The sequence below is a fragment of the Mycobacterium sp. PS03-16 genome, assembly GCF_004570325.1.
In the GTDB taxonomy this organism is placed as follows: Bacteria; Actinomycetota; Actinomycetes; order Mycobacteriales; family Mycobacteriaceae; genus Mycobacterium.
Map to the genome: position 1 here is coordinate 57336 of NZ_SPQO01000006.1, position 115343 is coordinate 172678.

Consider the following 115343-nt stretch of genomic DNA (forward strand, 5'->3'; position numbering starts at 1 on the left):
AGGAGGCGAGTCCAGCAGCCCGGTGGCATAAAGGGCACGCAACCGGTCGGGGTCGGTGACCTCCGACTCGACACTGGGCATCTCGGTCTCGGCAAACACCTTGCACTCGTTGAGATGAGCCATGAGGTCCTTGATCGAGGCGCGGTCGGTGCGCCTCAGATCCGCGACCATCTGTGACGCCACCGCACGGGCCACATACGAGACGACGTCCTCGCCCGCATCACGCGCGCAGTCCTCGAGCCGTCGGTTGAGCCACTCGTCGAACCCTGTCAGTGAACCGGTCACGGAGGAAACGGTATCCGACCCGCCCGCGGTGAAGGACATGAACAGCGGTGACGAGTCGGGACGCTCCTCGGCGACGTAGCCTGGTTTGAGTATTCAACGAATTTGGAGGGCGCGTGACTGATCCGCGGACTCGGGACCGCCGTGTCGATCTCCTCTTCGATGCCCGGCATATCCGCCAGAGTGGTATCGGAACCTACATCCGCACGCAGCTGCCGTATCTGGAGGAGGCGGCGGCTCGCGACCGGTTGACCCTGGCGGTTCTCGCCGACCCGGATGCCGTGCCGGCGCTGCAACCCGGCACCCGTGTCATCCCGGCATCCCCGGCGCAGGCCCCGATGTACTCGGTCGCCGAACAATCGGTGTGGCGCCGCGCCTTCGACGCCACCCGGCCGCGGGCGGTATGGCTGCCGCACTATCCGTACCCGTTGGCCCGGCTTCTGCCGGGCCACCGCGGGACCGCCCTGTATGTCACCGTGCATGACACGATCCACCTTCTGCCCGAGCGCATCAGCGGGCAGAGCCGGGCCCGCCGGCTGTATGCCCGCGCGATGCTGGCTGCCGATGCCAGGTTCTGCCGCCGGATCTTCACCGTGTCGGAGGCGACGGCCACGACGCTGAAGGACATCGAGCCCACCGCACCGGTCTCGGTGACACCGATTCCCGTGGATGAGGTGTGGTTGAGTCCCGCCGATCCGAGCCAGTCGCCCGTCGGGGGTCGCTATCTGCTGTACGTCGGAAACACCAAGATCTACAAGAACCTTCCGCTCGTTCTGGACGTGTTCGCTGGCCTCGCCGGGGAGATACCCCACCAGCTGGTGATCGCCGGCGGCGGCGCATCCCTGCGGACGTTGGACGACCGGGTCCGCAGGCTCGCCGAGAGCGATCCGGATCGCGTGGTGGTGACCGGTCAGCTGCCGTTCGCCGCGCTGCGGTCCTTGGTCGCGTCCGCGGAGTTGCTGATCATGCCCTCCCTGCACGAGGGCGCCGGCCTCCCCCCGCTCGAGGCCATGGCCTCGCGCACACCGGTGCTGTCCTCGAACATCCCCGCGCTGCGTGAGACATGCGGCGACGGCGCCGACTACTTCGACCCGCATCAGCCCGCGGAACTGGCCGACCTGCTTCGGAAGTACTGTTCTGACGACGGGGCGAGAGCGGAGCTGGCCGACCGCGGCCACGCCCATGTGCTGGCGCGCCAACAGCAGATCTGCGCGACCGCCGCGGCCGATATGATCTGCGCCGAACTCGTCGGCAGCCGTACGTGAAGATGTCGAGGCGCGAGCTGCTGGCCTGCACGTCCGCCGCCGCCGCCTCGGCCGCCCTCGCGGGGTGCTCGATGAACCGACGTCGCACCGTGGTCGACGTGCGCGCCCACGGCGCCACGGGCGACGGGATCACCGACGACTCGCAGGCGATCCGGGCCGCCGCCTCCGCACTTCACTCGGGCAGCACGCTTCGGTTCCCCAGCGGCACATACCGCTTCGCGCAGCGCTGGCCCCCCGGCGGCGCCGCCGTCGTCATTGCCGAGATGGACGACGTCGTGGTCGAGTTCGACCCCGGCGCGGAGCTGTACCTGGACAACCTCCACCCGACCACGCGGACCGGTAGCAGTCACGGCCTGCTCATCCGTGGTCCGGCGTCCCGAATCCGCCTGAATGCGCTCAACATCCGGTGGGCGGACGGCGCACAGCGATCCCTCGGTGACGGCATCAGGGTGGAGGGCTGTCCCGACCTCGGCGACGAACAGCCGCGCGGCTGGTCCGGACCGCCGAGGCCGGTCACCGACGTGTCGGTGTCCGACTGCACCGTGCGGTCGAGCCCGCAGACAGGGGTGATCATGATGGGGGTCTCCGGCATCACGGTGAACGGGCTGCGCGTGACCGACAGCGGCGCGGACGGCCTGCACTTCAACGCCTGCCGACGGGCTTCGGTGGACCAGTACAGCGCCGTCAACACCGGCGACGACGGGCTCGCGCTGGTGACGTATCACGACCCCGAACCGACGTTCGCTCCCGCGTCACACACCTTTTCGTTCCCGGAACTCACCGACTGGTCGAATGCGGAGTTCACCGTCGCCAACGTCAACGTGTTCGGGTGCCGGGCCAACGGTGTCCGGCTGGCGGGTGCCAACCGCGTCACCGTCGAGGGTCTCGACGTCGTCGGCGTCCGTGCCGGTTCGGCATTCCTCATCGACTCCGCCGAACCGGGCACCGATGTCGGGTGGAACTACGTCGCCAGTCGCGAGATCCGCCTCGACGACGTCACCGCGACCGACTGCGACATGGGGATCCACCTGCTCGCCCGGCCCGGTGCGTCCGGCGACCGGCGATTCACCGACTTCGGTGTGCACGTCGGCGATGCGAAGATCGACGATTGCCCCACCTGGGCGGTTCGTGCCGAGTCGCTGACCGAGACCTCGGTCAACGGTATGCGGATCGACAACTGTGGCGTCACGGCCAGTTCCACGACGGGCGGCAACGGCGGCGTGGGGGTGGGAAACGCGAACGCGATCGCGTTCGGCACCTTGACGATCCGCCACGCCCAACCGGTCGCCGCGTTCCAGGCGGTGAAAGCCGAGGCGCTCACCGTCGACCACCTCAGCGTGGCGATCACGCGGCCGGACCGCCCCGAAGGCGACCTCGATCACTGTGTGCTTCTCGACGATTCCGACGGCGTCATCAATCAGCTGACGATCGGCTGGCCGGCCGCCGACGACGCGTGGGTACCCGTCGAACTGTCCTCGCCTGCTCCGTGCTCGGACGACATCGGCGAGACGCCGCTCGCCATCCGCGGTCTGACGGTCACGCCGCCGGTGGCTCGTCCTTCGATGGTCGCGTGCGCGCGGTGACCAGTGCGCCGGCAGCGGTCAACAGCAGAAGGAAGATGACGATCCCGTAGACCAGAATCTGTACCCGCCACACCTCGAGGAAGCAATACGCGACCACACCCGCGGACCCGGCGATGACCGGGCTGAAGCTGAATATCCGTGCGAACGCGTATCCGGCGAATCCGTAGGCCACGATGGTGTAGAGCCACCCCCAGGCGCCGTGCTCCGAATAGATGTCGGCGAACACGGAATTGGTGAAGAAGTTGCCGGCGAAGGTCACCGAGTAGCCGTAGACGGAGGCCTGCTTCCAGCTGTCGTCCTTGGCCACCTTGTTGAACTGCAGAAAGGTCGGCTTCACCGCGTCCAGCGACGCGACCGGACCGACCTGCTTCTCCCAGGCCCCGCTGGCCACCGCATCCGAGACTCCGATCTGGACCTGTGCCGGCACCGCGAGGTAGGCGCCCGACTGATACAGGTTCATGGCCACCGGATTCGACACCCCGGCATCCCGGTAGTAGTTGGCGTTGCGGAAATAGTTGAGCGCGGTGAGAACGGCGAATCCGCAGAGCACGATCACCGCGAGGGTCACCCACGTCCGCGCACCCGCTCCGCCCGCCGCCGAACGTGGCGGGCGTCCCCGAACCCAGACCGCGAGGTAGACGACGCAGGACATCAGCAGCGCCAGCCTCGAGGCGATCATGGCGTTGGAGATGAGGAGCAGGACCCCCGCAACCATGTACGGCCACCGGATGACCTTCTTGCGCCACAGGTATACGCCGATGGGCGCCGCGAGAATGGTGGCGTACCGCAGGGTCTGCGGACCCGCGAATCCCGACAGCGCATTGCTGAAATCGTTGGCGGTCTGTTCACTCAGCGAGGCGACGATCGCCGACGGGCCGCCCACCTTCATGAAGGAGTACCCGACTCCGACGGCGCCGGCCGCCAGGATGAGATAGAAGTAGCGCCGCTCGAACCAGGCGGTGTCGGTCGGCCGGTCGTCGGTGGCAGGTCGTGATCGCCCTGCCCCCCACCAGAATCCCACCATCGACACCATCGCGATCGCGCAGTACCACAGCAGCAGCAGTGCGACGCCCTGCCCGCTGACCTCGGCCGGGGTTGCGAAACCGGTCAATGCCTCGGATGAGGCCTGCGGACCACCGAACTGCCGGCGCGCGTAGAGGGCCGACCAGGCCAGAAACGACAGGGTCACCGGTGCCAGGATCAGCACCGCCGGGCTGAACCATGCGGGCGGGCGGGCGGCGGAGGACATCGCTAGCCGAACCGCTGACGCAGTCGTCGCGCACCGAAGGTCGCCGCGTAATCCGGCGCCCCCTTGACCGCGGCGTAGTGGTAGACGAGCGCGGTGATCATCTCCGCGGCCACGAAAGCCAGGAAGATCGCGGCGGTGCTGTGCCACACGAACAGCAGGCCGACGCTGATCACCAGGTAGACGATGGTGCTCAGACCGCGGATCCAGAACACCAGCACGGTCTTGCCGGCCTTGCGCAGCGCGGCGAACGGAACGGTCGAGACCAGCATGAACGCTTTCCACAGACAGGCCAGGAGCATCGCGGCGACTCCGACGTCTTGCCACGCGGGACCGAACACCAGGCTGCCGAGGCCGCCGAACGCGGCGATCAGCACCGCGACCATCCCGACCGCGAACACCGCGACGAACGCCTTCAGTTCACCCCGGTGCCCGTGGGCCAGCAGACGGTAACGCCCGTAGGCGAGAATCGGCTCCAAGGCGCCCGCCACGGTGGAGATGACGCGGAACGTGACGGAGGCGGCCGGTCCCACGAGGACCAGCAGCAGTGAGGTGATCGCCGGTTGGACTGCGCCGACCACCGCGGTCTCCGCGGTGACCCAGCCGGATCTGCGAACGTCCGGCGGAAAACCCATCCTGGGCATGGCCTTTCGCGGTCGGTACCGCGCCACCACAGCGAGCAGGGCGCCGATCGCCAACACCCGCACACTGTGCGGACTGCCCTGGTCGGCCATGACCAGCGCGATGAGGCTGGCCACGATCAACGCTCCGGCGGCCGCGCCCTCGTTCTTCCACTCGCCGGTGACCACCCCGATCGAGCGGGTCATGAGCAGACCGGTCATCACCCCGATCGCGCTCGCCATCAGGACGGCCGAGGAGGCGACCGGCGGGCCGAAGACCAGCAATCCGCAGGCGGCGGCGCTCAACAGCACCACCCACGTCGGGAGGCCGAGCTGTCCCTCGGCGTCCGGAGTGGCCAACCTACCCTCGACGATGAAGGCGTTGAACAGCTGCGCGACGTACACGCCGACGGCGAGCGCCAGAGCGAGGAAACCCTGGGTCTCGATCGGCGCGATACGCGCGTAGATGGCGATGAAAACGGCGGGGAAGACGTTCAACGCCAGACCGGCGACCACCTGCACACCGGTCTGCAGATGCCTGCTGTCAGGCACGGCGGTGGGTCGCCAATGTCTGCGCCACCACGTCGGTCATCTTGGCGCGGAACGCTTCCGGGGAGAACTCCTCGGCCCGTGCGCGAATCGACACCGGATCGAAGCGGCGGTCATCGAAGGAGGCGAACGCCTCGGCGAAGTTGGAGACGATCTCGGCGTCACAACGCCCGGTGACGAACGTCCCCGTGACACCGTCGACGACACTGTCGAGGGCGCCGCCGACGCCGAGCGCGATCACCGGGGTGCCGCACGCCATCGCCTCGACCGGGGTGATGCCGAAATCCTCCTCCCCCGGCATGACCATCGCCCTCGCGCGTCGGTACAATTCGCGGAATTCCTCGTCGGAGACCCGGCCGACGAAGGTGACGTCCCCGCCCTCGGCGAGCTGTCGGCATCTGGCAGCTTCTCTGCCGTCCCCGGCGACGATCATCTTGACGCCGGCCGCCACGGCCGCCCGGATGGCGATGTCCGGGCGTTTGTACGCCACCAGCCTCCCGGCCAGCAGGAAGTAGTCACCGCGCGGCGACATCGGGTCGGGTGTGTAATGGTCGATGTTCACCGGTGGGTGCACAACCTGCGCGTCCCGGTTCCAGTGCTCCCTCACCCGCTGCGCCACAGTGGTGCTGTTGGCCACGATGGAGGTGATCCGGGGTGCGGCGGACAGCTCCGTGGCGATCGCCAGCCGGGACAGGGCGTCCAACGCCACGCGGCCGGGCAGCGACGACGCCTCCTCGCGGCGCATCGCCTCGTCCCACGCCCAGCGCGCCGGTGAGTGCACGTAGACGATCGTCGGGATGGCGCCGGCCGCATGAACCGCCGCAGCCGCGAACGCGTGGTGGCTGATCAGGACGGCCTCTGCCGCACCGAAATCCCGCCGCTTCATCCAGCTCGGCACGAGCGGCAGCAACGGCGCATAGGTCCGGTAGCGCGCCGCGCGGTAGGCCGACGAGAGCGGTCCGGTCCGCACCCGGGCGCTGAACGCGGCGGTGACGCGGGGATCGACGATCGGGATGTCGATCGGCGCGTCCGGCCACTGGCGCGCGAACTCGGCGACGACATGTTCTGATCCGGCGATCTCGGTCAAGCGTTCGTGAACGATCGCGACCGTCACTGCATGCTCCGCTCTGCGTCGTCGACGCCCTGCCGCGAGGAATCCTCGGGTTGCCGTTTCTTCCAGTGCGCACCGCCGCCGGGGCGGTGATAGGTGAAGGCTGCGACCACGGGGGCCTGGCTGTCCCCGATCGCGGAGCGCAGGGTCGCCGCCTGCGCCGCGGTGTCGGCGTCGATGCGGGCCACGAGCACGATCCCGGCGGCGGCGGCGATCAGATCGGGGGCGAGCGTCGGGTCGCCGACGACTCCACCGTGGAGCACCCGGGCCGACGGGGCCTGCTCGGCCGCACCGACTTCCAGTAGTGACGCCACCTCGGCGCTGCCCGAGGATGGCGACGCGCCGATGACCAGCACCACGCCGCCCCGGGACCGCGACGGGCACTGCGCGTAGAGAGTGCGGGCAAGGCGGGCCTGCTCGCCGTCGCGATTGTCGGGCGACACCGCGCCGAGGTCCACCGCCGGCACGAGCACGTCATCGACGCTGTCGATCAGTGTCACCGTCATCGCCGCCCGGCCGGACCGCCGCCGCCGCATCAGCACGATCGCCACCGCGGCCGAGCCACCGAGGAGTCCACCGAGCAGCACCCCCACCAGCCACTGTTGGGACGCATCGTCGTTCGGTGTCGGCGGCTGCACGATCAGCAACGTCGAGGCCTCGCTCGCCTGGAGCTCGACGGCCGCCCTGATCCGCCCGAGTTCTTGCATCCTCACGGAGTCGCCGGCACCGGTCTGCTCCCAGCGTGACAGCGCGGCGAGGATGGTTCGAAGTTGCTCGTCAACTCGCTGGGCGAGCTCTTGGCCATACAGGTCGATGGCCACCTGAACGGTGCGGATGGCATCGTCGCGAGATTTGCTGCTATTGCTGATGGTGACCATCGAGGAGTCACCGGCTTGAGCCACATTCAGAATCGCCGGCTCGTCCATCGCCATTTTCTTGGCTACCGCCTGGGCGAAGCCCTCGCCGGACAGATAGGCGATTTCCCCGCCGACGAAATAGCTCGTATTGCCCTGATTGTCGGGGGTGACCTGACTGGCGCCGGCCGCGATCGCGGTCAGATCGGCTGGGTTCTCCAGACGGACAAAGGCTGTCGCCGTCGTATCGGTCCCCATCGCGGCGAGCGACAGCCCCCCGACGAGCGCACCGACACACACGCCGAGCACCGCGGCGGCGAGGAACTTGAGCCGGACAAGACGCGATTCCAGCGAAGAAATCGTCGCGATCGCGGGTGCCGGAACTCTCGACCCATTGGCAGACAACTGTGCGGCACTCCGTCCTGACCCTCGATGCGACCAATATCGTAATGGCCCTGTTGCACTTCGCCGGGCCCGACACAGGTATCCGTGGCGGATCCTAGCCACGCCGGGGCTCAATGCAGCGGGCGGCGCGTCAACTTTCTGCGGCGCGGGTTTGCCGGTAACCTCCGGCGTCCAAGGGGTGATTCGGGAAGCCCGCTGACTCGAGACTGGAGCATCGGTGTCTGTTGGGTTCATCCGCCGGGTCGCCGGCCTGGTGTCGTCGGTGTTGATGGTGGCGGCTCTGGGCGCGCCGGCCGCAGCCCAGGCCGCACCGCTGAACGCCGACCCGGCCGCCGGTTCCGACGTGACGCTGCCGTGGCGGACGCTGGGCCTGCCCGGCGACGTCACGTTGGTCGGCGCGGACGCGAATCAGGACTTCTCGGTGCCCGTACCGAACGGGTTCGCCGCCGTCCGGCTGCGTGGACTGATCCACGCGCCGGTCGACTTCGGCGCGGGCTTCGTGGAGATCTCCGACAGCTCGGGCACATTCCTGGGCACGGTGAATCTTCCCGCTGTCGCGCCGGAGCAGGCGGTGGTGCCCTTCGACATCGACATCTCGCCGGCGCGGGTGCGCACCGCCGAACTCGGGCTGTCATTCGCCGTGCGGGAGGCACCGCGGCCCGCCACCGAACGCTGCGGCCTCGGCGAGCGGGTCCGACTGAGCGACCTCGCCGTGGTGTACGCCGGCATCGAACCCGCGCCGACCACGGTCGCCACTTTCTTTCCCGCTGTGCTGCAACGGCTCACGATCTACGCACCGATCGACGCCGACGACGCCGAGGAGCAGGCGGTGCTCACCCTGGCATCAGCGGTGGCGCGGATGTACCGGCCGCAGTCGCCGGTGATCACCGTGGTCAAACACCCCCGTGGGGCCACGCCCCCGGAAGCACCGCAGTTCACCCGCGCGGTCGTGGTGGAGAACGGCGACGCCGCGCTCAACGTGGTCAACCCGGACCGACCCGACGTCTATCTCGAGCTGAACGGGCGCGGTGACCAGCTGGCCGCGCAGGCGTCGCTGGTGGCCAATCAGCTGCAGTCGCTGGTTCAGGTGCCCGAGGCCCGCGTCGACAAGGCGGGCTCCGACGATGACGCCGGCGTCGACGAGGTGACGTTCGACGACCTGGACATGAGCGGTGAGAGTTCGGTATTGCGGACTTCGACGATGACCGTGGGCGTCGACCGCGCCGCGCTGGGCGCCGGGCGTGTCGAAGGCCTGCGGGTACACCTGCTCGCGACACATACGCCGGTGCAGCCGATGGACTCGGCATCATTGATGGTCAGCGTCAACGGCCGCGCCGTGCACACCACACCGTTGCGTGAGAACGGCCGCGTCGACGCCGTATTCGATGTGCCCGGCGAAGACCTCGACCAGCGGATCAATCTGGAGTTCGATCTCACGTTCAGCCCACGCCAGCTGTGCTCGCCGACCATCGCACCGCTGACATTCGAGCTCGATCCCCAGTCGACGCTGACGATTCAACGCGGCGGTCCGCCCCTCACCGGGTTCGGCGCGCTGCCGTCGGAATTCAGCCCCGAGTTTCTCGTCGCGCTCGACGGCAGCAACCCCAACCAGTTGCACTACGCCACCCGGGTGATCGCCGATATCGCGCGGCTGACCGATACGCCGCTCGTCCCCCGCGTGGTCGATGTCAAGGCCGCGGCCGACGCCCGGATCGGCGCGCTGATCGTGGCCAACGCGGCCACCGTCGACCAGACGTCGATCCGCCCCCCGGTCGGCGGGGAGAGCGCCGAGGTCCAGATCGACCTGGGCGACGAATTGCGGGCCGACATCACCAGCGGGCTGGGCTCCATCCAGGCGTTCGCCGACGAACCACGCGATCGGGCCGTCGTCCTGGTCACCACCAGCGGAGCCTGGACCCTCGTCGAACCGCTCTTCGGCTACATCGACCAGCTGCCGGACGGATGGTCGAGTCTGGACGGCGACGTCCTGGCTGCCGGTGCGGCGGGGGATGTCACGAACCTGTCGATCGGAGCGGACGACACCGCGGCGCCACCTCCGCAGAACTCCACCGACACATCGGTGTGGGTGGCGCTCGGGGCGGGTGCTGCAGTCCTCGCGGCGCTGGCCGTCGCTGCGGCGTGGTTCTGGCGACGTCGCCGCGGGGCGGCCCGCACCCATCCCTGAGGGCCGGCCACCCGGGTTTTTCGCGCACCGCGAAGCCCCCGAACCTGTCGGTACGCTGGACGCATGAACGGCGTTCTGGTGGTCCTGATCATCGTGGTGGTCGCCGCGCTCGCGCTGGCGGTCTACAGCTCGTCCAAGGCGTCGGGGCGGCGGAACGCCGAATCGCTGGACGACGCAAAGGCCGACGCCCGCAGGGTGATCGAACGCCTCGGCGGTCAGGTGCTGAACCTGACCGGGACCGACGACGCGTCCAAGCAGGCGATGGCCGACGCCTCCGAGCGCTACACCGCGGCGGCGTCGCAGATCGATCAGGCGAACTCCGTCCGGCAGGCGCAGCTGGCGAAGGAGAGCGCGATCGAGGGCCTCTACTACGTCCGCGCCGCCCGCACCGCGATGGGCATGGACCCGGGGCCGGAACTCGAGGCGCTGAGCGGTCAGCGGTCGGCGGGCGCGGTCACCGAAGACCGTCGCGTCGAGTTCGAAGGCCGCGAGATCGAGGCGTCGCCCACCCCGTCGCAGCGCACGCCGAACTATTACCCCGGCGGCAACGTCGCGGGCCGGCCGGTGCCGGCCGGCTGGTACTCGGAGCCGTGGTGGAAACCCGCCCTGGTGGCCGGCGCGTGGGGCGTGGGCTCGATGCTGCTGTTCAGCTCGCTCTTCTCCGGGATGGCAGGCACCGGCTACGAGCAGGGCTTCGCGCAAGGCTACGACCAGGGCTTCGGTGAGGGCCAGGACGGCGGCGGCGACTACGGCGGCGACGCGGGTGGCTGGGACGGCGGCGGCGACGGCGGCGGCTGGGGCGACTTCGGCGGCGGCGACTTCGGCGGGGACTTCGGCGGCTTCTAGAGCCGTCGTCAGAACCGGCTCTCCAGCCGCGCCGACACCCCGGCCTCCTGCAGGTCGAGTCGCTCGAGCATGGTCCGCACCGCCTCGTCCTCGATGCGTCCCGCGTCGCGTTCGGCGATCAACGCACTGCGCTGCGCGCACAGCACCTCCCGGTAGAGCGCCGAGAACACTTCCGCGCGCAGGGTGTGTGAATCCGGATCGGGCATCTCGTCGGCGTCCTGTGCGTGCCGGGCGATGGTCTTGCGGATATTGGCCAGGGTCGCCGCGTCCAGTCCCGGCGGCGGATTGTCGGCGAAGCGGGCCAGGATGTCGTCGGCCGCGGTGTGCACCACCTCTTCTGCCTTGCGGGTCTCCTCCTCGTCGAAGTGCTGATCGGCGCCGAAAGACGGCTGCAGCCAACGGATCAGCACCGGCAGCGTCCAACCCTGCAGCAGCAGGGTGCCCACGCTGACCGCGAACGCGATCGCCTGGATGGTGGCGCGTTCGGGAAACGCCTCTCCGTCGACAGTGGTGAGCGGGATCCCCGAGGCGGCGGCCAGCGTGACCACCCCGCGCATCCCCGTCCATGAGACCACCACGTTCTCCTGCCAGGTCAGCCGGCGCCGGTCGACCAGCGCCGACAGTCGTCCGGGTCCCTCACGTCGTCGGCGGTCTCCGCGACCGCTCACCTTGCGGGACAGCACCCCCCGGCTGAACATCAGGAACACACACGCCGGCCGGATCAGCAGCACCACCAGCAGGACGACACCGGAGGCCAGCGCGACCTCCGTCAGCGACTCATGCGCCTCCTGCAGGTCTTCGAGGATGAACCGCAACTGCAGGCCGATGTAGGCGAACACGAACGCCTCGAGCATCACGTCGACCGAGTTCCACACGTACCGCTCCTGCAGCCGGGTCTGATAGCCCGCGTCCAGCGAGCCGTGTCCGACCACGAAGCCGGCGACCACCACCGCGAGCACTCCGGACGCGTGGAGGTGTTCGGCGGAGATGAACGCGGCGAACGGCACCACCAGACCCTGGATGGTCTCCAGGCCGGGGTTGGCGAGCCGGCGGCGGATCCACAGCGTCACGTACCCCAGCGCCGCACCGACCAGCGGCCCCAGCAGTGCGCTGTAGCTGAACAGCAGCACCGGGTTCTCGATGAACGCGCGGCTGCCGGCTACCTGCGCCACCGCGATCGAGAACAGCGCCAGCGCGGCCGCATCGTTGACCAGGCTCTCCCCGGTCAGGATCGCCATCACCTTCTTGGGCAGCCCGAGCCGGCGGCCCACCGCGACCGCGGTCACCGCGTCGGGCGGCGCCACCACCGCGCCGAGGATCAGCGCGGTGCCGAACGTCAGCGACGGCACCAGCCACGACGCGACCCCGGCCACCGCGAACGTGGTGATGACGACCAGTCCGACCCCGAGGCCCAGGATGGGGCGGATGTTGCGCAGGAACGTCGGGAACGAGAAGTTCAGTGCCGCGGAGTACAGCAGCGGCGGCAGCACCACCGACAGCAGCACCTCGGATTGGAGTTCGATGCCTTCGAAGCCCGGCGCGAACGACACCGCGAACCCGACGACGACCAGCACGAGCGCCGGTTCCAGACCGCGACGGTGTGCAAGGGCGGTGACCATGATGGCGCCGACGACGACCAGGATCAGTTCCACCGGCCGATTGTCGCGTCAACGGCGGGCGGGCGCGCGGCTAGGTGTCAGTGTTGGCAGGTGGGGCACCAGAACAGGTTGCGCCCCTCCAGAACCGCGGTGCTGATCGGCGTGTCGCAGATCCGGCACGGCTCACCGGCGCGGCGGTACACGTAGGTGCGGGGCCGGCCCGTGCGGTACGACGGGGCACCGTGGTCGTCCTCGGGCCGGATCGTGACGATCTTGCCCCGCCGCACACCGACTTTCATCAGGTCGACGATGTCGGTCCACATCGCGTCGAACTCGCCGGCCTCGACGTTGGTCCCCAGCCGGTACGGGTCGATGCGGTGCCGGTAGAGCAGTTCGTTGCGGTAGACGTTGCCGACGCCGGCGATCACCGCCTGATCCATCAGCAGCGCACCGACGGGTCGGCGGGACCGGTTCATCCGCGTCCACGCCGGCGCGGGATCGGCGTCTTTACGCAGCGGATCGGGGCCGAGGCGGGCCAGGATGTCGGACACCTGCGCCTCGTCGACCACCTCGCAGGCGGTGGGACCGCGCAGGTCGGTGCCGTACTCGCTGCCGACGATGCGCATCCGCACCTGGCCGACCGGATCCGGCGGCGGGTCCTGTGCGGTGAGCGCGAACTCGTCGAACCGCCCGTACAGGCCCAGGTGCACGTGCACGATGCGGCCGCCGCGGTAGTGGTGGAACAGGTGTTTACCCCATGCGCTGGCCCCGGTGAAGGTGCGTCCGTCGACCATCGCGGCACCCTCGGCGAACCGGCCCTGCGGGCTGAGCACCCGCACCCGTTGTCCCTTGAAGCGCTTCTGATGCAGCCGGGCGAGCCGGTGCAGCGTGTGGCCCTCCGGCATCGCGGCTACGCCCGCATCATGACGCGGCGCCCGGCACCGGGGGCGCGTCGTGGGTGCGCTCGTACTCGGTGAGGATGTCGATACGGCGTTGGTGCCGTTGCGCTTTCGACCACGGCGTGTTGACGAACGCGTCGACGATGGCCAGTGCATCCGCCTCGGAGTGCATGCGGCCGCCGATGCCGATCAGCTGGGCGTTGTTGTGTTCGCGCGCCAGCGACGCGGTCTCGACGCTCCACGCCAGCGCACAGCGGGCACCCGGCACCTTGTTGGCCGCGATCTGTTCGCCGTTGCCCGACCCGCCGAGCACGATGCCCAGGCTGCCCGGGTCGGCGACGGTCTTCTCGGCGGCGGCGATGCAGAACGCCGGGTAGTCGTCGTCGGCGTCGTAGGTAAAGGCCCCGCAGTCGACCGGCTCGTGGCCGGCGCGCTCGAGGTGGGCGATGATGGCCTGCTTCAGTTCGTAGCCGGCGTGGTCAGAGCCGAGGTAGACGCGCATGGCGGCCATTCTGGCAGACGGTGCCCGACGTCAGATTTCGGCAAGGATCCGGCGGGCAGTCCGCACCGAATGCCGGTCATGTTGTCGCCGCGCGCCGCCGCGCTCACCGGGGTCCTGGCCGTCGGGGCCGCGCTGGCCGCGGGCCATCTGCTGGCCGGTGCGGTGCTGGCGCCGGGCGCGTCGCCGCTCTTGGCCGTGGGTGATGCGGCGATCGACCGGACACCGGCGCCGGTCAAGGACTTCGCGATCGCCACGTTCGGCACCGCGGACAAACCCGCGCTGCTCGCCGGGATGGCGGTGACGCTGCTGCTGGCCGGGGTGGGGCTCGGCGTGCTGTCCCGGCGACGCGTCTGGCCCGGGCTGGTGGCCCTCGCCGGACTCGGTGTGCTGGGCGTGCTGGCGGTGCGGGAACAGTCGCCGGCGCCGCTCGGGCTGCTGGCCCCGGCGGGCGCGCTGCTGGCGGGTCTGGCGACGTTCGTGGTTCTGCACCGGTGGGCGGCCCCGACCGCCGGGACGCCGGGGCGGCCACTGACCAGGAGGCGGTTCCTGATCGGTTCGGCCGGGGTGGCGGCCGGTGCGGCGGTCGCCGGGGTGGCCGGGTCGCTGCTGGAGCGTCGCGTCGACGTGGCGGCCTCCCGCGCGGCCATCGGCCCGCTGAGGCCTGCGATTCCGGCGCCACCCATCCCCGCGAGTGCGGCGTTCCCGGAATCGGGCACACCGGAGTTCCTCACCGCCGCCGCCGACTTCTACCGGATCGACATCAACCTGACCGTGCCGCAGGTGCGCGCCGAAGACCATACGCTGTCGATCACCGGGCTGGTCGAGCGCGAACTGCGGCTGAGCTTCGCCGAGATCCGCGCCATGCCGCTGGTCGAGAAGACGATCACGATGACGTGTGTCTCCAACGAGGTCGGCGGACCGTACGTGTCCACGGCGAACTTCCTCGGCGTCCCGCTGCGCGACCTGCTCGACCGGGCGGGCGTGCGGCCGGAGGCCACCCAGCTGATCGGGCGCTCGGTGGACGGCTTCACCGTCGGCACGCCGCTGGACCTGCTGCGCCGCGCGGGTGACAACGCGCTGCTGGTGATCGGCATGAACCGGGAACCGCTGCTGCCCGAGCACGGGTTCCCGATGCGGACGGTGGTGCCCGGGCTGTACGGGTACGTCTCGGCGACCAAGTGGCTCACCGGACTCGAGCTGGCCACCTACGACGTGCAGCCCTACTGGGTGGCACGCGGCTGGGACGGACAACCGCCCGGCGTGGTGCCGATCAAGGTGTCCTCCCGCATCGACGCGCCGGGGTCATTCCAGCAGGTGCCCGGCGGGGCGGTCACGGTGGCGGGTACGGCGTGGGCGCAGGGCCGGGGCATCAGCCGGGTCGAGGTGCGATTCGACGACGGCCCCTGGGAGACAGCCGACCTCGCCACCGAGGTGAATCCCTACACGTGGCGGATGTTCCGGCTGACGAAGCGGCTGCCGGCGGGCCCGCACCGTGTCACGTGCCGGGCCACCGACGGCGCCGGGTTCACCCAGCCCGAGGAACGGCTGCGACTCATCAATCCCGGTCCGGTGCCGGACGGATCGACGGGGTGGCACTCGATCGTGTTCACCGTCAACTGACGGTGATCGCGTCCAACCGCTCCTTGATGAAGTCCGACGACGTGACCGGATCCAGGTCCGCCACCTTGCCGACCGGCGGCGCCAGCGGGGTGACGACGGCGTCGTGATTGGCCTCGTAGAAGTAGATCAGCGAGACCAGGTCCTCCTCCGGCGCCTCCGGTTGCGGCGGCAGCACCCGGTGCCTGCCTGACGGCCACCGCCGTCCGCTCCAATACTCGAGCAGATCCCCGATGTTCACGGTCAGCGCGTCCGGCCGGTAGGGCGCATCCGCCCAGCCGGCCTCGTCCGAATACACCTGCAGCCCACCGGCTCCTGGCTCACGGTCCAGGATCGTCACGGTGCCGAAGTCGGTGTGGGGACCGATGCGGAACTGCCCCTCCTCCGGTTCCCCGACGACGCTGACCGGCGGGTAGTGGTTGATGTTCATCGTCCACGTCGGCCGGTCGGCGAGCTGGGTGAAAGGGTTGTCCGGCAGGTGCAGGGCGTGGGCGAACAGCGCGAGCAGTTCGTCGGACACCCGGCGCATCTCGGTGGTGTAGGCCGTGACGAGCCGTTGCAGCTCGGGCACCTCGGACGGCCAGACGTTGGGTGCGAACCAGATTCGGTCCACCTCCCGGTCGCCGGTCACCGTCTCGGCGCCCAGGCTGTAGCTCTCCTTGAGGTCGGGCGGCGTCTCGGTGCCCTCGGCGAAGGCGTTGGCCTCGGCGCCGGGACCGATCCAGCCGTGCCCGCCGACCGGCACCGAGTAGCGCCGCTTGACGGAGTCGGGCAGCGCGAAGAACGCGCGCGCGGCGGCTCGCACGTCGGCGGCCAGGGCGGGGTCCACACCGTGGCCGGTGACCAGGACGAAGCCGGCGCGCTGCAGCCCGGCGTCGACCTCGGCCGCCACCGCGTCGGCCTCGACTCCCCCGGCGCGCCACCGGGTCAGGTCGATGGTGGCGATCACGCTCATTCCGCGACTCCTATGTCCTCGTTCCACAGTGCCGGCTCGGCGGCGATGAAGTCGGTCATCATCGATATGCAGCGCTCGTCGTCGAGGACGGTGACGTCCACGCCGTGCTCGGCCAGCCAGTCGTGGCCGCCGCTGAAGGTCCGGCTCTCGCCGATCACCACCGCACCGATGTTGAACTGGCGCACCAGCCCACTGCAGTACCAGCACGGTGACAGCGTGGTCACCATGATCGTCGAGCGGTAGTCCCGCTGGCGGCCGGCGTTGCGGAATGCGTCGGTCTCGGCGTGCACCGAGGGGTCGTCGTTCTGCACACGGCGGTTGTGCCCGCTGCCGAGCAGCGTCCCGTCGGCGCCGAACAGGGCGGCCCCGATGGGGATTCCACCTTCGGCCAGGCCCTGCCGGGCTTCGCCGTAGGCCACCTCGAGCATCTGGGCGGCGGTCACAGGAGGCTGCTGTCGGTACGGATCTTGTTGCGGCACAGCACAAGGTAACACCCGGCGGCGAGTACGAAGCCGATGAAGAAGCCGATGTCGCCGAGTTCGGGCACCGCCCGGACCACATACCCCACGAACAGCTCCTGGTTGCAGAACAGCAGCACCGAGACCACCAGACCGATCAGGAACGACAGCAGCCCCGGCCAGTTGGAGTGGGTGCGGTCGTAGAGCAGCCCGTCGACCCGCTGACCGCGGCGCAGGTACTGGTCGGCGAAGATGACGCCCAGCCACGGGCCGACCCAGTACGCGATGACGAACAGGAAGCTCTTGTAGCTGGTCGCGGCGTCGGCCAGGGCCCACCAGGCGATCAGGAAGCCGGCCACCCCGAAGAACACCGTGGCCAGCGCCCGCGCGATGTGGGCAGGCAGCTTGACGCCGGTGGTGACGAAGGCCATCCCGGCCGAATACACGTTGATCGCGTTGGCCGCGATGGCTCCGACGGTGATGGCCAGCAGGGTGCCCGCGGCCAGCCAGGCGGGCAGCGAGCTGGTGAAGGCATCGGTCGGGTTGCCGGTCGCGGCCGTGACGATCGTGACCGACGCCGCGCCGACGACGGCGAGAATGGTGCAGGCCGAGAACAGTCCGGCGGCGGCGAACAGGCCGGTGCGCACCGGGGAGACCGTCCGCGGCAGGTAGCGGCTGAAGTCCGCGGCGTACGGCGCCCACCCGGCCACGTACCCGAACGTGGTGCCCACCGTCAGCAGGAAGCCGCCCAGCCCGCCGACACCGCCCTCGACCGCCGGGGCTCCGAGATCGGCGTTGGCCATGATGACCACCGAGGTGATCGCGAAGATCACCGCGAGCACCGGGAACGCCCACCGCTCGAAGGCCTGCACCAGGTTGTGCCCGAAAAACGCCAACGCGGTCTGGATGACGACCACCAGCACCAGGGCGAACAGCGGGCCGATGCCGAACAGCGTCGAGAGCGCGAACGCACCGCTGACACTGTTGGTGGCGAACCAGCCGACCCCGGCGGTGATCGCCATCAGCACCGAGGGCAACGCGTTGCCACGGAAGCCGAACGGCAGCCGCCCGACCACCATCTGCGGCACACCGAGTCGCGGGCCGCGCGCGGACAGGAAGTAGTGCGCGAGCGCGCCGAGCCCGGCGCCCACGACGACGCCGGCGGTCGCCTGCCAGAACGTCATGCCGAAGTACGAGACCGCGAGCACCCCGAGGAAGATCGTGGCGAACTCGAGGTTCGGCGACGCCCACGTCCAGAGCAGCTGGCGCGGCGTGCCGTGCCGGTCGGCGTCGGCGATGGCTTCGTTACCGCCGGGCTCCACGGCGACGATCTTGTCGCGGTAGGTGCCGTCGGTGCGCGCGGAGGGTTCGGCGACAGTCACCGTCATACCTTGTGGCCGAACCACATCCGCCGCAACCGGGGTAACAAACCGGAAACACGGGCGGCGTCGTTCGTTACGAGTAGAACGAGTCCAGCAGGCTCTTCTGGTTCTCCTCGACCACCGATCGCTTGACCTTCAGCGACGGCGTGAGTTCGTTGTTCTCGATCGACAGGTCGTGGTCGAGGATCTCCCACTTCTTGATCGTCTCCCAGCGATTCAGCTCGGAGTTCAACCGATCGATGTACTCGCCGACCATCTCCCGCACCCGGTCCGACTTCACCAGCTCCGCGTACGACGTACCGCCCAGCCCGTTCTCGTCAGCCCACCCCGCGATGGCGTCGGGATCCAGCGTCAACAGCGCCACGCAGAAGTTCCGCGACTCGCCGAAGACCAGCATGTGACCGGCGTACGGGCACAGCGCCATGAACCGGCCCTCGATGGCCGGTGGCGCGACGTATTTGCCCCCGGACGTCTTGAACAGATCCTTGATCCGGCCGGTGATCGTGAGGAAGCCGTCGTCGTCGACCTGCCCCTTGTCACCGGTGCGCAGCCAGCCGTCGTCGGTCAGCGTCTCGGCCGTCTTGTCGGGCAGGTTGTGATAGCCGTCCATCACGCACGGCCCCTTGATCTGGACCTCGCCGTCCTCGCTGATCCGCACCTCGGATCCGTCGAACACCTGCCCGACGGTTCCGAGCTTGTAGTGCTCCAGTCGGTTGATGAACGCGCCGGCCGCGGTCTCGGTCAGCCCGTACCCCTCGAGGATGAGCAGCCCGGCGGCGTGGAACCACTCGGCGATGTCGCTGTTCAACGGCGCTGACCCCGAGATCATGAACCGGATGCGGCCCCCGAAGACCGAACGCACCTTGCTGAACACCAGGCGGTCGAACAGTCCGTGCGCGAGCTTCAGGTGTGGCGGCACCGGCTTCCCCGCCCGCCGCAACCTGCTGACCTGACGGCCCACCGCGAACGCGGCGTTGAACAGCTTCTCCTTGGCGCCGTGCTGGGAGGTGACGACCTTGGCGTGGGCCTTCTCGAAAATGCGCGGTGCGGCGCCCATGAACGTCGGTTTGACCGTGCCCATGTTCGCGACGATCTGGTCCACCCGGCCGTCGATGGCGCTGGCGAAGCCGCAGGCGAGCTGGGCGGAGATCAGCACCTTGCCGAAGGCGTGCGCCAGGGGCAGCCACAGCAGCTGCAGGTCGTCCTCGCCGAGGATGTCGAAACCGGCGATCGTCTGGCCCTCGTACACCCAGGCCCGGTGCGGCAACCGCACACCCTTCGGCTTCCCGGTGGTTCCCGAGGTGTAGATCAGCGTGGCCAGCTGATCTGTGGTGATGGTGTCGGCACGGTCACGCACCGACGACGGATTCGACCGCAGGTGGTCGCGGCCGAGTTGGATGACGTCGGCCAGCGTCGTCACCCACTCGCCGTCCCCGGCGCCGTCGAACAGCACCACCTTGTCCAGGTTCGGCAGCTCCTCGCGACGTTCCCGCAGCTTGTCCAGTTGGGCGGTGTCCTCGGCGAACACGACGCGTGACTCGGAGTCGCCGAGGATGTAGGCGGTGTCCGCGGCGTTGGTCGTCGGGTACACCGTCGTGGTCGCGCCGCCGGCGCACATGATCGCCAGGTCGGCCAGGATCCACTCGTAACGGGTGCTCGAGGCGATCGCGACCCGCTGTTCGGGCTCGATGCCCAGGGCCAGCAGACCGGCCGCCAGCGCCTCGACCTCCTCGGCGGCCTGCTGCCACGTCAGCGATTGCCAGGCACCACCGTCGAGGCGCCGGAACGCCTCGCGCTGGGCGGACTTCTCCACCCGGTCGAAGAACATCCTGGCGACGCTGGGCTGTGCCGTGGCGGCCTCGGGGCTGTGGGTGCTGTCGACAGACATCGGCGACTCCGGTGCGTAGGGGGCGACGGCACCCGGCAGTGCCGTCGAGTGACCCCTTAGTACCCCATACCGCGGGTCACGCGCACCCGTTCAGTCGAACGACGGCGACTCCGTGCGGGTCCGCTTCAGTTCCCAGAAGTGCGGATACGACGCGAACGTGACCGAGGCGTCCCACAGCTTGCCGGCCTCTTCGCCGCGCGGGATCTTCGACAGCACCGGCCCGAAGAACGCGACGCCGTTGACGTGGATCGTGGGGGTGCCGACGTCCTCGCCGACCGGGTCCATGCCGCGATGGTGGCTGGCACGCAGCGCCTCGTCGTACTCGGTGGAGGTCGCGGCCTCGGCGAGTTCGGCGGGCAGGCCGACCTCGGCCAGCGATTCGGCGATCACCACCGAGAAGTCCTCGACGCCGTTGTTGTGGATGCGGGTGCCCATGGCGGTGTAGAGCGGGGCGAGCACCTCGGGACCCTTGGCCTGTTCGGCGGCGATCGCGACGCGCACCGGACCCCATGCCTTCTTCATCGCCTCCTGGTATTCCTCGGGCAGGTCGCGGCCCTCGTTGAGCACCGCGAGGCTCATCACGTGGAAGCTCACCTCGACGTCGCGGACCTTCTCGACCTCGAGGATCCAGCGAGAGGTGATCCAGCACCATGGGCACAGCGGGTCGAACCAGAAATCGGCCTTCGACTTCTCGGCCATCGGCGAGGTCCTTTCGTCAGCGGGGGCGCACTACCGTTCAGCACAACTTCGCTTCCCCGTGGAGTGTTCCCGGACGGCGCGGGTTCCATAGCGTCCCGGCCGATGGCATCCACCCGGGGACACGCATAGTGCGCGAACGGTGACCGGACCGTGTTGTTGCTGTGACAGAAGTCAACCAGTGTTGCTCGGGTACCCGGAACCGAGGAGCTCTCCATGACCGCAACAGCACGATCCGGGTGGGCGCTCGCCGCCGTCGCCGCCCTGACCGCAGGCACCATCGCGCTGGCCCCCGCCGCCGCGGCCGATCCGATCGACGACGCCTTCCTCTCGGCGCTCAACCGCGCCGGCGTGCAGTACGGCAATCCCGTCGACGCGGTCGCGCTGGGCAAGCGGCTGTGCCCGATGCTGGTCGAACCCGGCAAGGACTTCGCGAAGGTGGTGGCGACCGTCCGCAACGACGGTGTCCCGCCCGAGGTGGCGGCTTTCTTCGCCGGCATCGCGATCCAGATGTACTGCCCGTCGATGATGTCCTCGATCGGCAACGGCACGTTCCTGCGCTGGCTGCAGACGACGCGGTTGCCCTAGCCCGATAGGTTGGACGGCGTGGCACTTCCGAACCTCACCCGTGACCAGGCCGTCGAGCGCGCCGCGCTGATCACCGTCGACAACTACCGCATCGACCTCGACCTCACCGATGGATCCGGCGCGCCGGGTGAGACGACGTTCCATTCGGTGACCACGGTGACCTTCGAGGCGCTCGCCGGTGCGGACAGCCACATCGACATCGCCGCGGACACCATCCGCTCGGCGACTCTCAACGGCCACGACATCGACGTGTCCGGCTACGACGAGTCGACCGGCATCCCGCTGACCGGGTTGACCGAGCGCAACGTCCTGGTCGTCGACGCGGACTGCCGCTATTCGAACACCGGTGAGGGTCTGCATCGCTTCGTCGACCCGGTCGACGGCGAGGTGTACCTGTACTCGCAGTTCGAGACCGCCGATGCCAAGCGCATGTTCGCCTGCTTCGACCAGCCCGACCTCAAGGCGACGTTCGACGTCACGGTCACCGCGCCGGCGCACTGGGAGGTGGTGTCCAACGGCGCGCTGGAGGGCAGCCGCGACAACGCCGCCTCGTCGGCCCCGACCAAGACCCACGTCTTCGTGACCACCCCGCGGATGAGCACCTATCTGGTGGCGCTGATCGCCGGGCCCTACGCCCGCTGGGACGACCTGTACCGCGACGAGCACGGCGAGATCCCGCTGGGCCTGTTCTGCCGGCGCTCGCTGGCCGAATTCATGGACGACGACCGGCTGTTCACCGAGACCAAGCAGGGTTTCACGTTCTACCACAACAACTTCGGGGTGCCGTATGCGTTCGGCAAGTACGACCAGCTGTTCGTGCCGGAGTTCAACGCCGGCGCGATGGAGAACGCCGGCGCGGTGACGTTCCTGGAGGACTACGTCTTCCGCAGCAAGGTCACCCGCGCGTCCTACGAGCGGCGCGCCGAGACCGTGCTGCACGAGATGGCGCACATGTGGTTCGGCGACCTGGTGACCATGCAGTGGTGGGACGACCTGTGGCTCAACGAGTCGTTCGCGACGTTCGCCTCGGTGCTGTGTCAGGCCGAGGCCACCGAGTACACCGAGGCGTGGACCACCTTCGCCAACGTGGAGAAGTCCTGGGCCTATCGGCAGGACCAGCTGCCGTCGACCCACCCGGTGGCCGCCGACATCCCCGATCTGGCCGCCGTCGAGGTCAACTTCGACGGCATCACCTACGCCAAGGGCGCCAGCGTGCTCAAGCAGCTGGTGGCCTATGTGGGCCTCGAGGAGTTCCTCGCCGGCCTGCGCGACTACTTCCGCGACCACGCGTTCGCCAATGCGACGTTCGGTGACCTGCTCGGGGCGCTGGAGAAGGCGTCGGGCCGCGACCTGTCCGGGTGGGGCAGGCAGTGGCTCAAGACCACCGGGCTGAACACGCTGCGCGCCGACTTCGACGTCGACGCCGACGGCCGCTTCACCCGTTTCGCGATCACCCAGAGCGGGGCCGCACCCGGCGCCGGTGAGACCCGGGTGCACCGCCTCGCGGTCGGTGTGTACGACGACGACCCGGCGACGGGCAAGCTGGTGCGGGTGCACCGCGAGGAACTCGACGTCGAGGGTGACGTCACCGAAGTGCCCGGGCTGCACGGCGTTTCGCGCGGTAAGCTGGTGCTGGTCAACGACGACGACCTGACCTACTGCGCGCTTCGGCTCGATCCGGACTCGCTGCAGACCGTGCTCACCCGCATCGCCGACATCGCCGAACCGCTCCCCCGCACGCTGGCCTGGTCGGCGGCGTGGGAGATGACCCGGGAGGCCGAGCTCATGGCCCGCGACTTCGTCGCGCTGGTGATGAGTGGTATCCAGGCCGAGACCGAGGTCGGTGTCGCGCAGCGGCTGCTGCTGCAGGCGCAGACGGCGCTGAACTCCTACGCCGATCCGGAATGGGCGCAGTCGGCGGGGTGGCCGTCGTTCTGCGACCGGTTGCTCGACCTGGCGCGCGAATCGGCTCCCGGATCCGACCACCAGTTGGCGTTCGTCAACGCGCTGTGCGCGTCGGTGGTGTCGCGCAACCACGTCGCGGTGCTGGCGACGCTCCTCGACAACGAGCCCGCCGAGGTGAATCTCGCCGGACTGGTCCTCGACACCGATCTGCGGTGGCGCATCGTCACCGCGCTGGCCCGGTCCGGTGACATCGACGCCGACGGACCGCAGACGCCGTTCATCGACGCCGAGGCGCAGCGCGATCCCACGGCCGCCGGCCGGCGTCACGCCGCCGCCGCGGCGGCCGCCCGCCCGCAGCCCGCGGTCAAAGAGACCGCGTGGCAGCAGGTGATCGAGGACGACACGCTCGCCAACATCACCACCCGCGCCATCGTCGGCGGGTTCGTCCAGCCCGGTCAGCAGGCGCTGCTCGCCCCGTTCACCGAGAAGTACTTCGCGTCGATCTCCGGCGTGTGGGAGCGCCGCTCCAGTGAGGTCGCCCAGACCGTGGTCATCGGCCTGTACCCGTCGTGGGACATCAGCGAGGACGGGTTGGCGGCCGCGGACCGCTTCCTGGCCGGTGACGTGCCGCCGGCGCTGCGCCGACTGGTGCTCGAGGGCCGCGCCGGCGTCGAACGGTCGCTGCGGGCGCGTCGCTTCGACATCTCCTAGCCCGACGCTGCCATGCTGTCCCGGTGGCGGTCAGTCGAACGCGCAGGGCCCGCGCGGCCCGTCGGCGCAAACGCCGGATGGATCTGGCGGACAACGATCTGACCGCCGGGCAGTGGGCGGCGCTCAAACAGGCGTGGCAGGGCTGCGCCTACTGCGGCGCGACCGACCGACCGCTGCAGAAGGACTGCGTCATGGCGATCTCCCGAGGCGGGCGCTACACCGTCGACAACGTGGTGCCTGCGTGCGCGTCGTGCAACACCAGCAAGTGCAATGACGAGGTCACCGGTTGGCTGCGCCGCAGGCGGCTCGACGAGCGCCGGTTCCTCGAGCGCTACGTCGAGATCCGCCGGATGCTGGCGGCCGTCGAGGCATGACAGAGCGCCCATGGTCGTCGATCCGCGTGGATCACGACCATGGGCGCTGGGTCACGAGACTCAGTGCGGCGAGACGCCCGCGCTCATCACCCGCACGGCGCTGACCAGACCGTCGATCAGATTGCCCTCTTTGAACGCCGCGGCGGCCGCCGAGACGCCGAGCGGTGCGACCTGCTCGATGCCGCGGCCCTTGACGTCGACGCCGTAGACCACCTCGATGGCGTGCTGTTCCGGGGAGACCGCCAGCAGTACGGCGTTGCTGGGGGTGGGCACCTTGGACAGGATCTCGCGCGCCGTGGCGGCGGTGTCGGCGCCCAGGTCCCCGATGTAGACCGCGAACCGTGCCTTGGCCGCCCGCGAGCCGTACTTGAGGGCGTCGTCGAGGACGACGAGGTCCTTGGTGGGGAACGGGTAGTCGACCGACAGCGCGCCGGGTTCGGTGACGCCGGAGAGCCGCCCGCTGGTGGTGATCGCCCAACCGCGGGGCAGGTCCGCCCGCTCGAGAGCGGCCCGGTGTCCGGTGACCGCTACTTCACCACTTGCCACTTGCGCCGCCTCCAATCGTCACGGGGTGTGTTCCGTGTTCACCGACGTTGCCGCCGTGCGCGGCGGACTCACCGCTGAAGCTGCGCCCGGTCGCGGCCGTGTGGTGCCCGGAGGGCTCCTCGGCCGCCCACAGGATCGGTGCGTGCCGCCACGGCTCGCTCATCTTGTAGCTGGCGGGGTGCGGGCCCTTCGTACGGAAGATCCACAGCGCGAGAACCGCGGCCAGCCCCAACGGCACGAGGACGAAGAGGGAATGCAGAACGGGGGTCACGATTGCAAACCGTATCCCACCGCGCTCTCAGGCCGCGCCCTCACCCAGGTATCTCACCCAGGCCGGGTCGAGTTCCTTGACCGACGACAGCAGCCGCCAGTGCTGCCCCTTCGGGGGCAGCGGCACCGAGCGCAGCGTCCACCCCAGATCGGACAGCAGATGGTCGGCCTTGCGGTGGTTGCACGGCGCGCACGCGGCCACGCAGTTCTCCCACGAGTGGGCGCCGCCGCGGCTGCGGGGCACCACGTGGTCGACGGTGTCGGCCTTGGCGCCGCAGTACGCGCAGCGGAACCGGTCGCGGTGCATCAGCGCCGCGCGCGTCATCGGGATCCGGGCCCGGTAGGGCACCCGAACGAACGTCCGCAACCGGATCACCGACGGCACGGTGATGCTGCGGGTGGCGGAGTGGATCACCGGCCCGCCCGGATCGTCGTGGACCACGTCGGCCTTCCCGCACATCAGCATGATCACGGCCCGGCGCATCGGCAGCGCGGTGAGCGGCTCGTAGGTCGAATTGAGCAGCAGCACCCGGCGCCGGCCCCACAGGGAGGCCTCATGGACCGGCGCGGCGGGCTCGAGGGTGTGCAGGACGCGCGGTGACGCCGCGGGACCCGGGGGGCCGGCCGCGGCCGCACGCTTGTGACCCGCCGGGTTCGACGGGCTCTTCTTGCGATGCGCCATACGTCCTCCGAGCGACAGTCCACCACGGATCGGCGACGATCGCACGACAATTCGGGCTGTGTTCGCAGGTCAGTCCCGTGAACATCCGGTGACGACTCCCGGGCTGCCGGGGCCGCGTCCGCGACAGGCCACAATGGAACCGTGACGGTTCCAGCGCACTCGTTCTACGACGAAGTCGGCGGCCACGACACGTTCCACCGCATCGTGGCCCGGTTCTACGAGTTGGTGCGGGAGGACGAGATCCTGCGGCCGCTGTACCCCGAGGACGAGTTGGAGGCCGCCGAGGTGCGGCTGCGGATGTTCCTGGAGCAGTACTGGGGCGGCCCGCGGACATACTCCGACCAGCGCGGACACCCCCGCCTGCGGATGCGGCACGCGCCGTTTCGCATCGGCTATCTCGAGCGCGACGCCTGGCTGCGCTGCATGCACACCGCGGTCGCCGAGATCGACTCGCAGACCCTCGACGACGAGCACCGCCGGGAACTGATCGCCTATCTGGAGATGGCCGCGCAGTCGATGGTCAACTCGCCGTTCTGAGCCCAGACGGCCACAATGGGCGCAATGACAGAGCCGTGGTGGTCCCGCGCCGTCTTCTATCAGGTGTACCCGCGCTCGTTCCGGGACAGCGACGGCGACGGCGTCGGTGACCTCGACGGGGTCACCGCGGGGCTCGACTATCTGGCGACCCTCGGGGTGGACGCGCTGTGGCTCAACCCGGTGACCGTGTCCCCGATGGCCGACCACGGCTACGACGTCGCCGACCCCCGCGACATCGACCCGATGTTCGGCGGGATCGAGGCGTTGGACCGGCTGATCGCGGCCGCCCACGACCGCGGCATCCGCATCACCATGGACCTGGTGCCCAACCACACCAGCTCCCAGCACCCGTGGTTCCGGGCGGCGCTGGCCGCGGGCCCGGGCAGCGCCGAACGGGAGCGCTACCTGTTCCGCGACGGCGAAGGACCCGACGGCAGCCGCCCACCCAACAACTGGGTGTCGGTGTTCGGCGGGCCGGCGTGGACGCGGACCGTCGACCGCGACGGGCGGCCGGGTCAGTGGTACCTGCATCTGTTCGACCCGGAGCAACCAGACCTGAACTGGGCCAACGCCGAGGTGTTCGCCGACCTGGAGAAGACGCTGCGGTTCTGGCTGGACCGCGGGGTCGACGGGTTCCGCATCGACGTCGCGCACGGCATGGCCAAACCGCCGGACCTGCCCGATATGGAGATCGCCGAGAACAAGCTGCTGGCCGACATGGGCACCGACCCCCGGTTCGACCATGCCGACGTCCACGACATCCACCGCCACATCCGCTCGGTGCTCAACGACTACCCGGGCGCCGTCGCGGTCGGCGAGGTGTGGGTGTACGACAACGAGGCCTTCGCCGCCTACCTGCGGCCCGACGAGCTGCACCTGGGCTTCAACTTCCGGCTGGTGCGCGCGGAGTTCGACGCCGAGGAGATCGGCGACTCGATCGAGAACTCGCTGGCCGCGGTCGCCCTGGAGAGCGCGACCCCGACCTGGACGCTGTCCAACCACGACGTCGAGCGGGAGGTGTCACGCTACGGCGACGGCACGCTCGGGCTGGCCCGGGCCCGCGCGATGGCGCTGGTGATGCTCGCGCTGCCGGGGGTGGTGTTCGTCTACAACGGCGAGGAACTCGGGCTGCCCAACGTCGACCTGCCCGACGAGGTGCTGCAGGACCCGGTGTGGGAACGCTCCGAGCGCACCGAACGCGGCCGCGACGGCTGCCGGGTGCCGATGCCGTGGAGCGGCGACGCTCCCCCGTTCGGGTTCTCCACCACCGCTGACACCTGGTTGCCGATGCCGGCGGAGTGGGCGGCGCTGACCGTCGAACGCCAGCTGGCCGACCCCGATTCGACGCTGCACTTCTTTCACGCGGCGCTGCGCTTGCGGCGCGAACGCCCCGAGTTCGCCGGGCAGGCGCTGCCCGACCTGACCGCCCGCGACGGTGTGCTGCGCTTCCGCACCGAAGGGGGGCTGACCTGTGTGCTCAATGCCTCGCCGCGCGCGGTGCCGCTGCCGGCCGGCGAGGTGCTGTTCACCAGTGCCGAGCCGATGGCGGGCGCGCTGCCGCCGAACGCCGCGGCCTGGTTGGTCTGATCAGCGCAGCACGACGGCCGGGTCGCCCCGGCGCCGCACCACCGACCCGAACCGGGCGTCGATGCGCAACCAGTTCGGCAGCGTGCGCACCCGCACGATCTCGTCGGCAGGCAGCGCGTCGCCGTGCTGCGGCAGGAAACCCATTGCGGTGAGCGCGAAGACGCATCGCATCGGCACCCCGACGCTGTCGTCGCCCGCGGTCACCGCGACGACGTCCTGGTCGAGCAGCGACGCCGGCGGCCCGTGCGCGCTGCTGTGCTCGCGGGCCAGCGCGCTACCGCGCTGGGCCAGGTCGAGCATCACGCGCGCGGGCACGTCGTCGAGGTGGGTGAATCCGGCGTCGGGCGGCAGCGCGCCCCGCCAGGCCGAGTCCATCGGGAACCCGGTGTCGACGAAGCCGGTGTCGTCCATCGCCGCCAGACCGCGCGCCAGCGCGTCGGCGCCCGCGCACAGGTCGGCCGGCCGCAGCGTTCCTCCGACGACACGGCTGGCCAGTACGTCGAAACCCGTGGCGACCCAGGCGACCACGGCGCCGTCGGCGCGTTCCCGCAGCCGCACCACCGCCGCGTCGTCGAGGCGCAACGCCCGCTCGGTGAACGTCGCGAGGTCGTCACGCTGCCCGGCGTCGGCCAGCCAGATCCCCCGCTCGGCGGCCGTCATCGCAGGAAGCGCTGCAGGTAGTCGCGCTGCTCGGGGGTCAACCGCACCAGCCGCTGTTCGTCGATGTGCACCGCGGCCAGCTGGGTCTCGGCGATCACCGACGGCTTGGAGTCGGCCGGGGCGCCCACCGAACGCACCTCGTAGCCGATGGTGAAGTCCACGGCGCGCACCCGCTTGGACCACATCGTCACCTGCAGCGGCGAGTCGATCAGCCGCAGCTGTCCCTTGTAGGAGATGTTCACCTCGGCGATCAGCAGCCCGACGGTGGTGATGTCCGCCTCGAAAGGCTCACGCAGGAACGGGATCCGGGCCTCTTCGAGGATGGTCACCATCGTCGCGTGGTTGATGTGCTGGTACATGTCGATGTCGGACCATCGCACGTGCACCGGCGCCACGAATCCTGCGGTCGTCACCCGGAAGACCCCGTTCCACTCGTTCTCGTCATGCTGCGGATCTGGCGCGCCGCCACCGACAGTGTCGCCAGGTCCCGGTCATCGTCCTCGTAGATCTCGGTGAGCGTGCGCCGCGCCCGCGCCACCCGGGAGCCGTTGGTCATCTCCCACTCGGCGATCTTCTCCTCACCGGTCTCACCGGGTTCGCCCACCGCCAGCACGTCGAAGCACAGCGACCGCACCGAGCCGTAGATGTCGTCGCGAATCGCCAGGCGCGCCAGCGAATGCCAGCGATCGCCGCGCGGCAGCTGCGACACCGCGGTGAGCAGGCTGTCGGTGTTGAGGTGGTCCATCAGCGCGAAGTAGGCGTCGGCCACCTCCGCCGGGTCACGGTCGTCGATGTCGGCGATGTCGATGATGTCGAGCAGGCTGAACTGGTACAGCCCCGTCGCCACCGTGTACGCCAGCTCACGCGACGCGCCCTGCGCGGCGAATTCGCCGGCCTCCTTCTCCACGATCGCCTCGTCGTCGCCGCGCAGCCACTCCGACATGCGCGGGGTGAGCGCCGCGACCTTGTCGGCGAACCGGTTGATCTCGGCGCCGACGGCCAGCGGTTGCGGCCGGTAGTTGAGCAGCCAGCGGCTGGCCCGGTCGATGAGCCGGCGCAAATCCAGGGTCATGCGGTCACTCACCGACACCGGGATGTCGGCTGCGCGGATCTGCCGCCACACGTCCCCGACGCGGAAGATCTCGTTGACCGCGACGAAGCTGCGCACCGCGTCGACCGGGCCGACCCCCACGTCCTCGGTGACCCGGTAGGCGTAGGTGATGCCGCTGGTGTCGACGAGGTCGTTGACCAGCATCGTGGTGACGATCTCCCGGCGCAGCTGGTGGCTGCGGGTGTCGGCGGCGAACCGGTCGCGCAGCGTGGACGGGAAGTAGCGCGGCAGCCGGGAGGCGAAGGCGTCCTGGTCGGGCAGGTCGCTGCCGAGCAGATCGGCCTTCATCGCCAACTTCACGTGCGCCATCAGCGTGGCCAGCTCCGGGGAGGTCAGCCCGATGCCGGCTTCGGTGCGGCGGCGGATCTCCTTCTCCGACGGCAACGCCTCGAGCTCACGGTTCATCCCGCGCTGCTTGACGAAGTCGTTGATCATTCGCGCGTGCACGTTGAGCAGGCTGGCCGCGTTGGCGCGGCTGGTGCCCATCAGGTCGTTCTGGTCGCGGTTGTCGGCCAGCACCAGCTCGCCGACTTCGTCGGTCATCGACAGCAGCAGGTCGGTGCGCTCCTCGGCGCTGACCTTGCCGGCGGTGACCAGCTGGTCGATCAGGATCTTGATGTTGACCTCGTGGTCGGAGCAGTCCACGCCCGCGGAGTTGTCCAGCGCGTCGGTGTTGATCCGCCCCCCGGCCAGATCGAATTCGATGCGGCCCAGCGAGGTGACGCCGAGGTTGCCGCCCTCGCCGATCACCTTGGCGCGCACCTGGTTGCCGTTGACCCGGATCGGGTCGTTGGCACGGTCGCCCACGTCGGCGTCGGATTCGGTCTCGGCCTTCACATAGGTGCCGATGCCGCCGTTCCACAACAGGTCGACCGGTGCCCGCAGGATCGCCTTCATCAGCGCGGGCGGCGTCATCTCCTCGACGCTGCTGTCGAGGCCGAGGACGTCGCGCACCTGCGGGCTGATCGGGATCGACTTGTGCTGGCGGCTGTACACCCCGCCGCCCTCGCTGATCAGCGACTCGTCGTAGTCCTCCCACGACGAGCGGGGCAGTTCGAAGAGCCGGCGCCGCTCACGGAAGGACGTCGCGGCGTCGGGATTCGGGTCGAGGAAGAGGTGACGGTGGTCGAAGGCGGCGACCAGCCGGATGTGTTCGGACAGCAGCATGCCGTTGCCGAACACGTCACCGCTCATGTCGCCGATGCCGACGACCGTGAAGTCCTCGGTCTGGGTGTCGACGCCCATCTCGCGGAAGTGGCGTTTCACCGACTCCCAGGCGCCTTTGGCGGTGATGCCCATCGCCTTGTGGTCGTAGCCCACCGATCCGCCCGAGGCGAACGCGTCACCCAGCCAGAAGCCGTAGGACTGCGCGACCTCGTTGGCGATGTCGGAGAATGTGGCGGTGCCCTTGTCGGCGGCGACCACCAGGTAGGCGTCGTCGCCGTCGCGGCGCACCACTTCCGGCGGCGGGGTGACGTCACCGGTGGCTTTGTCGACGTTGTCGGTGACGTCGAGCAGACCGCTGATGAACAGCTTGTAGCAGGCGACGCCCTCGTTGCGCTGCGCGTCGCGGTCGGCGGCGGCGTCGCCGGTCGGCACCGGCGGTTCCTTGACCACGAATCCGCCCTTGGCGCCCACCGGGACGATCACCGCGTTCTTCACCGCCTGCGCCTTGACCAGGCCGAGGATCTCGGTGCGGAAGTCCTCCCGACGGTCCGACCAGCGCAGCCCGCCGCGCGCGACGTACCCGAACCGCAGGTGCACCCCCTCGACACGCGGCGAGTAGACGAAGATCTCGAATTTCGGCCTGGGCAGCGGCAATTCATCGATCAGGCCGGGATCCAGCTTCATCGCCACCACGTTGCGGGCCCGCGCCGACTCCGGGCGGGTCACGAAGTAATTGGTGCGCAGCGTGGCCTGGATCATCGAGGCGAAGGCCCGCAGCACCCGGTCGGTGTCGAGGCTGACCAACGCGTCGATGTCGGCGGCCACCGCCGCGGCCGCGGCCTGCGCGTCGCGGTGCCCGGCGCCGTCGGTGGGGTCGAACAGCGCTTCGAACAGGTCGACCAGCGACCGCGCGGTGTGGGGGTTGCCGTTGACCACCGATTCGATGTGCGACTGGCTGTACGGGAACCCGGCCTGGCGCAGGTATTTGGCGTAGGCGCGCAGCACCACGACCTGCGACCAGGTCAGGCCGGCGCGCAAGACCAGTTCGTTGAACCGGTCGATCTCCATGCGGCCGTGCCAGATCGCGACCACGGCGTCGGCGAAACGGGCTGCGGTGTCTTCGCGTTCGGCCTCGTCGCGCGAGATCTCCGGCATGGTGCGGTGCCGTGAGATCTTGAACTGGTAGATCCACACCGGCAGACCGTCGGGTCGGGTGACGGTGAACGGGCGCTCCTCGAGCACCACCACCCCCATCGACTGCAGCATCGGCAGCAGGTGACTCAGCGAGGCCGACTGCCCGCCCAGGTACCAGGTGAGCTGGCCGCCGCGGTGGTCGCCGCCCTCGGTGAACACCAGCTTGACCGAATCGTCCTCCAGCGCCTCGACGATCGCGATGTCGCCGATGGCCTCGGCGGGAGTGACGGCCTGCTTGTAGTCCTCAGGGAACGCCGCGGCGTAGTGCTCGGCGACGTCCTGGTCGAGTTCACCGCCGGTGAGCGCACCGAGCAGGCGGTCACCCCACGTGCGGGACGCCTCGGTGAGCTGACGCTGAATGCGTTCCTCGTTGCCGCGCGAGATGTCCAGATCGCCGGGACGCGAACCCTCCGGCAGTCGGACCGTGAAATGCACGACCGCCCAGGGGGATTCACTGACCCGGGCGGAATAGTCGATGCCCACCCCGCCCAGCTCGCGGACCAGGATGTCCTGCATCGCCAGCCGCACCGCGGTGGTGTACCGGTCACGCGGCAGGTAGACCAGGCAGGACACGAACTGGGCGAGGCTGTCCGCCCGCAGGAACAGCAGGGCGCGGCGCCGTGACCCGAGGTGGATCACCGCCATCGCCATCTCGAGCAGCTCTTCGGCGCCCAGCGCGAACAGTTCCGGCCGCGGGATGGTCTGGATGATGTCGAGCAGCAGTTGCCCGGGGTGGCTGGGTTCGCGCTGCGCCATCGCCAGCGCCTCGTTGACGCGCCGCGAGATCAGCGGAATGGCCAGCACATTCGCGTTCATCGCGGCCACGGTGAACAGGCCGACGAAGCGGTGTTCGACAGCGTCGTGGGATCCGGAAGTCTGCTCCCGGATCACCACCACGTACGGATTGGCGCCGTAGCGAACGAAACTCGGGATGGTAGCCTGCGCCAGGGTGAGCAGATCGCCGTCGCGGGTCAGCGGGGGCAGTGCGTCGTCCTCGCGCAGCCGCAACACCCCCAGCCGGCTGTCGGGGTCGACCGTCGACTCGGCGTCGGTCACCGGGCAGCGCTGGCAGCCGAGCAGCACGAAGTGGCCGTCGGCCAGCCAGCGCAGCAGCGCGGCGACGTCCTTGCGGTCGGATGCGCTGTAGCGGCCACCGCTGTCGGCCTCCACGTCGTTGGCCAGCTCCTGCACCCGGGCGACCATCGCGCTGCCATCCAGCCCCACCTGTCGGGCGTCGGCCAGAATCCGCGGCATGAGCCGGGTGGCCTCGGCCACCGCGGACCGGTCCGCGGTGTCGGACAGCTCGATGTGGATCCACGTCTCGTCGACGCCGTCCCCGCCGTCCTCGGCGGGCCGCACCTCGAGCAGCTCACCGGAGCCGTCCCGATGCGCCCGCAGCACCGGGCTCATGATCGCGCGGTAGGTCACCCCGAGCCGGTGCAGCAGCACGGTCACCGAGTCGATGATCATCGCCGCCTGCTCGGTCACCACCTGGATGGCCGGACCCACCGCATCGTCGGCCCCGTACGTCGCGACCAGCGTCTCGCCCGCATCGCGGGACTGCGCCAACCGACGGTGAGCCGCCATCAGGTCCTCGGACACCACCTCGCCCGCGGCGGACACGTCCGCCTGGCCGGTGACCGCGGTGTCAGCAGCCGGCGCATCCCCGTGCGGGCCGCGGTAGGTCGCCGCGTACGCGCGACGCAGAGCGTCGATGTCGTTGGGCTCCAACGTCGCCGGTTCACGCCTGCCGTCGGCGGCGCCGGTTCCCGTCATGCGGATCACTCCTGACTCACACCCGCGCACCGGCCGTCGTTGGCGGCACGCAGGTCCGACATTAGTCGCGCGTGAGCCTGCGGTGGGTCACCCGGTGCGGCCGGGCCGCCTCGGCGCCCATCCGCTCGACCTTGTTCTCCTCGTAGGCGCCGAAGTTGCCCTCGAACCAGAACCACTGGGCCTCGTTGTCGTCGTCGCCCTCCCACGCCAGGATGTGCGTGCAGGTGCGGTCGAGGAACCAGCGGTCGTGGGAGATCACCACGGCACAGCCCGGGAACTGCTCGAGCGCGTTCTCCAGCGACGACAGGGTCTCGACATCGAGGTCGTTGGTCGGTTCGTCGAGCAGGATCAGGTTGCCGCCCTCTTTGAGCGTCAGCGCCAGGTTGAGCCGGTTGCGCTCACCGCCGGACAGTACGCCCGCCGGCTTCTGCTGATCCGGGCCCTTGAAGCCGAAGGCCGAGACGTACGCCCGCGACGGGATCTCGTTCTGCCCGACCTCGATGTAGTCCAGCCCGCCGGAGACGACCTCCCAGACGTTCTTCTTCGGGTCGATCCCGGCCCGGTTCTGGTCGACGTAGCTGAGCTTGACCGTCTCGCCGACCTTGACGGTGCCGCTGTCGGGCTGCTCGAGGCCGACGATGGTCTTGAACAGCGTGGTCTTTCCGACACCGTTCGGCCCGATCACGCCGACGATGCCGTTGCGGGGCAGCGTGAACGACAGATCCTTGATCAACGTGCGGCCCTCGAAGCCCTTGTCGAGGTGCTCGACCTCGACGACGACGTTGCCCAGCCGCGGCGGCGTCGGAATCTGGATCTCCTCGAAGTCGAGCTTGCGGCTCTTCTCCGCCTCGGCGACCATCTCCTCGTAGCGGCCCAGCCGCGCCTTGTTCTTGGCCTGCCGTGCCTTGGCGCCGGACCGCACCCACGCCAGTTCCTCCTGCAGACGCTTCTGCAGTTTGGCGTCCTTGCGGCCCTGCACGGCCACGCGCTCGGCCTTCTTCTCCAGATAGGTCGAGTAGTTGCCCTCATACGGATAGGCGCGGCCGCGGTCGAGTTCGAGGATCCACTCGGCGACGTTGTCCAGGAAGTACCGGTCGTGGGTGACCGCGAGGATGGCGCCCTGGTACGACGCGAGGTGCTGTTCGAGCCAGAGCACGCTCTCGGCGTCGAGGTGGTTGGTGGGCTCGTCGAGCAGCAGCAGGTCGGGCTTGCTCAGCAGCAGCTTGCACAGCGCGACGCGGCGGCGCTCACCACCGGACAGGTGGGTGACCGGCTCGTCGGGCGGCGGGCAGCGCAGCGCGTCCATCGCCTGTTCGAGCTGGCTGTCGATGTCCCAGGCGTCGGCGGCGTCGAGCTCCTCCTGCAGCCGGCCCATCTCCTCCATCAGCTCGTCGGAGTAGTCGGTGGCCATCAGCTCGGCCACCTCGTTGTACCGGTTGAGCTTGGCCTTGACCGCGACGCCGTCCTCGACGTTTTCGCGGACGGTCTTCGTCTCGTCGAGCACCGGCTCCTGCATGAGGATGCCGACGCTCGCGCCGGGCGCCAGGAACGCGTCACCGTTGTTGGGAGTGTCGAGGCCGGCCATGATCCGCAAGACGCTCGACTTACCCGCCCCGTTGGGGCCGACGACGCCGATCTTGGCTCCCGGAAGGAAATTCAGGTTGACGTCGTCAAGGATGACCTTGTCGCCGTGCGCCTTGCGGACCTTGCGCATCGTGTAGATGAATTCGGCCATAGCCTTCGATGTTGCCTTTCTCAAAGCGGGTTCAGCAGTGTTGCCGCGGGCCCCATCCTAGGCGTGGCCGGATGGGGTCAAGCGGTCAGTGGCAGTGCCTCGGTCTCATCGGCGCCCTCAGGGGTGCCCGGATCGTCGGCGTCGCCGGTGGCCCCGGTCTCGGCGTCGAGTCCCGGCTGCTCGGCCTGCTGGCGACGATCCAGGCGGGCGTTGCACCGGGCCAGGTCGGGGCCGACCGCGGTGGCACGTACCTCGACCGACGCGCGGCGGTTGCCGTCGCGGTCGTCGTACTCGCTGGTGTGGATGTGGCCGACGACGATGACGGGATCGCCCTTGACGAGCGCGGCGCTCGTGCCGGCGACGACCCGCCCCCAGCAGACCACCGTGACGAACAACGAATTGCCCGCCTCCCATGTTCCATCACCGGTGCGGCGCCGCGAGTTGCTCGCGACCCGGAACCGCACCATCTCCTGTTCGCCGACCCGGCGGTGGACCGGGTCGGTGACGATGGTGCCGACGATCGTGAACGGCGTTTCGAACATGGCATTTCCTCTCGCGCTTCTCGGTTGCGACGCGCCGAGGTGGCGCCGCTGCCACCCATTCACCCCATCGGCACCAACGGGCGAGCCCGCTGGAGACCCGGCGATGGGACCGCCTGGGGATCAATGCGGCGCTGGGGACAACCGGTCAGCGAGCGTCGCGGCGGGCCATCTCGGCCAGCATCGCGTTGTACGCCGCCAGGTCCGCGTCGTCGTCGCGGTCGGCGGCCCGGTCGAGCCGTTTGGCGGTGCGGGCATCGCTGCGGCGCCACTGGATGAACAGCGCGAACAACACGAACACCAGCGGGATCTCCCCCGCCGCCCACGCGATGCCGCCCCCGAGCTTCTGATCGGCCAGCAGGTCGGTGTGCCAGCTCAGCTGCAGCGACCGGTAGAACGACTCGCCCAGCACCGTCTGCATGCCCATGAGCACCACACCGAAGAAGGCGTGCAGCGGCAGCGACGCGAATACGATCGCCAGCTTGGCCAGCGGCTGCAGCGGCCGCGGCGTCGGGTCGATGCCGATCACCACCCAGTAGAAGAGGTAACCGCTGAGCAGGAAGTGGAGGTTCATCGCGACGTGCGCGGGGTGGGTGTTGACCGCCGCGTCGAAGATGCCGCCCAGGTACAGACCGTAGAAGCCGCCGACGAACAGCACGAGCGCCACCAGCGGGTGGGTGAGGAAGCGCGACACCCGCGAGTGCAGCGCGGCCAACAGCCACTCCCGCGGGCCCGGCGGCTGTCCGCGGCCGGCCACCGGCAGCGCGCGCAGCGCCAGCGTCACCGGCGCGCCGAGCACCAGCAGGATCGGCACCAGCATCGACAGCAGCATGTGGGCGATCATGTGGACGCTGAACATCGCGGGCATGTAGCGACCCAGCCCTGAGGACGTGGTGAGCAGCAGCAGCGCGCAGCCCGCCAGCCACGCCAGCGTCCGGCCGAGCGGCCACGCGTCACCGCGTCGCCGCAGCCGCTGCAGGCCGGCCAGGTACACCAGCGCCAGCACGATCGCCGCGGTGCCCAGGATCAGGTCGAACCGCCAGTCGAACAGGATCCGGGCGACCGTCGGCGGTCCGGCGAGGTCATAGCCGATCTCCACCGCGACCGGGGTGGGCTCGAAGGGCAGCGGGGGTGGCGGGGTGCGGCCGAGCCCGACCGCGATGCCGAACGTCACCCCGAACAGCACCGCCTCGGTGAGCGCCAGCCGCACCAGCGCGCCGCGGGCGGCCGGATCGCCCTGCAGGGCCGCGACGCCCTTGCGGCGCTGCAGGTAGCCGGCCACGCCCAGCAGCGTCAGCGCCAGGATCTTGCCGAGCAGCAGCCAGCCGTACTCGGTGCGCACCAGATCGGCCGGTGAGATCCGCACCAGCGCGTTGATCACCCCGCTGAACGCCATCGCCACGAAACACCACAGGGCGATCGCCGAGAACCGGCGGGCGGCCAGATCAGCGTGCTCGCCGCCCCGCAACGCGTGCACCAGCAGCGCCAGCAGGCCGCCGGCCCACAGCGCCCCGGCGATCAGGTGGATGATCAGGCTGTTGGTCGCCAGGTCATGCGAGCCGCCCGAACTCGAGTGCCCGGTCAGCGCGAGCGGCATCAGGGTCAGCAGCGAGCCGGCGAACAGCACCGGCGTCCACGCCCAGCGCAGCACCGGCAGGCTGGTCAGCGTGACGACCGCCGCCACAAACGCCGTCCAGCGCCAGGCGCCCGCGATGTCGACCAGGCCGGCCACCGACCAGATCTCCGCCGGGTTGAGGTGGTCGCGCAGGGGCTGTCCGGACACGTCGGACACCGTCAACGGCACCAACAGCGCCGCGCACACCGTCCACACGCCCGACGCCGCCGCACCCAACCGCACCGCGCGGTAACCCGCGGCGTCGAGAACGCCGCTGGTCTGCGGCGGGACCAGGAAGGCGGCGAACAGGAAGGCGCCGACCGCGGTCACCGCGGCGATCTCCCCCGCGGCCCGCAGGAAGGGCAGCCCGTAGGTGGTGACCGGCCCGGGATCGGGCAGCCCGGTCGCGCTGAGCGCGTCGGCCAGCGACAGCGCGCCGATGCCGGCCGCGGTCAGACCGGCCAGCACGGCGACACCGACGAGCACGGGCCACACCGCGCTGCCGCGCACCTTCGTGGCCATCGTCGTCATGTGCCCAGGGTATGGCGTGTGCGGCAGTGCTCTGGCTCACCCCGTGGGTAGTCCGCGCCGCCCGGCCTCCCTGGCGAAGAACTGATCGCGCGAGTAGCGCTCCACGGTTTCCATGTCGGCGAGGATGGCGCGCAGTTCGGCGACGAACGCCGACCGGCGCTCGGCCAGGTCCGCGGCCGGGGTGAGCAGCCCCTGGTCGGCCACGACCTGCCGGGCCGTGGCGAACAGCAGCGCGGACACCGACTCGTTGCTGCGCACCCGGCCCTGCGCGACGTACTGGTTGCCCAGACCCAGCGCCCGCTGCGTGAGCTCCTTCTCCCCCACCTCGGCGGGCGCGTCGCGCAGTACGTCGGCGACGATCTGATAGGCCTCGAAGAACGGCCGCAGCATCGCGCCGGCGATCAAGGGCTGTTTGACCCGCAGCAGCTCGTCGACCGGCTCACCGCCGGCGGCGACGTCGTCCTGCCAGCCCGCGTGCCAGGACATCTCCTCGGCGACGTGGTCGCGGAACGCCGCCGAGTCGGCGAAGTAGAAGTCGAACTTCAGCAGATCCCGAAGCCGCATCACCTGCGCCCAGAACGCGTCGAGCCGATCGGTGGACGCGCGCCGGGCGTGCGCGAGCGCCAGCTCCACCAGAGAGGTCTCCAGGAACGCGTCGATCAGCGTGTTGCGGTAGAACGCGGCCTCGTGTTCGTCCTCGGCCGCGATCCGCCACACCGGCTCGCGGCCGCCGTCGACGCAGGTGACCGGGTGCCGGTTGGACAGCGCATCCAGCGCGGCGCGCACCCCGTCGGGCGTGCGCAGCCGCAGGGCGCTGTTGGTCATCGGGGTCTGCTTGCGTTCGAGGTAGTCCAGCGACGGCTGCAGCGTGTGATGGATCTGCCCGAGGGTGAGCGCGACACCGCGGGTGGTCAGCAGCAGCGCCGACACCAGCGCCGTCGCGTTGACCGGGGTGGCGCGCAGGATCCGCCACGACACCTCGAACGCCATCTTCTGCAGCGCGAGGCGCTTCGCGGCGTCGTCGGAGGCCATCGGCCCGTGCGGCACGCCGAGGTACTCCCGCATCGACACCGCCTCGGGAAACCGCACGTAGATCTTGCCGAAGTTGCGTTCGCCCTGCGCCTTGATGAAGTTGTACATCCACGACAGGCTCTCGGGGGTCTTCTCGCCGCCGCGGGCGTAGGCCGCATACTCGGCGGTCTCGTGCAGCTGGTCGAAGCTGATCGACACCGGTTGCAGGAGGATGTCCTCGCTGCGGCCGTCGAGGTAGGCGTCGGCGACGTAGGCCAGCAGTCCGAGTTTCGGCGGCAGCATCTTGCCGGTGCGGGACCGGGTGCCCTCGATCGACCAGCTCAGGTTGAACCGCTTCTCGACGATGTAGCCGACGAACTGCCGCAGCACGTACTTGTAGACCGGATCGTCGAGCTTGCGCCGCAGGAAGATCACCCCGGAGTGGCGCATCAGCGGACCCATGAACCCGAACGACAGGTTGATCCCGGCGAATGTGTGCACCGGCGGTAACCGGTTCTCCTGCATGGCCACCGGCACGATCACCCCGTCGAGGTAGGAGCGGTGGGAGAACAGCAGGACGGCCGGATGGTTCTCGAGGTTGCGGCGCATCGACTCGACCTCGGCGCGGTCGTAGTCGATGTTCGGGTCGAAGCCCCGGCTGAAGATGGCCCGGCCCAGCGACGGGATGAGGTCGACCGAGAACCGGCTCCACCCGGTCGAGAGCTCGTCGAGCATCTCCCCGGCCTGCTCCACGGTGGCGCCCGGGATGCGCTCCAGGCCCTCGCGGAAACGGGCGGATGCCAGCAGTTCCGGTTTGATCAGCCGCGGCGATTTGTACTCCGGTCCCAGCAGCCGCAATTCGACGCGCTCGATCGCGAGGATGGCGCGGCGGATGACGAAACGGGCGAACTCCCGGTCATTCTCGGCGACGGTGGTGTCCGACCACTGCTGGCGCAGCTCGGAGATCTTGGCCGGCTCCCCGGCGACCACGCGGGCCCGGGAGCGGTCCCGGCGCAGGATGCGGCGCTGCAGGATCTCCGGCGGCCGGTAGGTGTCGCGCCCCGACAGCACCGCCACCACCTTCGAGCGGGTGGGTAGCCCACCGGGCACCCAGAACACCCGCACCGGCACCACGGTGCGGTCACCGTCGGCGTCGAGTTCCTCGACCAGCTGGGCCAGCACGCTCGGCGACGGATCGTCCTCGACCGGCAGCTGCAGCACGTCGACCTTGGCGCCCGGGTTGTCGCGGCGCTGCGCGTCGAGCCAGTCGTCGAGCAGCGCGACCTCGGCGGGTGAGGAGGCGGCGGCCAGCACCAGCGCATCCCCGGTGGCGGTGAAGCCGGCGTAGGAGTCGTCGGGCAGCTTCACGCGCGCCCCGCCTGCTTCTTGGCCGCCTTCTTCGCCGGCTTCCTCGGGGTGCGCTCCGGCGGCTGGTCGCGCTCGCGTTTGTACAGCGCCGGGACCGGTAACCGGTCGTGCGGCCACGCCTTGAGGGTGTCGAGGTAGATCTGGCGGACCTCGTCGATCCGCTCCGGCAGGTCCTGCAGCGTCCAGTCGTCGGTGGGGATCGGCGGGTACACCGCGACGTCGACGGTGCCGGGGTTGAAGGTGCTGGAGTCGCGGGCGGCGACCACCTCGGCGTTGCGGATGACGATCGGCACGATCGGGATGCCCGCCGACATCGCGATGCGGAACGGCCCCTTCTTGAACGGCCCGACCTCGTAGGTGTCCAGGCGGGTGCCCTCGGGTGCGATGAGGATCGAAAGGCCTTTGCGGGCGAGCTCTTCGATCTTCTGCAGGCTTTCGACGGCGGCCTTGGGATCGTCGCGGTCGATGAACGCGGCGTCCATCACCTTGCCGATGGTGCCGATCAGCGGGTCGCGTTCGAGCTCTTTCTTGCCCACCGAGGTGAAGTCGGTCTCGACGAGCCGCCCGGCGATCAACGGGTCGGCCTGGTTGCGGTGGTTGAAGATGAACACCGCCGGGCGCTGTGCGGTGAGGTTCTCCCGGCCCAGCACGTTGAGGTTGATGCCGGCGGTGGTCAGCAGCACCCGGCTCCACGTCGAGGTGAAGAAGTTCACGCCGGTACGCCGGTTGCGGGTGAGCAGGCCGACCCCGAAAGCGCTGGCCGCCACCGGGAGTATCGAGCCGACCGCGGCCACCGTGCGCAGCTGGGACACCGGGCTCGACCCGCTGCGGCTGGTGAACCGCAGCACCGGCCAGCCGCGTTTGGCCGCGACCGCGGCGAGCTTGCCCGCCGGGTTGGTGGGGCGCGGGTTGCCCACGAGGTACATCAGCGCGACGTCCTCGTCACCGTCGGCGTAGAAGTAGCTCTTCGACAGGTCGACGCCGTTGCGCGCCGCGAAAGCCTGTACCGCGTAGGCCTTTCCGGGCCCCCACAGGATGGGCTTGACGACTTCCCCGGTGATCAGGCCGTCCTCGTCGGTCTCGAATTTGTTGCTCAGCACATTCGAGATGCCGAGGTACTTCGCGACGGGCTCGACCTGCACGGTCAGCGCCGACGAACTGAGCACCACGGTGTGACCGCGGGACATGTGGGCGCGCACCAGCTCTCGCATCTCCGGGTAGATGCGGTTGCGGACGTGCTGGACGAAGAGGCGCTCCGCGAGCTCGTCGATGTCGATCAGCGAGCTCCCGCGCAGCATTCGCGCGCCCTTGCCGATGAGGTCCTCGAACTCGGACCGGCCGAGTTGGTGGTTGAGCCCGGCCTGCACCATGCCGATGAATTCGCCGACGCTCATCTGGCGGCGGCGCAGCCGGTCCTGGGTCATGATCACGCCGGTGAAGCCCGCGACCAGGGTGCCGTCCAGGTCGAAGAAGGCGCCGATCTCCGGGCCCTCCGGCGATCCGAGGATCTCCGCGACCGTGCCCGGCAGCCGGATGGTGCGCGGGTCGGGCGCCTGATCGTCGTCGGCGGTCATCGGGTCACACTCCCCTCGTCGGCGGTGAACGAGGCGGCCCCGGCCCGGCCGGACCCGCCGAGGGCCAGCACCTCGTCGAAACCGGCGAGCAGGCACCGCGCGAACAGGTCGGGCCGGGTGATCGACGCCCGGTCGTAGCGCGCGGTCACGGTGCAGTAGCCGCCGCGCGACACCAGCACCACCATCATCGCCACGCCCGGCAGCGGGCCGATCCCGTACTGTCGCAGGATCTTTGCGCCGGCCATGTAGGTGTCGCCGGCGTACACCGGCACGTTGCTGGCCTGCACGTCGGAGTTGACCACGGACCCGGCCATGGTCTCGAGCACCGAATCCGGCAGCAGGCTCAGCACCGGGGCGATGGACCCGACGAAGTCCAGCGCCCGCTCCTCCCGCTTGCGGGTCATCTGTGAGCGCACCTTGGCGATCCGCGTCTTCGGGTCGACGACGCCGATCGGCGCGGCCAGGTTCACGCCGACGAACCGGTTGCCGCCCGCCGGGTCGGCGTCCGACCGCAGGCTGACCGGCACCGCCATCGGCAAGGTGGCCACCGGCACGCCGAGCGCCTCGTGGTAGAGGCGCAGCGCACCGCAGACCCCGGCCAGATAGGCGTCGTTGATCGACCCGCCCGCCGCCTTCGCGGCCTTGTGCAGATCGCCGAACACCATGTCGATGGCCTCGCTGCGCGTCGACAGGCTCCGGCGGCGCAGCAGCGGCGACGGCTGCGCGACCGACCCGACCACCCGGGCGCTGGAGCGGGCGTAATCCACCACCCCGCCCACCGAGGACAGCGGATCGCGGATCGCGTGGCCCACGGCGTTCGCCGCGCCACCGACGACGCTGCGGACCCCACCGAGCACCGAGAACGGCAACCGGTTGATGCCCTGGCGCATCAGCTCGTTCGGCGACAGGTCCTGCGGGATGGGCAGCGGGGGCACCTCACCGGGCGGCGGGTCGCGGTCCAGGTCGTAGATGCTCGCGAACATCTCGACACCGCCGACACCGTCGGTCACCGCATGGCTCAGATGCAGCATGATCGCCGCACGGCCGCCTTCGAGCCCCTCGATCAGGGTGGCCGTCCACAGGGGCCGCGAGATGTCCATCGGCGACTGCAGATCGACCTCGGCGAGGTCGAGGACCTGGCGCAGCGTGCCTGGTTCGGGGACGCGCACCCGGCGGACGTGGAAATCGAGGTTGAAGTCGGGGTCGATCACCCACCGCGCCGCGGCGGTCGGCAGCGTCGGCATGACGACTTTCTGGCGCAGCCGCAACACCTTCCGCGACGCGTGGTCGAAGCGGGTGCGGAACCGGGTCCAGTCGGGCACGGTGTCGAGCACCTCGAGGGTCATGATGCCCGAGCGGGTGCGCGGGTTGGCCTCACCCCGGTGCAGGATCTGGTCGACGGCACTGAGCTGCTCCGGCAACCCCGCGGCATCCAGTTCCGGCACGTCGCTCGTTGCCACGCCTTTTCCTCCCATCGACGGTGACCGCTGGCACCACGCTAGTCCGCGCCGACGCGGCGGGGGCATCCTTTCGATGCCGTTGGGCGCAGGTGTCGCCGGAGCGGGGCGATACACTCGTCCGCGCGCTGCCTCCGTAGCTCAGCGGATAGAGCAGCCGCCTTCTAAGCGGTTGGTCGCAGGTTCGATCCCTGCCGGGGGCGCTGTGTGACCGAGCACGTCGAGCACCTCGCCGCGAGCTTGCTCGATGTGCGCGGCCATCGCCTCGGCCGCGGCGTCGGGATCACCGCGCCGGATCGCATCGATGACGGCGCCGTGACCGCGGCTCGACGACTCGTGGATCACGGCGAAGTCGCGGGCGTCCAGGCGGGTGAACGCCGCCGCCCGGAGGTCTTCCACGATGCCGCGCAGGGTGGCATTCCCGCTCAGCGTGGCGATCGCCAGGTGGAACGCCGAGTCCGCCCGCCGGAACGCGTGCACGTCGGCACTGGCCGCCAGCGCCTCCTGGCACGCGTCGAGGGCCTCGACGTCGGCGGGCGCGGCACGCTGGGCGGCGAGGCGGGCGGCCATCGTCTCGACCGTCACCCGGAGTTCGAAGACCTCGCGCAGGGTGTCGAGGTCGTCCTCGCCCCGATTCGGTGTCGCGGTCGAGGAGACGACCGTCCCGCCGCTGCCCCGTTTGGTGATCAGCAGGCCCTCCCCCTGCAGCACCCGCAGCGCTTCGCGCACCGTCACGCGCGAGACCCCCAGCCCGTCGGCGAGCGCCCGCTCGGCAGGCAGCCGGTCGCCGGGGACCAGCAGACCCAGCGCGATCGCCCGGCGGATCCGCGCGACGACAGCCGCATACGCCGGGGGCGCGTCGAGCGGTCGCAGCAGGAAGTCGTCGGGCACGGTGCGGAGGTTACCGAGTCGACGTCCAGGGTCTCTTGGTATGAATACATAACCATGGCGCCAGAAACCCCGGGCTGCCGTGTCCACCACGACCGACGGAGGACCGTGAGCTCGGCCGCCATCCCCACCTTCTTCAACCACCTCCCCGTGCGGATCGCCTTCGGCGACGGCACCTCGAAGTCACTGCCCGACCTCATCCGGAGCACCGGCGCCCGCCGGGTCCTCCTGCTCACCGACCAGGGCATCGAGTCGTTCAACCCCGCGGCCGCCGACACGCTCGCCGCCCTGGCCGCCTCGGGCCTGGACGTCACCCGCTTCGACAAGGCGCCCGGCGAACCGACCATCGCGATGGTCGATGCGGCGACGGCGTGCATGCGCGAGGCCGACGTCGACGCGGTCGTCGCCCTCGGCGGCGGGTCGGTCATCGACACCGCGAAGGCGGCCCGGCTGTGCCACCAGCTCGGTGTCGACTTCGCCGGTTTCCTCGAGTCCGACCGGGTGTACCCGCAACCCGTCCTCCCGCTGTTCGCGGTGCCGACGACCGCAGGCACCGGCTCCGAGGTGTCCGGCGGATCGGTCATCACCGATCCCCACGCCGGGCGGAAAGCCGGTATCGCCCATCCCCATCTGCGCGCGCAGTACGCGGTGGTGGACCCCGTGCTCACCTGGAGCATGCCGCCGGCGATGACCGCGAACACCGGAATCGACGCCTTCGCGCAGGCGATCGCCGCCGCGATCGCCAAGGTGCGTACACCCATCGGCGACGCGATCGCGCTGGAAGCAGTCCGCCTCATCGGCGACTCGCTGCTCGCGGCCTGCCGCGACGGCAGCGATGTCACCGCCCGGTCCAGCATGGCCTGCGGCGCGATGATGGCCGGGCTGGCCATGAACATCTCGGACTGCACCGCCGAACACTCCCTGGGCCAGGCCATCGGCGGCCTCACCGGTGCGCCGCACGGCCTCACCATCGCCCTGGTGCTCGCCGAGACGCTGGACCGCGAACGCCACCACGTGCCGGAACAGATGGAGCGGATCGCCGACGCCTGGGGACTGCCCGACGACGGCAGCGGCGACGGGTCGCGGCTCGTGGCCGCGGTCCGACTGCTGCTGGACCGCCTCGAGTTCCCGGTCCTGCGCGACCTCGGTGTCAGCGCCGACGATCTCGACCGGCTCACCGATCTGACCCTCGCCGACTACTTCATCACCATGTCGCCGCACCCGTGGCGCCGCGACGAGGTGCACCAGGCGTTCGCCGCGGCGCTGGCCCTCGACAGTCGGCGCCTGGCCACGGCGGTCGGGTGATGCCGGAGACCGCGCCCGCCCGCCACACCCCGGGCACGGTCGACGTGGCGATCGTCGGCGCGGGATTCTCCGGTCTCTACATGCTGTCGCGGTGCCGCAGGCTCGGGCTCACCGCGCACATCCTCGAACGCGGCGCCGACGTCGGCGGCACCTGGTACTGGAACCGCTATCCCGGTGCCCGCTGCGATATCGAAAGCATCGACTACTCGTACTCGTTCGACGAGGACCTCACCCGCGAATGGCGCTGGAGCGAACGCTACGCCGCGCAGCCCGAGATCCTCGCCTACATCGGGCACGCGGCCGATCGGTTCGGGCTCCGCGACGACATCACCTTCACCACGACCGTGCACTCGGCGGACTGGGACGACGCCGCAACGCAGTGGGTGCTGCGATGCGACACCGGCGCCACCGTGCGCGCCACCTTCTGCGTGATGGCGACCGGCAACCTGTCGGTGGCCAAACGGCCGGACTTCCCCGGGCTCGACGACTTCGGCGGGCGGTGGTACCACACCGGGCAGTGGCCGCACGAGCCGGTGGACTTCACGGGTAAGACGGTGGCCGTCGTGGGGACCGGATCGTCCGGCATCCAGGCCATTCCGCGCATCGCCGAGGCGGCCGAGCAGCTGTACGTCCTGCAGCGCACGCCCAACTACAGCATGCCGGCGCAGAACCGGCCGCTGACCGACGACGAATTCACCACCGCCATCGAGGAATTCGCCGAGAGGCGGCGGATCTGCCAGCACTCCGACGCGGGTGTGCCGCATCCGCCGCCCACCCAGAAGACCCTCGAGGCGACCGAGGAGGAGCGTCGCCGCCGGTTCGAGGAGGGCTGGCAACGCGGTGGCATCAACGCCCTGTCCGCCGGCTACACCGACTTCTTCACCGACGAGGAGGCCAACCGGATCGCCCAGGATTTCGCCCGCGCCAAGATCCGCGAGATCGTGCGCGATCCGCACACCGCCGACCTGCTGTCCCCGCAACACCACATCGGGACCAAGCGCACCTGTGTGGACACCGGCTACTTCCAGACCTACAACCGCGCCAACGTCGAGTTGATCAGCATGCGCGCCGACCGCATCGAGCGCATCACCCCCACGGGCATCCAACTGACCGGACGCCACCTCGACGTGGACATCATCGTGTTCGCGATCGGCTTCGACGCCATCACCGGCGCGCTGACCGATATCGCGATCCGCGGCGTCGGCGGTGACCTGCTCACCGACACATGGGCCGACGGCCCGCGGACGCTGCTCGGCCTGCAGACCGCCGGATTCCCGAACCTGTTCATGGTGACGGGCCCGGGCAGTCCCTCGGTGCTGAGCAACATGCTGGTCTCGATCGAGCAGCACGTGGACTGGATCGCGGACTGCCTGCAGCACCTACGACGCAACGGTGTCGATCGCATCGAGGCGACCGCCGAAGCGCAAGACCGCTGGATGGAGCACGTCGCAAACCTCGCCGCCGAAACCCTGTACCCGCAGGCCAATTCGTGGTACCTCGGTGCCAACATCCCCGGCAAGGCGCGCACCTTCATGCCCTACGTCGCCGGATGCGGCCCGTACCGCCGCGAATGCGAGGACGTGGTGGCACACGGTTACCGCGGATTCGCCCTCGGCCGGCACGCGGTGAACGGAGCCACCGGAGCATGAGCGAGCCACTGGAGTCCGCCGAGCTCGTCGAACGCCTGCAGGCCGATGGGATCACGACCGTCGTGCTGGGCGGCTGCGACACCCACGGCGTCATGCGCGGCAAGCGGATCCCGATCGGACAACTCGCCGGGGTGCTGGCACACGGGCTGCCGGTCTGCGACGTGTTCTGGGTCATGCACGTCGACGAGACCGATCTGGTCTCGCGCCCCGAGGGCCACCGCGGCTACTTCCCCACCGAACGTCAGGGCTATCCCGACATTCTCGCGGTCCCCGACATCAGCACCCTGCGAGTGGTGCCGTGGCACACCGACACCGCGCTGATGCTGTGCGACTGGGTCCTGCACGGGCACACCGGACCCGTGCCGATCTCGCCGCGCGGGGTGTTGCGCAACGTCGTCAACCGGGCCGCGCAGATGGGGTATCAGCCGCTGAGCGCGCTCGAGCTGGAGTTCTACCTGCTGCGCGAGAAGGCCGGCACACATCATCACAGGCGCTGCGCCGAACTCGTTCCGCTGCAGGAGGTCCCCAGCACCTACGGGGTGGTGATGGGTTCCCTGCAGGAGGGCATCGGACAGATCATCCGCGGGCAGATGCATGACTACGGGCTTCCGGTCGAAGCCTGCAATCCGGAGACCGGGCCCGGCCAGTTCGAGATCACACTGCGCTACGGACCCAGCCTCAAAGCGTCCGACGACGCGTTCCTGTTCAAGTCCGGTGTCAAGGAACTGGCCGCCCAGAACGACCTGCTGGCCACCTTCATGGCCAAACCCAACACCGACTGGGCCGGCAACAGCTGCCACGTGCACATGAGCCTGCGTGACGCCGACGGCCGCGCCGCGTTCTACGATGCGGCCGACCCCGAACAGCTCTCCACCACGCTGCGGCACTTCGCCGGCGGAATACTGGCCACCATGCGGGAATTCACCGCGTTGATGGCGCCGACGCCCAACTCCTACCGCCGCTTCGTGCCCTACTCCTGGGCCGGCACGACCGCCACCTGGGGTATCGACAACCGCTCGGTCGGCCTGCGCGTCATCCGGGAGGGCGAGCACGGCACACGGCTCGAACACCGCCAACCCGGCGGCGACGCCAATCCCTACCTCGCGACGGCCGCCGTCCTGGCCGGCGGACTGCACGGCCTGACGCACCGGATCGATCCCCCGGCACTCATGGACGTCGACGTGTACAGCCATCCCGGAGCCGATATGGCCACGCTCCCCCGGGATCTCGGCACGGCCCTCGATCTGCTGGCAGCCAGCGCCGCGGCGCGGGAGTGGTTCGGCGACGACTTCGTCGACCACTACGTCGCGATGAAACGGGCCGAGCTCGACGCGCAGGCACTGGCCGTCACCGACTGGGAGGTGGCGCGCTACCTCGAGCCGATGTAGGCGTGCGGCGTGGTGGCAGAGTGTCAGCCATCGACACCTACTGGAACCACAACACCGCCTATCACCCGTGGCTGCTCGGGATCGCCGCCGAGAGGCCCGGTGACGTGCTCGACGTCGGCTGCGGTGACGGGCTGCTCGCGGCCCGGCTGGCCCCGGTCTCGCGGTCGGTGACCGGCATCGATTCCGATGCTGACGCGCTGGCGCGCGCCCGCGACCGGCTCGCCGGGGCGCATACCGTCACGCTGGCCGAAGCCGACTTCCTCGTCTTCGATCCCGGCCCGCGCCGGTTCGACCTGATCACCTTCGTCGCCACGCTGCACCACATGCCGCTTCGGCCCGCGCTCGAGCGGGCGCGGGGACTGCTGACACCGACCGGGCAGCTCGCCGTCGTCGGCCTGTCGGCGAACAGGACCGTGCGGGACTGGCTGTTCTCGGCGCTGTGCCTGCCTGCCGTGCAGATCGGATCCCGGCTGCACCGCGAGACCCGCGACGTCGGGGTGCGAATCAGCGACCCGCGCGAAGGTTTCGACGAGATCCGCCGCGTCGCCGGGGAGGTGGTGCCGGGCGCGTCGGTGCGCCGCGCGCTCTACTACCGCTACCTGCTGCGGTGGCGCAACGGCGCTGACTAGGGTGAACCGCGTGTCCGATTCGGTTCTGGTCCAGGTCGACGACCACGTCGCCCTCATCACCGTCAACGATCCCGACCGCCGCAACGCCGTCACCTTCGAGATGTCGGCCGCCCTGCGCGCCGCGGTGGACGCCGCCGAAGCCGACCCGGGCGTGCACGCGGTGATCGTCACCGGCGCCGGCAAGGCGTTCTGCGCGGGCGCCGACCTCACGGCATTGGGCGAGGCCACCGAGGACGGCCTGCGCAAGATCTACGACGGATTCCTCGCCGTCGCGCACTGCACACTGCCGACGATCGCCGCGGTCAACGGTGCCGCGGTCGGCGCGGGGCTGAACCTGGCCCTGGCCGCCGACGTGCGCATCGCCGGCCGGCACGCGCTGTTCGACCCGCGTTTCCAGACGCTCGGCATCCACCCCGGCGGTGGGGCGACGTGGATGCTGCAGCGTGCCGTCGGACCGCAGGTGGCGCGCGCGTCGCTGCTGTTCGGCATGCGGTTCGACGCACAGGCCGCCGTCCGGCACGGGCTGGCTCTCGAGGTCGCCGACGATCCGGTCGCCGCGGCGCGGGCGCTGGCCGCCGGACCCGCAGGCGCACCCCGCGACGTGGTGCTCGCGACGAAGGCCTCGATGCGCGCGACGGCCAACCCCGGTGCCGTGGACACCGACCAGCACCGCAGCGCCGTCGACATCGAGCTGGGCCCGCAGGCCCGGTCCATCGAGTCCCCGGAGTTCGCCCAGCGCCTCGCGGCGGCCAAGCGCCGGTAGGTCAGAGGTCGAGCAGCGCCGACTCGGGTGCCTCGAGCAACGCACGCAGCTCAGCCAGGAACGCGGCCACCTGCGCCCCGTCGGCGACCCGGTGGTCGAACGCGCACGTCAGGCGCATCGTCGGGCGGGCGGTCACCGCGCCGTCCACCACGACCGGGCGGAGCTTGAGGGAGCCCATGCCCAGGATCGCAGCCTCCGGGTGGTTGATCACCGGGACACCGTCGTCGAGTCCGAGCGCGCCGAAGTTCGACACCGTGAACGTCGAGCCCGACAGATCGCGCGGCGCGACCGTGCCCTCCCGCGCCTGCGCCACCAGCCGCGCCACCGCCGCGGCCAGCTCGCGGGTGGTCTTGTCCTGCGCGTCGGTCACGACCGGCACCAGCAGCCCGCGCGGTGCGGCCACCCCGAAGCCCAGGTGAATCGCGCTGTGGGAGTGGATCTGTGGGCCATCGGCCGTCTCCAGCCAGGTGGCGTTGAGCACCGGGTGGTGCCGCAGCGCGAGCGTGAGCAGGCGCAGCGTCAGCACGAACGGCGTGATCCGCTCGTCGGCCGCGTGCAACCGGTCCCGCAGCCGCAGCAGCGCGGAGCCGTCCACCTCCACGGCGGCATGCGCGTCGGGAATCTCATGGCGCGACAGCGTCATTCGCCGCGCCATCTCGGCCTGCACGCCGCGCACCGCATGTGTGCCCCCGCGCGCCTCGACCCGGCCCGCCGCGGCGAGCACGTCGTCGCGGGTGACGATGCCGTCCGGCCCGGACGGCGCCACCGCGCTGAGGTCGACGCCGTGGTCGGCGGCGAGCCTGCGCACCGACGGCTTGGCCCGCGCCCGGCCCGTCACCGGCCGGGCCGTCCGGCGGCTGACGTCCATCGCCCCGTCCGCGCCGTACCCGACCAGCACCGGTTGACGCACCGGCGTCGCCGGTTCGGCGGGCGCCCCGGTGTCGCTGGCGATACGCACCAACACCGCGCCCACATCGAGCGTCTGCCCTTCCTCCCCACCTCGCTCGACCACCCGGCCCGCATACGGGCTGGGGATCTCGACCTCGGCCTTGTTGGTCTCGACCGTGCACAGCGTCTGGTTGAGCTGGACCTCGTCGCCCACGTCGACCGCCCACGAGGTGATGGTGGCGTCCTGCAGCCCTTCACCCAGATCGGGCACCGCGAAGTCGTGAACGGTCATGGCATCTCCAGCGTCCGCTGCACGCAGTCCAGCAACCGGTCCACGCCCGGCAGCCACAGCTTCTCCAACCGTGCAGGCGGATACGGGGTGTCGAAGCCGGTCGCCCGCAGCACCGGCGCCTCCAGGTCGTAGAACAACTCCTCGGAGATCCGCGCGGCCAGTTCGGCGCCGAAGCCGAGCGTGCGCGGCCCCTCGTGCATCACCACCGCCCGGCCGGTCTTGCGGACCGACGCCGCCACGGTGTCGAAGTCGAGCGGATTGAGCGAGCGCAGATCCACCACCTCCATCGACCAGTCGTAGGCAGCCGCAGCGTGTTCGGCGGCCGACAGCGCGGTCGCGGTGAGCGGTCCGTACGTCAGCACCGTGACATCGGTGCCGTCGTGGCGCACCGCCGCCTGCCCGATGGGCAACCCCGGTCGCGTGGTGTCGACCGGTTCGCGCGCCCAGTACCGGCGTTTGGGCTCGAGGTAGATCACCGGGTCGCGGCCGGCGATCGCATGCCGCAGCAACCAGTACGCGTCGGCCGGACCGGACGGGCTGACCACCTTCAGCCCTGCGGTGTGCAGCCAGTACGTCTCGGTCGACTCGGAGTGGTGCTCCACCGCACCGATGCCGCCGAACGACGGGATTCGGACGGTGACCGGCATGTCGACGTCACCGCGGGTGCGCATCCGGTACTTCGCGAGATGGCTGACGATCTGGTCGAACGCCGGTGCGGTGAAGCCGTCGAACTGGATCTCGGGCACCGGCACGAAACCCCGGATCGCGAACCCGATCGCGAGGCCGATGATCGCCGACTCCGCCAGTGGGGTGTCGAAACACCGCTGTGCGCCAAAGGTTTCGGCCAGCCCGTCGGTCACCCGGAACACCCCGCCCAGCGTCGCGACGTCCTCCCCGAAGACGAGCACCCGGTCGTCGCCGGCCATTGCGTCGTGCAGGGCGCGGTTGACGGCCTGCACCATCGTCAGCTCGGCGGCCGGGGTGACGGAGTGGAGGAACGGGTGGTCGTCTCCGCCGGACGACGCCGGCCGCTCGACGAGTTGGGTCATCTCACGCCTCCTTGGCCAGTTCGGCGAGCAACTCGTCGCGCTGCGCCGCCAGATCCGGGGTGATGTCGTGGTAGACGGTGTCGAAGACCTCGGCGATGTCGATGTCCGGCGCGCCGACCACCGCGTCGCGCAGCTCACCGCACAGTCGCTTCGACCGGGCCGCCACCCGCTCCTCGAGCCGGTCGGTCCACACCCCGGCGTGCTGCAGGTACGCGCGGTAGCGCGGGATCGGGTCCAGCGCGCGCCACCGCTCGACCTCCTCGGGGCTGCGGTAGCGGGTCGGATCGTCGGAGGTGGTGTGCGGACCGAGGCGGTAGGTGACGGCCTCGATCAGCGCCGGCCCGCCGCCGTCGCGGGCGCGTGCGGCGGCTTCGGCCATCACCGCGTAGCAGGCGAGTACGTCGTTGCCGTCCACGCGGACGCCGGGCATGCCGTATCCGGCGGCGCGGTGGGCGATCGACGGGCCGGCGACCTGCCGGGCGACCGGCACCGAGATCGCCCACTGGTTGTTCTGGACGAAGAAGACGACCGGCGCGCCGTACACCGCGGCGAGGTTCATCGCCTCGTGGACGTCGCCCTCGCTGGTGGCGCCGTCACCGAGGAACGCCACGGTCACCGAGTCCTCACCGAGCCGCTGCGCGGCCATCGCCGCGCCCACCGCGTGCAGGCCCTGGGTGCCGATCGGGATCGCGATCGGCGCGCAGCATCGCGCGGTGAACTCCAGCCCGCCGTGCCATCTCCCGCGCCACACCGCCGACATCTGCTCCGGGGTGATGCCACGCAGCAGGAAGGCGCCGATCTCGCGGTACTGGGGGAACAGCCAGTCGGTCTTGCGCAGGCACGCGGCCGCACCGACCTGCGCGGCTTCCTGGCCGCGGCACGAGGCGTACAGCGCGAGCTCGCCCTGGCGCTGCAGGTGGACGAACTCGGTGTCGAGGTCGCGGGTGACGGCCATCGTCTCGTAGAGCCAGCAGAGGGTTTCGGGTGGCAGGTCCCGGCTGTAGCGCTCCTCGGCGCTCGGTGTGCCGTCGGCGCACACCAGCTGCACGGGATCGAGATCGACGCCGGCCATACCGCCTCCTTGTGGTCGCATCGACGGCATGTTTCGCCGTCCGACGACTTCAGGTGCTCAGCGTGTGGCGGGTAGAGCAGACCCCCGGGTGTGGAGGTGACCGGCTAGCGGCCGGGGTGTGGCGCTAGCGCGATGATGCGCTCTGCTCGTCGCAGCACTGGGGCATCCACCATTATGCCCTCGAACTGGAACACCCCCCGTTGATCGCGGGCCGTGTCGAGGACGCGGCGCGCCCAGTCGGCCTGCTCGGCGGTGGGCGCGTAGGCGGCGCGGATGACCGCGACCTGCGACGGGTGGATCGCGACCTTGGCGTCGAACCCGACCGCGACGGCGTCGTCGCTCTCGGCGCGCAGCCCGTCGAGGTCGCGGATGTCGAGGTAGACCGAGTCGAGCGCCAGCCGGCCGTAGGCCTTGGCGGCCAGCAGCGTCTGGGAGCGCACGTGCTGCGCGACGTCGCGGTAGGTGCCGTCGGGCCGGCGGTTGGCCGTGCCGCCCGTCACCGCGAACAGGTCCTCGGCGCCCCACATCACCGCGACCGCGTTGTCCGCGCGGGTCGACTCGACGACGTGCAGCGCGCCCAGCGGCGTCTCGATCAGCACGACGACCTGCAGCGGGGCGAGCGCGGCCACCTGCTCGGCGCCCTCGGTCTTGGCGAGCATCACGGTGGTGTATCCGGTGCGGGCGAGCGCGGCGAGGTCTGACGCGTGGTCGGGCGTGGTCACCGGGTTGACCCGGACCACGGTGCGGGCGGGATCGAGCGGGGTGTCGATCAGCGCGTTGCGGGCGGCGTCGCGGTCCTTCGCGGCGACGCCGTCCTCCAGGTCGAGGATCACCACATCGGCTGCCGCCGCGGCCTTCTCGAACCGCTCCGGCCGGTCGGCCGGGCAGAACAGCCAGCCGGGTCCGGTGCTGCCGAGCATCACACCTCCTCCGCGGGCCGCTTGCGCACCATGGTCTTGCGGGACGCGGTGGCGACGACGTCGCCGTGCTGGTTGCGTCCGGTGTGGGCGAAGGTGACGATGCCCTCGGCCGGCCGGCTCCTGGACTCGCGCTTCTCGAGCACCTCGGTCTCGGCGTAGAGCGTGTCGCCGTGGAACAGCGGCTTGGGGAAGGCGACCTCACCGAAGCCGAGATTGCCGACGATCGTGCCCTGGGTGAGCTGCGCGACCGACAGGCCGACCAGCGTCGACAGCGTGAACATCGAATTCACCAACCGCTGGTTGAAGGGCGGCAGCGCATCGGCGAACGCGGCATCGAGGTGCAACGCCTGGGTGTTCATGGTGAGCGTGGTGAACAGGACGTTGTCTGCCTCGGTGATGGTGCGGCCGGGCCGGTGCGCGTAGAGCACCCCGGTCTCGAACTCCTCGAACCACAGCCCCCGCTGGGTGACGATCTTCCTGTGGTCGCTCACAGGCCGGCCTGGCGCGCGATCAGCATCAACTGCACCTCGGTGGTGCCCTCGCCGATCTCGAGGATCTTGCTGTCGCGGTAGTGGCGGGCGACCGTGAATTCGTTCATGAAGCCGTATCCGCCGAAGATCTGGGTGGCGTCGCGGGCGTTGTCCATCGCGGCCTCGCTCGCCACCAGCTTGGCGATCGCGGCCTGCTTCTTGAACGGCTTACCGGAGAGCATCAACGCGGCGGCGTCGTAGTACGCGGTGCGGGCGGTGTGCGCCCGGGCCTCCATCCGCGCGATCTTGAACGCGATGGCCTGGTTGCTTCCGATGGTGCGGCCGAACGCCTCACGCTCCTTGGCATACCGCACGCTCTCGTCCACGCAGCCCTGCGCGGCGCCGACCGACAGCGCGGCGATCGCGATGCGGCCCTCGTCGAGGATCTGCAGGAAGTTGGCGTAGCCGCGGCCGCGTTCGCCGAGCAGGTTCTCCTCGGGCACGCGGACGTCGTCGAAGGACAGTGGGTGGGTGTCCGAGGCGTTCCAGCCGACCTTGTTGTACGCGCGTTCGGCGGTGAACCCGTCGGTGGGCACCGGGACCAGGATCGACGAGATCTCCTTGCGGCCATCCCGCTCCCCGGTGACGGCGGTGACGGTGACCAACCTGGTGATGTCGGTGCCGGAATTGGTGATGAACTGCTTGCTGCCGTTGATCACCCAGTGCCCGTCATCGAGGCGCGCGGTGGTCTTGGTGGCACCGGCGTCGCTGCCGCCGCCCGGTTCGGTCAGCCCGAACGCCGCCAGCGCCTGCCCACTGGTCAACTGCGGCAACCATTCCCGCTTCTGCGCGTCGTTGCCGAACCGGTAGACCGGCATCGCGCCGAGGGACACCCCGGCCTCCAGCGTGATCGCCACGCTCTGGTCCACCTTGCCGAGTTCCTCCAGCGCCAGGCACAGCGCGAAGTAATCCCCGCCCATGCCGCCGTACTCCTCGGGGAACGGCAGCCCGAACAGCCCCATGTCGGCCATCCCGCGCACCACCTCGTACGGGAACGAATGCTCCTCGTCGTGTTTGGCCGCGACGGGCGCGACGACGCTCTGCGCGAAGTCGCGGACGGTCTTGGCGAGCTGCTCGTAGTGGTCGGGCAGTGTCCCGGTGGATAAGAAGCCGGAGTAGTCGGTCACGATTCATCTCCTTTGTCGGTGGCGAGGATCCTGGCCAGCGGCTGACCCACCTTGACCTGCTCGCCCACGGTGACGAGTAGTTCGGCCACGCCGTCGACCGGGGCGGTCAACGCGTGTTCCATCTTCATGGCCTCGACGGTGACGACGACGGTGCCTGTCGTCACCATCGCCCCGGCTTCGATACCGACCGCCACCACCGTCCCGGGCATCGGACTGGTCAGTTCGGCGTCGCCGCTGTGTGCGTCGTCGGGCCGCACCGGCGCCTCGCGGACCTCCGCGACGCTCACCGTCCGCCCGCCGCCCGAGAGCCAGATCCGTTCGCCGTCGGCGGCGAGGAGATAGTCGGTGCGCAGCCCGTCCGACGTGACGGTGAGCCGATGGCCCTCGAGTCGCACTGCCAGCGAACGGAATTCGCCGTCCTCGACTCTCGCCGTGGCCGCATCAGGGCGGCCGGTGAGGTGGACGTGGTCGGTGCGGTCCCCAGCCTGCAGGCGGCGGGTGGTGGGCGCGTGGGCGCCGATCCGCCACCCCGACGGCACCGCCCACGGATTCCCGGTGGTGGCGGGCCACCCCTGCAGCCACAGGTAGGCGGCGGCCGCGACGAGGTCGTCGTCGGTGGCCGCGGCCGGTGCGTAGTCCGGGGCGCGGCGGTCGAGCAGCCCGGTGTCGAGGCGGCCGGCCGCCACGTCCGGGTCGGCGAGCAGGAAGCGCAGGAAGTCGACGTTGGTGTCGATACCGAGGACGGCTGTCGCGGCCAGCGCCCGGTCCAGGGACCGCAGCGCGGCGTCACGGTCGGCGCCGTGCGCGATCACCTTGGCCAGCATGGGGTCGTAGTCGCTGCCGACCACGGCGCCCGGTGTCAGACCGGAGTCGACGCGCACGCCGGGGCCCGCGGGCTCGAACAGACCGAGGACGGTTCCGCCGGTGGGCAGGAAGCCGCGGCCCGGGTCCTCGGCGTAGATGCGAGCCTCGACGGCGTGGCCGTGCAGGGCGACGTCGTCCTGGGCGATCGGCAGCTTCTCCCCCGCGGCGATGTGCACCTGCTGCTCGACCAGGTCGATACCGGTGACCAGTTCGGTGACCGGATGTTCCACTTGCAGCCGGGTGTTCATCTCCATGAAGAAGAACTCGTCGGGCCGGTCGGCGGACACGATGAACTCCACGGTCCCGGCCCCGGTGTAGTCCACACTGCGCGCGGTGTCGCACGCCGCGGCACCGATGCGGGCCCGGGTCGCGGCGTCGAGCAGCGGTGACGGCGCCTCCTCGATGACCTTCTGGTGGCGGCGCTGCAGGCTGCACTCCCGCTCGCCGAGGTGGATCACGTTGCCGTAGCCGTCGGCGAGGACCTGCACCTCGATGTGGCGGGGGTTGAGCACAAACCGCTCGAGGAACAGGGTGTCGTCCCCGAACGCCGCCGCGGCCTCCCGGCGCGCCGACACGAGCGCCGCAGGCAGCTCTTTCGCGTCGTGCACCACCCGCATGCCCTTGCCGCCGCCTCCGGCCGACGGCTTGACCAGCACCGGGAAGCCGACCTCAGGGGCGCCGCCGATCAGGTCGTCGTCGGTCAACCCCGGCCGGGAGATCCCCGGCACCACGGGCACACCGAAAGCCGACACCGCCGCCTTGGCGGCGATCTTGTCGCCCATCGTCTGGATCGCCGCAATCGGCGGGCCGATGAACACGATGCCGGCGTCCTGCAGCGCGGTGGCGAACGCCGCGTTCTCCGAGAGGAATCCGTAGCCGGGATGGACGGCCTGGGCCCCGGTGCGGCGGGCGGCGGCGACCACCGCCTCGATGTCGAGGTAGCTCTGCCGCGCGGCGGCCGGCCCGATGCGCACCGCGACGTCGGCCTCGGCGACGTGGCGCGCGCCGGCGTCGGCGTCGCTGAACACCGCGACCGAGCGGATACCCATCGCACGCAGCGTGCGGATGACGCGGACGGCGATCTCGCCGCGGTTGGCCACCAGCACCGTCGAGAATTCCATCATCACATCCTGAAGACGCCGTAGGACACCGGCTCCAGCGGAGCCTGCCCGACCACCGAGAGGGCCAGCCCGACAACGGTTCTGGTGTCGGCGGGGTCGATGACACCGTCGTCCCAGAGCCGCGCGGTCGAATAGTAGGGGTTGCCCTGGCTCTCGTACTGCGCGCGGATCGGCGCCTTGAACGCCTCTTCCTCCTCGGGGGTCATGTCACCGCGCACGGTGGCCAGCACCGACGCCGCCTGCTCCCCGCCCATCACCGAGATCCGCGCGTTCGGCCACATCCACAGGAAGCGCGGCGAATACGCCCGTCCGCACATCGAGTAGTTGCCCGCACCGTAGGAGCCGCCGATGACGACGGTGAGCTTGGGGACGCGCGCACAGGCGACCGCGGTGACCATCTTGGCGCCGTGTTTGGCGATGCCCCCCGCCTCGTAGTCGCGGCCCACCATGAACCCGGAGATGTTCTGCAGGAACAGCAGCGGTGTGCGGCGTTTGTCGCACAGCTCGATGAAGTGCGCACCCTTCTGCGCCGACTCACCGAACAGCACACCGTTGTTGGCGACGATGCCGACCGGATACCCGTGGATGCGGGCGAAGCCGGTGACCAGGGTGGCGCCGTACTCGGCCTTGAATTCGCCGAACTCACCGCCGTCGACGATGCGGGTGATCACCTCGTGGACGTCATAGGGCACCCGCGAGTCGACGGGAACGACGTCGTAGAGCTCGGTCTGGTCGGCGACCGGGTCGACGGTCGGCGCCACGTCCCACGGCGGCGGCTGCGCGTGGCCGAGGGTGCCGACGATGCGGCGCACGATGCGCAGCGCATCCCGGTCGTCGTGGGCGAGGTGGTCGGTGACGCCGGAGGTCTTACTGTGCAGATCGCCGCCGCCGAGTTCCTCGGCGGTGACCACCTCGCCGGTGGCGGCCTTCACCAACGGCGGCCCGCCGAGGAAGATCGTGCCCTGGTTGCGCACGATGACGGCCTCGTCGCTCATCGCCGGCACGTAGGCGCCGCCGGCCGTGCAGGACCCGAGCACGGCCGCGATCTGCGCGATACCCCGCGCGCTCAGGGTGGCCTGGTTGTAGAAGATGCGGCCGAAGTGCTCCCGGTCGGGGAACACCTCGTCCTGGCGCGGCAGGAACGCCCCGCCGGAATCGACGAGATACACGCACGGCAGCCGGTTCTGACCGGCGATCTCCTGGGCGCGCAGGTGCTTCTTCACCGTGATCGGGTAGTACGTGCCGCCCTTCACGGTCGCGTCGTTGGCGACGACCATGCACTCGCGCCCGGAGATCCGGCCGATGCCCGCGATCATCCCGGCGCCGGGGCAGTCGTCGTCGTACATCCCGTCGGCGGCCAGCGGAGCGATCTCCAGGAACGGACTGCCCGGATCGAGCAGCCCGTCGACCCGGTCGCGCGGCAGCAGCTTCCCGCGCCCGACGTGCCGTTCCCGCGCCTTGTCCGGTCCGCCGCGCGCGGCGGTGGCCAGCTTCTTGCGCAGCTCGTCGACGAGCGCGAGGTGCTCCTCGCGGTGCGATACCCGCAGTGCCATCGGCGACCCAATCAGAAGTTAATGACGACTAACCGATGGTATGTTAATCAGGATTAACCATCCGTGTCCACCACCGCACCGGAAGAGCCGCCCATGACGTCGCCCGCTTCGAGACCGGCCGCGAGCACCCGGCGCGGCCAGGCGAAGTCGGACCGGCGCGCTCAGCTGATCGCCGCCGCCGAACGACTGGTCGCCGAGAGGGGTTACCTCGCCGTGCGCCTCGAGGACATCGGCGCCGCGGTGGGGGTCAGCGGTCCGGCCATCTACCGGCACTTCCCCAACAAGGAGGCACTGCTGGTGGAACTGCTGGTGGGTATCAGCACCCGCCTGCTGGCCGGCGCGCGCGCCGTGGTGGACGCCGCCTCCGGGCCGCAGGCCGCACTCGACGGGCTGATCGACTTCCACCTCGACTTCGCGCTGGGTGAGTCCGACCTGATCCGCATCCAGGACCGGGATCTCGCGCACCTCCCCGATCCGGCGAAACGTCAAGTCCGCAAGGCGCAGCGGCAGTACGTGGAACTCTGGGTGGCGGTACTGCGGCGGGTGCACCGCACGCTGGGCGAGGACGAGGCACGGGTGATGGCGCATGCGGTGTTCGGTCTGCTCAACTCCACACCGCACAGCGTCAAAGGCACCGACAAAGCGGCCGAGGCCAGCTCGCGCACTGTCCTGCGAAACATGACAGTGGCGGCGCTGACCTCGGCCGGCGGTTCGAGCGGTTAGGCGTTAATACCAGACTTTCCGGCCACCGACCGCCCGTCCGGTGCTGCCGAGAATCCAGAACACCGCGCCGATGACGATCAGGGCGATACCGATGTACATCAGCGGGGCCCACAGGAAATAGCCCAGGATCGCGAGGATCACTCCGAGAACAATCATGCTGGCACTCCAATCATCAGTTCACCACCGGGCCCGGGGATTTCGGCCGGACCGCCGGCACTGGGCTCGGGGACGTTCACGTTGCAATCGACCTTCGGATTGACGCCCATGTAATTGAGCGGACCCGCAACGACGGTCAACGCAACCCGGGCTGCCGTGGCACAGTTGGCATCCCCGGTCTTGAAATAGTCGCGCTGAAAAGCGGCCACGACGCCGATCAGCAACCAGACGAGCACAATCACGCCGACAATCCCGCGGCCTCTCATGCCGTGCCTCCATCCTGTTCGCACCCGTCTGGGCGCGCAGCACGGTTTACCCGGCGGACAATTTGTCCAAACCTGACGGCAGCGACGCTGCCACCGCAACGGCCTGGGCCGGCGCGAAGGCGCTCAGCAGCCACGTCGTCATCGCGTTGACCAGCGCAGTGCGGTTCTCGCGCTTGACGATCTCGTGTCCGTCGTCGTCGAAGATCAACAGCTCGACCGTCCGATCCAGCGCGCGCAACGCGTCGAACATTTGCTGCGATTCGCTCGGCGGCACGTTGGTGTCGTTGCCGCCGTGCACCAGCAGCAGCGGCGCGGTGAGCGCCGACGCCCGCAGCAACGGGGAGAGCCGCTCGAGCAGCTCACGATCGCCGATCGGGTGACCGTACTTGGGATATGCGGCGGTGGCGATCCACGTCTCGGTGTTGCGGTACCAGGTGTTGAGGTCGCTCATCCCGCAGATGCTGATCCCGGCCGCGAACAACTCGGGGTGGAACGTCAACGCCGCCTGCGTCAGATAGCCGCCGTACGACCAGCCGCAGCAGGCGATCCGGTCGGCGGGAACGGCCTCGCGGTCGATCAGGTAGTGCACACAGTCCGCGACGTCGTCGATGGCCGCGAACCGCAACTCCTTGTCGTCGGCGTGCATGAACGCCCGCCCGAAACCGCCCGATCCCCGTACGTTCGGGGTGAACACGGTGATACCCGCCGCCAGCAGCGCCGGGTAGTACTCGCTGTATCCCGGCCGTGACTGTCCCTCCGGCCCGCCGTGCAGGAAGACCATCGCCCCGACCGGTTCGACCGGTGCGGGCGGCCGGTAGAGCCAGCCGGTGATCTCCATCCCGTCGCGGGCGATCACCGTCTCCAGCGTCGGGTCGGCGGTCAGCGGCCCCTCGCTGGGCTCGCGGTCCACGCGCTGCCACTCCCGCGACCGCGGGTCCACCAACTCGACGGTCGGCGGCAGCGAGGGGCTCTCCACGGTCATCGCCACCATGGACCCGCCGGCGCTGATGCTCAGCTCGGTGGCCACCAGCCCGGGCAGCGGGATCGGCTCGGACAGCGTGTTGTCGGCGTACTCGAGCACCTGAAGTTCACTGCAGCCGTTGACATTCCACAGCAGCGCCACTGTCGACAGGTCATCGCTGATGACGAACTCGTCGAGGTCGAACCCCGGCTTCTCGGCGACGACGTGGTATGAGACGCCGTCCGCGGTGGCGGTCACCTCGATCAGCCGCGCGTGGGTGCCGCCGTTGTCGCTGCGGATCAGCGCGCGGACGAACCCCTCGGTGCTGCCGATCGGGTAGGTGCTGGCGGGATGGTAGAGCTCGAAGGTCTCGCCGGTGACGCCCGATCGCAGCCGCCGCGGGCTGTGGTCGTCGAGGATGAAGCCCATGTCGGTGGTGGAGCCCGGATCGTAGGGCAACAGCGCGATTTCGGTGCGCCCGCGCAGCATGATGAGGTCGCGGTAGCCGCGGGGTCCGACGCGGACCAGCGACGCCCCCGCCCAGGCGTCGACGAGGCGGCCGGCCGTGCGGCGGTCCAACACCAGGGTGTCGCCGTCGGCCGGGTTGATCAGGCACGAACTGCCGACCCCGTCCTCGCCGGTCAGGATCGCCGCCACCTGGGTGCCGTCCCAGCCGATGAGTTCGGCGCTGCCCTCGGGCTGCCCGTCCGGCCACGAATCGATGCGGTGGGCGTCGCGGTCGTCGGGATCGGTTGTGACGACCCAGATCTGGAAGCGGTCACTGCCCTCGGGCGCCACCTGGCAGGCCAGCCAGTGCCCGTCGGCCGAGTGCATCACCCGGGTGACGGGTCCTTCCACCGGGAGCTCCACGTCGCGCGACGAGCTGGCCCGCCACCCCTGCAGGAAGCGCTGCACCGCGCGGGGGAAGCCGCCGTCGTCGACGAGGTGGGCGAATGCGGTCGCATCGGGTGACAGCGATGCTCCGTAGTTGGCCCGCACCTGTCGTGTCACGCGTCGATTGTCCATCGTCTTCCTTCCGGTGTCCGTCCGGCCTCCCGGCACCGGGTTCATCCGTCCCGCTGCACCAACACCGACCCGGCGCCACGGGTGGCGCAGGTACCCTGCGACCATGAGGTGGGTATGACCGATTCACCACGTCGCGACGGCACCGGGCCGACCCAGCCGCAGGGCAACAGCTACCAGGGTTGGCCCGATCCGGCCTACGCGAACCAGGCGCCGTACGGTCCCCCGTACCAGCCGCCCGCCGCGCCGAATCCCACCGAGCGGCTGTCCCCGTACTACCAGTACGGTTACGACCCCTATGCCACCGGGCAGTACGGACCCGGGTATCCGCCCGGTGACCCGCAGCAACCACCGCCCGGCGGGCCGAAGTCACCGATGTGGCTGTGGGTGCTGGCGGGTGCGGTGGTGCTGCTCGTCATCGCGCTGGTGATCGCACTGGTGATCGCCAACAGCTCGCGGCAACAGACGGTCGTCGCGCCGGCGCCGTCGATGCCCGAACCGACGTCGACCAGCCAGCGCCCCGCCACCACGCTGCCCGCACCCACCCCGGTTCTGCCGCTGCCGACGACGTCGCAGCCGGGCACCGCCTCCTCCACCACCACTGCGCCGTCGGGTGCCACGGAGTCGGTGACCTACGACGTCTCCGGGGAGGGACGGGTCATCAACATCACCTACACCGACACCGGCGGCGTGCCGCAGACCGAGTTCAACGTGGCCCTGCCGTGGAGCAAGCAGGTCGAGTTGCCGTCGCCGGCGCGCAGTTCGGCGCGGATCAGCATCATCAACGTCGGCCGCGACGTGACCTGCTCGGTGTCGATCGACGGCGTCCCGGTCGCCCAGCGCACCGGGTCAGGGCTGACCTTCTGCGTCGGCACGGGTTGATCCCACCCGCGCCTGGTGCGGCACCCGCACCGCGAGCATGGCCAGCAGGCCCGCGGCGAGCACCACACAGAGGCCGCCCATCCCCGCGCGGTCGGTGCCGAACAGATCGATGAACATGAAGAACAGCCACGGCGCCAGAAACGACACCGCGCGGCCGGTCGTGGTGTAGAGCCCGAACGCCACGCCCTCCTTGCCCTCGGCCGACATCCGCAGCATCAGCGTGCGCGCCGAGGACTGCGTCGGGCCGATGAACAGGCACAGCAGCAGCCCGCACACCCAGAACGCCACCGCGCCGGACAGGTTCAGCAGCGTCAATCCCACCGCGATCATCGAGATCAGCGACACCACGATCACCGGCTTGGAGCCGACCCGGTCGTCGAGCAGCCCACCGGTGACCGCGCCGACGGCGGCGACCACGCTCGCGCTGACGCCGAACAGCAGCACGTCGGCATCGGAGATCCCGTACACGTTCACGCCGAGGACCGCACCGAACGCGAACACCCCGGCCAGCCCGTCCCGGAACACCGCGCTGGCCATCAGGTAGTAGACGACGTTGCGGTCGCGCCGCCACTCCCCGACGATCTCCGACCACAGCTTCCGGTACGCCCCAGTGATGCCCCTGGGCCGCTCGGCGTCGGCGAGACCCGGCGGCGGGGCCGGCACCGCGATCAGCAGCGGCAGCGCGAACAGCAGGAACCACGCGGCGGCCAGCAGCATCGCCGCCCGCACGTTCTGCCCGTCGGCCACCGGCAGACCGAGCAGTCCGCGGGTGTCCCCGTCGCCGTTGATGAAACCCAGGTACACCACCAGCAACAGCAGGACACTGCCGAAGTAGCCCATCGCCCAGCCCAGCCCGGACACCCGCCCGGAGGTCTGCGGGGTGGACAGCTGCCGCAGCATCGCGTTGTACGGCACGCTGGCCAGGTCGCTGCACGCCGCGGTGCACGCCAGCAGCACCAGGCCGGGCCACAGGTAGGTGTGGTCGTCGCGGATCAGGCTCATCAGCGAGGTGAAGACCACCGCGGCGCCGGTCAGCACCGCCAGCACGACGCGCCGCCGACGCGGCGCCTCCACCCAGATGCCGGTCAGCGGCGCCAGCACCGCCACCAGAAGACCGGCCGCCGTCATCGCCCGGCCCAGCCAACTGGTCGCCGAGGTGTCACCCGGCAGGTCGTCGCCGACCGCACCGGTCAGGTAGACCGCGAAGACGAAGGTCACGACGATCGCGTTCAGCCCCGTCGAACCGCAGTCCCACAGCGCCCACGCGACGATTCGGGAACGTCCGGCGCGCGGGGGTGAGGTCACGGTCGCCCACGATATCGGCGGGGGCGCCGACAGGCCGGACGCTATAGTCCGGCGCATGCCCGTACCCGCCCCACGCCCCAACGCTCGCGCGGTCGTCACCGGCGCATCCCAGAACATCGGCGAGGCGCTGGCCACCGAACTGGCGGCGCGCGGCCACCACCTGATCATCACGGCGCGCCGCGGCGACGTGCTCGACGCGCTGGCGCAGCGGCTGACCGACCGCTACGGCGTCACCGTCGAGGTGCGGTCGGTGGACCTGGCCGACCCGACCGCCCGCACCGCACTCTGCGACGAGCTGGCGTCGCGGGAGATCTCGATACTGTGCGCCAACGCAGGCACCGCGACGTTCGGCCCGGTGGCCCGGCTGGACCCGGCCGACGAGAAGGCCCAGGTGGCTCTGAATGTGCTCGGTGTGCACGATCTGGTGCTCGCCGTGCTACCGGGTATGGTGGCCCGCCGCTCCGGGGGCATCCTCATCTCCGGCTCGGCCGCGGGCAACTCGCCCATCCCGAACAACGCCACCTACGCCGCGACCAAGGCGTTCGCGAACACCTTCTGCGAATCGCTGCGCGGCGAGCTCAAGGGGGCCGGCGTGCACGTCACGTTGCTGGCGCCGGGCCCGGTGCGCGAGACGCTGCCCGACGAACACGAGCAGTCGCTGGTGGAGAAGCTGATCCCCGACTTCCTGTGGATCTCCACCGAGTACACCGCGAAGATCTCGCTGGACGGCCTGGAGCGCAACAAGATGCGTGTGGTGCCCGGTGTGACGTCCAAGGCGATGTCGGTCGCCAGCGGGTACACCCCGCGCGCGATCGTCACCCCGATCGTCGGCGCGGTCTACAAGAAGCTGGGCGGCGAGTAAGGCTTCTGCGCCGCCGGAATGAGGTTCCAGCACACGGAACCGGCGCTGGGCGGGTGAAAAGTCTGATCTCGGCGGTCAACGACGACGCCGGCGGCGGCCGGTGCCGAAGATGCTGCGGGTGATCTCACGGCCGATGACCGTTCCCGCCGAGCGCATCGCGCTCTTGAACGCGGGGCTGTCCATCACCTTCTCGAACAGCCCCGGTTCCGGCGGCGTGACGGGGTCCGGCATGGGCGGGAGGTCGTACGGCGACGGCAGCGGCGGCAGTTCGGCCGGGGCGGGCGGCGGCGCCAGCCGGGCCGCGAGCCGCTCGTAGGCCGACTCCCGGTCCACCGTGCGGCCGTACTCGGCCTGCAGCGGGCTGGCCTGCGCGGCTGCGGCGATCGCGTCGGGACCGATGGTGTCCATCAACGACCGCGGCGCGCGCATCCGCGTCCACGCCACCGGCGTCGGCACCCCGGTCTCCGACAGCACGGTCACGACGGCCTCGCCGATGCCCAGCGAAGTCAGCGCCGACTCGAGGTCGTAGACGTCGGTCCTCGGATACGTGCGGACGGTCTTGCGCAGCGCTTTCTCGTCGTCGGGGGTGAACGCGCGCAACGCGTGCTGCACGCGCGCACCCAGTTGGGACAGCACCTCGTTGGGCACGTCGGTGGGCAACTGGGTGCAGAAGAACACCCCGACGCCCTTGGACCGGATCAGTTTGACGGTCTGCTCGACCTGCTCGAGGAACGCCTTCGACGCGTCGGTGAACAGCAGGTGGGCCTCGTCGAAGAAGAACACCAGCTTCGGCTTGTCCAGGTCGCCCACCTCGGGCAGCGTCGTGAACAGGTCGGCGAGCACCCACATCAGGAAGGTGGAGAACATCACCGGACGGGCGGCCTGACTGCCCAGTTCTAGCAGCGTGACGATGCCGCGGCCCTGCGCGTCGACCCGCAGCAGGTCCGCGGGTTCGAGCTCAGGTTCACCGAAGAAGGTGTCGGCGCCCTCGGCCTCCAGATTGACCAGCGCGCGCAGTATCACCCCGGCCGTCGTCGTCGACACCGCACCGAGCGCCGTGCGTTCGGCCTTGCCCTCGTCGCTGGTGAGGAACGCGATCACCGAGCGCAGGTCCTTGAGGTCCAGCAGGGGTAGACCGTTGCGGTCGGCCCAGTGGAAGATCAACCCGAGGGTCGACTCCTGGGTTGTTCAGTCCCAGGACCTTCGACAGCAGGATCGGCCCGAAGCTGGTGACCGTCGCGCGTACCGGCACCCCGAGTCCGCCGGTGCCCAGCGACAGGAACTCGACCGGATAGGCCGTCGGTGCCCACTGGTCGCCGGTGTCGGCGGCGCGCTGGGTGATCTTGTCGCCGGCCTCGCCGGGACGACTGAGCCCGGACAGGTCACCCTTGACGTCGGCCATGAGCACCGGGACACCGGCCGCGGACAGCTGCTCGGCGAGCACCTGCAGTGACTTGGTCTTCCCCGTCCCCGTGGCGCCGGCGACCAGGCCGTGCCGGTTCATGGTGGCCAGCGGAATCCTGACCCGGGCCGACGGGTGGGCGACGCCGTCGGCCATCACGGCGCCCAGGTCGAGGGCCGGGCCGTTCACCGCGTACCCGGCGCCGACCCGCGCCGCGGACTCACTGGTCATGGCGCACGACCCTACTGGTCGGCGGCGGCGGCGGAGGGTGTTGCGGTGCGCGATCCGGCCAGGCGAATAGGGTGGAGCGCTGTGCGTGACGAACTGGTGTGGATCGACTGCGAGATGACCGGGCTGGACCTCAAATCAGACCGGCTCATCGAGATCGCCGTCCTGGTCACCGACGCCGACCTCAACATCCTCGGCGACGGCCTCGACGTGGTGATCCACGCGCCCGAGGAGTCGCTGCGCGGCATGATCCCCGTGGTCACCGACATGCACACCCGCTCGGGTTTGATCGAGGAGGTGCGCACGTCCACGGTGGACCTGCCCACCGCCGAGGAGATGGTGCTCGACTACATCCGCGGGCACGTCAAGCAGGCGAAGACGGCGCCGCTGGCCGGCAACTCGATCGCCACCGACCGCGGCTTCATCGCCCGGGACATGCCCAAACTCGACGACTACCTGCACTACCGGATGATCGACGTGAGCTCGATCAAGGAGCTGTGTCGGCGCTGGTTCCCGCGGATCTACTTCGGCCAGCCCGAGAAGGGCCTGGCGCACCGCGCGCTGGCCGACATCCACGAGTCGATCCGCGAGCTGAAGTACTACCGGCGTACCGCGTTCGTCGCTCCACCCGGACCCTCGACCAGCGATATCGCCGCAATCGCCGCCGAGCTGGGGCCCCCGAACGGCGACGCGACCGGAACCGATTCGGCTCCGGGGCCCTCGACCGGTTAGTATCGACGACGCCGCAGTGCCCAACGGCAGAGCGGCGATGGTGGCTGTAGTTCAGTTGGTAGAGCACCAGGTTGTGATCCTGGCTGTCGCGGGTTCGAGTCCCGTCAGCCACCCCGAACGGAAACGGGCCCCGGCGAAAGCCGAGGCCCGTTTCTGTTAGTCCGGTCGCTCACACGTTGGCGTTGCCGGCCTTCCACTGCTCCCAGGGAATGTTCCAGTCGCCGAGACCGTCCGTGCCCGGCAAGGTCGAGCCGACAGTGTTGACCACCTCGACGATGTCGCCGCGCTTGGTGTTGTCGTGGAACCAGCGGGCGTTCGACGTGCTCACGTTGATGCAGCCGTGGCTGACGTTGTCATAGCCCTGGCTGCCCACCGACCACGGCGCGCCGTGCACGTAGATGCCGCTGTAGGACATCTGCGTGGCCCAATCCACCTCGGTGCGGTAGCCGTTCGGCGAGTTGACCGGCACCCCGTAGGTCGACGAGTCCATCACCAGGTGCGAGTAGCGGTCGCCGATGATGTAGGTGCCGTTGTTGGTCGGCGTGCTGTCCTTGCCCATGGAGATCGGCATGGTCTTGATCACCTCGCCGTTGCGGCGCACGGTCAGCGTCTTGGTGGCGTCGTCGGCCGTCGCGATCACCTCGTCGCCGATGGTGAAGTTCGTCTTCACATTGTCCTGGCCGAACAGGCCGTCGCCCATGTCCACGCCGTAGGCGTCGACCGACACCTCGACCTTGGTGCCCGGCTTCCAGTACTCCGCGGGCCGCCACCGCACCTCGCGGTTGCTGATCCAGTACAACGCGCCCTCGACCGGCGGATCGGTCTTCACCGTGATGGCCCGCTGCGCGGCGAGTCGGTTGGGGATGTTCTCGTCGAAGCGGATCGCCACCGGCTGCCCGATGCCGACGACCTCGCCCTCGTTGGGCAGCACGTACGGCATGGTCAGGTTCTCGGGCGAGTGCGTCTCGAACGTCATCTCGCGACTGGTGACCCCGCCGAGGCCCATCGACTGCGCCGTGAGCGTGTAGCTCTTGTTGTAGCCGAGCGGCTCGGTGGTGGCCCACGTCGTCCCGTCGGCGCTGAGCTTCCCGCTGACCGGCTCGCCGTCCTCGTTGACCATCGAGACCGACCCGAGCACGCCGAACTCGGCACCCACGGTGACCGGGCTGTCGACCGCGACGCCGACCGCCCCGTCGGTCACCGAAGATGTGAGCTTCGGCACCAACAGATCGCCGAACGGCGTGCCCTTGTCGGAGATCACCTGCGGGCTGTCGGACGTCGAGTCACCGGAGCACGCCGTGAGCCCGAGCACCATGGCGGGGACCACCAGCATGGCCGCCCACCAGGCTCGCTGTCGGCGCGGACGGGTCACGGATCTGACCTGCCACATTGTCTGCTCCACTTCACACCCAGGTTCTCGATCGGCACGGATTGATTTGTCAGCATTCTACGGGCTGCGCCGACACCGAGCCTGCCGCGAAGATGCAGCCCCGAGCCGGTCATGGCGGCGATTTCACGCACCGGCCATGAGCCTGTTATCGTCTTCCACGCGCGCCGTTAGCTCAGTTGGTAGAGCAGCTGACTCTTAATCAGCGGGTCCGGGGTTCGAAACCCTGACGGCGCACCACCAGAAACATCGCCGGCGCCGCCGGCGATGTTTCTTTTGTGTTGGGCCCTGGATATCCCTCCCCGGACGCCGCCGCATCGGCGTTTTTGCGGGAATCGAGGCCGCCGATTCTGAGCTTGATCACGTCGGTTACCGGCCGGTCATATGCTGTCTGCGCCGGTCACGGCGCTGCCGCGCGGATCGCCTGGTGACACCGAACGTTGCCAGTCACCCCGACAAAGTGATCATCACCCGTGTACAACTACCGTCTAGCGGGTACAACTGGTATCGTCACAAGTTAGCTGAACATCTCCCGCCAAGCGGAGACGTCCACGCCGCCACTCACACGAGGTCTTAGCTGGATGACATCACCACGCGTGCCGCACACTCCCGGCTCGACGGCATCGCCGCACTACGGCGAGGTAGCTGCGTCGTGGCCGGTGTCCGTGCACACCTGCAGCCGGCTGGGACGACGCGCCAATCCCCCGCGGTCCTGGTGGGCCGATCTGCTGCGGCCCGGCCGCCGACGCTGACGCCAGGTCAGCGGCGCGACCGCCGGACCGTCACGAACACCACCAACACCCCGACCCCGGCCAGCGACATGATGACCGCCGGCTGCGAGACGAATCCGATCACCTTGGCCTTGACGTCATCGGCGAGCTTGCGGGGATTGGCCCGCTCGGCGAGGGTGTCGACGGTCAGCGCCAGCTGGTCACGCGCCGCGTCGATGTCCTTCTTGATGGCCTCGGGATCCCGGTCCGCCACGTCATGCCCTCCAAGTACGGTGCTGGGTCCCCAGTCTGGTTCCCGTCCTGCCGCACTACCCTAGATCAGCCGGTGCGACACCGACGGCACCGGTCGACTGTGAAGGGATGACCAGGACATGCCGCAGACCCCGCGCCTCGAGGTGGGCGACACCGCGCCCGCGCTCCGCCTGCCCGACGCCGACGGCAACACCGTCGACCTGGCGGACTACCGGGGCCGCAAGGTCATCGTGTACTTCTACCCCGCCGCGTCGACGCCGGGCTGCACCAAGCAGGCCTGCGACTTCCGCGACAGCCTCGCCGAACTCAACGGCGCCGGCCTCGACGTCATCGGCGTCTCCCCCGACAAACCGGCCAAGCTGGCGAAATTCCGCGATGCCGAAGGCCTGACCTTCCCACTGCTGTCCGACCCGGCCAAGGAAACGCTCACCGCCTGGGGCGCATTCGGGGAGAAGACGATGTACGGCAAGACCGTGCAGGGCGTCATCCGCTCGACGTTCGTCGTCGACGAGGACGGCACGATCGCCGAGGCCCAGTACAACGTCCGCGCCACCGGCCACGTCGCCAAGCTGCGCCGCGACTTGAAGGTCTAGACGCGGCCCAGCTTCTCCAACAGCAGCGCCTCGGCGGTCGCCGCGCGTTCGAGCACGCCGAGGTGCAGGCTCTCGTTGACGCTGTGCGCCTGCGTACCCGGGTCCTCGACACCGGTCACCAGGATCTTCGCCGCCGGGAACGCCTCGGCGAACTCGGCGATGAACGGGATCGACCCACCCATTCCCATGTCGACCGGGTCGGCGCCCCACGCGGTGGTGAACGCCTCACGGGCGGCGTCGTACACCGGACCGCCGGCGTCGATCGCATACGGCTGGCCGATGTCGCCGGGCGTCACCGTGAGCTGCGCACCCCACGGCACATGCGCCTCGAGGTGACGGATCAGCGCCTCGAGGTGGGCGCGCGCGTCACCACCGGGGGCCACCCGCATGCTGATCTTCGCGCGGGCCCGGGGGATCAGCGTGTTCGACGACTTCTCGATCGGTGTGGTGTCGATGCCGATCACCGTGATCGCCGGTTTGGCCCACAGCCGCTGCACCACCGAGCCGGACCCGATCTCCCCGACGCCGGGCAGCAGGCCGGACTCCTCGCGCACCCAGTGCGGTCCCCGATCCACCTGCACATCGCCGCCGGCTGGCGCCGCCGAATCGTGCAGACCCGCGACCGCCACGTTCCCGTCGTCGTCGTGCAGGCTGGCCAGCAGCCGCACCAGCACGCTGAGCGCGTCGGGCACCACACCGCCCCACAGCCCCGAGTGCAGGCCGTGGTCGAGGGTGGCCACCTCGACGACGCAGTCGGCGAGGCCGCGCAGCGAGACCGTCAGTGCCGGCCGCTCGGTGCTCCAGTTGTCCGAGTCAGCGATCACGATGACGTCGGCGGCCAGCAGGTCCTTGTACTCGGCCAACAGCGCCCCCAGCGACGGCGAACCCGACTCCTCCTCGCCCTCCACGAACACCGTCACCCCGACCGGCGGTTGACCGCCGTGGGCGCGGAACGCGGCGAGATGGGTGGCGATCCCGGCCTTGTCGTCGGCGGTGCCGCGGCCGTAGAGGCGGCCGTCGCGTTCGGTCGGTTCGAACGGCGGCGACGCCCACTGCGCGGGGTCGCCTTCGGGCTGCACGTCGTGGTGGGCGTAGAGCAGCACGGTCGGCGCGCCCGGCGGGGCCGGATGGCGGGCGATCACCGCGGGCGCCCCACCGGCCGCCACGATGCTCACATCGTCGAAGCCGGCCGCCCCGAGCAGGTCCGCCACGGCCTGCGCGCTGCGCTGCACCTCCGGACGGCGGGCCGGGTCGGCCCACACCGACTCGATCCGCACGAGATCCTCCAGATCCCGGCGCACCGACGGCAGGACGTCACGGACCCGTTGCACCACATCGCTCATGGCGACGAGGTTAGTGCGGGCTGTCCGCCTCGGCGGCGCTGCGCTCCTCCTGCAACCGGTCCTTGCTGCGCAGCAGGCGCAGCAGCGTCACCAGGCCGAGCCCGCCGACGACGTTGAAGAACAGCGTGTAGGCGAACCAGCCGAGCCAGTCGAGATAACCGAACGGCGCATCGCCGGCGATCAGCGCACCGAAGATCAACAGCGAGTCCAGGATCGAGTGGAACATCTGCAGCCCCGCCAGCAGGAAGGCCCCGCCGACGGCCGCGGCGATCTTCCCGATCATCGCGTCGGTCCCGTGCTGCATCCGCGTCATCAAGGTGATGACCATGCCGCCCAGCAGCGACAGCGCCACCGTCTCCATCGACAGCGGCGCGGTGGCGAAGTGGGCGGCCGACTCCGTCGTCTGGCCGTGCAGCTTCGGGAAGGCCGTCATGATCAGCCACATCAGCACCCAGCCGCCGACCAGATTGGCCACCAGCGTGCCGCTCCACAGTTTGAGCAGTTGCGCCACGCTGGCGCGTTTGGCGACCACCGTGGTGACCGGCACCAGGAAGCCTTCGGTGAACAGTTCACTGCGGCCCAGCAGAAGCGCCAGGAAGCCGACCGAGAACGCCAGCCCCGCCACCAGGTGGTTGTGGGTGACGTGCAGCACCGACAGATACGCCAGCACCCCGACCGCAATCTCGGTGCCGCCGAAGAAGCCGGTCGCCAGGACTTCCCGCCAACCGCGGTGCAGCCGCTGGGTGCCCTCGTCCACCATCCTCTCGAAGGCCGCTTCGAGGGCGTCCTCGATCGGGCTGTCGGACTCGCCGAGATCACGCTGACTGGTGCTGCTGCTCACCGCCGCGACATACCCGGTGACGCCGGGAACATGCGAGCCGGCGAGCGGTCAGCGCTCCTCGATGACCGCGACCGCGGCCGCGGTATCCCCCTCGTGGGTGAGCGACACGTGAATCACCACATCCTCGAGATGACGCGCGATGTCTCCGCTCAACCGCACCTTCGGGCGGCCCCACATGTCGGTGACCACCTCGATGTCGCGGTGGATGCCCTCCGGCAGCGCCGGGCGCTTGGAGAACCGTGACCCCGACCATGCCTTGATCACGGCTTCCTTGGCCGCCCACCGGGCCGCGAGGTGCCGCGCCGCCGACGAACTCTTGTCCGCGGCGTCGCGGCGCTCCCCCGGCGTGAACGTCTCGGCGAACACGGTGCCGGGCCGGTCCACCTGCTCGGCGAAGTCGGAGATGGAGACCAAATCGATCCCCACCCCGACTATCGCCATGCCGTGAACCTATCAGCGGACGTAGACGTCACCGTCACCCAGCCTCGACGCCGCGTCGAGCAGCATCGCCGCCTCCTGGCGCTTCTCCGGCGCGTCGTGGCTGAACCGGCGGCCGTCGGGCCGCTCGTACATCGGGCGGCCACCGGCGATCGCCGAGGCCAGCCGTCGCTGACCGGCCAGCGTGCGCTGCTCGGCCTGCTTGACGTACGCCGCCCGCTGCTCGGCGTCGAGTGTGGCCAGGAACGCCTGCGGATGCACCAGCGCGATCAGCCCCGACACGTGACCGAACCCGAGGCTGGTCACCAGACCGGCCTTGAGCGGGAACTTCTCGCCCAGCCGCAGGGTTTCCCGCGGCCACACGAAGTGCCCCGAGGTGGCCAGCTCGTCGTCGACGCAGTCCAGGCTGCGGTTCGGCGGGATGACACCGTCGCGCAGGACCTGGCACAGGCCCATCATCTGGAACACCGCGGCACCGCCCTTGGCGTGGCCGGTCAGCGTCTTCTGGCTGACGATGAACAGCGGCGCACCCTCCGACCGGCCCATCGAATCCGCAAGCCGCTCATGCAGTTCGGTCTCGTTGGGATCGTTGGCCAGCGTCGAGGTGTCGTGCTTGTAGATCACCGAGATGTCGTCGGCGCCGACGCCCAGCCTGGCCAGCGACCGCGCGAGCACCGAATCCTTGCCGCCGCGGCCGGCGCCCAGCGCGCCGAGCCCCGGAGCCGGGATCGAGGTGTGCACACCGTCGGCGAAGCTCTGCGCGTAGCCGACCACCGCCAGCACCGGCAGACCCATCTTGACCGCGAGGTCGCCGCGGGCCAGCAGGATCGTGCCGCCGCCCTGGGCCTCGACGAAGCCCAACCGGCGCCGGTCGTTGGCGCGCGAGAACTTCGAATCGCTGATGCCCTTGGCGCGCATCATCTGGGTGTCGGCGGTCGCCGCCATGTCACCGAAGCCGATGATGGCCTCCAGCGTCAGGTCGTCGAAACCGCCGGCGACCACGAGTTCGGCCTTGCCGAGCCGGATCTTGTCCACACCCTCCTCGACCGACACCGCCGCGGTGGCGCAGGCGCCGACCGGGTGGATCATCGCGCCGTAGGAGCCGATGTAGGACTGGACCACGTGCGCGGCAACGACGTTCGGCAGGACCTCCTGCAGGATGTCGTTCGGCTTGTTCCGGCCCAGCAGGTTGCCGTGGTACATCGTCTGCATGGACGTCATACCGCCCATACCGGTGCCCTGCGTGCTGGCCACCAGGCTCGGATGCACCCAGCGCATCAACTCGGTCGGGGTGAACCCGGCCGACAGGAACGCGTCGACGGTGGCGACGATGTTCCACAGCGCCACCCGGTCGATCGAGTTCGCCATGTCGGGCGTGATGCCCCAGACGGTCGGATCGAAGCCGGTGGGGATCTGCGCGCCGACCGTGCGGGACAGCTTGGTCTTACGCGGCACGCGGATCTCGGTGCCCGCCTTGCGAATCACCTGCCAGTCACTCGAATCCGGCACCGGGCGCACCACAGTGTGCTCGGGGTCGAAGTCGACGAACGCCCGGGCATCGGCCTCGCTGGACACGACGAACGAGAAGTCCTTGTCCAGGAACACGCTCACCAGCAGCGGCGAGGCGTGATCGGGGTCGATGGCGCCGTCGTCGACGAATTCGCGGATGCCGCACCGCTCCACGACCGCGTCGTGGTAGCGCTCGACGAGCTCCTCCTCGGGCACCAGCTCACCGCTGGCGGCGTCGTACCAACCCGGCTTCGGATCGTCCTCCCACTTGATCATGCCGGTGGTCCAGGCGAGTTCCAGCACGCCGGCCGCCGACAGCTCGTTGTCGACCTCCATCTCGTAGCGCGTGCGCGAGGAACCGTACGGGCCGAGTTCGGCGCCGCCGACGATGACCACCAGATCGGCGGGATCGACGTCGAGGTCCGCCCACTCGGGCGCGGGCGCCGGGGAGTGACCACGCGGCGGTGACGGCAGCGCGGGGATGATGCCCGCGGCGGCGTCGTCGTCGGCGTCCTGCGCGGCGCCCGCGGCCATGTCCTCACGGGCCGTGGCAGCCAGCGCGGCCATGTCGATCTCGACATCGCCGAGCCCACCGGTCAGGTCGGCCCTGATGGGCTCGCGGGCGGCGGCGACCTTGGCGTCGACGTCGCACAGCTCCAGCAGCATCGCGGCCATCTCGGCGGTGGTGTACGTGGTGACACCCGCCTCCTCGACCGCACCCGCGATGGCGTCGTTGTGACCCATCAGACCCGTGCCCTTGGTCCAGCCGATCAGCGCGTGCGCCAGCGAAACCCGCTGCGCCCACGACGATTCTGCGCTCCACCGGGTGACCAGCGCGTCCAGCGCGGACTTCGCCTCGCCGTACGCCCCGTCACCGCCGAACATGCCGCGGTTCGGTGAACCGGGCAGCACGACGTGCAGGCGTGACGCGATGTCACGTTCGGCGCCGATCGCCGACAACCCGGCGATGAGCCGCTGAACGGCCCACAGCAGGACCTTCATCTCCATCTCGGCGCGCGCGCCGACCTCGGACATGTCCCCGGCCACGCGCGGTGCGGCGAACGGGAACAGCAGCGTCGGGGTCTGCGCGTCCTTGAGGTGGATCGACTGCGGCCCCAGGCTCTCGACCTGCTCGGAGCCCACCCACGACACCAGCGCGTCGATGTCGGAGTAGGACGCCATGTTGGCCGGCACCACCCACAGCGTCGCGTCGAACCGGGCGTTGTCCCGGTACAGACCCTTGTAGAACTCCAGCCGGGCGTCGTCGAGGCGTGACGTGGTCGCGATGACCGTGGCACCGCCCTCGAGCAGCTGACCCACCACCGAGGCGGCGATCGAACCCTTCGAGGCGCCGGTCACCACCGCGATCTCGTCGCTGTAGCGGCCCTTACCGGGATTCTCCGCACCGGCGGCGATCCGGCCGAACAGCGACGCGTGCACATTGCGACCCGCCGCCAGGGCCTTGCCCTGCCACCAGTTCGCCTGCGTGGCAACGACATGTCCGGCGCCTTCGAAGCGCTCCGACAGCCGCGGCCAGTCGCGGTCGACCTCGTCCTCCTCGGCCAGCCAGATCTTCACCAGATCCTCCCGGGCGCTGGCCCAGCGGTCGTCGAACACGACGGCCTTGCGACCGTCGAACGTCGGCGCCACCAGACGCGGCCAGTCCGAACCCAGTTCGGCGGTGACCAGATCGATCAGTTCGGCGTCGGTCGCGGTGTCCGCCACGGTGACCGGGGTGTCCAGGCCCAGCTGGCCCAGCACCAGGCGGGCCGCGGAGGCCAGCACACCGTCGGGTCCGGTGACCTTCTCGGCGAACTCGCCGAGCGCAGCCGAATCCACCACGCCGCCACCGGCACCACCGGCGGACGGCAGCGACACCGCGATGCCGCGGCGGGCGGCCACCGCCGCGACGGCGGCGTCGATGACCTTGTCCACCGACGCGGCGTCGGCCAGTGCGCCCTCGTGCAGCCCGCCGAGCGCGCCACCACGGACGCTACTGCCCTCACGGGTGCCCAGCGCCACCTCGACGGTGACGTGCTTGGCCCAGCCCGCGCCGAGCTCCCAGGCCTTGGCGACCCGCTCGGCGATGTAGGCCGGACGCTTGCCGGACGGACCGAACACGGTGCGCAGCTGATCGTTGATCGCGTCGGAGAGCACCGGGCCGAACGGCTTGTAGGTCCGGGCCAGCTTGGTGACCTGACCCTTCAGCGCGCCCAGGTCCGCCTCGGCCGCCCCGTCGATCGCCCCGAGGTTGAGCTCGGAACCGAGGTCAACCAGCATCTGGTTGCGCCGCGAGGACGCACCGTCGGTGATGGTCTCGATCGAGTCCAGCGCCTCGATCTGATCGAGCCGCATCTTGGCCGACAGCGCGATCAGCGCGACCGTCGCGTCGGCGGCGTCGAAGCCCAGATCATCGGGGCGGGGCCCGCCCGACGGCGCGGCGGGCGCGGCCGGAGCCGCCTCCACCGGGGCCGCGGCAGCGGCCGGCGCCTCGGCGGCCGGCGCGGCCTCCTCGGGCTCCGGCTCTGGGTCGGTGTCGGTCGCGAACAGCACCGCGGCGTCGCGCTCGCTGTTGAGCACCTCGACGGTGCTGTGCGAGTACTCCGGCAGCTTGAGCGTGTTGGTGGCCAGGCCGGCGACGGTCGGCGCGGACTTCACGCCGATCTCGACGAACCGCTCCACCCCGAGGCCACCCGCGGCCTCCTCGATGAACAGCAGGTCCTGGGTCTCGATCCAGCGCACCGGGCTGGCGAACTGCCAGGCCAGCAGCTCGATGACGACCTTGCGCATGAGCTCCGACGGACGCTCGTTACGCCACGTGTCGTAGTCGGCGAGGATCTCGTCGAGCGGTTCGGCCGGCACCAGATCTCGGATCTCCTGGATGAAGTCGCGATCCAGGGTGAACGGCCGCGGCACCAGGTTCGGGATGTAGCGGCCGACGATCAGCTCGGGGTCCTGGTCGCGCGGCATGACGCGCTCGAGCGAGCGGCGGAAGTCGGCGACACCGACCCGCAGCACGGAGCTGTGGAACGGCACGTCGATTCCGGGCACCAGGATGAACGACCGCTTACCGCCGCTGATCTCGCGGCGCCGCTCGATCTCCTCCTCGAGCGCCTCGAGACCGCGGACCGTGCCGGCGATCGCGTACTGCGAGCCGCGCAGGTTGAAGTTCACGATCTCCAGGAATTCCCCGGTGCGCTCGGCGATCTCGGCGACGAACGCCTTGACGTCCGCATCGTCCAGATCGATCTGCGACGGCCGGATCGCGGCCAGCCGGTAGTTGGAGCGGCCGAGCTCGTCGCGGGGCACGATGTCGTGCATCTTGCTGCCGCGGTGGAACACCACCTCGAGCAGCGCCTCGAGTTCGTAGACACCCGACACGCAGGCCAGCGCGGTGTACTCACCGACGGAGTGCCCGCACGCGATGGCGCCCTCGACGAACGCACCCTGCTCGCGCATCTCGGCGACCTGAGCCGCCGCGACGGTGGCCATCGCCACCTGGGTGAACTGCGTCAGGTACAGCACACCCTCGGGGTGCTGGTAGTGCACACCGGAGGCGATCAGGCTGGTCGGGTTGTCGCGCACCACGTGCAGCACCGAGAAGCCCAGCGTCTCGCGGGTGAACTTGTCCGCGGAGTCCCAGACCTTGCGGGCGGCCTTGCTGCGGGCGCGGACCTCCATGCCCATGCCCTTGTGCTGGATGCCCTGACCGGGGAAGGCGTACACGGTCTTCGGCGCGGCCAGCCGTGCGGTCGCCGACATCACGAGGTTGTTGTCGACCTTGGCCGAGATCTCCAGAACCTCTGCGCCGACGTCGATCCCGACGCGGTCGACACGGAACTCGATCTCGTCGCCCGGCAACACCATGCCCAGGAAGCGGGCGGTCCAGCCGATGAGGCGGGCCGGCGGCACGGCCTTGCCGTCGGTGGCGGTGACGACGTGCTGAGCCGCGGCCGACAGCCACATGCCGTGCACGATGGGCGATTTCAGACCGGCGAGCAACGCGGCCGCCCGGTCGGTGTGGATCGGGTTGTGGTCACCGGAGACCACGGCGAACGGCCGCATGTCGACCGGGGCGCCGACCGTGACGTCACGGCGGCGGCGGCGCGGGGTGTCGGTGGCGTTGCCGGACACCGCACCGCCGGCGCGCAGCGGGTCACTCAACTCGGCCGCACCGTTACGGCCACGGATCGCGAAGCGCTCGTCCATGGTGGCCAGCACGGTCCCCGCGGCGTCGGTCACCCGCACCGAGATCGGCACCACGCGACCCACCTCGGTGTCGGTCGCCACCGAAGCCGTTGCGGTGACGGTCAGTTCGGCCCGCTCGGCGGGCAGCGTCGCGGTCAGGTGAGCGGCGTGGTCCAGGTGGACCAGGCTCAGCAGACCCTCGACCACCGGGAAGCCGGTGTCGGTGACCGCGGAGCCGATGGCGGCGAACACCGCAGGCCAGCAGCGGCCGACCAGCGCGTCGGGCACCACGGTCAGCGTCGGGGCCAGCGGGGCGCCGAAGGTGGCGGTGACGCCGGTGTGGTCGGCGACCAGTTCCGGATCCCACGTCACCGTGGCGGTCGCGGCACCGTCGGTGACCGGCGGCAGCGCATCGGGGCCGTCGACCCCCGCGGCGATCGCGAGCACCGCCCGCATCGCGGCGGCGGCGTCTTCGGTGGTGACCAGCGGAGCGCCACCGTCGCGAACGGCGTCGGTCAGCGTGAAGCGGATGTCGATCCAGACACCGGACAGCGGAACGCTGAGCACGACGTGGCTGTCGTCGGCGACGTCGAGGCGGGCCCCGGTCGAGGCGTGGGTGGCGGTGCGGTTCTCATCGCGCACCTGCCAGTCGCCGGGGGCGGCGATGCGGTGCACCGGGTTGGTCGCGGTGCGACCGGCCCACAGCACGTCGGGCGCGTCGAGCAGCACGGCCAGCGGGCCGGTGACGTCGGTGCGACCCTGCCGCCGGCTGACCACCTGGGTGGGCGTGCCGTCGGCGGCGAGGACCTCGTCGACCGCGGCCTTCTCGAAGCGGTCGAGCAGCTCGCCGACCGGCTCGTCGAGGCGGGTGATGCCCGCGACGGCGGCGGTGCCCGGGATGATGCACACCTGGTCGGCGCTGTAGCGCGCGTCGTGGGCCTGCCACAGGGAGTCGCTGCGCCACCAGCGGCGCACGTCCTTGTCGATGACGGGCACGAAGTTCACCGGCTTGCCCAGCATCTTGCACAGCTGGATGAAGAACGGCACATCGGCCGGGTGCAGGACGACGGTCTCGGCGTCGGGGTAGCGGCGCAGCAGCTCGGCGATCGCCGCCTCGGGGTCCTCGAGCAGCTCAGCGCCCGCCGGACCGGAGAACACCGTGGCGATCGGGCCGTGGTCGCGCGGGTGCAGCCGGGCCTCGGCGCGCTGCAGCATCTGCTCGAACCGGTCGCGCCAGGTGATGTCCAGCCACGGCGAGCCGTCGTTGCGGGTGTCGGCGGTGCTGTCGCCGTCGCCGATCGAGAGTTCGACGTAGCGGCGCAGCCACTGCAGGTAGGTCATCTCCGCGACGTCGCCGAAGTACGGCTTGGCCGTACCGGCCATGGCGGCGATGATCTCGTCGCGGCGGGCGGCGACCGCGTCGGCGTCACCGGCCACGTCGTCGAGCAGGCGGCCGCAGCGTGAGGCGGCGTTGTCGATCTCGTGGATGTCGGCCCCGAGCTGGCTGCGCCCGGAGGCCATCCCGCCCTGCGCCTTACCGGCGCCGACCCACTGATCGGTGCCCTTGGTGTCGACCAGCATCTGCTTGACCGCGGGCGAGGTGGTGGCCTCGAGGGTGGCCATCGCCGCGGTGCCGACGAGGATGCCGTCGACCGGCATGGCCGGGAAGCCGTAGGCCAGCGACCAGCGGCCCGACAGGTACTCCGCGGCCCGCTCCGGCGTGCCGATGCCGCCGCCCACGCAGATCGTGATGTTCGACCGCGAGCGCAGCTCGGAATAGGTGGTCAGGAGGAGGTCGTCGAGGTCCTCCCATGAGTGGTGACCGCCTGCGCGGCCGCCCTCGATGTGCACGATGACCGGCTTGGCCGACACCTCGGCGGCGATCCGGATCACCGAGCGGATCTGCTCGACGGTGCCGGGCTTGAACACGACATGGGTGATGCCGATGCCGTTGAGCTCGTCGATCAGGTCGACGGCTTCCTCGAGTTCGGGGATGCCCGCGGTGACCACGACGCCGTCGATCGGGGCGCCGGCCTGCCGCGCCTTCTGCACCAGGCGCTTACCGCCCAGCTGCAGCTTCCACAGGTAGGGGTCGAGGAACAGCGAGTTGAACTGGATGGCCCGGCCGGGCTCGAGCAGCTGGGTCAGCTCCTCGATGCGGTCGTTGAAGATGGGCTCGGTGACCTGGCCGCCACCGGCGAGCTCGGCCCAGTGGCCGGCGTTGGCGGCCGCGGCGACGATCTTGGCGTCGACGGTGGTGGGCGTCATGCCGGCCAGCAGGATCGGCGAGCGGCCGGTCAGCCGGGTGAACTTGGTGGACAGCTTCACCGAGCCGTCGGGCAGCTGCACCGTGGTGGGGGCGTAGCTCGACCACGGCCGCGCCACCTCGGGGACGGCGCCGACGGTGAACAGGTTGCGCTGACCGCCGCGGGTGGCGGCGGGCACGATGCCCACCCCGAGGCCGCGGATCACCGGCGCGGTGAGGCGGGTGAGGATGTCGCCGGGGCCGAGGTCGAGGATCCAGCGGGCGCCGGCCTCGTGCAGTTCGGTGACCTCGTCGACCCAGTCGACCTGGCTGACGAGGATGGCCTCGGTCATCTCGCGGGCGAGGCCGACGTCGATGCCGACCGCCTCGGCCCAACGGCCGACGATGTCGATGCCGTCCGACAGGCGCGGGGTGTGGAAGCCGACCTCGACCTGAACCGGATCGAAGGCGGGCGCGAACACGGCGCCGCCGCGCAGCTTGGCCTTGCGCTCGGCCTCTTCCTTCTCCGAGATCTGGCGGCAGTACAGCTCGAAGCGCGACAGCTGCTCGGGGGTACCGGTGATGACGACCGAGCGGCGGCCGTTGCGGATGGACAGCACCGGCGGCAGCACGGTGCGCACGTCAGAGGAGAACTCCTCGAGCAGTTCGTAGATGCGCTCCGGGTCGGCGTTGGTCACCGACACCATCGGCGGACGGTCGCCGAGCACGGTGATGCCGCGCCGGCGAGCCACCAGCGTGCCGGCCGCGCCGATCAGCTGCGCCAGCGCGAGCAGCTCGACGTCCTTGGCGCCGCGGGCGCGCAGCGCCTCGACGGCGAGGACGCCCTGGGAGTGTCCGGCCACCGCGACGGGCGGGTGCTCGAACAGGTCCATGCCCTGGCGGGCCAGCGCACGCACGGCGGCGATCTGGGTCAGCAGCACACCGGGAACCGAGACCGCCGCGGAGGTCAGCTGCTTGGCGGTCGGGACCGGCTCCTCGGCGGCGAGCGCGCGCACCCAGCGCAGCGGCTCGAATCCGATCGGGCGCACCACGACAAGCTCTCGGGCCACGGGCTCGAGGAGCAGTTCGGCCTCGCCGGCCAGCGTTGCCAGCTCCGACTCGATTCCGGCCGAGGACACCAGCTCTTCGAGCGTGTCCAGCCAGGCGCTGCCCTGCCCCCCGAACGCGACCGCGTACGGCTCGCCCGTGGTCAGCCGATCCACAAGTGCGTGGGTGGACTTGGTGCCGGACTCGTCGTCCCGGCCGGTGGACACCCTGTCGTGCTCGTAGATCGTCACGTGTCGTCTTCTCCTCGGTGGTGCTCGCGCGCTCTCGCGTAGTCGCTCGTCGAACGTCGTGTCTCGGGTGGTCTCCCGCGGCCCGCGCTCCTCTGCGGCGGGCCGACGGCGATTCGGCGTCGAATCCAGCCGGCGTCCGCGGTGGCGGACGACTCGGCTGTACTAAGAGTGTCATAAGAGGAAAGCCCACTTCGGCGGCCGATTTGGTTACTGGTGAGTTCTACGCTCGGGTAACCCATGTCCGGGTAACACGCCGCTCAGAGACCGCGGACACGTTCCGGGACAAACGTCCTGCTTGGGGCTGGTTACGGTCGAGTAGCCCTAACTGCGCTGATCACGGCAGTACTGTTATCAAATCGTTACATAAATTTTTTGGCCCTCGAACGGCGAGGTCAGCGGCATGAACGACACGACAACGCGGCGCGGTTTGTCTACCCGAAGGGGCCGGATACGGCGCGGAGTTTGCTGTAAAAGCTTACTGATCGGTAAGGTCCCACTCCCACTGGCCGCAAACCTGCCGGAGGACGTGGTTGTGTGCACTCCGGCGCCGGCCCCCCTGCGGTAGTCGATCTCGACCCGGTGCAGGTGTGCCGCCGGCTTCGCGACCCGCCCCGGCGAACTCCGGTTGTGTTGCCGGCCGTACGAGCCGATGCCGTCCGGCGCGGCCCGTGCGAAGGTCTTGAAGTGATCGTGGACGCCCGCACGCGGACGGCCCGGGTACCGCTTCCCAGCCCTCGAGATAGGGCGCAACCTGCTGTTTGTACTGATCGAGCGTTCGCTCGTCATCGATGGAGGAGTAAATCGGCGCCCCGCAGAAGCCGCTCGCGGCTACGTGCGGTTCCCACCGGCGCTTCGCGTGCGCGACGCCTGCGGCGTGCCCGCCGGCCAACGGGCGATCGCGGCCCCGCGGTACCGGTGGCACGCGGCGACCTCGAGCCCAGTGAGTGGAGGTTCCGCGCCTCGGCGAGCACGATCGGCTCACCGAGCACCCGGGGTCCGCGCGGGCGGCGGTCGGATTCGTAGCGGATAGCTCCCGGCGCTCCGGACGCGCGGATACCGCAGGCCGGCCTCAGATGGCCGGCAGGCAGGGCGACGACATCTGGGACCGCAGCGCCTCGTCGAGGCGACCGGCGATCAACTGGCGCGCGAGTCTGCGGTAATCGCGCGTCATGCGGCGAAGCCGGTCGGGCTGCTCCATTGCGGAGTCCCGGTCCGGCACCGCGCGCCCGTCCATACCGTCGCGCACCGCACCCACCACAGCGTCGGCCACCGTGTCCACGTCGCGGCGCGCCGCGGCGTCGATGCGCAACACCGCCTCCAGGTACAGGACCGAGTCGACACCCCCGTTGACCAGCCGGCCGATCACCGGGTCCAGGAAGACGACCCCGCCATCGGTGTGCTGGGCCAGTCCCGCCGCCACCAGCCGGTCCGCCACGTTCGCCGGGGCCGCGACGGTCACATCGGGGTCGCCGTCGGAGACCCGGACGTCGGCGTCCGTGACCGCGGGGGGCAGCCCGAGGACGTCGGCGAGGTCGGCGCCGGCCCGCACACTCGCGAAGAACTCGGCGATGTGGGACGTGTGGAACCCGCGCCGCAACAGCTGATTGACGGTTTCGAGTTGGGCGAGATGGGCGTCGTTGTAGAAGGCAGACCGGCCCTGCCTGCGCGGCGGTGCGAGCAGACCCCGCTCCCGATAGGCGCGGATGTTGCGGACGCTGACACCGGAGATTCGTGCCAGCTCGTTGAGCCGGTACTCGACCACTGTGGACAGCCTCCTTCTTGTGCCCTGGTCCCCCGGCTTCGGCATCTCCACTGTACCGTGGGTACGGAGTGCTGAGCGAATGACAACGGTGACGAACCGATCCTCCACTCGTGCCCGCCGTGGCGGCGCTGAACTGGCCGGATGACAGAGTCAGCGGGCAGCTCCGCACCGCGGCGTGAAGATTCAGCCAACACCCGTGATTCGGGCCGTGCGGACGGTGAGCGAATTCATAGACAATCGATTCGTTGGGGCGTCGTGCCGTGCGCGACCATGGGTACAGACATCGAGACAGATCATCTGACGAGGGGTTCGGTTTGCGCGCCTGGATCGTATGGGGCACCGGACTGCTCGCCTACATCGTTGCCATCCTGGATCGGACCACGCTCGGGGTCTCCGGCCTGGAGGCGGCCGACCGGTTCTCGGCCAGCCCGAGTGTGCTGTCGACGTTCGTGGTCCTGCAGGTCGTGGTGTACGCGGCGGCGCAGGTACCCGCCGGTGTGCTGCTGGACCGGTTCGGCTCCAGAGCGCTGATCACCGCCGGCGCCGTGCTGATGGCCTCCGGTCAGTTCACGCTCGCGATCAGCGAATCGCTACCCGCTGCCATCGCCGCGCGGGCGGTGCTGGGTCTCGGCGACGCCTTGACGTTCATCTCGGTGCTGCGACTGGTTCCGCGTTGGTTCCCGCCCGAACGCGTGCCCCTGGTCACTCAGTTGACCGGAATCTGCGGCCAGCTCGGGCAGGTGCTCTCGGCGGTGCCGTTCCTGGCGTTGCTCGGTATCGCCGGCTGGACGGTCGCGTACACCTCTGTGGCGGCGCTCGGCGTGCTCGCGCTGGTGCTGACCCTGGTGCTGGTCAAGGACAGCCCGGCGGGCCGGCACGTGCCCGAGCACACCGGCACGGTCGGCGACACGTTACGCAGCGTGAAGACGGTGTGGCTGCGGCCGGGCACCCGGCTGGGGTTCTTCACCCACATGGGCACTCAGTTCTCGGTCACCGCGTTCGCGCTGATGTGGGGGGTGCCGTACCTGACCGCCGCCCAGGGACTGTCGACGTCGACGGCGGGCACCCTGCTGTCGGTATCCGTCGCGGCGGCCATCGCGGCCGGAATCCTCATCGGCATCTTCACCGGCCGCCATCCGCACCGGCGGTCGCGTCTGGTGCTGCTGATCATCGGCTCCAACGCGCTGGCGTGGACGGTGGTGCTGGCGCTGCCGGGCCCGGCGCCGCTGTGGTTGCTGGTGCTGCTGATCGTGGTGATCTCGATCGGCGGACCCGGATCGATGGTCGGGTTCGACTTCGCCAGGACGTTCAATCCCAGCGCGACGCTGGGCACCGCGCAGGGCATGGTCAACATGGGCGGCTTCCTCGCCGCTCTGCTCGTGATGCAGGCGATGGGCCAGATCCTCGATGCCACCGGCGGGTACACGTTCGAGGCGTTCCGGTGGGCGTGGACGGCGCAGTACGCGATCTGGGCGCTGGCCACGGTGGGAATCCTGATCACCCGCCACAAGGCCCGCCGGCTGATGAGGGCCGAGCAGGAACGGATGCTGCTCGAGTCGTTCGACGCGCGCTAACGGTTGCGCGCGGATTCCCGGCGGTTGGCCTTCTTGATCGCGGTGACCAGTTCCTCCTTGGTCATCGTGGACCGACCCGAGATGTCGAGCCGGCGGGCCAGCTCGACGAGGTGCTTCTTCGACGCGTTCGCATCGACGCCCTCCGCCGTCTCGCCCCTGGCGTTGGGGCCGCCGCTCTTGGCGCGCTGATCGGACGGGCCCTTTTCGTCCTTCGGCTCCCAGTGGTCGCCGACCTTCTCGTAGCTGTGCTTGAGTGCGCTGTACGCGACCCGGTGGGCGCGTTCTGCGTCGCCGTACTCCTCGGCCGCCGCATCGTGCGCCTTGGCGAAGGTGCGCTGGGCTTTCTCGTCCGACTTCTTCAGGGTGCTGGGCAGTTCACTTTGTTTGGCTTGCCCGCTCTTGGTGGTCTTCGGCATCCTGACCTCCTCGTCACCCCAGCTCAGGTACCCCTGCGCCGACTCGGGCAAACCGACGGATGATCAGCTCGAACCCCAACACGCCCACCACCGGGGCGGCCGCCACCACCAGCAGGCTCCAGGTCATCGGCAGGCCGACGGCCGCCGCGGCCACGGCTCCCACCAGCACGAGCAGCGCCGCACCGGTGACCGCCGCCGCCCGTCCCGCATCACCGCGGGTGAGTAGGACGTGCAGCACGGCGACCAGCAGCAGGAAGATCGCGACGGGGATCGCCACCGACACCACTGTGCCCAGCGATCCGATGACCGAGTGGTGCTCGATGTAGTAGCCGGCCGCGTGCAACCCGGCGCCTGCGGCGACGATCGCGCCGAACAACGGAATGTGCAGATAGCCGAACGTGAACGAGTTCCGGCGACGACCGTGCAGCAACGCGCCGAAGGGTACGACGAAGTACACCCACCACAGCCCGAAGGTCAGTGCCGTGCCCGCCACCGCGACCAGCACGGTGTCGGTGGTCCATCCCTGCACCTCGACGGCGGCCGTCAACGACGCCACCGTGCCGACCACTCCCTCGCCGAGGGCGATGATCACCAGCAGGCCGTACCGCTCCGCGATGTGGTGCGCGTGCCACGGGGTCCCGCCCATCCGTATCTCGGCCAGGTAGGGGCCGGACATCTCCACGGCGACGAGGAGGACGGCGATCGTGAGGCTGAGAGGCACCGACGTGTCGACGAAGATCGACGCGATCCAGCCCAGCTGTGCGACCGCGACCGCCGTCGCGTAGGTCAGGCAGGCGGTCCGGCGCGCCGGGTCCTGGCGCGCGGCCCGCAACCACTGCCCCACCAGCGCGATCCGCATGATCACGTAGCCGGCGACCACGACGCGGTTGTCGAGGTGTCCCCCGTGATCGATCGAGGCGAACATCTCGGGCAGGCCCAGCGCGAGGATGATGACGCCGACCATTTGGAGCATGGTGGTCAGCCGGTACACCCAGTCGTCGGTGTCATAGGCCGACGCGAACCAGCTGAAGTTGATCCACGCCCAGCTCACCGCGAACGTCGCGAAACCGAAACCCGCCAGCCCGGACGCGAGGTGCCCCTCGGCGAGGAGATGGGCGAATTGGTTTGCGGCGACGCCGAAGGCCACCACGAAGGTGAGGTCGAACAGCAGCTCCAGCGGTGTCGCGGCGCGGTGGCGTTCGTGGGGATCCCGCCCCCGCATGCGGCGCAGGCTCCAGCCCACCGGCTCGCTCACGCCGCACGTCCTTGCCCGGTCCGGCATCCACTCGCACGTTGCACCGTCACATGAAACCAGCCGGTGAGGTGACGGCGCGCGACGAGGCTAGACCGGGTCGAACGACGAGATGAGCCAGGTGTCGTCGACCTTCGTCAGTCCCACCTTGATGCTGCTCGACGCGAAGGCGCCGTCGGGATTCTCCGTGCTGGTGGTCGCCTGGTTGACGAACAGCAGCGCCACCGCCGAGTCGGGCTTCAGTTCGGCGATCGCGGCCTGCACGACCTTCGCCTCGGTCTTCACCGACTTCTCCTTGGCCGCGGGGGCGACCACCTTGTCGGTGAAGTCGGTGTAATAGTTCAGAAAATCGCCGGTCAGCCGCGCTTTGGCGGTCGAGAGATCGTCGTCGAGGGTCTCCGGCGCGTAGGACAGCAGCGCGACGGTACCGTCGGTCGCCGCGTCGAGCACCACTTCGGCGGCCTCGCCGTCGGTCTGCTCGTCGACGCGGTACTGGAAGAGGTACAGCCATCCGGCGCCGGACACCGCGGCGACGACGGCGGCGACCAGCACCAGGGCGCCGATCCGTGCCCGCCGGGCGCGCGGCACCCGGGCGTCGGACCGGGCGTCGTCGTCGCGGGCCGGATCCTCGGTCGCGGTGGCCTCGATGTCGTCGTCGCGGTTCTCGGTGCTCTCGGCCGCGCTCACGGGACGAACTCCACACTCGACATCTTGATCCGGTCACCCTCCCGCTCGAGTTCCACGCTGAGGCGCCATGTCCGGGGCTCCTGGCGGGCACCGGTGGTGTTGGTGATCCGCGACGTGGCGGCGACCAGCACCACTGCGGAGTCTTCGCTCATCGACTGCACAGCGGTGGAATTGACGGTCGCCTCGGTGATGACTTTCGACTCCTGGGCCACCGACGCGAAGTCCTCGGCCTGCGCCTGGAAGTCCTCGCGGAACCGCCCGGTCGAGTTGTCGATGATGCGCTGCACATCTTCCTGGGCCTTGTTGAAGTCCAGCGACATCAGCGACACCACGCCCTGCCGGGCCGCCGCCGCGAATTCGGCACCGCGTTGGGCCTCGCTGACCGCCTGCCGGTGATGCCACACCATGTAGCCACTGGCAGCCAGCGCGGCGACGAGGATGACGAGGGCCGCCGATACGGCGATCCGCGTGGCGCTCAACCAGGACGGCCGGCGGATCCGCCGCCGCTTGCCCTGCTCGACCTCGGGCGTGTCGGCGTCGCCCTTCGCGACGGTCTCAGCTCCGGCGTCCGTCACCTCGATGTCCGGCACCTCGATGTCCGGCACCTCGGTGTCCGGCACCTCGGTGTCCGGAGTTGCGGTCACCGCTTTCGGTCCGGGGTCGGCCGGGTCGTCGAGGGCGGCGGCCGGAGCTTCGGGGGCTGCCGACGTGCCCGACCGGGCGGCGGCTTCGGCCTGCCGGCGCAGGCGGATCGCCCGGGCGCGGGCGCGCGCTGCGGCGGCGACCGCTTCGGCCTCGGCGGCCTCGGCCTCGGCCAGCGCGACGAGGTCCGAGGCTTCCTCACCTGGGACCTCACCCGAGACCGTCGTCAGATCGTCAGCGGTATCGGCGCGCGGCCCGTGCGTACGGCCGTGAAGCAAGGTCGAGGTGCGCTCGCGGAACGGCATGCGACCTCCTGTCTGATGTGGAGCGATGCGGAGAATGGCATTTTCAATTTTGATTACGGCTGCGACGATACCGCATCGGCAATGCCGTTCCGAGGCGTTCTCGCCTGCAGAAATGCGATTTACGTGTTGTGCGATCGCTCAGTGCAACTCGCTCTTCATCACCTTGCCGGTGGCGTTGAGGGGAAGCTCGTCGAGGAACTCTACATAGCGGGGCACCTTGAAACCGGCCATTCGCTCACGACTCCAGGCGATCAGTTCCTCGGCCGACACCGTGTCCCTGCTACCCGGGCGGCGCACGACGAACGCCTTGCCCACCTGGCCCATGCGTTCGTCGTCCACGCCGATCACCGCCGCCTGCGCGACCGCCGGGTGCTGCAGCAGGAACCCTTCGATCTCGGCGGGATAGGCGTTGAAACCGCCGACGATGAACATGTCCTTCTTGCGGCCGACGATCCGCAGCCGGCCGGCGTCGTCGAGCGTGCCGAGGTCGCCGGTGTGCAGCCAGCCGTCGGCGTCGATCGCTTGCGCGGTGGCGTCAGGATCGTCGAAGTAGCCCTGCATGACGCTGTAGCCACGGACGAGCACTTCGCCGTCATCGGCGACGCGCACCTCGACTCCGTCGCAGGCGGTCCCGACCGTCGTGGCGATGTCGGTGAAGGAGTCGCCCGGCCGGGACAGCGTCGCGGTGCCCGCCTCGGTCAGCCCGTACCCGGTCGCCAGCGTCTGGAACGGCAGTTCTTCGTGCACCCGGCGGATCAGTTCGACCGGGATGTCGGCGGCCCCGGTCACGCCGGCCCGCAGCGTCGCCAACTTCGACTTGTCCCGCACCCCCAGCAGCGAGTGGTACAACGTCGGCGGGCCCGGCAGCATCGTGACCCGTTCGGCGGCAATGAGATCGACGACGGTGTCGACGTCGAACACGGGGACCGGCAGTACGGTGGCACCGCGGATCATCGACGCGATAAAACCGGCCTTGTACCCGAAAGTGTGGAAGAACGGGTTGACGATCAGGTAGCGGTCGCCCTCGCGCAGATCGGCGAGGTCACACCATTCGCGGTACAGGCGCAGCGTTTGGTGGTGGTTCATCATCACGCCCTTGGGCCTGCCGGTGGTGCCCGAGGTGTAGATGATGTCGGCGATGTCGGTACCCGCCACGTCCGGGTGCTCGAACGGTTCGGCGTCGGTGAGGAACCCGGATTTGAGATCGATCGCGGGCACCCCGGCGGGGACCGCGAATTCCTGACCGAGGAAGCCCTGCTGCACCAGCACGGCCTTGGCGCCGCTGCGCGTGATGACGTCGCCGGCCTCCTCGGTCTTGAACCGGGTGTTGACCGGCACCAGGACGCCACCGGCGGTGAGCAGCCCGAACGCCGAGATCATCCACTCCGCCGAATTCGGCGCCCAGATCGCGACGCGGTCGCCTTTGTCCACCCCCAAAGCGCGGAACGCCCCTGCCGCACACCGGATGCGCTCGGTCAGCTCGCTGAAGGTGAGGCGCAGCGGACCGTCGACGACCGCCTCGGCGTCGCCGAACCGGTCCGCTGTACTCAACACCATCTTTGGGATGGAATCCCAGCGGGTCATATGGCGGTGTTCGTCACGTCGTGACGAGACGTCCCAGGTTGCCGCCCATGATCTTGGCCTGATCCTCGACCGACAGGTGCTCGAGCGCGGTGACGTAGTGCGTCGGCTCGGCGAGGCCCTCCGGATGCGGCCAGTCCGAACCGTAGAGCACCTGGTCCACGCCGATCAGGTTGATCAGGTCGTCGATGCCCTCCTCGTAGAACGGGCTGACGTAGATCCGGTTCTTGATCTCCTCGATCGGGTTGCCCAGGAAGGCCTCCGGCGCCTTCTTGTACACCTCGGCCATGGAATCCAGCAGCGGGAACATCCATTTCGAGCCGGCCTCGACGATGCCCACCTTGAGCGTCGGGAAGCGGAACAGCGCCCCGTGGATCACCCACGACGCGACCGCATCCTGGATCGGGCGCCATTCGTTGAGGATCGACATCGCGTTGGTCTGGAACGGCAGCATCTCCTGCGCCTGGCCGTCCCATTCGGAGGTGTACCGGGAGTAGCCGCTGTCCGACGAGTGCATGCCGACGAAGATGTCGTGATGCACGACGCGTTCCCAGAACGGGTCGAACTCGGGCAGCGCGAAGGAGCGCGGACCGCGGAAGCCGGGCACCGGCGCGGGACGGATCAGGATGGCGCGCGCCCCGCGCGCCACTGCCCACTCGAGCTCCTCGATCGCCTTCTCGACGATCGGCAGCGTGATCACCGGGGTGGTGAAGATGCGGTTCTGGTAGTTGAACCCCCACACCTCGTGCAGCCACTCGTTGAGCGCGTGGATGATCACGTGAATCGCGATGGGATCGTCGGACAGCCGTTCCTCGATCAGGCTGGCCAGCGTCGGGAACATCAGGCTGCGGTCGACGCCGAGCTCGTCCATGACCTTGATGCGCGGCTCCGGTTCGAAGAACGCAGGGATCGCCTTCATCGGCTCGCCGAACAGCTCGCGCTTGCTCTTGCCGTCCGGGTTGCCGAACTTGAAGTACTCCTCCCATGCGCCCGGCTTGGCGACCACCGAGAAGGTCGGGTTGGGAATGTAGTTGCTGATCTGACCCTTCAGCGCGATCTTGGTGCGGCCGTTGACCTCGACGTACTGGACGACGTCCTTGTACTCCTTCGGAAGGTACTTGGTCATCGCCTCCGGCGGCTCATAGAGATGGTTGTCCGCATCGAACAGCGGAAACGGAATGTCGACCCGGTGCGACAGTTGACCCATGGAATGCTCCTTTGCTTCTTGCGAGAATCGTATTCTCAATTCCGGACGGCTGCAATGTCCACCTGCCGCCCGAGCCGGACCTGTTCGCGGACGCGCACCTTCTGCACCTTCCCGCTGGCCGTGCGCGGATAGTCCGCGACCCCGAGGATCTCCTCCGGCCATTTCTGCCGTGCCACCCCGGCGTCCTCGAAGTGGCGGCGGATGTCGTCGAGCGTGGGCAGCCGATGGCCGGACCGCAGCCGCAGCACCGCCGCGACGCGCTCGCCGAGCCGGTCGTCGGGCGCCGACACCACGACCGCCTCGGCGACCGCCGGCATGGTCAGCAGCACCTCCTCGACCTCGAGGGCGCTGATGTTCTCCCCGCCGCGGATGATCATGTCGGCCTTGCGGTCGGTGATGGTCAGGTAGCCGTCGTCGTCGAGGACGCCGATGTCGCCGGTGTGGTACCAGCCGTCGGGGTCGAAGGCCCGCGCCGTCAATTCGTCGTCGGTGTAACCCAGGCACAGATCCGGCCCCCTCGAGAGGATCTCGCCGTCGGCGGTCAACCGGATCTCCACACCGGTGCGGGGGTCGCCGTCGGTATAGAGCCGCTTGTCCTCCGGCGCCTCGGGCCGCGATCCCGTGATCGAGGGATGCTCGGTGCTGCCGTAGGACCGGAAGACGAACAGACCGAGATCGGCCAGGCGCCGGGTGACCGCGGCGGGGACCGTGGAGCCGCCGAGGCCGACGGTGGTGAAGTGCCGTGTGTGCGCCGGGGTGCAGTCCGGGTGGTCCAGCAAGCTGGTGACGAAGTAGGGCGGGCCGCCGCCGATGGACAGGCCCTCGGTCTCGATGAGCCGCAACACCATGCCGGGGTCCCACACGTCGCACAGGTCGATCGGCGCACCTTCGAGCACCGGGATGAGAAAGGCGCCGAGCATGCCGATGAAGTGGCCGACCGGTGTCGCGGTCAACTGCCTGCCCCGGTTCGGCGGATAGTTCTGCAGCAGCTGGCGGGTCTCGAAAACCAACGTCTGGTGGCTGTGGATGACCCCCTTGGGGGCGCGCGTGGTCCCAGAGGTGAACGCGATCAGCGCCGGGCCGGTGGGATCGGTCGGCACGGTGTCGGCCATCGGTTGGTCGTGCAGCAACTCATCGAAGGCGACAGCGTGGCCGCCGGGGACCGCCGCGCCCACGACCGCGACGATCGGCACCTGCGCGCAGACCTCGGCGTCGAACCGCAGGCGGCCGAACTCCTCGGCGGTGACGAACACCGTGGGCCGTGCCGTGGCGAGGATGTGGGCCAGCTCGTGGCGGCCATAGAAGTGCACGATCGGGACCGTCACCGCGCCCAGCAGTGCCGACGCCCAGAACGTCGCCGCCGCTTCCATCCAGTTCGGCAGCTGGAACGCCACGACGTCGCCGGGGCCGACGCCACGCGCCCGCAAACCCGCCGCCAGCCGACGCGCAGTGGCTTCGACGTCGCGCCACGTGCCGTCGTACGGACGGACCGCCGAGTGCACCCGCAACGATCCGCCCGGGTTGCGGCCCAATCCGCCGGCCACCAGGTCACCGAGCGTCTCGTGGGTCCACCACCCCTGCGCCTCGTAGTGTTTCCTGAGCTCGTCGGGCATGTTCCGCATGTGCGCGCAGCACCTCCCCTGTCGCCGGTGATGCTATTCTCCAGCGACGAGAATGCCAATACCGCAGTCGGAGAACTAAGAGTGGTCGAACTCGAGTGGGACGGCCCGGTGGCCATCCTCACCATCAACCGTCCCGCAGCGCGCAACGCCATCTCGCTGGCGACGATGGATCAGCTCGGCGAGGCGCTCGACGCCGCCGACGGCGCCGGCTGCCTGGTGGTCACCGGCGCCGGCGATCGGGCGTTCGTGTCCGGCGGCGACCTCAAGGAGCTCAGCGCGCTGCGCACCGAGGACGAGGCCGCGGCGATGGCCCGGCGCATGCGCGCGATCTGCGACCGGCTGGCGGCGTTCCCCGCACCGGTGGTCGCCGCCGTCAACGGCCACGCTCTCGGCGGCGGAGCCGAGTTCGCCGTGGCCGCCGATATCCGGGTGGCCGCCGATGACATCAGAATCGGGTTCACGCAGGTGACCCTGGCGATCATGCCGGCGTGGGGCGGCGCCGAGAGGTTGGCCGAACTGGTGGGACCCGGCCGTGCGCTGCTGCTCGCCGGTTCCGGCGAGGTGCTCACGGCCGCCGAGGCCGAACGGATCGGACTGGTGGACCGCGTGCTGCCGCGCGCGTCGTTCGACGACGAGTGGCGGGCGCTCGCCGCGTCGCTGGCGAGCCGGCCGGCCGGTGAGATCAAGCGGGTGATCCGCGGCGTACCGGCCACAGAGGCCGTGTCGGCGTTCGCCCGCCTGTGGGTGTCCGACGAACACTGGGCGGCCGCGGACAGGGCACTAAACCGCGCCAGGTAACTCAGCAGAAGCGGCGGGCTCACCCGCGCGCCGTGCTCGCCACCCTCGCGATGTGGGTGGTGCGCGTGACGATCCGCCAGCCTTCGGCGGTGCGCCGCAACTCGTCGTCGTAGTGACCGAGCGCGTCGATCCAGCTGTCGGCATCGCCGGGCGCGGACTGCAACACCGCGTGTACGTACGACCGTGCCGTGGCGCGGTCGCCCTCGACGGTGACCGCGACGTTGGAGATGCGGTGGTAGGTCTGTCCCATACGGCCGTGGATCTGCTCCATCAGCGTGGTGAACGCATCGGGGTCGGTATGGCGGCCGAGATCGCCGTAGTCGATGTCGACCTCATCGGCCCAGCACGTCCGGAACAATGCCCAGTCCTTGGCGTCGATTCCGGTCGCGTAACGGATCAGCACGTCGGCGATCTGGGCGGTGTCGGCATTCACAGCCGCAGACTAGCCGACGAGTAGATTCTCTCTGGACGAGAATGTCATTTCCGATTATCGTCAAGCGCGTGCCGACATCGCAGGTTGCCCTCGCGCCCGACATCTCGACGTGGCCGGATGACAATCCCCGCCTGATCGGGAGCCGGTGCGGGGCATGTGGCGCCACCACCTTCCCCGTCCAGGACCGCTGCCCGCGCTGCAGCGCGGGAGAGATGAGCAGGCTGCTGCTCCCCCGCCGGGGCACGCTGGTCGCGTGGACCACGCAGGGTTTCCCGCCCGGTGCGCCGTACAAGGGCCCGACCGGGAAGGACTTCGTGCCGTTCGGCGTCGGGCTGGTTCAACTCGACGACGGCGACGGACCGGTGGTGCGCGTCGAGGGCCGACTCACCGAGAACGATCCCGCCGCCCTGCGGTTCGGCCAGGACGTCGAGCTCACGATGCTGCCGTTCACCACCGACGACGACGGCAACGAAGTCGTCACCTTCGCGTTCAAGCCGGTCTGAGGAGACGAACATGACCACCGCTGACAACTCGGTCGCCATCATCGGCGTGGGTCTGCACCCGTTCGGCCGATTCGACAAGACGGCGATGCAGATGGGCGCCGAGGCCATTCAGTCGGCGCTGACCGACGCAAAGGTCGACTGGAAGGACATCCAGTTCGGCTTCGGGGGCAGCTACGAGGTGTCCAATCCCGATGCCGTCACCCGGCTGGTCGGACTGACCGGCATCACCTTCACCAACGTGTTCAACGCCTGCGCCACGGCCGCGAGCGCGATCCAGCAGACCGCCGACACCATCCGCCTCGGCAAGTACGACATCGGCATCGCCATCGGCCTGGACAAGCATCCGCGGGGTGCGTTCACCGACGATCCGGCCAAACTCGCTCTGCCGCAGTGGTACGCCGAGAACGGCCAGTTCGTCACCACGAAGTTCTTCGGCATGAAAGCCAACCACTACCTGCACAAGTACGGGATCTCCCAGGCGACGCTCGCCAAGGTCGCGGCCAAGAACTTCCGCAACGGCGCGCTGAACCCCAACGCGTTCCGGCGCAGGCCGATTCCGGAGGACGAGATCCTCAACTCCCAGGTTCTCAACTATCCCCTCACGCAGTACATGTTCTGCGCACCCGACGAGGGCGCCGCCGCGGTGATCATGTGCCGTGGTGACATCGCCCACCGCTACACCGACAAACCGGTCTTCGTGCGCGCCACCGAGATCCGCACCCGCCGATTCGGCGCCTACGAGGTGCACGCGACGTCCGCACCACTGGAGGAGGACTCGTCGCCGACGGTGTACGCCGCACGGGCGGCCTACGAGGCGGCGGGTATCGGCCCGGAAGACGTCGACGTCGCCCAGTTACAGGACACCGACGCCGGGGCCGAGGTGATCCACATGGCCGAGACCGGACTGTGCGCCGATGGCGATCAGGAGAAGCTGCTCGCCGACGGGGAGACCGAGATCGGCGGTTCCCTTCCGATCAACACCGACGGCGGGTTGATCGCCAACGGTGAACCGATCGGAGCCTCCGGGCTGCGGCAGGTGCACGAACTGGTGCGCCAGTTGCGTGGGGAGGCCGGCGAACGGCAGGTACCCGGGGAACCCCGGGTCGGTCTCGCCCAGGTCTACGGCGCACCGGGCACGGCATCGGCGACGATCCTGTCGCGTTGATTGCCGCCCGATAGCCGATCGGCTACCCTGGCTAGCCGTATGGCTACCTTCCACTCATGAGGAACGGCGCATCCGATGCAGACGCTCGTCGAGGATGGTCACGAGCCGACGTCGGCCGCCATCAGCGTCCAGCGCATCTGCCTGTGGACGGGGTTGGCCGCCGGGGTTCTGATGCTCGTCGGCTTCGTGGCGTTTCCCGGCTTCTTCCCGCCGATGCCCCCGGGCCTCACCGCCGAACAGGTCGCGGCGTTCTACCGGGACAACACCGCGATGATCCGCTTCAGCATGATCACGTGGAACCTGTGCGGCATGATGCTGCTGCCGTTCTTCATGGTGATCGTCGTGCAGATGAAGCGGATGTCCACCCAGAGTCACGTCCTGGCCTACTGTTATCTGACCGCGACCGTCAGCGGCGCAACCATTTTCGCACTCGCCGACATCTTCTATCTGGTGGCCGCGTTCCGGCCGGACCGCAGCCCGGAACTCGTTCAGCTGCTCAACGACATGGCGTGGATCATCTTCGTCGCCCCCGTCGGCATGCTGGTCGGGCAGAATCTGCTGCTCGCCCTCGCCGTGTTCTTCGACCGCGGACACCAGCCGGTGTTCCCCAGGTGGATCGGTCACTATGCGGTGCTCACCGCAGTGGCCATGACACCGGCCGCCGGCGCGGCGGTCTTCACCCAGGGCCCGCTGGCCTGGGACGGGGCCGTGGCGTTCTGGGTGCGCAACGGAGCGTTCGCGCTGTTCGTGATGGTGATGTTCGTCGTCGCATACCGGGCGGTGCAGCGCCAGGCGGCGGCCCTGGGGGCCACCCGGTGAGCGCGGTCGTCGCCGGCCCGCGCGCGGCGCCGCCGGCGGCGGGCAAGCGGGACATCTGGATCGTCTTCTGGATCGTCCCGGCGTTCTACACCGCATTCGGGGTGATCTTCTTCGCGCTCGCCCGCGTGATGCCGCCGCCCAGGCCGGATGTCACCACCGCGCAGATGGTGGAGTTCTTCGCCGCACACGATGTGACCATCCGGATCGGCTTCGGTCTGCTGATTCTGATCGTCGGCGGCGCCGGAGTCGCCAACGGCATCGTGGTCTTCCACATGAAGCGCATGACGGCCGGTTCGGTCGGCGCCTACCTCTATATGGGCGCGATGGCCGTCGGCGCGCTACCGGGATGCCTGCTGGTGGCCTTCTGCTTTCTCGCCGCCGTCTACCGCGCGGACCGCGACCCGCAACTGCTGGCATTGCTCTACGACCTCGGGCTGCTGTCCTACGTCGGATCGCTCGGCTGCTTCAGCGCAGCGTATTTCGGCTTCGCGCTGGCCATCCTCTACGACCGTAACGACATCTTCCCGAAGTGGCTGGCCTATGTCACGGTGTGGCAGATCGTCACCGAGATCATGGCGGTGCCGGTGTTCGTCTCCACCGCAGGGCCATTCGCGTGGAACGGCTCCATCTCGTTCTGGATGGGTACCGTGATCTTCGGTGTCTGGCTTTCCTGCGTGATCGCTTTTCTGAAAAAGGCCAACGAGACACGGCCCACCGGCGAAGCACCGCCGGACTGATGGACCCGATGACCGACACCGTCCCGCCACCGGCCCGCGACCAGCGGATCACACAGGCGCACCTACCCGGCGACGGCGCCATGTGGGTGATGGTGCTCGGCGATCTGATCATCTTCGGCGCGTATTTCGTGATCTACATGGTGCACCGGGCCATGGCTCCGCAGGCGTTCCTGGCCGATCAACAGCACCTCGACCTCACCGTCGGGGCGGCCAACACCGTGGTGCTGCTGACGAGTTCGTGGCTGATCGCGCGCGGCGTGGCCGCCGCGCGTGACGACAGATGCCCCGAGGCGGTGCGGCTGACGGTCGCCGCCGGCGGCCTCGGTGTGGCGTTCATCGCCGTCAAGGCCTACGAGTGGAGCGTGAAAGTGGCCGGGGGTCATACGCTCGGCGGCAGCGAGTTCTTCACGTTCTACTACATGCTCACCGGTGTTCACCTGTTCCACGTCGCGCTCGGCCTGGTGATCTTGGGCGTCGTCGCGCGGGAACTGTGCGACCGCCGGCGCCGCCGGATGTCGATGGTGGAGGCGGGCGCCACCTATTGGCACATGGTCGACCTGTTGTGGATCGTCATCTTCGCGCTGCTGTACGTGATGAGGTGAGCCGCGATGACCGCACCCGACCGCACCACCGCACCCGACCGGGCGGTGACCTACGCGTGGCTGGTTCTGTGCACGATCACCGTGCTGTCATGGTGGCTGGCGCCCGCGCCCGCGGACCGTGCGGCGGGCGCCGGCATCCCGATCACACTGGCCGTCATCGCGATGGCAGCCGTCAAGGGCCGGTTGATCATTCGCTATTTCATGGAGGTGCGGGCCGCGCCGTGTTGGCTCCAGCGGGCCACGGACGCATGGCTCATCGCGCTGTGGGCCGCGGTACTCGGGATCTACCTGTGGTGACCATCCGGAATCGGGTCGCCCTCCAGGCGGCGCAGCCACTCCTCGCAGAATCGCAGCGTCTCGGTGTGGCCGGAGGACATCCCCAGCTCCTGCTCCATGACCAGGACCCGGGAGACACTGGTGGCGAACACCGTCCACACGATCGGGGGCACCTCGCCCACCTCGACCCCGTAGCGCTGCAACGCCGCCGTGAGGGCTTTCGTCTGCTCGACGCGGAAACGCTCGGCGTAGTAGGCGATGTCGGCCCGCAGGTCCTTCCGGTGATTGGCCAGGCCCATGAACTCCATCGTCAGCCGCGTGGCCGCGGGATTGGTGCCGAACCGCCACAGCGCCCACAGCGGTTGCGGGGAGGCCAGGGCGTGAGCCTGCACCTCGAGCCCCATCTCGGCGCGCCTGCGGAAGACGGCGCGAAACAGGTCGTCCATGGTGCGGAAGTAGTAGTGCACGAGCTGCGGTTTGAGCCCGGCACGCTCGGCGACACGGCGCGACGTCACCGCCGCGTAGCCCGCCTCCATCATCAGCTCCTCCGCCGCGTCGAGCAGCACGCCGCGGTTCTTCGCGTCCGGCGCGCCGAGTCGTCGGCCCGTTGTCATACCCCGCCCACTTTCCGCTCGTTGCCTCGTGTGACCTTGACCACGACTATACCGTCATGCTAAGCAGGTGCTCAGCATTGTCGGCACGTGACAGCCCCGGCACGCAAATGCCGTCGCCACCAACGCTCCTCGCTTCGAACCGGCCCCGGAAGGCACCGAACAGATGACCATTGATTTCGACAACGTGGACTACTTCACCGACCCGGCCCTGGTCCCCGACCCGCATCCCTATTTCGATCATCTGCGGGCCAAGTGCCCGGTGGCGCGCGAACCCCACCACGGCGTCATCGCGGTCACCGGATGGGAGGAGGCCAACGCCGTGTACCGGGACAGCGAGGCGTTCTCGTCCTGCATCTCGGTCATGGGCCCGTTCACCCCGATGCCGTTCACGCCGGAGGGTGACGACATCTCGGGGCTCATCGACGCCCATCGCTGTGAGATTCCGATGTTCGAGCACATGGTGACGATGGATCCTCCGCAGCACACCGATGCCCGGTCGATCCTGTCCCGGCTCCTGACACCCAAGCGGCTCAAGGAGAACGAGGACTTCATGTGGCGGCTGGCCGATCGCCACATCGACGAATTCATCGCGGACGGGCGGTGCGAGTTCCTCGCCGCCTACGCCAAGCCGTTCTCACTGCTCGTGGTCGCCGACCTCCTCGGCGTCCCGGAGGAGGACCACGAGCAGTTCCGCGAGGCCTTCGGCGCGGAGCGGCCCGGCTCGCGCATCGGCTCGCTCGACCACGAGACCATCGCGGCCAATCCACTGGCATGGGCCGACGAGAAGTTCAGCCAGTACATCGAGGACCGGCGCCGGGAACCCCGTGACGACGTCCTCACCTCGATCGCCACCGCGAAGTACCCCGACGGGTCGACCCCCGAGGTCGTCGACGTGGTCCGCACCGCGACCTTCCTGTTCGCCGCCGGCCAGGAGACGACCGCGAAACTGCTCAGCGCCGCCCTGCGCGTCCTCGGGGACCACCCCGAACTGCAGCAGCAACTGCGCGCCGACCGCAGCCGTATCCCGAATTTCATCGAAGAGTGCCTGCGCATGGACAGCCCGGTCAAGACGGTCTTCCGGATGGTCCGCAAGTCGACGAAAGTGGGTGACGTCGACGCACCGGCCGGCACCACGGTGATGGTGAGTCCCGGTGCGGTCAACCGGGATCCGCGGCGCTTCGACAACCCACACGAGTTCGACATCAACCGCCGCAACGTGCGCGAACACCTGGCGTTCAGCCGCGGGATCCACTCCTGTCCCGGCGCGCCGCTGGCCCGTGTCGAGGGACGGGTGTCGCTGGAACGCATCCTCGACCGGCTGGGCGACATCGCGATCGACGAGGAGCACCACGGCACGCCGGAAGCCCGCCGCTACACCTACGAACCGACGTTCATCCTGCGCGGTCTGACCGACCTGCACATCACGTTCGATCCACAGACGTAGCGGGGCGTTCCGCCCCGTGCGCGGCGTGGAGTTGATACTCTCCGTCAACGAGAATCACGCTCTCGCCGTGCCCGGTTCCCGTCACTGTGGAGGTCTTCCGTGAGGTCCGTCCTGATCGGCGTGCTGCTCCTGGTCGCGGCGATGGTCGGCGCCCCGGCCGCCTCGGCCATGTACTTCGGCAACTACCTCCTGCACATCCCCGACCGCAGGGACTTCCACACCTGGGTCTGGGCGGCCAACTCACCCTGCCGCACCCCCGACAATGTCCGGCGCACCGACTGCATCCGCGTGCTGAGCGAACCGCAACCGATCGCCAAGGCGGTGTACACCGACGCCGAGGCGGTGCTGGTCGACGGACGATACACCATGGTGATCGACGATCCGTTCGGATTGCGTTGTGGCGACATCTATTACGGGCCCACCGTACCCACGCACGACGTGTACACCTGGGATGCCAGGACGCTGGCCGGGGAGATGGTGTCCTCGTTCAACGCCGGTTGCGACGGTGCACCCGGCGGCCAGCTCCGATACCCCTTCTTCCTGACCAGGATGTGACGATGCGACTGACCGCCACCGTGATCGCGGTGCTGGCGTTGACCGGCGCCACGACCGCCGTCGCCGCCCCGGCCCATTCCCAGGGCCCGGTACTGCATCACGTGCGCTACACCGTCACCGCCGACGCCCCCTTCTACGCCGACATCTACTACCGCAACAGCGAACCCGCGGTCTTCTCCGATTACAGCCACAACCCGTACATGTTCTCGCCGAAGGCCGAAGCCGACATCGGGCCGGATCGGCCCTGGGTGCACGAAACCATGCTGGCCGACCCCGCGCTGTGGGCCATGGTGCTGGTCCAGAGCGGGGAGTCACCACACCTGCCCACGCCCGGCTTCAACTGCGAACTGGCTGTGGACGGTGTGGTGGTGAAGACCAACAGCGGCCCCAAGGGCGCGGTCTGCTCGATCCGCAATTGGTGAGCCGGGCGCCGGTCAGACGTCGCCCCGGCGCCAGAGGGTCTGGTTGTTCATCGGCACACATGCGAGGAAGAGCCCATCGGGGGCCTGGGCCACACTGTTCAGTTCCCCGTCGCACGAGCTGTTCTCCTCGCGGATGCCCACCATCGGCGGCGAGCGGAACCATCGGGGCTCATAGCGGCGGGGCGACCCGCAGAACACCAGGCGCCCCGGCCTGATCGACGGTCCGGCGACCGCGGTGCCGAACACGAAATAGCTGGTGTTCGAACAGTACGAACCCAGGACGACGTTCGGGGTGATGCCGGGAACGCAGAAGGGGTCGTTGCAGGTTTGCGGTTCGGCGCCGGCGGGCGGCGCCGCGAGTACGCCGGCGGCGATCACCGCCACCGCCGCTGATCCGGTCAGACGCACGTATCCACTCTCGCACAACCGATTACGAAACTCTCGGTTTTGGGTATCATTGTTCTCCTCAGCCACGTCGTTCCCGCAGAGGAGTCGCGTACATGTCGGCCACGACCACCACCGGTGCCGCACTCGTCGCGGCGCTGGCGTTCGCCGGTCTGGCCTCCGCGGGAACCGCGGAGGCCGGCACGGAATGGGGTATCAACGGAACGTTCGCGATCTCGTCGAACGGCGATTTCGCCAAGGTCAACGAGCGGTTCCAGGACCAGCCCGGCGAACGCGCCACGTGGACCATCACCACGACCTGCGCCTCCCCCACCGACTGCGCCGGTACGGTGACCAGCGATCAGGGCTGGAGCGCGCCCATCTACACCACCAACGGGCTGTACTACGTCAAACGCGTGGTGCCCGCGTGGCGGTTCTGTGCGGACGGCCAGCCGGTCGAAGGCCTCCAGACGTACAAGCTCTACCCCGTCGGCATGGACGGACACGTCGACGCCTCGTCCGACGAGTACACCGGCGAGAACCAGACCGTGGGCCCCAGTGGATCGTGCGGCCGCAACCAGTGGCCGCAGATCCGGATGCCGTTCTATATGAAAAAGATCTAGCCACAGCATCATCCGGCGTCATCGAGCGTCATCAGGCGGGGCGGGCCGCGCCGAGCGCCACTCGTCCCGCCCTTCCCCTCACGTGGGCAGCAGTTCCTGCCAGGTCTTCGGGGTCTGCACCAGATCGGTCTGGCGGTACACGGTGCCGTCGCTGCCCAAGTATTCGCCGGTCCGCGGGTTGTACTTCGCCACGGCCACCGACGGGCCCGACGAATCCTGACCGCCGCCGAAAGCGCTGGGCGAGATGACCGGTGCGGGCGGCACCGACGGCTCCGCGGTGGGCGGCAGGGGCACAGACTCCGGTGGCAGACCCGGCGGGATCGGGATCTGCGTCGCCGGAGGCTGCTGCGCGGGCGGGGCCGGCACGGCGGCCGGGTCGGTCACCTGAGCCGGTCCCGGCGGGATCACCGGCGGGGTGGTGTAGAGCGGCTGCCCGGGCAGCAGCGCACCGGGTCCTGTGCCGGCGAAGTTCGGCGGCGGGGACGGCAGCGGCGGGATGTCGGGCGGTGGCGCCGTGACACCGGGCGGCAGCGGCGTGCCCTCGACCGGCCCGAAGATGTCGGCGTCCGGGTTGACCCGCGAATCCGGGGGGACGCCCTGCGCGATCAGGTTCGGATCCAGCGGGTACGGACCCAGGGCGTGCTGGCGCTGGGCGAGCGGCTGGTAGCCGTTCGGGTCGTTGCACAGCTCGACCGTCGGGGCCCGCTTGCCCGGGTGTTCCATGCAGGGATAGTTGCGCGCCCCGCGCACCGCGATCGGGGAGTCCTGCGGGAGTTTGCAGTACAGGCCTTCGGGGGTGTCGATCACCGACGTGTCGGCGGGCGATCGCCACGACGACGGCGGCAGGAAGCCCACGGTGCACGACGCCGGATCGCCGAGCCCGAGCGAGAAGTCACCGTTCGGCAGGCCCGACGGGTTGTTGGTGGGCGCGTAGGTCTGAATCTGGGCGACGAACGGCGGAACCAGCACCAGGAGTTGCTCGATCGACGGGTTATAGGTCACGCCGATCTGGCCGAACGTGGTCAGATTCGCCAGCAGCACCGGCAGCGTGGGCTTGACCTGCTCGAGCAGCCGCGAGGTCTCCTGGGCGAAGCCGGGCCCGTTGCGCAGGATCGACCGTACCTGCGGGTCGTTGTTCGCCACCTGGTCGGTGATCCCGGCCAGGCTGGACGCCCACGTCCGGGTGGAATCGGTGGTCTGGGCCTGCGCTTCCAGGAACGGCACGGCGTCGTCGGCCAGCGCCCGCGTCTGGTCGGAGACCGCGTTGGCGTCCCGGGTCACGGTCGCGGCCGAGTCGAGCAGCGACCCGAAGTCGAAGCCGGTGCCGTTGAACGCCTCGTACGATTCGTCGAGCAGTTGGCTGAGCTTGTCCTCCGGGATGGTGTCGACCAGCGCGCTGACCTGATCGAGCATGGGGCCGACGGCCTGCGGGATGGTGGTGTTCTCCATCGCGATCACCGAACCGTCCTGCAGATACGGCGGATCATCCGTGCGCGGCAGGAGTTCCACGTACTGCTCGCCGACCGCGGACATGCTGCGGACCTCGGCCGCGAGGTCGGCGGGGATCTTCGGGGAGCGCTCCAGTGACATCGTCACCTCGGCGCCCTTGTCGGTCAGCGTGATCCCGGTGACCTTGCCGACCTGCGAACCGCGGTAGGTGACGTTGCTGAACTGGTAGAGGCCGCCTGCGGCGGGCAGCTCCATCTTCACGTTGAGCCGGCCGAGCCCCAGCAGCATCGGTACCTGCATGTAGGCGAACAGCATCACCGACACACCCACGACCGAGGCGATCGTGAAGATGATGAGCTGATTGCGGACGAAGCGGGTGAGCATCAGCCACCACCTCCGGGTGCGGGCGGAGCCGCCGGGGGCGGCGGGGCGGGGGCCGGATACGGACCCGCGAAAATGGGGGCCGCGGGTCCGGGCGCCGCGGACTGCACCGCGGGCGCGCCGGGCGCCATCAGCGGCGCCGGAGGAACCACCGGGAGGATCGGTTCGGCCACCGGCGGGGGCGGTGGCGGTGGCGGCGCGGTGACCGGGGGTTCATCGACCGGTGGCGACCCGAACGCGGTGTGGGTGTTCGCGCCACCCTCGCCGAGCGGGGGGAACGCATTGGGCGGCGGGTCGATTCCCAGCTTGAGCGGGTCGTAGGTGTACTGCAGGTACCCGGGATCGCCGGGCGCCGGAATCAGCTGTGCCCCCTCCTGTTCCCACCTGGTGCCGAGGAACAGCGTGCGCTTCAGCCGCGGGATCGTGAAGTCGACGATCGCGAACAGGTTGTAGTAGTCGCCGCGGATGGCCCGGTCGATGAAGCTCTGGGTGAACGGGAAGTGCAGCGCGTACTCGAGGATGGAGTTCAGATCGGGCCCGACGTCGGCGAAGGCCTTGAGCACCGGTTCGAGGTTCTCGAGGTTGCGCACGAGGTCTTCCTGAGAGTCGCTGACGAACTGCGTCGCGGTGTTACTGAAGGTACCCAGGCGCTGCAGCGCCGTGGTCAGCCGCGGCCGCTCCCGCACCAGGACGTCGATGGCCGGCGGGATGCGGTCCAGGGCTCGGGTGATGTCGTCACGTTGTTCGGCGAAGGTGGCCGTGAGCCGGTTGAGGGACTCGATCGACGACACGATGCTGTCCCGTTGTGCGTCAAGGGTTCCGACGAAGGTGTCCAGTCGAGTGAGCAGATCGCGGATCTCGGCTTCCCGGCCGTCGAGCGCTCCGCTGAAGTTGTGGATGACATCACCGATCTGACCGAGGCCGCCACCGTTGACCACCGCCGCCAGCGACGACAGCGTCTGCTCGGTCGTCGGGTACGTCGACGAATCGTTGAGCGGGATGGTCGTTCCGGGCGCCAGGGCGCCCTGTGCAGCCTCCCCCGGCGGCGGATCCAGCGCGAGGTGCATCGAACCGAGCAGGCTGGTCTGCCCCACGCTCGCCACCGCGTTCGCCGGGATCACCACGTCGGGCTTCACCGAGATCTCGACGTCGGCGTGCCAATCCCGCACGGTCATCGCCCGCACGCTGCCGACCACGACGTCGTCGATCATCACGGGCGAATTCGGTTCGAGCGTCGACACGTTGGCGATCTCGACGTGGTAGACCCGTGCGTCCGGGCCGCGGCCCTCCGCACCGGGCAGCGGCAGCGAGTTGACGCCCTGGAAGCCGCATCCGCTGACGGTCAGCGCCACGCAGGACGCGGCGGCGACACCCGCGCGGACGGCTCTTGTCCCGCCGGTCATGCTGGTGGCGTCCCTTCTGCCGGCAGGGCGGCGGGTAGCGGCGCCTCGGCGGGCAGCGGCGGGCCGGGCGGCGGCGGGGCAGGCGCCGGTCCCGGTGGCGCACCCGCCGGGTTGAGCACGTTCTCCAGCGACGACGGCACGTTGGGCGGTACCACCGGCGGTGCGCCCGGGAGTAATTGCTGCGCACCTGGCGGCGGCACATTCGGCGGGCGTCCGGTGAACGGCGGCGGGCCGGGTGCGACGCCCTGGTAGGCCGAGATGGCGGGCGGTGTCTCGGGGGGTTCCGGGCTGCCGCCGCCGCCCCCGGGCGCCAGGCCGGGTTCGGAGTAGATGATGTTCTCCGGGTTCGCCGACGGCGCGAGGAACGGCGCGATGGGGAACGGCAGGTAGTTGAAATTGAACAGCCGGGCGGCCGGTCCGAGATACTGGGCGCACAGCTTGGCGGTTTCGGGGGCGGTGGTGTTCTCCACCGCACCGATGGCGCCACAGATGAACTCGACGGGGTTGGAGAAGTTGTTGAGTACGAACTGCCCCACCGCGCTGCCCGTGTCGGGGTTGTAGATGTTGTAGGCGTTGCTCAGCGCGTTGGGCGCGATGTGCAGGAGGTTCTCCAGTTCGGCCTGGTTGTCGAGCAGATTGCGGGTGACGTTGGCGAGCCGTTGCACCTGTTCGGAGGTCTGGTCGCGGGTGCCGGAGATGAACCGCTGGACGTCGACGACGGCCACCGAGAGGTCCTTGAGTGCGGCGTCGAGGTCCGAGCGGCTGCCGTCGACCACGCTGGTCAGCGTCGCGAGCCGATTCTGGAAGAGCACCACCTGCTGATTGCTGTCCTTCAGCGCGGTGACGAAGGTCTGGAGGTTCTTGATGATGTCGACGACGTTGCCGCTGCCTTCGGCCAGGACACGGGCCACCCCGGACAGCTGCGAGATCGTCTCCCGCAGTTTGGCTCCGTTGCCTTCCATGGCGTTCGCAGCGCTGTCGATGAAGCGCGACACCGACGTGCCGTCCACCCCGCTCTGCGGCCCGAGATCCGTCGCCAGTCGCATGAGTTGCTCTTTGACCTCGTCCCACTCCACGGGGACCGCGGTGCGATCGAGCCCGATCACGGCGTCGTCGGGCATCGTCGGCCCGCTGGACCGGTACGCCGGGGTCAACTGCACATACCGTGCGGCAACCAGGTTCGGGGCGACGATCACCGCTTTGGCGTCGGCCGGCACCGGCACGTCGCGGTCGATGTTGAGCACCATCCGGACCTGGGTGCCCTCGGGGGTGATCGATTCGATGCTGCCGACCTCCACCCCGGACACGCGCACCTCGTCGCCGGGGTAGATACCGGTCGCGGAGGTGAACACCGCGGACAGCGTGCGCGGACCGAAGTACATCTGCCGCGTCAGGTATGCCCCGCCGGCGACCAGCAGCGCGACCAGCGCCACGGCCAGCAGGGTGGTCACGCGTTTCCGGTTCATCACCGCGTACCTCCCGGAATCCCGTTGTAGGGCAACGGCAGTTCGGAGCGCGGCCCGACGTTGTCGGGAGGCTGGCCCGCGTTGGTGCCGCGGCGGAAGCCGAAGGCGTAGTCGAAGAACGGCTGCAGGATCTGCGCCGGCTGGAGGTTGGGCACGTACGCGTTGTAATACGGCCCGTTGGCCAGCGTCTCGCCCTGGGCGAGAATGAACTTCTTCAGGCTCGGGAGCATCTTGGCGATGTTCTCCCGGTTGCGTTCCAGCATCGCCATGACCGAGTTCAGCCGCTTGAGGGTCGGCGCCAGCTCCGCTTCGTTGTCCGCGACCAGCCCGCTGAGCTGCTGGGCCACCGCAGAGGTGTTGGCCAGCAGATCGACGATGGCTTCTCGGCGATCGTTGAGCACGCCGAGGAGGTCGTTCGCGTTGAGGATCAGGGTGTTGAGCTGCTGGCTGCGCTGCGCCAGCACCTCGGTGACCTCGCCTGCGCTGGCGAGCAGGTCGGCCAGGGTCTCGTTGCGGTCGTTGATCGACCGGGACAACCGCGACAGCCCGTCGAACGTCGGGCCGAGCTGCGGTGCGATCTGATCGATCGTCGCTGACAACGTGTCGAGCGACTGGTTCAGCGACGTGGTGTCGGTGCCCGCGGTGTTGGTGGTCAGGTCGCCGACCGCGTCGGTCAGTGAGTAGGGCGACGAGGTGCGCGAGACCGGTATGACGTCCGTGGAGCCCAGCGTTCCGGACCCCTCGGATTCCAGCGCGATCACCCGCTCCCCGAGCAGTGATCCGGTGCGGATGTGTGCGGTCGTCAGCGACCCGAGCGGGTACTTGCCGTCGGTCGTGAAGCTCACCAGCGCATCGCCGTTGGCCAGTTCCACGTCGGTCACCGCACCGATCTTGATGCCGGACAGCGTCACATCGTTACCGACGGCGATCCCGCCCGCCTCGGTGAACAGCGCCTGGTGGCGCACCGACGTGGCCCACTGGATCAGCCGCTCCGGCTGCAGACCGACGGCGATCACCAGCACGATCAGCATCACGCCGATGAAGCCGGCCTTGATGAGGTTGGATTCGCGGTACTTACGCATCAGGGCTCCGCGCACCTCCCGCCTTCTTGTTTGAGCATCGGGAACACCGCTGTGCGGCCCTGCAGGTCGGTGACGCGGAAGGAGATCCCGCAGATGTAGTACATGATCCAGCTGCCGTACGACCCGAGCCGGGCGAGCTTCCGGTAGTTCTCGGGGCCTTTCTGCAGGGCCATGTCCAGCACGACCTGGTGGTCATCGACCAGCGGGGCGAGCCGGTTGAGCTCGTTGACGGTCCCGTCCAGTGGCGGGCGCGCCTCGGCCAGCAGGTCGGCGATGGACGCGGTCCCGTTGTCGAGGGCGGTGATCGCGGTGCCGATCGGATCCCGGTCCTGGGCCAGCCCGTCGATCAGCTGCTCGAGCCCATTGATGGCGCCGGAGAACTTCTCACCGTCGCGGGCGAGGGTCTCGACCACGGCGTTGAGGTTGTCGATGAGCTGCGTGACCACCTGGCTGTTGTCGGCGATGGTGTTCGAGAACGACGACGTCTTGCTCATCAGCGAGTCCAGGGTGTTGCCCTGGCCCTGGAAGATCTGGATCAGCGACGAGGTGAGCGCGTTGACGTCCTGCGGGTTGAGGCCCTGGATCACCGGCCGCAGACCGCCCAGCAGGAGGTCGAGGTCCAGTGCACCGGCGGTGCGGTCCTTGGGAATCTGCGAGCCGGCGGGCAGGACCCGGGTGGAGCCCGGGCCGTCGAGCAGTTCCAGGTAGCGGTCACCGGTCAGGTTCAGGTAGCGCACGGCCGCGCGCGTCCCGGTGGTCAGCACCACCTCGCGATCGGCGTCGAAGTCCACCAGCACTGTCTGGTCCGGCTGTAGCGCAACGTCGTTCACGGTGCCGACCCGGACGCCGGCCACCCGCACCGAGTCACCGGCCTTGAGACGTGACGCGTCGGCGAACACCGCCGAGTAACCGGAGGTGGACCCACTGCGGTACTGGCTGAACGCCATGAACAGGAACGCGGTGAGCAGCACCATCACGGTGGCGAAGGCCGCGAATTTCAGCAGCGTGCTGGTCGTGCGGTTCATCCCGGCTGCCCGATCTGCGCGGTGTTGCGGGGCGGACCGTCCAGCGGCCCGAACAGCATCTGCTTGAGCCCGTCGGAGTTGAGGAGGATGCCCTGGTTGCCGTACTGCCACGGGTTGGCGTCGACATCGGTGACCAGATACTTCGACCGGTTGCCGAAGCCGATGTAGGGCAGCCCCATACAGTGCGGACCACCCTTGGCGGCCACCTTGGGCAGATTCTGCGGGTAGCGGTAGCGCTCGATGTGGAGGGTGAACGCCACATTGACCACCACGCCGGGATCCATCTGCGGTGGCTGGTGCAGCGTGTACTCCATACCCTCGAGCGTGCAGCTGATCGCCTTGTCGTACTCGCGGAAGACGTCGGTGGTGGGAACCAACAGGTCGAGCACCGTGCTGGCGGCCTCCCGGTTGCTGCCGAGGACGTCGTTGCCGACGTCGGCCAGCCCGATCGCACTGACCAGGAAGTTGTCGAGATTCTGCTGTTCTTCGACGATGCCGTCGGACAGCGTGACCGAATTGTTCAGCACGCGAACCAGATCCGGTGCCGCATCGGCATAGGCGGCGGCCACGGGTGCGGTCAGTTCGAGATCTCGGCTCAGGTTCGGCAGGCTGGGTTCGAGCTCGGCCAGCAGCGCGTCCAGATCGGTGAGGCTCTGCCCGAACTGCTCACCCCGCCCGGAGAATGCGGCCGACAGGGCGCCGAGCGTCTCGTTGAGCTTCGCCGGATCGATCTTGTCGAGCACCGCCACCAGCTTCTGGAACACGGTGTTGATCTCGACCATGACGTGTTCGCCCTGCAGCGTCTGACCCGCCCGCAGCGGGGTGGCCGACGGTTCGGGCGGCGGGACGAATTGCACGGACTTGGCGCCGAACACCGTCGACGAGGCGATGTCGACCCGCACATTGCTCGGGATCAACGGCAGCTGTGCGGGATCGAGCGCGAGGTGCAGCGCGGCGGTCCCGTCGGCGCGGTGCTCGATCGAGTCGACGGTGCCGACCTGCACGCCGCGCATCTTGACCTTGGCGTCCGGATTCATCACCAGACCGGCGCGTTCGGAGATCACTGTCACGGGAACGGTTTCGGCGAAGCTACCCCGGAACAGGCCGACGGCCAGCGCGACCGTCAGACACACCGCCAGCACCATGGCCAGGCCGGCCAGCGGGCGGGCGTAGTGCGTCACCCCGAAGTGGCGTCCCGACGAGGACCCGACCGGCGAGGCGGAGCTGGTGGTCTCCGACCGGTGCATGGGGCCGGGACCGAGATCCTTCGGCACTGTGGTCTCCTCCCCTATCCGCTCAGGTTGAAGTTGCCGTTGGAGCCGTAGATCGACAGCGATACCAGCAGCGTCACCGACACCACCACGATCAGCGAGGTGCGCACGGCGTTACCCACCGCGACGCCGACCCCCGACGGGCCGCCGGTGGCGAAGTAGCCGAAGTACGTGTGGATCAACAGGATCGTGATGGCCATCAGGATGGCCTGCAGGAACGACCAGAGAAGGTCGATCGGGTTGAGGAAGGTGTCGAAGTAGTGATCGTAGAGGCCGCTGGACTGTCCGAACAACACCGTGGTGGTGAACTGGCTGGCGACGAAGGACAGGATGACCGCAATCGAGTAGAGCGGGGTGATCGCGATCATGCCGGCCACGATGCGGGTACTCACCAGGTATTCGACCGGGCGGATACCCATCGATTCCAGCGCGTCGATCTCCTCGTTGATGCGCATCGCGCCCAACTGGGCGGTGACACCGGCGCCGAAGGTGGCGGCCAGCCCGATCCCGGCCACCACGGGCGCCGAGATTCGAACGTTGATGAACGCCGCCAGGAACCCGGTCAGCGCCTCGATCCCGATGTTGCCCAGCGAGCTGTACCCCTGCACCGCCAGGGTCCCGCCGGCTGCCAGAGTGAGGAATCCGACGATCACCACGGTGCCGCCGATCATCGCGAGCGTCCCCGCGCCCATGGAGATCTCGGCGATCAGCCGGATGATCTCCTTCCGGAAGTGCACGGCCGCGTGCGGGGTGCCGGCCAGCGCACGGCCGTAGAACATCGTGTGGTCACCGATGCGGCTGAGCAACGAGACCGGCTTGCCGAACTGCCGGAACACTCGCGGATAGGTGGCCCGCAGCGAGATCAAGGTGCCCATGCCCGCTAGCCCGTCGTCATCCGGATGCCGATGGCGGTCACCACCACGTTGATGACGAACAGCGCCATGAACGCGTACACGACCGTCTCGTTGACCGCGTTGCCGACGGCCTTGGCCCCGCCGCCGGTGATGGTCAGCCCGCGGTAGCAGGCCACCAGACCCGCGATCAGGCCGAACAGCGCCGCCTTGACGCACGAGATGATCACCTCGGGCACCCCGGTCAGCAGCGTGATCCCGGCGGCGAACGCGCCCGGGTTCACGTCCTGGATGAAAACCGAGAAGGTGTAGCCGCCGAGGATGCCGATGATCACGACCAGGCTGTTGAGCAGCAGCGCGACCAGCCCGGAGGCCAGCATGCGCGGAGTCACCAGCCGCTGCACGGGGTTGATGCCCAGCACCTCCATTGCGTCGATCTCCTCGCGGATGGTCCGTGAGCCGAGGTCGGCGCACATCGCGGTGGCCCCGGCGCCGGCCACGATGAGCACCGTGACCAGCGGGCCGACCTGGGTGACGGCGCCGAACGCGGCGCCGGCGCCGGACAGGTCGGCCGCACCGAGTTCCCGCAGCAGGATGTTGAGGATGAAGCTGACCAGCACGGTGAACGGGATGGCCACCAACAGCGTCGGCGCCAGCGACACCCGGGCGACGAACCAGCACTGCTCCAGGAACTCTCGCCACTGGAACGGCCGGCGGAACACGAACCTCACCGCATCCGCCGACATCGCGAACAGGCCGCCGACGGCCTGCATCGGACCGGACAGATTGCGTCCGAGGCTGACCCCGGGTGACCAGCGCTCAGCCATCGGTTCCGGTCCCTTCCAGGATGGTCACCGCCGACACCGCGGTCGGGCCTCCGATGTTGTGCGCCAATCCGATCCGGGCGCCGTCGACCTGGTTGACCGCCTCACCCCGCAGCTGGCCGAACAACTCCACACACTGGGCGACACCGGTCGCCCCCGGCGGATGCCCCTTGCCCTTCAGGCCACCGCTGGGGTTGACCGGCAGGGCCCCGCCGATGCTGGTGACCTCGGCTTCGACGAGCTTGTAGGCGCCGAACCTCTCGGCGAAGCCGAGATCCTCGTAACTGATCAGCTCGATTCCGGTGAAGTAGTCGTGCACCTCGGCGACGTCGACGTCGGCCGGCGTCAGGCCGGCCATCCCGAATGCGCGCTTGGCCGCCCGCACCGAGGCCGGGAACGTCGTCATATCCGGTTTGTGCGGATACATCACCGAATCGAGGCCCAGCCCGACCCCGCGGATCCACACCGGCCGGTTGGTGAAGCTGTCGGCCACGTCCTCGGCGGCCAGCAGCAGCGCGGCGGCACCGTCGCTCTGCGGCGCGCAGTCGTACAACCCGAACGGGTTGACCACCATCGGCGCCGCGAGCGCCTGCTCGACGGTGATCTCGAAGCGCAGCCGCGCCTTAGGATTGTCTACGGCGTGGCGGTGGTTCTTGACCGCGATCATCGCCAGATGCTCCCGGGTGGCCGGTGATTCGTGCAGGTACCGACGGACGTGCAACGCGAACCCGGCCGGTGCCACCAGCCCCAGCGGGTAGTCCCACGCCATGTCGCGGGTCATCGCCTCCCAGCCCCACAGCATGTCCTTGGTGGCGACTTCGCGCAGTTTGTCGGCACCCATCACCAGCGCCACGTCGGCGGCCCCGGACGCGATCCCGAACAGGGCGTTGCGAACGGCGTCGTTGCCCGTGGCACAGGAGTTCTCGACGTGGCTGACCGGCAGGTCCTGCAGGCCGAGCGTGTCGGCGAGGATCCCCGCCGGGAAGCCGTCGGTCGCCCCCATCGACCCGAACCACACCGCATCGATGTCGGCCCGGGTCACTCCCTTGTCGACGCTGGCCGCGCACTCGGCGAACGCCACCGGCAGCAGGTCCTTAATGCCCAGGGCGAAGTGTTCGGCGAACGGGGTCATCCCGGCGCCGACGATCGCGACCCTCCTCATGCGGCCTCCGGCGCGGCCACGGCCCTGTCGGGTTCGAACGCGTAACCGTAGTCCGGCACGCCCGAGCGCACCGCGATGCGGCGCAACGCCAATCGGCCGCGGTCGCCGATGTCCACCGAACCCGCCTCGGCCCCGGTCACTTTCACCAGCGCCCGAATCCCGACATCGTCGAGTTCGACGATCACCAGCGAGTACGGCGACCGCAGACCCGGGACCGGGATCCGCACCGTCGCCTCGGTGTAGACGGTGCCGGTACGCGGCAGCGGCACCAGTTCGTAGTCGGTGTTCAGCGAGCAGTCGTCGGTCAGGCGGTAGCGGGGCGGGAAATCGAGTTCGTCGCTGCCGGTGCACCTGCCGGCCTCCCAGCGCACCTTCGCCTCGAAGGCTCGCTCATAGGCGGCCAGCGAAATCGGCAGATCCGTACCGGGGGTGATGGTGCCCTCGGGCAGCGGCCGCGCCGCAGGTTCACGTCGAATCACTTGTGCCTCACCGCCTGTGACGGTGATACCGGACAGACTCGCCTGCTCCACCGCGACCAGGGGGCCCATGGTATGGGATTCGGTGAGGCTCGCGAGGGCAAACAGGCCAGAACTTGCTCCGAAGGTCGGCAGCCGCGGCGGTGCGGACAGGCAGAGCGCGACCGCCTTCTCATGGTCGACACCGGCCACCACCACCGGGGTGTCCAGCCACGCCGCGGACAGCGACGCCAACAGGCCGCGTTCGT

At 69.5% G+C, this 115343-nt stretch carries 97 protein-coding genes, 3 tRNA genes and 2 pseudogenes (2 of these 102 cut by a window edge); 35 read left to right on the top strand and 67 right to left on the bottom strand.

The genetic code is table 11. From position 1 onward, the window contains the following. Positions 1–273, bottom strand: the 5' end (the start) of a protein-coding gene (locus tag E4P42_RS07125) for a GAF domain-containing protein (protein WP_135124765.1). Its footprint begins 423 nt before the window's first position; the window shows 273 of its 696 coding nt (coding positions 1–273); it begins with the start codon at positions 271–273; the stop codon falls past the left edge of the window. Between the two features lie 125 nt (positions 274–398). Between E4P42_RS07125 and E4P42_RS07130 the strand changes: the two genes are divergently transcribed. Together E4P42_RS07130 and E4P42_RS07135 are read left to right on the top strand one after the other, a co-directional pair. Continuing rightward, on the top strand, positions 399–1547 hold the full coding sequence (locus E4P42_RS07130) for a glycosyltransferase family 1 protein (RefSeq protein ID WP_135124495.1): 1149 nt from the start codon (positions 399–401) through the stop codon (positions 1545–1547). 2 nt (positions 1548–1549) lie between these two features. After that, on the top strand, positions 1550–3130 hold the full coding sequence (locus E4P42_RS07135; RefSeq protein ID WP_245233928.1) for a glycosyl hydrolase family 28-related protein: 1581 nt from the start codon (positions 1550–1552) through the stop codon (positions 3128–3130). On the opposite strand, the gene E4P42_RS07140 is transcribed toward E4P42_RS07135, so the two are convergent. From E4P42_RS07140 to E4P42_RS07155, 4 genes are read right to left on the bottom strand one after another with little or no spacing between them, the layout of a single operon-like run. After that, on the bottom strand, positions 3084–4379 hold the full coding sequence (locus tag E4P42_RS07140; RefSeq protein ID WP_135124499.1) for an O-antigen polymerase: 1296 nt from the start codon (positions 4377–4379) through the stop codon (positions 3084–3086). The genes E4P42_RS07135 and E4P42_RS07140 overlap by 47 nt on opposite strands. A gap of 2 nt (positions 4380–4381) precedes the next feature. Next, on the bottom strand, positions 4382–5548 hold the full coding sequence (locus E4P42_RS07145) for a hypothetical protein (RefSeq protein ID WP_135124501.1): 1167 nt from the start codon (positions 5546–5548) through the stop codon (positions 4382–4384). Further along, the gene (locus E4P42_RS07150; protein ID WP_135124503.1) at positions 5541–6659 is read right to left on the bottom strand and encodes a glycosyltransferase; all 1119 of its coding nucleotides are present in this window, start codon (positions 6657–6659) and stop codon (positions 5541–5543) included. The genes E4P42_RS07145 and E4P42_RS07150 overlap by 8 nt, the downstream gene beginning before the upstream one ends. Continuing rightward, positions 6656–7915: a hypothetical protein gene (locus E4P42_RS07155; protein WP_135124505.1), complete on the bottom strand. Its 1260-nt coding sequence runs from the start codon at positions 7913–7915 to the stop codon at positions 6656–6658. Before E4P42_RS07155 ends, E4P42_RS07150 begins: the two co-directional genes overlap by 4 nt. A 217-nt stretch (positions 7916–8132) precedes the next feature. Between E4P42_RS07155 and E4P42_RS07160 the strand changes: the two genes are divergently transcribed. Then, complete coding sequence (locus E4P42_RS07160) at positions 8133–10100, top strand: cellulose biosynthesis cyclic di-GMP-binding regulatory protein BcsB (RefSeq protein WP_135124507.1); 1968 nt, start codon at positions 8133–8135, stop codon at positions 10098–10100. Positions 10101–10163: 63 nt separating this feature from the next. Continuing rightward, positions 10164–10946, top strand: coding sequence for a DUF1542 domain-containing protein (locus tag E4P42_RS07165; RefSeq protein ID WP_135124509.1), 783 nt, complete (start codon positions 10164–10166; stop codon positions 10944–10946). Between the two features lie 8 nt (positions 10947–10954). Here E4P42_RS07165 and E4P42_RS07170 read toward each other — a convergent pair whose 3' ends face one another. The 3 genes from E4P42_RS07170 to E4P42_RS07180 are packed head-to-tail and all read right to left on the bottom strand — an operon-like array spanning position 10955 to position 13945. Next, a complete protein-coding gene (locus E4P42_RS07170; RefSeq protein ID WP_135124511.1) occupies positions 10955–12598 on the bottom strand; it encodes a Na+/H+ antiporter in 1644 nt (547 codons plus the stop codon). Between the two features lie 44 nt (positions 12599–12642). After that, on the bottom strand, positions 12643–13449 hold the full coding sequence (locus E4P42_RS07175) for an Fpg/Nei family DNA glycosylase (protein WP_135124513.1): 807 nt from the start codon (positions 13447–13449) through the stop codon (positions 12643–12645). A 16-nt stretch (positions 13450–13465) separates the two neighbouring features. Then, a complete protein-coding gene (locus E4P42_RS07180; protein WP_209305723.1) occupies positions 13466–13945 on the bottom strand; it encodes a ribose-5-phosphate isomerase in 480 nt (159 codons plus the stop codon). A gap of 78 nt (positions 13946–14023) precedes the next feature. Between E4P42_RS07180 and E4P42_RS07185 the strand changes: the two genes are divergently transcribed. After that, entirely contained in the window at positions 14024–15565 is a 1542-nt protein-coding gene (locus E4P42_RS07185; protein WP_167759389.1) for a molybdopterin-dependent oxidoreductase, read from the top strand. On the opposite strand, the gene E4P42_RS07190 is transcribed toward E4P42_RS07185, so the two are convergent. The 5 genes from E4P42_RS07190 to E4P42_RS07210 all read right to left on the bottom strand — a co-directional run bounded on the left by E4P42_RS07190 (position 15558) and on the right by E4P42_RS07210 (position 20944). After that, a complete protein-coding gene (locus tag E4P42_RS07190; protein WP_135124519.1) occupies positions 15558–16517 on the bottom strand; it encodes an isopenicillin N synthase family oxygenase in 960 nt (319 codons plus the stop codon). The genes E4P42_RS07185 and E4P42_RS07190 overlap by 8 nt on opposite strands. After that, the gene (locus tag E4P42_RS07195) at positions 16514–16960 is read right to left on the bottom strand and encodes a nucleoside deaminase (protein ID WP_245233918.1); all 447 of its coding nucleotides are present in this window, start codon (positions 16958–16960) and stop codon (positions 16514–16516) included. Before E4P42_RS07195 ends, E4P42_RS07190 begins: the two co-directional genes overlap by 4 nt. Further along, positions 16957–18363 (bottom strand): cytosine permease, encoded by a 1407-nt coding sequence (locus E4P42_RS07200; protein WP_135124521.1) that lies wholly within the window; start codon positions 18361–18363, stop codon positions 16957–16959. Before E4P42_RS07200 ends, E4P42_RS07195 begins: the two co-directional genes overlap by 4 nt. A 67-nt stretch (positions 18364–18430) precedes the next feature. Next, positions 18431–20245: a long-chain fatty acid--CoA ligase gene (locus E4P42_RS07205; protein WP_135124523.1), complete on the bottom strand. Its 1815-nt coding sequence runs from the start codon at positions 20243–20245 to the stop codon at positions 18431–18433. Between the two features lie 90 nt (positions 20246–20335). Then, on the bottom strand, positions 20336–20944 hold the full coding sequence (locus E4P42_RS07210; protein WP_135124525.1) for a DsbA family protein: 609 nt from the start codon (positions 20942–20944) through the stop codon (positions 20336–20338). Positions 20945–21157: 213 nt separating this feature from the next. Between E4P42_RS07210 and E4P42_RS07215 the strand changes: the two genes are divergently transcribed. The 3 genes from E4P42_RS07215 to E4P42_RS07225 are packed head-to-tail and all read left to right on the top strand — an operon-like array spanning position 21158 to position 24519. Then, entirely contained in the window at positions 21158–21529 is a 372-nt protein-coding gene (locus tag E4P42_RS07215; protein WP_135124527.1) for a DUF732 domain-containing protein, read from the top strand. Between the two features lie 18 nt (positions 21530–21547). Further along, entirely contained in the window at positions 21548–24145 is a 2598-nt protein-coding gene (gene pepN / locus E4P42_RS07220; RefSeq protein ID WP_135124529.1) for an aminopeptidase N, read from the top strand. Between the two features lie 23 nt (positions 24146–24168). Further along, entirely contained in the window at positions 24169–24519 is a 351-nt protein-coding gene (locus tag E4P42_RS07225) for an HNH endonuclease (protein ID WP_135124531.1), read from the top strand. Between the two features lie 60 nt (positions 24520–24579). On the opposite strand, the gene E4P42_RS07230 is transcribed toward E4P42_RS07225, so the two are convergent. From E4P42_RS07230 to E4P42_RS07240, 3 genes are read right to left on the bottom strand one after another with little or no spacing between them, the layout of a single operon-like run. Then, positions 24580–25065, bottom strand: a complete 486-nt coding sequence (locus E4P42_RS07230; protein ID WP_135124533.1) for a DUF5130 domain-containing protein — start codon at positions 25063–25065, stop codon at positions 24580–24582. Next, positions 25052–25339 (bottom strand): hypothetical protein, encoded by a 288-nt coding sequence (locus tag E4P42_RS07235; RefSeq protein ID WP_371286997.1) that lies wholly within the window; start codon positions 25337–25339, stop codon positions 25052–25054. The genes E4P42_RS07230 and E4P42_RS07235 overlap by 14 nt, the downstream gene beginning before the upstream one ends. Positions 25340–25363: 24 nt before the next feature. After that, positions 25364–26017: an HNH endonuclease gene (locus E4P42_RS07240; RefSeq protein ID WP_135124535.1), complete on the bottom strand. Its 654-nt coding sequence runs from the start codon at positions 26015–26017 to the stop codon at positions 25364–25366. Between the two features lie 141 nt (positions 26018–26158). On the opposite strand from E4P42_RS07240, the gene E4P42_RS07245 reads away from it, so the two are divergent. After that, on the top strand, positions 26159–26554 hold the full coding sequence (locus E4P42_RS07245; protein ID WP_135124537.1) for a globin: 396 nt from the start codon (positions 26159–26161) through the stop codon (positions 26552–26554). A gap of 24 nt (positions 26555–26578) precedes the next feature. Next, complete coding sequence (locus E4P42_RS07250) at positions 26579–28141, top strand: glycoside hydrolase family 13 protein (RefSeq protein ID WP_135124539.1); 1563 nt, start codon at positions 26579–26581, stop codon at positions 28139–28141. Here E4P42_RS07250 and E4P42_RS07255 read toward each other — a convergent pair whose 3' ends face one another. From E4P42_RS07255 to E4P42_RS07295, 9 genes are all read right to left on the bottom strand, one after another. Beyond that, the gene (locus E4P42_RS07255) at positions 28142–28801 is read right to left on the bottom strand and encodes a hypothetical protein (protein ID WP_135124541.1); all 660 of its coding nucleotides are present in this window, start codon (positions 28799–28801) and stop codon (positions 28142–28144) included. Then, positions 28798–29214, bottom strand: a complete 417-nt coding sequence (locus E4P42_RS07260; RefSeq protein WP_135124543.1) for a thioesterase family protein — start codon at positions 29212–29214, stop codon at positions 28798–28800. Before E4P42_RS07260 ends, E4P42_RS07255 begins: the two co-directional genes overlap by 4 nt. Further along, positions 29211–34049: an NAD-glutamate dehydrogenase gene (locus E4P42_RS07265; protein ID WP_135124545.1), complete on the bottom strand. Its 4839-nt coding sequence runs from the start codon at positions 34047–34049 to the stop codon at positions 29211–29213. Before E4P42_RS07265 ends, E4P42_RS07260 begins: the two co-directional genes overlap by 4 nt. A gap of 61 nt (positions 34050–34110) precedes the next feature. After that, a complete protein-coding gene (ettA, locus tag E4P42_RS07270) occupies positions 34111–35784 on the bottom strand; it encodes an energy-dependent translational throttle protein EttA (RefSeq protein WP_135124547.1) in 1674 nt (557 codons plus the stop codon). A gap of 77 nt (positions 35785–35861) precedes the next feature. Next, on the bottom strand, positions 35862–36326 hold the full coding sequence (gene ssb / locus E4P42_RS07275; RefSeq protein WP_135124549.1) for a single-stranded DNA-binding protein: 465 nt from the start codon (positions 36324–36326) through the stop codon (positions 35862–35864). A gap of 145 nt (positions 36327–36471) precedes the next feature. Then, positions 36472–38469, bottom strand: a complete 1998-nt coding sequence (locus E4P42_RS07280; RefSeq protein ID WP_167759390.1) for a cytochrome c oxidase assembly protein — start codon at positions 38467–38469, stop codon at positions 36472–36474. Between the two features lie 36 nt (positions 38470–38505). Further along, positions 38506–40848, bottom strand: a complete 2343-nt coding sequence (locus E4P42_RS07285) for a glycerol-3-phosphate 1-O-acyltransferase (protein ID WP_135124551.1) — start codon at positions 40846–40848, stop codon at positions 38506–38508. Beyond that, positions 40845–42422, bottom strand: a complete 1578-nt coding sequence (locus E4P42_RS07290) for an HAD-IB family hydrolase/lysophospholipid acyltransferase family protein (RefSeq protein ID WP_167759391.1) — start codon at positions 42420–42422, stop codon at positions 40845–40847. Before E4P42_RS07290 ends, E4P42_RS07285 begins: the two co-directional genes overlap by 4 nt. Then, positions 42419–43882: a wax ester/triacylglycerol synthase family O-acyltransferase gene (locus tag E4P42_RS07295; protein WP_245233919.1), complete on the bottom strand. Its 1464-nt coding sequence runs from the start codon at positions 43880–43882 to the stop codon at positions 42419–42421. Before E4P42_RS07295 ends, E4P42_RS07290 begins: the two co-directional genes overlap by 4 nt. 127 nt (positions 43883–44009) lie before the next feature. Here E4P42_RS07295 and E4P42_RS07300 point away from each other — a divergent pair. Next, positions 44010–44082: transfer RNA gene (locus E4P42_RS07300), tRNA-Arg, on the top strand. A 52-nt stretch (positions 44083–44134) separates the two neighbouring features. On the opposite strand, the pseudogene E4P42_RS07305 reads toward E4P42_RS07300, so the two are convergent. After that, positions 44135–44911, bottom strand: a pseudogene (locus E4P42_RS07305) (FadR/GntR family transcriptional regulator); the annotation flags it as partial. Between E4P42_RS07305 and E4P42_RS07310 the strand changes: the two are divergent. Genes E4P42_RS07310 through E4P42_RS07330 form a run of 5 tightly spaced genes read left to right on the top strand, consistent with a single transcriptional unit; the run spans position 44876 to position 50501 of the window. Continuing rightward, complete coding sequence (locus E4P42_RS07310) at positions 44876–46072, top strand: iron-containing alcohol dehydrogenase family protein (protein WP_245233920.1); 1197 nt, start codon at positions 44876–44878, stop codon at positions 46070–46072. The pseudogene E4P42_RS07305 and the gene E4P42_RS07310 overlap by 36 nt on opposite strands. After that, positions 46072–47721, top strand: coding sequence for an NAD(P)/FAD-dependent oxidoreductase (locus E4P42_RS07315; protein ID WP_135124557.1), 1650 nt, complete (start codon positions 46072–46074; stop codon positions 47719–47721). The genes E4P42_RS07310 and E4P42_RS07315 overlap by 1 nt, the downstream gene beginning before the upstream one ends. Continuing rightward, positions 47718–49109, top strand: coding sequence for a glutamine synthetase family protein (locus E4P42_RS07320; protein ID WP_135124559.1), 1392 nt, complete (start codon positions 47718–47720; stop codon positions 49107–49109). The genes E4P42_RS07315 and E4P42_RS07320 overlap by 4 nt, the downstream gene beginning before the upstream one ends. 29 nt (positions 49110–49138) lie before the next feature. Then, entirely contained in the window at positions 49139–49738 is a 600-nt protein-coding gene (locus E4P42_RS07325) for a bifunctional 2-polyprenyl-6-hydroxyphenol methylase/3-demethylubiquinol 3-O-methyltransferase UbiG (RefSeq protein ID WP_135124776.1), read from the top strand. 10 nt (positions 49739–49748) lie between these two features. After that, positions 49749–50501: an enoyl-CoA hydratase gene (locus tag E4P42_RS07330; protein WP_135124561.1), complete on the top strand. Its 753-nt coding sequence runs from the start codon at positions 49749–49751 to the stop codon at positions 50499–50501. A gap of 1 nt (position 50502) precedes the next feature. On the opposite strand, the gene E4P42_RS07335 is transcribed toward E4P42_RS07330, so the two are convergent. From E4P42_RS07335 to E4P42_RS07370, 8 genes are all read right to left on the bottom strand, one after another. Then, positions 50503–51681 carry a dihydrolipoamide acetyltransferase family protein gene (locus E4P42_RS07335; RefSeq protein WP_135124563.1) on the bottom strand — a complete coding sequence of 393 codons (1179 nt, stop codon included), beginning with the start codon at positions 51679–51681 and terminating at the stop codon, positions 50503–50505. Then, positions 51678–52730, bottom strand: a complete 1053-nt coding sequence (locus tag E4P42_RS07340) for an alpha-ketoacid dehydrogenase subunit beta (protein WP_135124566.1) — start codon at positions 52728–52730, stop codon at positions 51678–51680. The genes E4P42_RS07335 and E4P42_RS07340 overlap by 4 nt, the downstream gene beginning before the upstream one ends. Before the next feature lies 1 nt (position 52731). Further along, entirely contained in the window at positions 52732–53832 is a 1101-nt protein-coding gene (gene pdhA / locus E4P42_RS07345; protein ID WP_209305717.1) for a pyruvate dehydrogenase (acetyl-transferring) E1 component subunit alpha, read from the bottom strand. Between the two features lie 74 nt (positions 53833–53906). Continuing rightward, positions 53907–54722, bottom strand: coding sequence for a CoA ester lyase (locus E4P42_RS07350; RefSeq protein WP_305801105.1), 816 nt, complete (start codon positions 54720–54722; stop codon positions 53907–53909). Next, positions 54722–55213, bottom strand: coding sequence for a MaoC family dehydratase (locus tag E4P42_RS07355; protein WP_135124572.1), 492 nt, complete (start codon positions 55211–55213; stop codon positions 54722–54724). The genes E4P42_RS07350 and E4P42_RS07355 overlap by 1 nt, the downstream gene beginning before the upstream one ends. Next, positions 55210–56379: an acyl-CoA dehydrogenase family protein gene (locus tag E4P42_RS07360; RefSeq protein WP_135124574.1), complete on the bottom strand. Its 1170-nt coding sequence runs from the start codon at positions 56377–56379 to the stop codon at positions 55210–55212. The genes E4P42_RS07355 and E4P42_RS07360 overlap by 4 nt, the downstream gene beginning before the upstream one ends. Then, positions 56376–58364, bottom strand: coding sequence for an acetyl/propionyl/methylcrotonyl-CoA carboxylase subunit alpha (locus E4P42_RS07365; protein ID WP_135124576.1), 1989 nt, complete (start codon positions 58362–58364; stop codon positions 56376–56378). Before E4P42_RS07365 ends, E4P42_RS07360 begins: the two co-directional genes overlap by 4 nt. Before the next feature lie 2 nt (positions 58365–58366). Beyond that, positions 58367–59917, bottom strand: a complete 1551-nt coding sequence (locus E4P42_RS07370) for a carboxyl transferase domain-containing protein (protein WP_135124578.1) — start codon at positions 59915–59917, stop codon at positions 58367–58369. Positions 59918–60010: 93 nt separating this feature from the next. Between E4P42_RS07370 and E4P42_RS07375 the strand changes: the two genes are divergently transcribed. Further along, positions 60011–60640 carry a TetR/AcrR family transcriptional regulator gene (locus E4P42_RS07375; RefSeq protein WP_135124580.1) on the top strand — a complete coding sequence of 210 codons (630 nt, stop codon included), beginning with the start codon at positions 60011–60013 and terminating at the stop codon, positions 60638–60640. 3 nt (positions 60641–60643) lie between these two features. On the opposite strand, the gene E4P42_RS26935 is transcribed toward E4P42_RS07375, so the two are convergent. Genes E4P42_RS26935 through E4P42_RS07385 form a run of 3 tightly spaced genes read right to left on the bottom strand, consistent with a single transcriptional unit; the run spans position 60644 to position 63049 of the window. Further along, on the bottom strand, positions 60644–60796 hold the full coding sequence (locus E4P42_RS26935; RefSeq protein WP_167759392.1) for a DUF6131 family protein: 153 nt from the start codon (positions 60794–60796) through the stop codon (positions 60644–60646). After that, positions 60793–61062, bottom strand: coding sequence for a hypothetical protein (locus tag E4P42_RS07380; RefSeq protein ID WP_135124582.1), 270 nt, complete (start codon positions 61060–61062; stop codon positions 60793–60795). Before E4P42_RS07380 ends, E4P42_RS26935 begins: the two co-directional genes overlap by 4 nt. Before the next feature lie 46 nt (positions 61063–61108). After that, complete coding sequence (locus E4P42_RS07385) at positions 61109–63049, bottom strand: alpha/beta fold hydrolase (RefSeq protein ID WP_135124584.1); 1941 nt, start codon at positions 63047–63049, stop codon at positions 61109–61111. A 114-nt stretch (positions 63050–63163) separates the two neighbouring features. Here E4P42_RS07385 and E4P42_RS07390 point away from each other — a divergent pair, with 114 nt between their 5' ends. Then, complete coding sequence (locus E4P42_RS07390) at positions 63164–63928, top strand: MmpS family transport accessory protein (RefSeq protein WP_135124586.1); 765 nt, start codon at positions 63164–63166, stop codon at positions 63926–63928. Here the strand turns inward: E4P42_RS07390 and E4P42_RS07395 are convergent. After that, entirely contained in the window at positions 63896–65233 is a 1338-nt protein-coding gene (locus E4P42_RS07395) for an MFS transporter (RefSeq protein ID WP_245233922.1), read from the bottom strand. The genes E4P42_RS07390 and E4P42_RS07395 overlap by 33 nt on opposite strands. A gap of 55 nt (positions 65234–65288) precedes the next feature. Here E4P42_RS07395 and cmrA point away from each other — a divergent pair, with 55 nt between their 5' ends. Next, a complete protein-coding gene (gene cmrA / locus E4P42_RS07400) occupies positions 65289–66095 on the top strand; it encodes a mycolate reductase (RefSeq protein ID WP_135124590.1) in 807 nt (268 codons plus the stop codon). 75 nt (positions 66096–66170) lie between these two features. Here the strand turns inward: cmrA and E4P42_RS07405 are convergent. Continuing rightward, positions 66171–67728: pseudogene (locus E4P42_RS07405) on the bottom strand (helicase HerA-like domain-containing protein). Between the two features lie 81 nt (positions 67729–67809). Here E4P42_RS07405 and orn point away from each other — a divergent pair. Both orn and E4P42_RS07415 read left to right on the top strand, forming a co-directional pair. Beyond that, positions 67810–68457: an oligoribonuclease gene (orn, locus tag E4P42_RS07410; protein WP_135124592.1), complete on the top strand. Its 648-nt coding sequence runs from the start codon at positions 67810–67812 to the stop codon at positions 68455–68457. Between the two features lie 40 nt (positions 68458–68497). Further along, positions 68498–68570, top strand: a tRNA-His gene (locus tag E4P42_RS07415). A 56-nt stretch (positions 68571–68626) separates the two neighbouring features. On the opposite strand, the gene E4P42_RS07420 is transcribed toward E4P42_RS07415, so the two are convergent. Further along, positions 68627–69847 carry an Ig-like domain-containing protein gene (locus tag E4P42_RS07420; RefSeq protein WP_135124593.1) on the bottom strand — a complete coding sequence of 407 codons (1221 nt, stop codon included), beginning with the start codon at positions 69845–69847 and terminating at the stop codon, positions 68627–68629. Positions 69848–70008: 161 nt separating this feature from the next. On the opposite strand from E4P42_RS07420, the gene E4P42_RS07425 reads away from it, so the two are divergent. Next, a tRNA-Lys gene (locus E4P42_RS07425) sits at positions 70009–70084 on the top strand. A gap of 519 nt (positions 70085–70603) precedes the next feature. Here the strand turns inward: E4P42_RS07425 and E4P42_RS07430 are convergent. Further along, positions 70604–70828 (bottom strand): DUF3618 domain-containing protein, encoded by a 225-nt coding sequence (locus E4P42_RS07430; RefSeq protein WP_135124595.1) that lies wholly within the window; start codon positions 70826–70828, stop codon positions 70604–70606. Between the two features lie 118 nt (positions 70829–70946). Between E4P42_RS07430 and bcp the strand changes: the two genes are divergently transcribed. Continuing rightward, positions 70947–71420, top strand: coding sequence for a thioredoxin-dependent thiol peroxidase (bcp, locus tag E4P42_RS07435; RefSeq protein WP_135124597.1), 474 nt, complete (start codon positions 70947–70949; stop codon positions 71418–71420). Here bcp and E4P42_RS07440 read toward each other — a convergent pair. The 6 genes from E4P42_RS07440 to E4P42_RS07465 form a co-directional block, all read right to left on the bottom strand. Next, positions 71417–72763: a dipeptidase gene (locus E4P42_RS07440; RefSeq protein WP_167759393.1), complete on the bottom strand. Its 1347-nt coding sequence runs from the start codon at positions 72761–72763 to the stop codon at positions 71417–71419. The genes bcp and E4P42_RS07440 overlap by 4 nt on opposite strands. A 10-nt stretch (positions 72764–72773) precedes the next feature. After that, positions 72774–73604 carry a formate/nitrite transporter family protein gene (locus tag E4P42_RS07445; protein ID WP_135124599.1) on the bottom strand — a complete coding sequence of 277 codons (831 nt, stop codon included), beginning with the start codon at positions 73602–73604 and terminating at the stop codon, positions 72774–72776. Positions 73605–73652: 48 nt separating this feature from the next. Then, positions 73653–74045 (bottom strand): holo-ACP synthase, encoded by a 393-nt coding sequence (locus tag E4P42_RS07450; RefSeq protein WP_135124601.1) that lies wholly within the window; start codon positions 74043–74045, stop codon positions 73653–73655. A gap of 12 nt (positions 74046–74057) precedes the next feature. Beyond that, positions 74058–83282 carry a type I polyketide synthase gene (locus E4P42_RS07455; protein ID WP_135124603.1) on the bottom strand — a complete coding sequence of 3075 codons (9225 nt, stop codon included), beginning with the start codon at positions 83280–83282 and terminating at the stop codon, positions 74058–74060. Between the two features lie 475 nt (positions 83283–83757). Continuing rightward, positions 83758–84264: a glycoside hydrolase domain-containing protein gene (locus E4P42_RS07460; protein WP_371286994.1), complete on the bottom strand. Its 507-nt coding sequence runs from the start codon at positions 84262–84264 to the stop codon at positions 83758–83760. An 87-nt stretch (positions 84265–84351) separates the two neighbouring features. Next, positions 84352–85089, bottom strand: coding sequence for a MerR family transcriptional regulator (locus E4P42_RS07465; RefSeq protein WP_135124605.1), 738 nt, complete (start codon positions 85087–85089; stop codon positions 84352–84354). 269 nt (positions 85090–85358) lie between these two features. On the opposite strand from E4P42_RS07465, the gene E4P42_RS07470 reads away from it, so the two are divergent. Further along, on the top strand, positions 85359–86618 hold the full coding sequence (locus tag E4P42_RS07470) for a nitrate/nitrite transporter (RefSeq protein WP_135124607.1): 1260 nt from the start codon (positions 85359–85361) through the stop codon (positions 86616–86618). Here E4P42_RS07470 and E4P42_RS07475 read toward each other — a convergent pair. From E4P42_RS07475 to E4P42_RS07505, 7 genes are all read right to left on the bottom strand, one after another. Next, the gene (locus E4P42_RS07475; protein ID WP_135124610.1) at positions 86615–87034 is read right to left on the bottom strand and encodes a ChaB family protein; all 420 of its coding nucleotides are present in this window, start codon (positions 87032–87034) and stop codon (positions 86615–86617) included. The two genes, E4P42_RS07470 and E4P42_RS07475, sit on opposite strands and share 4 nt — an antisense overlap. A gap of 13 nt (positions 87035–87047) precedes the next feature. Continuing rightward, positions 87048–88256, bottom strand: a complete 1209-nt coding sequence (locus tag E4P42_RS07480) for a low temperature requirement protein A (protein WP_135124780.1) — start codon at positions 88254–88256, stop codon at positions 87048–87050. 120 nt (positions 88257–88376) lie between these two features. After that, on the bottom strand, positions 88377–88973 hold the full coding sequence (locus tag E4P42_RS07485; RefSeq protein WP_135124612.1) for a twin-arginine translocation pathway signal: 597 nt from the start codon (positions 88971–88973) through the stop codon (positions 88377–88379). Beyond that, positions 88970–89920 carry a hypothetical protein gene (locus E4P42_RS07490; protein WP_135124614.1) on the bottom strand — a complete coding sequence of 317 codons (951 nt, stop codon included), beginning with the start codon at positions 89918–89920 and terminating at the stop codon, positions 88970–88972. Before E4P42_RS07490 ends, E4P42_RS07485 begins: the two co-directional genes overlap by 4 nt. A gap of 138 nt (positions 89921–90058) precedes the next feature. Continuing rightward, positions 90059–91504, bottom strand: coding sequence for a FadD3 family acyl-CoA ligase (locus tag E4P42_RS07495; RefSeq protein ID WP_135124616.1), 1446 nt, complete (start codon positions 91502–91504; stop codon positions 90059–90061). A gap of 13 nt (positions 91505–91517) precedes the next feature. Continuing rightward, positions 91518–92708 (bottom strand): amidohydrolase family protein, encoded by a 1191-nt coding sequence (locus E4P42_RS07500; protein ID WP_135124618.1) that lies wholly within the window; start codon positions 92706–92708, stop codon positions 91518–91520. A gap of 35 nt (positions 92709–92743) precedes the next feature. Beyond that, the gene (locus E4P42_RS07505) at positions 92744–94330 is read right to left on the bottom strand and encodes an AMP-binding protein (protein ID WP_135124620.1); all 1587 of its coding nucleotides are present in this window, start codon (positions 94328–94330) and stop codon (positions 92744–92746) included. A gap of 81 nt (positions 94331–94411) precedes the next feature. Between E4P42_RS07505 and E4P42_RS07510 the strand changes: the two genes are divergently transcribed. Next, the gene (locus E4P42_RS07510; RefSeq protein ID WP_167759395.1) at positions 94412–95128 is read left to right on the top strand and encodes an enoyl-CoA hydratase/isomerase family protein; all 717 of its coding nucleotides are present in this window, start codon (positions 94412–94414) and stop codon (positions 95126–95128) included. Positions 95129–95147: 19 nt separating this feature from the next. Here the strand turns inward: E4P42_RS07510 and E4P42_RS07515 are convergent, their stop codons facing one another. Next, positions 95148–95561 (bottom strand): nuclear transport factor 2 family protein, encoded by a 414-nt coding sequence (locus tag E4P42_RS07515; protein ID WP_135124622.1) that lies wholly within the window; start codon positions 95559–95561, stop codon positions 95148–95150. 41 nt (positions 95562–95602) lie between these two features. On the opposite strand from E4P42_RS07515, the gene E4P42_RS07520 reads away from it, so the two are divergent. The 6 genes from E4P42_RS07520 to E4P42_RS07545 all read left to right on the top strand — a co-directional run bounded on the left by E4P42_RS07520 (position 95603) and on the right by E4P42_RS07545 (position 99684). Next, the gene (locus tag E4P42_RS07520) at positions 95603–96064 is read left to right on the top strand and encodes a Zn-ribbon domain-containing OB-fold protein (protein WP_135124624.1); all 462 of its coding nucleotides are present in this window, start codon (positions 95603–95605) and stop codon (positions 96062–96064) included. 10 nt (positions 96065–96074) lie between these two features. After that, positions 96075–97229: a thiolase family protein gene (locus E4P42_RS07525; RefSeq protein ID WP_135124626.1), complete on the top strand. Its 1155-nt coding sequence runs from the start codon at positions 96075–96077 to the stop codon at positions 97227–97229. 75 nt (positions 97230–97304) lie between these two features. Continuing rightward, positions 97305–98048, top strand: a complete 744-nt coding sequence (locus E4P42_RS07530; RefSeq protein ID WP_135124628.1) for a hypothetical protein — start codon at positions 97305–97307, stop codon at positions 98046–98048. Beyond that, positions 98045–98785: a hypothetical protein gene (locus E4P42_RS07535; protein WP_135124630.1), complete on the top strand. Its 741-nt coding sequence runs from the start codon at positions 98045–98047 to the stop codon at positions 98783–98785. The genes E4P42_RS07530 and E4P42_RS07535 overlap by 4 nt, the downstream gene beginning before the upstream one ends. Before the next feature lie 8 nt (positions 98786–98793). Continuing rightward, entirely contained in the window at positions 98794–99387 is a 594-nt protein-coding gene (locus E4P42_RS07540; RefSeq protein ID WP_245233924.1) for a cytochrome c oxidase subunit 3 family protein, read from the top strand. A 6-nt stretch (positions 99388–99393) separates the two neighbouring features. Then, the gene (locus E4P42_RS07545; RefSeq protein ID WP_135124632.1) at positions 99394–99684 is read left to right on the top strand and encodes a cytochrome C oxidase subunit IV family protein; all 291 of its coding nucleotides are present in this window, start codon (positions 99394–99396) and stop codon (positions 99682–99684) included. On the opposite strand, the gene E4P42_RS07550 is transcribed toward E4P42_RS07545, so the two are convergent. Then, the gene (locus tag E4P42_RS07550; RefSeq protein ID WP_135124634.1) at positions 99672–100277 is read right to left on the bottom strand and encodes a TetR/AcrR family transcriptional regulator; all 606 of its coding nucleotides are present in this window, start codon (positions 100275–100277) and stop codon (positions 99672–99674) included. The genes E4P42_RS07545 and E4P42_RS07550 overlap by 13 nt on opposite strands. Before the next feature lie 163 nt (positions 100278–100440). Here E4P42_RS07550 and E4P42_RS07555 point away from each other — a divergent pair, with 163 nt between their 5' ends. From E4P42_RS07555 to E4P42_RS07565, 3 genes are all read left to right on the top strand, one after another. After that, positions 100441–101721, top strand: coding sequence for a cytochrome P450 (locus tag E4P42_RS07555; RefSeq protein WP_135124636.1), 1281 nt, complete (start codon positions 100441–100443; stop codon positions 101719–101721). Between the two features lie 141 nt (positions 101722–101862). Then, the gene (locus E4P42_RS07560) at positions 101863–102276 is read left to right on the top strand and encodes a hypothetical protein (RefSeq protein ID WP_245233930.1); all 414 of its coding nucleotides are present in this window, start codon (positions 101863–101865) and stop codon (positions 102274–102276) included. A gap of 2 nt (positions 102277–102278) precedes the next feature. Beyond that, on the top strand, positions 102279–102698 hold the full coding sequence (locus tag E4P42_RS07565) for a hypothetical protein (protein WP_135124640.1): 420 nt from the start codon (positions 102279–102281) through the stop codon (positions 102696–102698). A 12-nt stretch (positions 102699–102710) separates the two neighbouring features. Here E4P42_RS07565 and E4P42_RS07570 read toward each other — a convergent pair whose 3' ends face one another. Then, a complete protein-coding gene (locus E4P42_RS07570) occupies positions 102711–103076 on the bottom strand; it encodes a hypothetical protein (RefSeq protein WP_245233931.1) in 366 nt (121 codons plus the stop codon). Positions 103077–103198: 122 nt separating this feature from the next. Here E4P42_RS07570 and E4P42_RS07575 point away from each other — a divergent pair, with 122 nt between their 5' ends. Continuing rightward, on the top strand, positions 103199–103705 hold the full coding sequence (locus tag E4P42_RS07575) for a hypothetical protein (protein WP_135124642.1): 507 nt from the start codon (positions 103199–103201) through the stop codon (positions 103703–103705). Between the two features lie 78 nt (positions 103706–103783). On the opposite strand, the gene E4P42_RS07580 is transcribed toward E4P42_RS07575, so the two are convergent. The 10 genes in view from E4P42_RS07580 to E4P42_RS07625 are tightly spaced (at most 14 nt apart) and all read right to left on the bottom strand, a layout consistent with a single transcriptional unit that may run on beyond the window. Then, the gene (locus E4P42_RS07580; protein ID WP_135124644.1) at positions 103784–105538 is read right to left on the bottom strand and encodes an MCE family protein; all 1755 of its coding nucleotides are present in this window, start codon (positions 105536–105538) and stop codon (positions 103784–103786) included. Next, complete coding sequence (locus tag E4P42_RS07585; protein WP_135124646.1) at positions 105538–106938, bottom strand: MCE family protein; 1401 nt, start codon at positions 106936–106938, stop codon at positions 105538–105540. The genes E4P42_RS07580 and E4P42_RS07585 overlap by 1 nt, the downstream gene beginning before the upstream one ends. Then, complete coding sequence (locus tag E4P42_RS07590; protein WP_135124648.1) at positions 106935–108404, bottom strand: MCE family protein; 1470 nt, start codon at positions 108402–108404, stop codon at positions 106935–106937. The genes E4P42_RS07585 and E4P42_RS07590 overlap by 4 nt, the downstream gene beginning before the upstream one ends. Next, positions 108404–109486, bottom strand: coding sequence for an MCE family protein (locus tag E4P42_RS07595; protein WP_135124650.1), 1083 nt, complete (start codon positions 109484–109486; stop codon positions 108404–108406). The genes E4P42_RS07590 and E4P42_RS07595 overlap by 1 nt, the downstream gene beginning before the upstream one ends. Next, positions 109486–110511, bottom strand: a complete 1026-nt coding sequence (locus E4P42_RS07600; protein ID WP_135124652.1) for an MCE family protein — start codon at positions 110509–110511, stop codon at positions 109486–109488. The genes E4P42_RS07595 and E4P42_RS07600 overlap by 1 nt, the downstream gene beginning before the upstream one ends. Further along, positions 110508–111785 carry an MCE family protein gene (locus tag E4P42_RS07605; protein ID WP_245233925.1) on the bottom strand — a complete coding sequence of 426 codons (1278 nt, stop codon included), beginning with the start codon at positions 111783–111785 and terminating at the stop codon, positions 110508–110510. The genes E4P42_RS07600 and E4P42_RS07605 overlap by 4 nt, the downstream gene beginning before the upstream one ends. A gap of 14 nt (positions 111786–111799) precedes the next feature. Continuing rightward, positions 111800–112657, bottom strand: a complete 858-nt coding sequence (locus E4P42_RS07610; protein ID WP_167759396.1) for an ABC transporter permease — start codon at positions 112655–112657, stop codon at positions 111800–111802. A gap of 5 nt (positions 112658–112662) precedes the next feature. Then, positions 112663–113460: an ABC transporter permease gene (locus E4P42_RS07615; RefSeq protein WP_135124654.1), complete on the bottom strand. Its 798-nt coding sequence runs from the start codon at positions 113458–113460 to the stop codon at positions 112663–112665. Further along, positions 113453–114619 (bottom strand): thiolase family protein, encoded by a 1167-nt coding sequence (locus tag E4P42_RS07620; RefSeq protein WP_135124656.1) that lies wholly within the window; start codon positions 114617–114619, stop codon positions 113453–113455. Before E4P42_RS07620 ends, E4P42_RS07615 begins: the two co-directional genes overlap by 8 nt. Next, a protein-coding gene (locus E4P42_RS07625; RefSeq protein ID WP_135124658.1) for an OB-fold domain-containing protein crosses the window boundary here: on the bottom strand, positions 114616–115343 show its 3' portion. Its footprint extends 463 nt past the window's final position; only the last 728 of its 1191 coding nucleotides appear in the window; its start codon lies beyond the right edge, outside the window; the stop codon is at positions 114616–114618. The genes E4P42_RS07620 and E4P42_RS07625 overlap by 4 nt, the downstream gene beginning before the upstream one ends.

What these genes read in the sequence shown, in the direction of transcription:
- E4P42_RS07215 (WP_135124527.1), top strand. Translation starts at nt 21,158, where the DNA reads ATGACCGCAACAGCACGATCCGGGTGGGCGCTCGCCGCCGTCGCCGCC.
- E4P42_RS07165 (WP_135124509.1), top strand. Translation starts at nt 10,164, where the DNA reads ATGAACGGCGTTCTGGTGGTCCTGATCATCGTGGTGGTCGCCGCGCTC.
- E4P42_RS07480 (WP_135124780.1), bottom strand. Translation starts at nt 88,256, where the DNA reads ATGCGGGGGCGGGATCCCCACGAACGCCACCGCGCCGCGACACCGCTG.
- E4P42_RS07265 (WP_135124545.1), bottom strand. Translation starts at nt 34,049, where the DNA reads ATGACGGGAACCGGCGCCGCCGACGGCAGGCGTGAACCGGCGACGTTG.
- E4P42_RS07210 (WP_135124525.1), bottom strand. Translation starts at nt 20,944, where the DNA reads ATGGCCGAGAAGTCGAAGGCCGATTTCTGGTTCGACCCGCTGTGCCCA.
- E4P42_RS07370 (WP_135124578.1), bottom strand. Translation starts at nt 59,917, where the DNA reads ATGGCACTGCGGGTATCGCACCGCGAGGAGCACCTCGCGCTCGTCGAC.
- E4P42_RS07180 (WP_209305723.1), bottom strand. Translation starts at nt 13,945, where the DNA reads ATGCGCGTCTACCTCGGCTCTGACCACGCCGGCTACGAACTGAAGCAG.
- E4P42_RS07495 (WP_135124616.1), bottom strand. Translation starts at nt 91,504, where the DNA reads ATGACCCGCTGGGATTCCATCCCAAAGATGGTGTTGAGTACAGCGGAC.
- E4P42_RS07600 (WP_135124652.1), bottom strand. Translation starts at nt 110,511, where the DNA reads ATGAACCGCACGACCAGCACGCTGCTGAAATTCGCGGCCTTCGCCACC.
- E4P42_RS07250 (WP_135124539.1), top strand. Translation starts at nt 26,579, where the DNA reads ATGACAGAGCCGTGGTGGTCCCGCGCCGTCTTCTATCAGGTGTACCCG.
- E4P42_RS07420 (WP_135124593.1), bottom strand. Translation starts at nt 69,847, where the DNA reads ATGTGGCAGGTCAGATCCGTGACCCGTCCGCGCCGACAGCGAGCCTGG.
- E4P42_RS07315 (WP_135124557.1), top strand. Translation starts at nt 46,072, where the DNA reads ATGCCGGAGACCGCGCCCGCCCGCCACACCCCGGGCACGGTCGACGTG.
- E4P42_RS07540 (WP_245233924.1), top strand. Translation starts at nt 98,794, where the DNA reads ATGACCGACACCGTCCCGCCACCGGCCCGCGACCAGCGGATCACACAG.
- pdhA (WP_209305717.1), bottom strand. Translation starts at nt 53,832, where the DNA reads ATGCCGTCGATGCGACCACAAGGAGGCGGTATGGCCGGCGTCGATCTC.
- ssb (WP_135124549.1), bottom strand. Translation starts at nt 36,326, where the DNA reads ATGTTCGAAACGCCGTTCACGATCGTCGGCACCATCGTCACCGACCCG.
- E4P42_RS07520 (WP_135124624.1), top strand. Translation starts at nt 95,603, where the DNA reads ATGTCATTTCCGATTATCGTCAAGCGCGTGCCGACATCGCAGGTTGCC.
- E4P42_RS07375 (WP_135124580.1), top strand. Translation starts at nt 60,011, where the DNA reads ATGACGTCGCCCGCTTCGAGACCGGCCGCGAGCACCCGGCGCGGCCAG.
- E4P42_RS07135 (WP_245233928.1), top strand. Translation starts at nt 1,550, where the DNA reads ATGTCGAGGCGCGAGCTGCTGGCCTGCACGTCCGCCGCCGCCGCCTCG.
- E4P42_RS07140 (WP_135124499.1), bottom strand. Translation starts at nt 4,379, where the DNA reads ATGTCCTCCGCCGCCCGCCCGCCCGCATGGTTCAGCCCGGCGGTGCTG.
- E4P42_RS07530 (WP_135124628.1), top strand. Translation starts at nt 97,305, where the DNA reads ATGCAGACGCTCGTCGAGGATGGTCACGAGCCGACGTCGGCCGCCATC.
- E4P42_RS07575 (WP_135124642.1), top strand. Translation starts at nt 103,199, where the DNA reads ATGTCGGCCACGACCACCACCGGTGCCGCACTCGTCGCGGCGCTGGCG.
- E4P42_RS07385 (WP_135124584.1), bottom strand. Translation starts at nt 63,049, where the DNA reads ATGGACAATCGACGCGTGACACGACAGGTGCGGGCCAACTACGGAGCA.
- E4P42_RS07290 (WP_167759391.1), bottom strand. Translation starts at nt 42,422, where the DNA reads ATGACCGCCGACGACGATCAGGCGCCCGACCCGCGCACCATCCGGCTG.
- E4P42_RS07350 (WP_305801105.1), bottom strand. Translation starts at nt 54,722, where the DNA reads ATGCTCGGCAGCACCGGACCCGGCTGGCTGTTCTGCCCGGCCGACCGG.
- E4P42_RS07565 (WP_135124640.1), top strand. Translation starts at nt 102,279, where the DNA reads ATGCGACTGACCGCCACCGTGATCGCGGTGCTGGCGTTGACCGGCGCC.
- E4P42_RS07610 (WP_167759396.1), bottom strand. Translation starts at nt 112,657, where the DNA reads ATGGGCACCTTGATCTCGCTGCGGGCCACCTATCCGCGAGTGTTCCGG.
- E4P42_RS07615 (WP_135124654.1), bottom strand. Translation starts at nt 113,460, where the DNA reads ATGGCTGAGCGCTGGTCACCCGGGGTCAGCCTCGGACGCAATCTGTCC.
- ettA (WP_135124547.1), bottom strand. Translation starts at nt 35,784, where the DNA reads ATGGCCGAATTCATCTACACGATGCGCAAGGTCCGCAAGGCGCACGGC.
- E4P42_RS07280 (WP_167759390.1), bottom strand. Translation starts at nt 38,469, where the DNA reads ATGACGACGATGGCCACGAAGGTGCGCGGCAGCGCGGTGTGGCCCGTG.
- E4P42_RS07340 (WP_135124566.1), bottom strand. Translation starts at nt 52,730, where the DNA reads ATGACCCAACTCGTCGAGCGGCCGGCGTCGTCCGGCGGAGACGACCAC.
- E4P42_RS07440 (WP_167759393.1), bottom strand. Translation starts at nt 72,763, where the DNA reads ATGAGCGATGTGGTGCAACGGGTCCGTGACGTCCTGCCGTCGGTGCGC.
- E4P42_RS07255 (WP_135124541.1), bottom strand. Translation starts at nt 28,801, where the DNA reads ATGACGGCCGCCGAGCGGGGGATCTGGCTGGCCGACGCCGGGCAGCGT.
- cmrA (WP_135124590.1), top strand. Translation starts at nt 65,289, where the DNA reads ATGCCCGTACCCGCCCCACGCCCCAACGCTCGCGCGGTCGTCACCGGC.
- E4P42_RS07595 (WP_135124650.1), bottom strand. Translation starts at nt 109,486, where the DNA reads ATGCGTAAGTACCGCGAATCCAACCTCATCAAGGCCGGCTTCATCGGC.
- E4P42_RS07560 (WP_245233930.1), top strand. Translation starts at nt 101,863, where the DNA reads ATGGTCGGCGCCCCGGCCGCCTCGGCCATGTACTTCGGCAACTACCTC.
- E4P42_RS07555 (WP_135124636.1), top strand. Translation starts at nt 100,441, where the DNA reads ATGACCATTGATTTCGACAACGTGGACTACTTCACCGACCCGGCCCTG.
- E4P42_RS07320 (WP_135124559.1), top strand. Translation starts at nt 47,718, where the DNA reads ATGAGCGAGCCACTGGAGTCCGCCGAGCTCGTCGAACGCCTGCAGGCC.
- E4P42_RS07190 (WP_135124519.1), bottom strand. Translation starts at nt 16,517, where the DNA reads ATGAGCGTGATCGCCACCATCGACCTGACCCGGTGGCGCGCCGGGGGA.
- E4P42_RS07550 (WP_135124634.1), bottom strand. Translation starts at nt 100,277, where the DNA reads ATGACAACGGGCCGACGACTCGGCGCGCCGGACGCGAAGAACCGCGGC.
- E4P42_RS07525 (WP_135124626.1), top strand. Translation starts at nt 96,075, where the DNA reads ATGACCACCGCTGACAACTCGGTCGCCATCATCGGCGTGGGTCTGCAC.
- E4P42_RS07590 (WP_135124648.1), bottom strand. Translation starts at nt 108,404, where the DNA reads ATGAACCGGAAACGCGTGACCACCCTGCTGGCCGTGGCGCTGGTCGCG.
- E4P42_RS07365 (WP_135124576.1), bottom strand. Translation starts at nt 58,364, where the DNA reads ATGGAATTCTCGACGGTGCTGGTGGCCAACCGCGGCGAGATCGCCGTC.
- E4P42_RS07200 (WP_135124521.1), bottom strand. Translation starts at nt 18,363, where the DNA reads ATGACGGTGACTGTCGCCGAACCCTCCGCGCGCACCGACGGCACCTAC.
- bcp (WP_135124597.1), top strand. Translation starts at nt 70,947, where the DNA reads ATGCCGCAGACCCCGCGCCTCGAGGTGGGCGACACCGCGCCCGCGCTC.
- E4P42_RS07545 (WP_135124632.1), top strand. Translation starts at nt 99,394, where the DNA reads ATGACCGCACCCGACCGCACCACCGCACCCGACCGGGCGGTGACCTAC.
- E4P42_RS07500 (WP_135124618.1), bottom strand. Translation starts at nt 92,708, where the DNA reads ATGGGTCAACTGTCGCACCGGGTCGACATTCCGTTTCCGCTGTTCGAT.
- E4P42_RS07580 (WP_135124644.1), bottom strand. Translation starts at nt 105,538, where the DNA reads ATGCTCACCCGCTTCGTCCGCAATCAGCTCATCATCTTCACGATCGCC.
- E4P42_RS07585 (WP_135124646.1), bottom strand. Translation starts at nt 106,938, where the DNA reads ATGACCGGCGGGACAAGAGCCGTCCGCGCGGGTGTCGCCGCCGCGTCC.
- E4P42_RS07175 (WP_135124513.1), bottom strand. Translation starts at nt 13,449, where the DNA reads ATGCCGGAGGGCCACACGCTGCACCGGCTCGCCCGGCTGCATCAGAAG.
- E4P42_RS07390 (WP_135124586.1), top strand. Translation starts at nt 63,164, where the DNA reads ATGACCGATTCACCACGTCGCGACGGCACCGGGCCGACCCAGCCGCAG.
- E4P42_RS07620 (WP_135124656.1), bottom strand. Translation starts at nt 114,619, where the DNA reads ATGAGGAGGGTCGCGATCGTCGGCGCCGGGATGACCCCGTTCGCCGAA.
- E4P42_RS07505 (WP_135124620.1), bottom strand. Translation starts at nt 94,330, where the DNA reads ATGCGGAACATGCCCGACGAGCTCAGGAAACACTACGAGGCGCAGGGG.
- E4P42_RS07475 (WP_135124610.1), bottom strand. Translation starts at nt 87,034, where the DNA reads ATGCCGAAGACCACCAAGAGCGGGCAAGCCAAACAAAGTGAACTGCCC.
- E4P42_RS07205 (WP_135124523.1), bottom strand. Translation starts at nt 20,245, where the DNA reads ATGTCTGTCGACAGCACCCACAGCCCCGAGGCCGCCACGGCACAGCCC.
- E4P42_RS26935 (WP_167759392.1), bottom strand. Translation starts at nt 60,796, where the DNA reads ATGATTGTTCTCGGAGTGATCCTCGCGATCCTGGGCTATTTCCTGTGG.
- E4P42_RS07490 (WP_135124614.1), bottom strand. Translation starts at nt 89,920, where the DNA reads ATGCCGTTCCGCGAGCGCACCTCGACCTTGCTTCACGGCCGTACGCAC.
- E4P42_RS07465 (WP_135124605.1), bottom strand. Translation starts at nt 85,089, where the DNA reads ATGCCGAAGCCGGGGGACCAGGGCACAAGAAGGAGGCTGTCCACAGTG.
- E4P42_RS07335 (WP_135124563.1), bottom strand. Translation starts at nt 51,681, where the DNA reads ATGACCGTTCACGACTTCGCGGTGCCCGATCTGGGTGAAGGGCTGCAG.
- E4P42_RS07380 (WP_135124582.1), bottom strand. Translation starts at nt 61,062, where the DNA reads ATGAGAGGCCGCGGGATTGTCGGCGTGATTGTGCTCGTCTGGTTGCTG.
- E4P42_RS07450 (WP_135124601.1), bottom strand. Translation starts at nt 74,045, where the DNA reads ATGGCGATAGTCGGGGTGGGGATCGATTTGGTCTCCATCTCCGACTTC.
- E4P42_RS07240 (WP_135124535.1), bottom strand. Translation starts at nt 26,017, where the DNA reads ATGGCGCATCGCAAGAAGAGCCCGTCGAACCCGGCGGGTCACAAGCGT.
- E4P42_RS07185 (WP_167759389.1), top strand. Translation starts at nt 14,024, where the DNA reads ATGTTGTCGCCGCGCGCCGCCGCGCTCACCGGGGTCCTGGCCGTCGGG.